Source organism: Nonomuraea bangladeshensis, from assembly GCF_039529455.1.
GTDB classification, from domain to species: Bacteria; Actinomycetota; Actinomycetes; order Streptosporangiales; family Streptosporangiaceae; genus Nonomuraea; species Nonomuraea bangladeshensis.
In genome coordinates, this window is record NZ_BAAAMV010000010.1 from 113,844 (window position 1) to 224,311 (window position 110,468).

Annotated in this window: 115 protein-coding genes and 1 tRNA gene (2 of these 116 cut by a window edge); 48 read left to right on the top strand and 68 right to left on the bottom strand. The window is 72.6% G+C overall.

All coding sequences use genetic code 11. From position 1 onward, the window contains the following. From ABD292_RS33045 to ABD292_RS33140, 20 genes are all read right to left on the bottom strand, one after another. A protein-coding gene (locus tag ABD292_RS33045) for a hypothetical protein (RefSeq protein WP_344214283.1) crosses the window boundary here: on the bottom strand, window positions 1–593 show its 5' portion. The gene continues 151 nt to the left of window position 1, outside the view; only the first 593 of its 744 coding nucleotides appear in the window; its start codon is at window positions 591–593; its stop codon lies off the left edge, out of view. Then, window positions 593–1,051 (bottom strand): hypothetical protein, encoded by a 459-nt coding sequence (locus ABD292_RS33050; RefSeq protein ID WP_344214285.1) that lies wholly within the window; start codon window positions 1,049–1,051, stop codon window positions 593–595. The genes ABD292_RS33045 and ABD292_RS33050 overlap by 1 nt, the downstream gene beginning before the upstream one ends. A 2-nt stretch (window positions 1,052–1,053) precedes the next feature. Then, on the bottom strand, window positions 1,054–1,440 hold the full coding sequence (locus tag ABD292_RS33055) for a hypothetical protein (protein WP_344214287.1): 387 nt from the start codon (window positions 1,438–1,440) through the stop codon (window positions 1,054–1,056). Next, entirely contained in the window at window positions 1,437–2,486 is a 1,050-nt protein-coding gene (locus ABD292_RS33060) for a hypothetical protein (protein WP_344214289.1), read from the bottom strand. The genes ABD292_RS33055 and ABD292_RS33060 overlap by 4 nt, the downstream gene beginning before the upstream one ends. Window positions 2,487–2,909: 423 nt before the next feature. Continuing rightward, a complete protein-coding gene (locus ABD292_RS33065) occupies window positions 2,910–3,416 on the bottom strand; it encodes a hypothetical protein (RefSeq protein ID WP_344214291.1) in 507 nt (168 codons plus the stop codon). 13 nt (window positions 3,417–3,429) lie between these two features. Further along, window positions 3,430–4,767, bottom strand: coding sequence for a phage major capsid protein (locus ABD292_RS33070; protein ID WP_344214293.1), 1,338 nt, complete (start codon window positions 4,765–4,767; stop codon window positions 3,430–3,432). Beyond that, entirely contained in the window at window positions 4,764–5,531 is a 768-nt protein-coding gene (locus tag ABD292_RS33075) for a head maturation protease, ClpP-related (RefSeq protein WP_344214295.1), read from the bottom strand. Before ABD292_RS33075 ends, ABD292_RS33070 begins: the two co-directional genes overlap by 4 nt. Further along, entirely contained in the window at window positions 5,500–6,726 is a 1,227-nt protein-coding gene (locus ABD292_RS33080) for a phage portal protein (RefSeq protein WP_344214297.1), read from the bottom strand. The genes ABD292_RS33075 and ABD292_RS33080 overlap by 32 nt, the downstream gene beginning before the upstream one ends. After that, the gene (locus ABD292_RS33085; RefSeq protein WP_344214299.1) at window positions 6,723–6,899 is read right to left on the bottom strand and encodes a hypothetical protein; all 177 of its coding nucleotides are present in this window, start codon (window positions 6,897–6,899) and stop codon (window positions 6,723–6,725) included. The genes ABD292_RS33080 and ABD292_RS33085 overlap by 4 nt, the downstream gene beginning before the upstream one ends. A 10-nt stretch (window positions 6,900–6,909) precedes the next feature. Beyond that, window positions 6,910–8,232, bottom strand: coding sequence for a phage terminase large subunit (locus ABD292_RS33090; protein ID WP_344214301.1), 1,323 nt, complete (start codon window positions 8,230–8,232; stop codon window positions 6,910–6,912). A gap of 42 nt (window positions 8,233–8,274) precedes the next feature. Next, complete coding sequence (locus ABD292_RS33095; protein WP_344214303.1) at window positions 8,275–8,742, bottom strand: hypothetical protein; 468 nt, start codon at window positions 8,740–8,742, stop codon at window positions 8,275–8,277. Between the two features lie 239 nt (window positions 8,743–8,981). Then, the gene (locus tag ABD292_RS33100; RefSeq protein WP_344214305.1) at window positions 8,982–9,725 is read right to left on the bottom strand and encodes a MerR family transcriptional regulator; all 744 of its coding nucleotides are present in this window, start codon (window positions 9,723–9,725) and stop codon (window positions 8,982–8,984) included. A 414-nt stretch (window positions 9,726–10,139) separates the two neighbouring features. Next, window positions 10,140–10,970, bottom strand: coding sequence for a hypothetical protein (locus ABD292_RS33105; RefSeq protein WP_344214307.1), 831 nt, complete (start codon window positions 10,968–10,970; stop codon window positions 10,140–10,142). Window positions 10,971–11,023: 53 nt separating this feature from the next. Next, window positions 11,024–11,359, bottom strand: coding sequence for a hypothetical protein (locus tag ABD292_RS33110; RefSeq protein WP_344214309.1), 336 nt, complete (start codon window positions 11,357–11,359; stop codon window positions 11,024–11,026). Between the two features lie 63 nt (window positions 11,360–11,422). Then, window positions 11,423–11,767, bottom strand: a complete 345-nt coding sequence (locus ABD292_RS33115; RefSeq protein ID WP_344214311.1) for a hypothetical protein — start codon at window positions 11,765–11,767, stop codon at window positions 11,423–11,425. Between the two features lie 2 nt (window positions 11,768–11,769). Next, on the bottom strand, window positions 11,770–12,030 hold the full coding sequence (locus ABD292_RS33120) for a hypothetical protein (RefSeq protein ID WP_344214313.1): 261 nt from the start codon (window positions 12,028–12,030) through the stop codon (window positions 11,770–11,772). A gap of 2 nt (window positions 12,031–12,032) precedes the next feature. Beyond that, complete coding sequence (locus ABD292_RS33125; protein ID WP_344214315.1) at window positions 12,033–12,596, bottom strand: HNH endonuclease signature motif containing protein; 564 nt, start codon at window positions 12,594–12,596, stop codon at window positions 12,033–12,035. Between the two features lie 165 nt (window positions 12,597–12,761). Then, window positions 12,762–14,345, bottom strand: a complete 1,584-nt coding sequence (locus ABD292_RS33130) for a DNA primase family protein (protein WP_344214317.1) — start codon at window positions 14,343–14,345, stop codon at window positions 12,762–12,764. Beyond that, window positions 14,342–15,364 (bottom strand): bifunctional DNA primase/polymerase, encoded by a 1,023-nt coding sequence (locus ABD292_RS33135; protein ID WP_344214319.1) that lies wholly within the window; start codon window positions 15,362–15,364, stop codon window positions 14,342–14,344. Before ABD292_RS33135 ends, ABD292_RS33130 begins: the two co-directional genes overlap by 4 nt. Window positions 15,365–15,433: 69 nt before the next feature. Then, window positions 15,434–15,682, bottom strand: coding sequence for a DNA-binding protein (locus ABD292_RS33140; RefSeq protein WP_344214321.1), 249 nt, complete (start codon window positions 15,680–15,682; stop codon window positions 15,434–15,436). 178 nt (window positions 15,683–15,860) lie between these two features. On the opposite strand from ABD292_RS33140, the gene ABD292_RS33145 reads away from it, so the two are divergent. Then, on the top strand, window positions 15,861–16,973 hold the full coding sequence (locus tag ABD292_RS33145) for a helix-turn-helix domain-containing protein (protein ID WP_344214323.1): 1,113 nt from the start codon (window positions 15,861–15,863) through the stop codon (window positions 16,971–16,973). Beyond that, window positions 16,970–18,607, top strand: coding sequence for a tyrosine-type recombinase/integrase (locus tag ABD292_RS33150; protein WP_344214326.1), 1,638 nt, complete (start codon window positions 16,970–16,972; stop codon window positions 18,605–18,607). Before ABD292_RS33145 ends, ABD292_RS33150 begins: the two co-directional genes overlap by 4 nt. A 9-nt stretch (window positions 18,608–18,616) precedes the next feature. Here the strand turns inward: ABD292_RS33150 and ABD292_RS33155 are convergent. After that, a tRNA-Ile gene (locus tag ABD292_RS33155) sits at window positions 18,617–18,690 on the bottom strand. Between the two features lie 192 nt (window positions 18,691–18,882). Then, window positions 18,883–19,815 (bottom strand): LysR family transcriptional regulator, encoded by a 933-nt coding sequence (locus ABD292_RS33160; protein WP_344214328.1) that lies wholly within the window; start codon window positions 19,813–19,815, stop codon window positions 18,883–18,885. A 96-nt stretch (window positions 19,816–19,911) separates the two neighbouring features. On the opposite strand from ABD292_RS33160, the gene ABD292_RS33165 reads away from it, so the two are divergent. Continuing rightward, window positions 19,912–20,139 carry a DUF6158 family protein gene (locus tag ABD292_RS33165; RefSeq protein WP_344214330.1) on the top strand — a complete coding sequence of 76 codons (228 nt, stop codon included), beginning with the start codon at window positions 19,912–19,914 and terminating at the stop codon, window positions 20,137–20,139. Beyond that, window positions 20,136–20,372: a hypothetical protein gene (locus ABD292_RS33170; protein WP_344214332.1), complete on the top strand. Its 237-nt coding sequence runs from the start codon at window positions 20,136–20,138 to the stop codon at window positions 20,370–20,372. The genes ABD292_RS33165 and ABD292_RS33170 overlap by 4 nt, the downstream gene beginning before the upstream one ends. 20 nt (window positions 20,373–20,392) lie before the next feature. Here ABD292_RS33170 and ABD292_RS33175 read toward each other — a convergent pair whose 3' ends face one another. Both ABD292_RS33175 and ABD292_RS33180 read right to left on the bottom strand, forming a co-directional pair. Then, complete coding sequence (locus tag ABD292_RS33175) at window positions 20,393–20,554, bottom strand: hypothetical protein (RefSeq protein WP_344214334.1); 162 nt, start codon at window positions 20,552–20,554, stop codon at window positions 20,393–20,395. Continuing rightward, window positions 20,551–22,182, bottom strand: a complete 1,632-nt coding sequence (locus ABD292_RS33180) for a sodium:solute symporter family protein (protein WP_344214336.1) — start codon at window positions 22,180–22,182, stop codon at window positions 20,551–20,553. Before ABD292_RS33180 ends, ABD292_RS33175 begins: the two co-directional genes overlap by 4 nt. An 86-nt stretch (window positions 22,183–22,268) precedes the next feature. On the opposite strand from ABD292_RS33180, the gene ABD292_RS33185 reads away from it, so the two are divergent. Beyond that, the gene (locus ABD292_RS33185; RefSeq protein WP_344214337.1) at window positions 22,269–23,051 is read left to right on the top strand and encodes a putative hydro-lyase; all 783 of its coding nucleotides are present in this window, start codon (window positions 22,269–22,271) and stop codon (window positions 23,049–23,051) included. Window positions 23,052–23,078: 27 nt separating this feature from the next. Here the strand turns inward: ABD292_RS33185 and ABD292_RS33190 are convergent, their stop codons facing one another. Then, on the bottom strand, window positions 23,079–23,651 hold the full coding sequence (locus tag ABD292_RS33190; protein WP_344214339.1) for a P-loop nucleotide/nucleoside kinase family protein: 573 nt from the start codon (window positions 23,649–23,651) through the stop codon (window positions 23,079–23,081). A gap of 94 nt (window positions 23,652–23,745) precedes the next feature. Between ABD292_RS33190 and secY the strand changes: the two genes are divergently transcribed. Beyond that, on the top strand, window positions 23,746–25,065 hold the full coding sequence (gene secY / locus ABD292_RS33195) for a preprotein translocase subunit SecY (protein WP_344214341.1): 1,320 nt from the start codon (window positions 23,746–23,748) through the stop codon (window positions 25,063–25,065). On the opposite strand, the gene ABD292_RS33200 is transcribed toward secY, so the two are convergent. Next, the gene (locus tag ABD292_RS33200) at window positions 25,046–25,726 is read right to left on the bottom strand and encodes a response regulator transcription factor (protein WP_344214343.1); all 681 of its coding nucleotides are present in this window, start codon (window positions 25,724–25,726) and stop codon (window positions 25,046–25,048) included. The two genes, secY and ABD292_RS33200, sit on opposite strands and share 20 nt — an antisense overlap. Beyond that, window positions 25,723–26,655: a sensor histidine kinase gene (locus ABD292_RS33205; RefSeq protein ID WP_344214345.1), complete on the bottom strand. Its 933-nt coding sequence runs from the start codon at window positions 26,653–26,655 to the stop codon at window positions 25,723–25,725. Before ABD292_RS33205 ends, ABD292_RS33200 begins: the two co-directional genes overlap by 4 nt. An 83-nt stretch (window positions 26,656–26,738) precedes the next feature. On the opposite strand from ABD292_RS33205, the gene ABD292_RS33210 reads away from it, so the two are divergent. After that, on the top strand, window positions 26,739–27,446 hold the full coding sequence (locus ABD292_RS33210) for a class I SAM-dependent methyltransferase (RefSeq protein ID WP_344214347.1): 708 nt from the start codon (window positions 26,739–26,741) through the stop codon (window positions 27,444–27,446). 6 nt (window positions 27,447–27,452) lie between these two features. On the opposite strand, the gene ABD292_RS33215 is transcribed toward ABD292_RS33210, so the two are convergent. Then, window positions 27,453–28,361, bottom strand: coding sequence for a phosphotriesterase family protein (locus ABD292_RS33215; RefSeq protein WP_344214349.1), 909 nt, complete (start codon window positions 28,359–28,361; stop codon window positions 27,453–27,455). A gap of 161 nt (window positions 28,362–28,522) precedes the next feature. Between ABD292_RS33215 and ABD292_RS33220 the strand changes: the two genes are divergently transcribed. Further along, window positions 28,523–28,978 (top strand): TIGR02611 family protein, encoded by a 456-nt coding sequence (locus ABD292_RS33220; RefSeq protein ID WP_344214351.1) that lies wholly within the window; start codon window positions 28,523–28,525, stop codon window positions 28,976–28,978. A gap of 8 nt (window positions 28,979–28,986) precedes the next feature. Here ABD292_RS33220 and ABD292_RS33225 read toward each other — a convergent pair whose 3' ends face one another. Beyond that, the gene (locus tag ABD292_RS33225; RefSeq protein WP_020544392.1) at window positions 28,987–29,307 is read right to left on the bottom strand and encodes a GroES family chaperonin; all 321 of its coding nucleotides are present in this window, start codon (window positions 29,305–29,307) and stop codon (window positions 28,987–28,989) included. Between the two features lie 49 nt (window positions 29,308–29,356). Further along, window positions 29,357–30,304, bottom strand: a complete 948-nt coding sequence (locus ABD292_RS33230; protein ID WP_344214354.1) for an endonuclease/exonuclease/phosphatase family protein — start codon at window positions 30,302–30,304, stop codon at window positions 29,357–29,359. Window positions 30,305–30,342: 38 nt separating this feature from the next. On the opposite strand from ABD292_RS33230, the gene ABD292_RS33235 reads away from it, so the two are divergent. Continuing rightward, window positions 30,343–31,596 carry an ArgE/DapE family deacylase gene (locus ABD292_RS33235; protein WP_344214356.1) on the top strand — a complete coding sequence of 418 codons (1,254 nt, stop codon included), beginning with the start codon at window positions 30,343–30,345 and terminating at the stop codon, window positions 31,594–31,596. Here ABD292_RS33235 and ABD292_RS33240 read toward each other — a convergent pair. The 4 genes from ABD292_RS33240 to ABD292_RS33255 all read right to left on the bottom strand — a co-directional run bounded on the left by ABD292_RS33240 (window position 31,547) and on the right by ABD292_RS33255 (window position 35,862). Continuing rightward, the gene (locus ABD292_RS33240) at window positions 31,547–32,842 is read right to left on the bottom strand and encodes an FAD-dependent oxidoreductase (RefSeq protein WP_344214358.1); all 1,296 of its coding nucleotides are present in this window, start codon (window positions 32,840–32,842) and stop codon (window positions 31,547–31,549) included. The genes ABD292_RS33235 and ABD292_RS33240 overlap by 50 nt on opposite strands. A 118-nt stretch (window positions 32,843–32,960) precedes the next feature. Continuing rightward, window positions 32,961–33,767, bottom strand: coding sequence for an ABC transporter ATP-binding protein (locus ABD292_RS33245; protein WP_344214360.1), 807 nt, complete (start codon window positions 33,765–33,767; stop codon window positions 32,961–32,963). Next, the gene (locus tag ABD292_RS33250) at window positions 33,767–34,774 is read right to left on the bottom strand and encodes a FecCD family ABC transporter permease (RefSeq protein ID WP_344214362.1); all 1,008 of its coding nucleotides are present in this window, start codon (window positions 34,772–34,774) and stop codon (window positions 33,767–33,769) included. Before ABD292_RS33250 ends, ABD292_RS33245 begins: the two co-directional genes overlap by 1 nt. Beyond that, window positions 34,771–35,862, bottom strand: a complete 1,092-nt coding sequence (locus tag ABD292_RS33255; protein WP_344214364.1) for a FecCD family ABC transporter permease — start codon at window positions 35,860–35,862, stop codon at window positions 34,771–34,773. The genes ABD292_RS33250 and ABD292_RS33255 overlap by 4 nt, the downstream gene beginning before the upstream one ends. An 87-nt stretch (window positions 35,863–35,949) precedes the next feature. Between ABD292_RS33255 and ABD292_RS33260 the strand changes: the two genes are divergently transcribed. After that, window positions 35,950–36,969, top strand: a complete 1,020-nt coding sequence (locus tag ABD292_RS33260; RefSeq protein WP_344214366.1) for an ABC transporter substrate-binding protein — start codon at window positions 35,950–35,952, stop codon at window positions 36,967–36,969. Here ABD292_RS33260 and ABD292_RS33265 read toward each other — a convergent pair. Beyond that, complete coding sequence (locus tag ABD292_RS33265) at window positions 36,966–39,392, bottom strand: helicase-associated domain-containing protein (protein ID WP_344214368.1); 2,427 nt, start codon at window positions 39,390–39,392, stop codon at window positions 36,966–36,968. The two genes, ABD292_RS33260 and ABD292_RS33265, sit on opposite strands and share 4 nt — an antisense overlap. Window positions 39,393–39,470: 78 nt before the next feature. After that, window positions 39,471–39,965, bottom strand: a complete 495-nt coding sequence (locus tag ABD292_RS33270; RefSeq protein ID WP_344214370.1) for an ATP-binding protein — start codon at window positions 39,963–39,965, stop codon at window positions 39,471–39,473. A gap of 230 nt (window positions 39,966–40,195) precedes the next feature. On the opposite strand from ABD292_RS33270, the gene ABD292_RS33275 reads away from it, so the two are divergent. The 4 genes from ABD292_RS33275 (at window position 40,196) to ABD292_RS33290 (ending at window position 42,405) form a co-directional block, all read left to right on the top strand. After that, window positions 40,196–41,017, top strand: coding sequence for a helix-turn-helix domain-containing protein (locus ABD292_RS33275; RefSeq protein ID WP_344215043.1), 822 nt, complete (start codon window positions 40,196–40,198; stop codon window positions 41,015–41,017). Then, a complete protein-coding gene (locus tag ABD292_RS33280; protein ID WP_049559738.1) occupies window positions 41,018–41,254 on the top strand; it encodes a DUF397 domain-containing protein in 237 nt (78 codons plus the stop codon). A 103-nt stretch (window positions 41,255–41,357) separates the two neighbouring features. Next, on the top strand, window positions 41,358–41,615 hold the full coding sequence (locus tag ABD292_RS33285) for a 3'-5' exonuclease family protein (protein ID WP_127931727.1): 258 nt from the start codon (window positions 41,358–41,360) through the stop codon (window positions 41,613–41,615). 43 nt (window positions 41,616–41,658) lie between these two features. Continuing rightward, on the top strand, window positions 41,659–42,405 hold the full coding sequence (locus ABD292_RS33290) for a hypothetical protein (protein ID WP_344214376.1): 747 nt from the start codon (window positions 41,659–41,661) through the stop codon (window positions 42,403–42,405). 24 nt (window positions 42,406–42,429) lie between these two features. Here the strand turns inward: ABD292_RS33290 and ABD292_RS33295 are convergent, their stop codons facing one another. Further along, window positions 42,430–43,014: a histidine phosphatase family protein gene (locus tag ABD292_RS33295; protein WP_344214378.1), complete on the bottom strand. Its 585-nt coding sequence runs from the start codon at window positions 43,012–43,014 to the stop codon at window positions 42,430–42,432. Between the two features lie 58 nt (window positions 43,015–43,072). Between ABD292_RS33295 and ABD292_RS33300 the strand changes: the two genes are divergently transcribed. Beyond that, on the top strand, window positions 43,073–44,041 hold the full coding sequence (locus ABD292_RS33300) for a zinc-binding dehydrogenase (protein WP_344214380.1): 969 nt from the start codon (window positions 43,073–43,075) through the stop codon (window positions 44,039–44,041). Between the two features lie 84 nt (window positions 44,042–44,125). Here ABD292_RS33300 and ABD292_RS33305 read toward each other — a convergent pair whose 3' ends face one another. Further along, window positions 44,126–45,037 carry a TIGR03621 family F420-dependent LLM class oxidoreductase gene (locus tag ABD292_RS33305; RefSeq protein ID WP_344214382.1) on the bottom strand — a complete coding sequence of 304 codons (912 nt, stop codon included), beginning with the start codon at window positions 45,035–45,037 and terminating at the stop codon, window positions 44,126–44,128. A gap of 79 nt (window positions 45,038–45,116) precedes the next feature. Here ABD292_RS33305 and ABD292_RS33310 point away from each other — a divergent pair, with 79 nt between their 5' ends. The 9 genes from ABD292_RS33310 (at window position 45,117) to ABD292_RS33350 (ending at window position 53,392) form a co-directional block, all read left to right on the top strand. Beyond that, on the top strand, window positions 45,117–45,884 hold the full coding sequence (locus ABD292_RS33310) for a phytanoyl-CoA dioxygenase family protein (RefSeq protein WP_344214384.1): 768 nt from the start codon (window positions 45,117–45,119) through the stop codon (window positions 45,882–45,884). Then, entirely contained in the window at window positions 45,869–46,825 is a 957-nt protein-coding gene (locus ABD292_RS33315; protein ID WP_344214386.1) for a phosphotriesterase family protein, read from the top strand. Before ABD292_RS33310 ends, ABD292_RS33315 begins: the two co-directional genes overlap by 16 nt. Beyond that, complete coding sequence (locus ABD292_RS33320; protein ID WP_344214388.1) at window positions 46,822–48,030, top strand: cytochrome P450; 1,209 nt, start codon at window positions 46,822–46,824, stop codon at window positions 48,028–48,030. The genes ABD292_RS33315 and ABD292_RS33320 overlap by 4 nt, the downstream gene beginning before the upstream one ends. Beyond that, window positions 48,024–48,851 carry an SDR family NAD(P)-dependent oxidoreductase gene (locus ABD292_RS33325; RefSeq protein ID WP_344214390.1) on the top strand — a complete coding sequence of 276 codons (828 nt, stop codon included), beginning with the start codon at window positions 48,024–48,026 and terminating at the stop codon, window positions 48,849–48,851. Before ABD292_RS33320 ends, ABD292_RS33325 begins: the two co-directional genes overlap by 7 nt. A gap of 33 nt (window positions 48,852–48,884) precedes the next feature. After that, on the top strand, window positions 48,885–49,775 hold the full coding sequence (locus ABD292_RS33330) for a Gfo/Idh/MocA family protein (protein ID WP_344214392.1): 891 nt from the start codon (window positions 48,885–48,887) through the stop codon (window positions 49,773–49,775). Between the two features lie 206 nt (window positions 49,776–49,981). Then, on the top strand, window positions 49,982–50,938 hold the full coding sequence (locus ABD292_RS33335; protein WP_344214394.1) for an ABC transporter substrate-binding protein: 957 nt from the start codon (window positions 49,982–49,984) through the stop codon (window positions 50,936–50,938). A 2-nt stretch (window positions 50,939–50,940) separates the two neighbouring features. After that, window positions 50,941–51,975, top strand: coding sequence for a FecCD family ABC transporter permease (locus tag ABD292_RS33340; protein ID WP_371249002.1), 1,035 nt, complete (start codon window positions 50,941–50,943; stop codon window positions 51,973–51,975). Beyond that, window positions 51,972–52,745 carry an ABC transporter ATP-binding protein gene (locus tag ABD292_RS33345; RefSeq protein ID WP_329581108.1) on the top strand — a complete coding sequence of 258 codons (774 nt, stop codon included), beginning with the start codon at window positions 51,972–51,974 and terminating at the stop codon, window positions 52,743–52,745. Before ABD292_RS33340 ends, ABD292_RS33345 begins: the two co-directional genes overlap by 4 nt. Beyond that, on the top strand, window positions 52,742–53,392 hold the full coding sequence (locus ABD292_RS33350) for an adenosylcobinamide amidohydrolase (protein ID WP_344214398.1): 651 nt from the start codon (window positions 52,742–52,744) through the stop codon (window positions 53,390–53,392). The genes ABD292_RS33345 and ABD292_RS33350 overlap by 4 nt, the downstream gene beginning before the upstream one ends. On the opposite strand, the gene ABD292_RS33355 is transcribed toward ABD292_RS33350, so the two are convergent. Beyond that, on the bottom strand, window positions 53,368–55,035 hold the full coding sequence (locus tag ABD292_RS33355; RefSeq protein WP_344214400.1) for a hydantoinase B/oxoprolinase family protein: 1,668 nt from the start codon (window positions 55,033–55,035) through the stop codon (window positions 53,368–53,370). The two genes, ABD292_RS33350 and ABD292_RS33355, sit on opposite strands and share 25 nt — an antisense overlap. Then, window positions 55,032–57,146 carry a hydantoinase/oxoprolinase family protein gene (locus ABD292_RS33360; RefSeq protein WP_344214402.1) on the bottom strand — a complete coding sequence of 705 codons (2,115 nt, stop codon included), beginning with the start codon at window positions 57,144–57,146 and terminating at the stop codon, window positions 55,032–55,034. Before ABD292_RS33360 ends, ABD292_RS33355 begins: the two co-directional genes overlap by 4 nt. Before the next feature lie 106 nt (window positions 57,147–57,252). On the opposite strand from ABD292_RS33360, the gene ABD292_RS33365 reads away from it, so the two are divergent. The 6 genes from ABD292_RS33365 (at window position 57,253) to ABD292_RS33390 (ending at window position 65,030) form a co-directional block, all read left to right on the top strand. Next, entirely contained in the window at window positions 57,253–58,734 is a 1,482-nt protein-coding gene (locus ABD292_RS33365) for a hypothetical protein (protein ID WP_344214404.1), read from the top strand. Continuing rightward, on the top strand, window positions 58,734–60,467 hold the full coding sequence (locus ABD292_RS33370) for a serine/threonine protein kinase (protein ID WP_344214405.1): 1,734 nt from the start codon (window positions 58,734–58,736) through the stop codon (window positions 60,465–60,467). The genes ABD292_RS33365 and ABD292_RS33370 overlap by 1 nt, the downstream gene beginning before the upstream one ends. Window positions 60,468–60,550: 83 nt before the next feature. Beyond that, entirely contained in the window at window positions 60,551–61,207 is a 657-nt protein-coding gene (locus ABD292_RS33375; RefSeq protein ID WP_091076620.1) for a response regulator, read from the top strand. A gap of 69 nt (window positions 61,208–61,276) precedes the next feature. Continuing rightward, window positions 61,277–63,349: a DUF6421 family protein gene (locus tag ABD292_RS33380; RefSeq protein WP_344214409.1), complete on the top strand. Its 2,073-nt coding sequence runs from the start codon at window positions 61,277–61,279 to the stop codon at window positions 63,347–63,349. Then, complete coding sequence (locus tag ABD292_RS33385; RefSeq protein ID WP_344214411.1) at window positions 63,346–63,975, top strand: SDR family NAD(P)-dependent oxidoreductase; 630 nt, start codon at window positions 63,346–63,348, stop codon at window positions 63,973–63,975. The genes ABD292_RS33380 and ABD292_RS33385 overlap by 4 nt, the downstream gene beginning before the upstream one ends. Continuing rightward, entirely contained in the window at window positions 63,972–65,030 is a 1,059-nt protein-coding gene (locus tag ABD292_RS33390) for a threonine aldolase family protein (RefSeq protein WP_344214413.1), read from the top strand. The genes ABD292_RS33385 and ABD292_RS33390 overlap by 4 nt, the downstream gene beginning before the upstream one ends. 12 nt (window positions 65,031–65,042) lie before the next feature. On the opposite strand, the gene ABD292_RS33395 is transcribed toward ABD292_RS33390, so the two are convergent. Both ABD292_RS33395 and ABD292_RS33400 read right to left on the bottom strand, forming a co-directional pair. Continuing rightward, window positions 65,043–66,443, bottom strand: a complete 1,401-nt coding sequence (locus ABD292_RS33395) for a phytoene desaturase family protein (protein WP_344214415.1) — start codon at window positions 66,441–66,443, stop codon at window positions 65,043–65,045. A gap of 15 nt (window positions 66,444–66,458) precedes the next feature. After that, entirely contained in the window at window positions 66,459–67,115 is a 657-nt protein-coding gene (locus tag ABD292_RS33400) for a DUF305 domain-containing protein (protein WP_344214417.1), read from the bottom strand. A 120-nt stretch (window positions 67,116–67,235) separates the two neighbouring features. On the opposite strand from ABD292_RS33400, the gene ABD292_RS33405 reads away from it, so the two are divergent. After that, entirely contained in the window at window positions 67,236–67,952 is a 717-nt protein-coding gene (locus ABD292_RS33405) for a thioredoxin-like domain-containing protein (RefSeq protein ID WP_344214419.1), read from the top strand. A 33-nt stretch (window positions 67,953–67,985) separates the two neighbouring features. Here the strand turns inward: ABD292_RS33405 and ald are convergent, their stop codons facing one another. Next, complete coding sequence (gene ald, locus ABD292_RS33410; RefSeq protein WP_344214421.1) at window positions 67,986–69,101, bottom strand: alanine dehydrogenase; 1,116 nt, start codon at window positions 69,099–69,101, stop codon at window positions 67,986–67,988. Between the two features lie 119 nt (window positions 69,102–69,220). On the opposite strand from ald, the gene ABD292_RS33415 reads away from it, so the two are divergent. Then, window positions 69,221–70,150 (top strand): excalibur calcium-binding domain-containing protein, encoded by a 930-nt coding sequence (locus ABD292_RS33415; protein ID WP_344214423.1) that lies wholly within the window; start codon window positions 69,221–69,223, stop codon window positions 70,148–70,150. On the opposite strand, the gene ABD292_RS33420 is transcribed toward ABD292_RS33415, so the two are convergent. Genes ABD292_RS33420 through ABD292_RS33430 form a run of 3 tightly spaced genes read right to left on the bottom strand, consistent with a single transcriptional unit; the run spans window position 70,151 to window position 74,036 of the window. Further along, the gene (locus ABD292_RS33420) at window positions 70,151–71,530 is read right to left on the bottom strand and encodes an NCS2 family permease (protein ID WP_344214425.1); all 1,380 of its coding nucleotides are present in this window, start codon (window positions 71,528–71,530) and stop codon (window positions 70,151–70,153) included. Window positions 71,531–71,588: 58 nt separating this feature from the next. Then, complete coding sequence (locus tag ABD292_RS33425; RefSeq protein ID WP_344214427.1) at window positions 71,589–71,822, bottom strand: EF-hand domain-containing protein; 234 nt, start codon at window positions 71,820–71,822, stop codon at window positions 71,589–71,591. 33 nt (window positions 71,823–71,855) lie between these two features. Further along, complete coding sequence (locus ABD292_RS33430) at window positions 71,856–74,036, bottom strand: molybdopterin cofactor-binding domain-containing protein (protein WP_344214429.1); 2,181 nt, start codon at window positions 74,034–74,036, stop codon at window positions 71,856–71,858. A gap of 94 nt (window positions 74,037–74,130) precedes the next feature. Between ABD292_RS33430 and ABD292_RS33435 the strand changes: the two genes are divergently transcribed. Then, window positions 74,131–75,624: a PucR family transcriptional regulator gene (locus ABD292_RS33435; protein WP_344214431.1), complete on the top strand. Its 1,494-nt coding sequence runs from the start codon at window positions 74,131–74,133 to the stop codon at window positions 75,622–75,624. A 129-nt stretch (window positions 75,625–75,753) separates the two neighbouring features. Here ABD292_RS33435 and ABD292_RS33440 read toward each other — a convergent pair whose 3' ends face one another. Next, window positions 75,754–75,885 (bottom strand): hypothetical protein, encoded by a 132-nt coding sequence (locus tag ABD292_RS33440; protein WP_344215082.1) that lies wholly within the window; start codon window positions 75,883–75,885, stop codon window positions 75,754–75,756. Between ABD292_RS33440 and ABD292_RS33445 the strand changes: the two genes are divergently transcribed. From ABD292_RS33445 to ABD292_RS33460, 4 genes are all read left to right on the top strand, one after another. Continuing rightward, window positions 75,884–77,227 carry a helix-turn-helix domain-containing protein gene (locus ABD292_RS33445; protein WP_344215047.1) on the top strand — a complete coding sequence of 448 codons (1,344 nt, stop codon included), beginning with the start codon at window positions 75,884–75,886 and terminating at the stop codon, window positions 77,225–77,227. The genes ABD292_RS33440 and ABD292_RS33445 overlap by 2 nt on opposite strands. A gap of 44 nt (window positions 77,228–77,271) precedes the next feature. Continuing rightward, window positions 77,272–77,898 (top strand): copper resistance CopC family protein, encoded by a 627-nt coding sequence (locus ABD292_RS33450; protein ID WP_344214433.1) that lies wholly within the window; start codon window positions 77,272–77,274, stop codon window positions 77,896–77,898. Further along, on the top strand, window positions 77,895–79,868 hold the full coding sequence (locus ABD292_RS33455) for a bifunctional copper resistance protein CopD/cytochrome c oxidase assembly protein (protein WP_344214435.1): 1,974 nt from the start codon (window positions 77,895–77,897) through the stop codon (window positions 79,866–79,868). The genes ABD292_RS33450 and ABD292_RS33455 overlap by 4 nt, the downstream gene beginning before the upstream one ends. A 194-nt stretch (window positions 79,869–80,062) precedes the next feature. Beyond that, the gene (locus ABD292_RS33460; RefSeq protein WP_344214437.1) at window positions 80,063–80,476 is read left to right on the top strand and encodes a sensor histidine kinase; all 414 of its coding nucleotides are present in this window, start codon (window positions 80,063–80,065) and stop codon (window positions 80,474–80,476) included. Between the two features lie 5 nt (window positions 80,477–80,481). Here ABD292_RS33460 and map read toward each other — a convergent pair whose 3' ends face one another. Then, window positions 80,482–81,330 carry a type I methionyl aminopeptidase gene (gene map, locus ABD292_RS33465; protein ID WP_344214440.1) on the bottom strand — a complete coding sequence of 283 codons (849 nt, stop codon included), beginning with the start codon at window positions 81,328–81,330 and terminating at the stop codon, window positions 80,482–80,484. 5 nt (window positions 81,331–81,335) lie between these two features. On the opposite strand from map, the gene ABD292_RS33470 reads away from it, so the two are divergent. Next, window positions 81,336–81,539 (top strand): hypothetical protein, encoded by a 204-nt coding sequence (locus ABD292_RS33470; protein ID WP_344214442.1) that lies wholly within the window; start codon window positions 81,336–81,338, stop codon window positions 81,537–81,539. A gap of 11 nt (window positions 81,540–81,550) precedes the next feature. On the opposite strand, the gene ABD292_RS33475 is transcribed toward ABD292_RS33470, so the two are convergent. Together ABD292_RS33475 and ABD292_RS33480 are read right to left on the bottom strand one after the other, a co-directional pair. Further along, the gene (locus ABD292_RS33475; RefSeq protein ID WP_344214444.1) at window positions 81,551–82,195 is read right to left on the bottom strand and encodes a cyclase family protein; all 645 of its coding nucleotides are present in this window, start codon (window positions 82,193–82,195) and stop codon (window positions 81,551–81,553) included. Next, window positions 82,192–82,443, bottom strand: a complete 252-nt coding sequence (locus ABD292_RS33480) for a CBU_0592 family membrane protein (protein ID WP_344214446.1) — start codon at window positions 82,441–82,443, stop codon at window positions 82,192–82,194. The genes ABD292_RS33475 and ABD292_RS33480 overlap by 4 nt, the downstream gene beginning before the upstream one ends. Window positions 82,444–82,515: 72 nt before the next feature. Between ABD292_RS33480 and ABD292_RS33485 the strand changes: the two genes are divergently transcribed. Continuing rightward, the gene (locus ABD292_RS33485) at window positions 82,516–83,469 is read left to right on the top strand and encodes a LysR family transcriptional regulator (protein WP_344214448.1); all 954 of its coding nucleotides are present in this window, start codon (window positions 82,516–82,518) and stop codon (window positions 83,467–83,469) included. 35 nt (window positions 83,470–83,504) lie between these two features. Here the strand turns inward: ABD292_RS33485 and ABD292_RS33490 are convergent, their stop codons facing one another. Further along, window positions 83,505–84,083 carry a hypothetical protein gene (locus tag ABD292_RS33490; protein WP_344214450.1) on the bottom strand — a complete coding sequence of 193 codons (579 nt, stop codon included), beginning with the start codon at window positions 84,081–84,083 and terminating at the stop codon, window positions 83,505–83,507. 130 nt (window positions 84,084–84,213) lie between these two features. Here ABD292_RS33490 and npdG point away from each other — a divergent pair, with 130 nt between their 5' ends. Further along, entirely contained in the window at window positions 84,214–84,873 is a 660-nt protein-coding gene (npdG, locus tag ABD292_RS33495; protein ID WP_344214452.1) for an NADPH-dependent F420 reductase, read from the top strand. A gap of 11 nt (window positions 84,874–84,884) precedes the next feature. Here npdG and ABD292_RS33500 read toward each other — a convergent pair whose 3' ends face one another. From ABD292_RS33500 to ABD292_RS33525, 6 genes are read right to left on the bottom strand one after another with little or no spacing between them, the layout of a single operon-like run. Continuing rightward, window positions 84,885–85,490: a response regulator transcription factor gene (locus tag ABD292_RS33500; protein ID WP_344214454.1), complete on the bottom strand. Its 606-nt coding sequence runs from the start codon at window positions 85,488–85,490 to the stop codon at window positions 84,885–84,887. Then, on the bottom strand, window positions 85,487–86,602 hold the full coding sequence (locus tag ABD292_RS33505; RefSeq protein WP_344214456.1) for a sensor histidine kinase: 1,116 nt from the start codon (window positions 86,600–86,602) through the stop codon (window positions 85,487–85,489). Before ABD292_RS33505 ends, ABD292_RS33500 begins: the two co-directional genes overlap by 4 nt. 28 nt (window positions 86,603–86,630) lie before the next feature. Beyond that, entirely contained in the window at window positions 86,631–87,350 is a 720-nt protein-coding gene (locus ABD292_RS33510; RefSeq protein WP_344214458.1) for an ABC transporter permease, read from the bottom strand. Next, window positions 87,347–88,252 carry an ABC transporter ATP-binding protein gene (locus ABD292_RS33515; RefSeq protein WP_344214460.1) on the bottom strand — a complete coding sequence of 302 codons (906 nt, stop codon included), beginning with the start codon at window positions 88,250–88,252 and terminating at the stop codon, window positions 87,347–87,349. Before ABD292_RS33515 ends, ABD292_RS33510 begins: the two co-directional genes overlap by 4 nt. 46 nt (window positions 88,253–88,298) lie before the next feature. Beyond that, window positions 88,299–89,000: an alpha/beta hydrolase gene (locus ABD292_RS33520; protein WP_344214462.1), complete on the bottom strand. Its 702-nt coding sequence runs from the start codon at window positions 88,998–89,000 to the stop codon at window positions 88,299–88,301. A 13-nt stretch (window positions 89,001–89,013) separates the two neighbouring features. After that, window positions 89,014–90,444 carry an aminotransferase-like domain-containing protein gene (locus ABD292_RS33525; protein WP_344214464.1) on the bottom strand — a complete coding sequence of 477 codons (1,431 nt, stop codon included), beginning with the start codon at window positions 90,442–90,444 and terminating at the stop codon, window positions 89,014–89,016. Between the two features lie 59 nt (window positions 90,445–90,503). On the opposite strand from ABD292_RS33525, the gene ABD292_RS33530 reads away from it, so the two are divergent. Continuing rightward, window positions 90,504–91,676: a trans-sulfuration enzyme family protein gene (locus tag ABD292_RS33530; protein ID WP_344214466.1), complete on the top strand. Its 1,173-nt coding sequence runs from the start codon at window positions 90,504–90,506 to the stop codon at window positions 91,674–91,676. Between the two features lie 42 nt (window positions 91,677–91,718). Beyond that, on the top strand, window positions 91,719–92,654 hold the full coding sequence (locus ABD292_RS33535) for a serine/threonine dehydratase (protein ID WP_344214468.1): 936 nt from the start codon (window positions 91,719–91,721) through the stop codon (window positions 92,652–92,654). A 58-nt stretch (window positions 92,655–92,712) separates the two neighbouring features. Here the strand turns inward: ABD292_RS33535 and panB are convergent, their stop codons facing one another. Further along, on the bottom strand, window positions 92,713–93,561 hold the full coding sequence (gene panB, locus ABD292_RS33540) for a 3-methyl-2-oxobutanoate hydroxymethyltransferase (protein WP_344214470.1): 849 nt from the start codon (window positions 93,559–93,561) through the stop codon (window positions 92,713–92,715). A 175-nt stretch (window positions 93,562–93,736) separates the two neighbouring features. Here panB and ABD292_RS33545 point away from each other — a divergent pair, with 175 nt between their 5' ends. The 3 genes from ABD292_RS33545 to ABD292_RS33555 all read left to right on the top strand — a co-directional run bounded on the left by ABD292_RS33545 (window position 93,737) and on the right by ABD292_RS33555 (window position 97,428). Beyond that, complete coding sequence (locus tag ABD292_RS33545; RefSeq protein ID WP_344214472.1) at window positions 93,737–95,080, top strand: MFS transporter; 1,344 nt, start codon at window positions 93,737–93,739, stop codon at window positions 95,078–95,080. Between the two features lie 181 nt (window positions 95,081–95,261). Beyond that, the gene (locus ABD292_RS33550) at window positions 95,262–96,812 is read left to right on the top strand and encodes an MFS transporter (RefSeq protein WP_344214474.1); all 1,551 of its coding nucleotides are present in this window, start codon (window positions 95,262–95,264) and stop codon (window positions 96,810–96,812) included. Window positions 96,813–96,819: 7 nt separating this feature from the next. Next, a complete protein-coding gene (locus ABD292_RS33555; protein WP_344214476.1) occupies window positions 96,820–97,428 on the top strand; it encodes a TetR/AcrR family transcriptional regulator in 609 nt (202 codons plus the stop codon). Between the two features lie 92 nt (window positions 97,429–97,520). On the opposite strand, the gene ABD292_RS33560 is transcribed toward ABD292_RS33555, so the two are convergent. Both ABD292_RS33560 and ABD292_RS33565 read right to left on the bottom strand, forming a co-directional pair. After that, window positions 97,521–98,309 carry an ABC transporter permease gene (locus ABD292_RS33560; RefSeq protein ID WP_344214478.1) on the bottom strand — a complete coding sequence of 263 codons (789 nt, stop codon included), beginning with the start codon at window positions 98,307–98,309 and terminating at the stop codon, window positions 97,521–97,523. Continuing rightward, window positions 98,306–99,388, bottom strand: a complete 1,083-nt coding sequence (locus ABD292_RS33565) for an ABC transporter ATP-binding protein (protein ID WP_344214480.1) — start codon at window positions 99,386–99,388, stop codon at window positions 98,306–98,308. The genes ABD292_RS33560 and ABD292_RS33565 overlap by 4 nt, the downstream gene beginning before the upstream one ends. 49 nt (window positions 99,389–99,437) lie before the next feature. On the opposite strand from ABD292_RS33565, the gene ABD292_RS33570 reads away from it, so the two are divergent. Then, window positions 99,438–100,193 (top strand): TetR/AcrR family transcriptional regulator, encoded by a 756-nt coding sequence (locus tag ABD292_RS33570; RefSeq protein ID WP_344214482.1) that lies wholly within the window; start codon window positions 99,438–99,440, stop codon window positions 100,191–100,193. On the opposite strand, the gene ABD292_RS33575 is transcribed toward ABD292_RS33570, so the two are convergent. Beyond that, window positions 100,190–100,567, bottom strand: coding sequence for a MerR family transcriptional regulator (locus ABD292_RS33575; protein ID WP_344214484.1), 378 nt, complete (start codon window positions 100,565–100,567; stop codon window positions 100,190–100,192). The two genes, ABD292_RS33570 and ABD292_RS33575, sit on opposite strands and share 4 nt — an antisense overlap. Window positions 100,568–100,646: 79 nt before the next feature. On the opposite strand from ABD292_RS33575, the gene ABD292_RS33580 reads away from it, so the two are divergent. Beyond that, window positions 100,647–101,282, top strand: a complete 636-nt coding sequence (locus ABD292_RS33580; RefSeq protein ID WP_344214486.1) for an SDR family NAD(P)-dependent oxidoreductase — start codon at window positions 100,647–100,649, stop codon at window positions 101,280–101,282. A 16-nt stretch (window positions 101,283–101,298) separates the two neighbouring features. Here ABD292_RS33580 and ABD292_RS33585 read toward each other — a convergent pair whose 3' ends face one another. The 6 genes from ABD292_RS33585 to ABD292_RS33610 all read right to left on the bottom strand — a co-directional run bounded on the left by ABD292_RS33585 (window position 101,299) and on the right by ABD292_RS33610 (window position 108,616). Further along, complete coding sequence (locus ABD292_RS33585; protein WP_344214488.1) at window positions 101,299–102,366, bottom strand: DNA alkylation repair protein; 1,068 nt, start codon at window positions 102,364–102,366, stop codon at window positions 101,299–101,301. A gap of 36 nt (window positions 102,367–102,402) precedes the next feature. Then, entirely contained in the window at window positions 102,403–102,903 is a 501-nt protein-coding gene (locus ABD292_RS33590) for a MarR family winged helix-turn-helix transcriptional regulator (RefSeq protein WP_344214490.1), read from the bottom strand. 4 nt (window positions 102,904–102,907) lie between these two features. Further along, complete coding sequence (locus ABD292_RS33595; protein ID WP_344214492.1) at window positions 102,908–103,918, bottom strand: hypothetical protein; 1,011 nt, start codon at window positions 103,916–103,918, stop codon at window positions 102,908–102,910. 40 nt (window positions 103,919–103,958) lie between these two features. After that, window positions 103,959–105,734, bottom strand: a complete 1,776-nt coding sequence (locus tag ABD292_RS33600) for an NAD+ synthase (RefSeq protein ID WP_344214494.1) — start codon at window positions 105,732–105,734, stop codon at window positions 103,959–103,961. Between the two features lie 32 nt (window positions 105,735–105,766). Next, window positions 105,767–107,254: a BTAD domain-containing putative transcriptional regulator gene (locus ABD292_RS33605; RefSeq protein ID WP_344214496.1), complete on the bottom strand. Its 1,488-nt coding sequence runs from the start codon at window positions 107,252–107,254 to the stop codon at window positions 105,767–105,769. 159 nt (window positions 107,255–107,413) lie between these two features. Continuing rightward, complete coding sequence (locus ABD292_RS33610) at window positions 107,414–108,616, bottom strand: MDR family MFS transporter (RefSeq protein WP_344214498.1); 1,203 nt, start codon at window positions 108,614–108,616, stop codon at window positions 107,414–107,416. A 60-nt stretch (window positions 108,617–108,676) separates the two neighbouring features. Here ABD292_RS33610 and ABD292_RS33615 point away from each other — a divergent pair, with 60 nt between their 5' ends. Then, window positions 108,677–109,648, top strand: coding sequence for a DUF5937 family protein (locus ABD292_RS33615; RefSeq protein WP_344214500.1), 972 nt, complete (start codon window positions 108,677–108,679; stop codon window positions 109,646–109,648). Here the strand turns inward: ABD292_RS33615 and ABD292_RS33620 are convergent. After that, on the bottom strand, window positions 109,639–110,468 hold the 3' portion of the coding sequence (locus ABD292_RS33620; RefSeq protein ID WP_344214502.1) for a terpene synthase family protein. The gene runs 223 nt beyond the window's last position; only the last 830 of its 1,053 coding nucleotides appear in the window; its start codon lies beyond the right edge, outside the window; the stop codon is at window positions 109,639–109,641. The two genes, ABD292_RS33615 and ABD292_RS33620, sit on opposite strands and share 10 nt — an antisense overlap.

The window sequence follows — 110,468 nt, forward strand, 5'->3', positions numbered from 1 at the left end:
AACGCGCCGCCGGCGACGTCGGCCCACTCGTCCACGTCGCCGTCGTCGTCGGACTCCTGCAGCTTCACCGTCACGGACGTGCCGGTGACACCGATCACCTGCATGTACGCCTGGAGCCCGTGAGTGAACGACTCGCCCAGGTCGAGCGATGCGCCGTTCGTCGCGCCCGAGTCGGTCTGTACGCCGTCCGTGACCTGCGTCCCCCACTCCAGGCCGTAGCCGTTCGCGAGGGCCTGCACGGAGATCGTGAGGCTTCCGTCGTCGCCGCGAGACGGGTCGTAGCCGATCTGCTTGCCGACCATCGCCGCGCCCGGCCTGCCGAGGCCAGCGCCGCGCAGGTAGGTGACCACCTGGTCCGAGGTGGGGAGCGCGGACAGCCGCTCGTGCGCCTGCCCCGTGGCGGGGTTGAACCACGCCGACCACTCGATCGCGCCGTCCCGGAGACCGCCGATCCGCTCGGGTGCTTCCTTGTCGATGCCGGTCACTTCGAGCGGGGCCGGGCCGCCGCCGACCCTGCCGATTGAGCCGATGTCGCCCGACAGGTCGTAGCCGGCGACGAGAAGCCGGTCGCCGAGTCCTGACTGCTTCGCCATCACGCCTCCTGGTCCCACACGTCGTTGATGAGCAGGGGCAGCGTGACGGTGAACACGCGGTAGGTGTTGCCGTCCTGCTCCAGGTAGCCCGCCTGCGCGGACAGGGGCGGACCGGCCTGCCCGAGCAGGTCCACGTTCCGGATGCGCCCGCCGAGGTCGAAGTCACCCGAGTACGCCGACATGAGCGCGTCGAGGGCGGCGAGCATCGCCGGGTCGATCGCGTCGGCAGGCTCCTGCAGCATCGACGTGTACAGGCGGACGTTGAGGACGAGCCGCGCCGTCGTGGCGGTCAGCCCGGACCCGCGCGGCGCCGGTCCGATCTCCTGTACCCAAACAGCCGCAGTAAGGCCGTTGCCGGGCGCAGAAGCGGGCTCGTGCCCGTTCACCCGTTCGAAGTGTCCGAGGGCCGCAGCGTGGCTCACAGCCGCGTCTAGGACGCCCACAGCGTCGAGGGCCACCGCTACTCCATCCGTCTGAGGTACTTCGGGAGGACGCGCTCAGCGATCGGGGCCGCCTCAGCCTGGAGCCGCTGCGTCGTCAACCGCACGTGCGGGTAGCCGGGGAAGCGCGTCACAGGCGAGTTCCGCGAACCCTCGCCCGCCAGCCACGGGCCGTAGACGACGCCGCCATCGTGGATGACGCTGTCGCCGCCGGCCCGGTCCGTCTGCACCTGCGACTCGTAGTAGCCGGTCCGGCGACGCAGGAAGCCGCGCAGCTCGGTACGGAAGACGTTCACGCCGTGCTGCGCGATCGTCTCCTCCGCGTCCTCGATGAACGCCTTCACAGCGGCGTGAGCGCGGCCGTCGAACACTGGGCCTGACGCGCTGCTCGTCACGGTGATGCTCATGACACGCCCCTGATCCGGGCCTTACGCCCGTACATCGCGTACGCCTGATCGCGGATCTCGCGCAGCGCCCGGCCTGCGACCTCGCGTTCGTTCTCACCCGAACCGATCGAGCGGGCGTAGCCGGACTGCCGCTGCAACAAGGTGTTGATCGCCTCGGCCTCAACCAGTTCCCGCACCGTCGCGGGCACCTCGTGCCGGACGATCGCGGCGCCGCTGTTGTGGGTCGCCGCCGTGGTGCCGACCGCGCCGCGCTCCACGGTGAGAGCCCGCAAGGCGTAGACGGTGGACCCGGTGTGGGCGGCCAGGACGCTGCCGTCCCACGCCCTCTTGACAACGAGGCTGTTCCCGGCGACGTCCACGATCAGCATCCGCTCCGCGTCGAGCAGGATCACCTCGCCCGGCTGGTACGCGGTGCCGTCCGTGACTGCGACGAGGGCGTCCGCCGCTGACGTGTTGAGCGGCGACTGGAGCGTCTGCCCCGTGCTGGCCATTGCTTTGCCGGTCACGAGCATCCGTTCGTCGCCGACGCGGATGAGGTCGCCCACGCCGATCGCCGCCGAGTCGGTGACGGTCACGCTGGTCTGTGTCGCGTTGAGCGCCGCGGCGAGGACGCCGGCCGGGCTCTCGTCCGCGCGGTAGCCGTACACGCCCGTGATGGAGATGGCCCGCTGGTGGGTGCCGCCCGCCGAGAACGCCGCCGACGAGTCGAGGTCGATCTCGATACGCCGGTACGGTGGGCCGTCGTCGGGCCGAAGGAAGTAGTCCGACGAGGGAATTTCCTCGCCACCGACCGTGAGGGCTTCGACCTCGATCAGCTCGTTCGCGTCGAGCCACAACCGCCACGGCCGGGCAAGCTGGGCGTTCGGCCAGTCGAACGACATCGTGCGCCGCTCCGGGTAGAAGCGGCGGTGAAGCAGGCCCTCGACAGCGCGGGACGCCGACTCGATGGCCCGGTCAACCTGCGGGTCGCTGCGCGCGGTCAGCTTCACGTCGAGCGCCGACTTGACGGCCTCTCGGGTGGTGTAGACCGGCGTCGTGATCGCCATGGGTACCTCCCGAGAGGTCGGTGTTCAGTTGTGGTCGAGCCCGTCAGGGTGAGGCACAGAGGGTCATCTCGACCCTTCGCGCGCTACTCAGCCGCGCCAGATCCATCCGTCGAACGGGCAGTGGAGCTGCCCTTGCGGCCCTTGCTGGAGCGGCTCCCCGTCGTTGGGGCACGCCGTGGGCGGGGCTGCTTCGCCGGCTGCTCGCTCGTCTGCTGCTTCTCGGAGGATGTCTCCGAGCTGTTCCCAGGAGATGGCTCCTCCTTCGGCAGGTGGACGGGGGCGACACTGGCCCCGCCCAACCGTGTGATCTTCGGCATGCCTTCCTCCTCGTGCTCGGTGCCGCCGCAGTGCGGGCATGCCTCGACGCCCACCGCGAAACGGGTCGAGCAGCCGAGGCACACCCACAACGCCACGCCAGCCCCCTTACGCCTGCGGCTGGACCAGCTTGGCCGGGGCCCGCTGCACGTTGAGGCCGTGCAGGATGTACAGGCCCGCGCCGAGCTGCGCGTTCGCGGCGGTCGCGGCCACGTTGACGGACACCCACTCGTAGCCGTCGCTCAGCGAGTTCGCCGAGATCTCGACCACGTACAGGCCCTCGACCTCCGCCGAGGCGTCGCCGAGGTCCACCGTCGCGGAAGCGGACTGCGACACCTTCGTCCACGTCTCGTCCGCGTCGAGGGTCGCCTCCTCCTTGCGGTAGAAGTGCGTCGCGACAGCCAGGTCCGCAGTGGTGCCGGACGAGGCGGCGGTGTGCTGCTTGATGGCCAGGTCCGGGTCAGCGCCCGCGGTGCCGGCGCCCTTGAAGAACACGAACGTGACGCCCGTGCAGTTCTTCAGGTGGACGCGCAGGCCGGTAGCGCCGTCGTTGGTGTTGAGGTCCACCGGCGTGAACGCGGGGACGATGTCGAACAGCCTTCCCAGGGCTTCCATTGATCCGGTCTCCTTAGCCGAGCTTGACGACGGCGGACAGGGTGTCGGACCCGTTGCGCGGGGTCAGCGCGCTGTTCAGCCAGCACCGGCCGTCCACGCGCTCGATGATCCGGACCGCGGTCTGATCGTTCTTGAACTTGTAGTGCGGCGACGTCTCCAGGCTCATGGCCTGCCGGTCGCCGACGAGGTAGTAACCGAAGTCGACGAACGACAGGTCACCGGCCGTGCCGAGCGCGGGCACCTTCTCGGTGAAGATGACCGGGCGACCGAGCAGCGTCATGGGCGGGCCCTCGATGCCCTGCCCGTTCGACAGCCACAGCGCCGGCGAAGCGACACCGTTCGTGTCAGAAATGATCATCTGCGCGAGCTGGGGGAACGTGTTGATGTTCGCCAGCCACACCGCCGAGCCGAGCGACGCGGGCAGCATGCGGGCGTACATCTTCACGACGTCCGCCCAGTTGATCTCATTGCCGGTCGCGCGGGAGACCGTGACGGCAGCGTCAGCGTTGAGCACGCCCAGCGGCTCGCCCACACCGGACCCGTCGATGAACGCGACGTCCTCGAAGTAGGCGATGGCCCGCGGCCACACCTGGTTGAGGAACGACGCGAACGAGACCACGCTGTCCTGGAACAGCTCGTTCGGGACCTCGCTGTAGCCGGTCAGCTTCCGCGCCTCCAGGACGACCCGGCTGAACGTGGCCGAGGTGTCGGTGAGAGCGCCGGCCTCTTCCGTCCAGTAGCCGATCATGCCGCCGTACACGCTGGAAGCGTGCGAGGTGTCGTCGATGACCGGCAGCGGGACACGCAGGCTGTCCATGGGGATGACGGTCGCGCGGGGGCGGACAATGCTAGTCTCCAGCGCCACCTGCAGCAGGTTCGAGCGCAGAGTCTCCGGGATCAGGAAACCGCCGTCCGAGGGGATCGTCGAGCCGTAGCTGTTGCGGATGGCCTGGATCTGCTCCTGCGCCTTGACGGCGTCCGCGCTGGTGTTGCGGTACCAGGAGGCGCGCAGGAACGCCTCGGGCGAGTCGAACAGCGCGTCCACCTTCGCGCCCGGAGCCTGCCGGTTGTACAGGGCCGACGTCGCCCCGGCCCGGTTCGCCGGCGACAGGTCGAGGCGGTTCACCTCGGACGCGCCGTGCTCCTTCAGGTACTCGGCGAGGACACGCTGAGTCTCCTCCCGCACCTGGGCGGCAAGCTCGGTGCCCTTGCCCTGCAGCGCGTTCGCGTACGCCTTGATGAAGTCGCCGAAGTCGGCGGACGGCTTGCCGCCCTCGAACATGGCGGCGACCCGCCCATCGGCGAGCATCTCCTCCAGCTCGGTGGCCGAGGTGGGGATGGTCGTGGTCACTTGAAGGCTCCCTTCATCGCCGCGACGAACGCCTCGGCGTCGAACTGAGGTGGTGTCGGCGCGACGGGCGCCGGTTCCGGCTCGACGGCCGGAATCACCGGGTCGGGCGCCTGTGCCCGGCCGGCGAAGTTGTAGATGGACAGGTCCCACGTGTTGTCCGCGGACTTGTCCGGGGCGGCGTGCACTTCGTCGGCGAGCCCGGCCTCGACCGCTTCGTCCGCCGAGTACCAGGTTTCGGCGCGCATGCGGGTGCGCCACTCCTCGACGTCGCCGCCGGCCCGCTCCGCGTAGACGGACGCGATGTTGCCGGACACCTTGTCGAGCAGGTCAGCCATCTGCCGCATGTCGCTCGCGTTGCCGATCGACAGGCCGGACGCCTCGTGGATCATCATCTGCGAGTTCCGCGCCATCACGACCCGGTCACCCGCCATCGCGATGACGGAAGCGATCGAAGCGGCCAGGCCGTCAACGGTGACGGTCACCTGCGCCTTGTGCTGCCGGAGCGCGTTCATGATGGCGATGCCGTCGAACACGTCCCCGCCAGGGCTGTTGAGGTGCAGCTCGATCCGGTCGGCGCTGATCCCTTGCAGGTCCCTGACGAAGTCCTGCGCGGTCACGCCGAAGTACCCGATCTCGTCGTACACGTGCACTGTGGCCGCGCCCTCGGCGCTGTTCTCGATCCGATACCAATCCGTGCGGCCCTCACGCAGCTTCGCGATGGGGCGGGCCGTCTTAACCCTGCTCTGCAGGTCGAGCTTGTCCACTGGTGTCCCTCCCCACGTAGCGCATGCGTGGCAGTCCCATGGCGTCGGCGACGTCATCGGGGTGGTATCCGGCCTCGACGAGCGCCTTAGCTGACGCGGCGCGCGAGTCGCGTTCCCGGTCTTCGGCTTCGGCGTCCTTCGGGACCGGGTTGTCGTAGTCGAACTCGACGCCCTGGCCGGTGCTGCCGAACAGCGGCAGGAAGTGATGGTTGAGCGCCTGCTTGATGCGTTCGAGCCGTGGCACGATCAGCCACCGGGCGAACATGGCGTCCTGCGCCTCGGCAACCGCCCGGTTCACGTCGTCGGACGTGCCGAGCACGCTCTTGGGGAAGCCGAACGCCTCGCGGATGATCTCCCGGCTGACGCTGCGCAGCTCCACGAACTGCATGTCGCGCATCGTGAACTTGCGGTCAACCCACTTCGCGCCCTGCTCCAGCATCGCCACCCGATGGGCAGCGGCCACGCCGCGGTGCTGCTCGTTCCAGCGGTCGCGCAGCTCGTCGAACTCGTCGTCCGACAGGCGCCGGTCGATCTCGATGATGCCGCCCGGCTCCGCGCTGTTCTTGAAGAAGTTGCGGTTCCACTCCGCCGAGAACTGCGAAGAGTCCAAGTCGGTGAGGATCGACTGCACCGGCCCCATGCCCCGGTACGGGTCCATCGGGTTCGGCATCCGCAGGTGGATGACCTCGTCGAGCTGGAGCGGCACCTTCTCCCCGTCCGGGCCGCAGTACACGTACCCCTTCAGGAAGTCCGTCCGGTCCGGTACGGGCTCGATCCTGTCGGGGCGGACAGGCCAGAGCTCCAACGGGATCGACCGCATCGCCGGGTTCCGGGCCACGACCCACACGCCCTCACCGACGAGGTCAACGTGCTGCTGGAACGACTCGACGAACAGTTGCCGCGTGTAGAACGGGTTCGGCCGGTTCCAGATGTCGAGCGCCAGATGCGACGTGACCTCGGTCCGGTCCTCTTCCTTGCCGGACTTCGCCTTCCGCCACAACCGCCAATCGACCTGCGACGAGGCGTTGCTGGTCCGGTTGACGATCGCGAACAGCGTCCCCACAGAGCCCATCGCGGCCATCGCCGCTTCCCGGTCGTCGCGCTGCCCGAACGGGCTGGGAAGCCGGGAGCGTCCCGTGTACGGCACCGGGGCCTTGTTGAACAGGGCGGTCACGCCGCCGATGAGGGACTTCACGGGTTACTCCCTCCCGTGATCCGCCACTCCAGGACGAAGCACGACACCCCCGCGACGGCGAGGCCGGCCGGGACGGCGAACAGCCACGCCGCGGCGGACAGAAGCGCCAGCCCGGCGATGACGAGCAGCACGGGGATGGCTGGCCGGACGCGCGAGAACACGCTGTTGGGCACGGGGCCTCCTTCACAGCCAGCGGACGCCGGGGCGTCCTCCGAGGTCTCGTTCGGCGACCATGTAGCGCATGGCGTCCATGCCGTGGTCGTTCTGCTTGACCGGCGTCTCTTTCGGTGGCTTGCCGGGCTGGTTGTCCCACACGTAGGCGAGGACTTCCTCGGCGGTGCCGGTCGGCTTTTTCGCGTCGGACAGCTCGGTGTCGCGTTCGATGAGTGCGTCCCGCATCAGGTACAGGCGTGGCTTCCCATCACCAGCCGCACGCCAGCGGGTTTGCACAGCCTGGATACCGTCGCTGACGGTCTTCTTCGCGGCCACGGTCGACATGCCGAGGTGGCGTTCGAGGGTGGCGCGGTCCTCCGCGTCGTGGTCGCAGAGGACCGCGCGTGGGCGGGGTCCGATCCACCCTCCGTGCTGGTCTTTGACGAGCGACAGGATGTGCTTGGCGTGGTCTTCGACGAGGGTTTTCGTCTTGTAGATCTCGCGGACGAGGTAGAGCCTGCCGTCCGGGTCTTCGGCCCAGTCCTGCCACACGAACGGGTTGGAGTATCCGAAGTCGACGGACCACCAGCGGGTCCACGTGTCCGGGACGTCGAACCGGTCGACGAGGTGGATGGCCGGGTCGAACGTCTCGTACACGAGCCCTTCGGCGCTCACCCATTTGCCCCACCGCATCCGCTCGTAGCGGGCGCCGGTGAGCGTGTCGAGCTTGGCCAGGTAGTCGCGGCCGTAGTCGGTCCACTGCCCGTCCTGGTACATGCGCGGGTTGTCTTCGTGGGTGCTGTACAGGAACACGGTCCGGCCGGCATCGGCGCGCAGCTTCAAATGGTGGGTCGGCGGTCCGGGGTTCGTCGCGAGGATGAGCTGCTGATACGACAGCTTGCCGTGCCGTAGCCGGGTCACGATCGTGTCCAAGTCCTCTTCGGTGACCTCGATCGCCTCGTCCACGAACGCCAGGTCGAACTCTGTCGACAGCAGGCGGGTGGCCCGGTCGAGCCCGCCGACGACGATGACGCTGCCGTTGGCGTACTTGAACGACGCCGGCTCTTGCGCCGACCCGCCGTAGAAGCGAACGAGCCCGGCCTGGAGCGCCTCGGCGGCGACCATCTGCCGGAACGTGACCAGCGTCGAGGCGGTCAGCGAGGCGTGTGTCTTCCGTACGAGCAGCGCCCGGACACCCGGCCTGGCCAGGCAGGCAAGGTGGACCTTCATGAGGGCGCCCACAGACTTGCCGGTGCCTGCCGCGCCGGACAGCAGGATCTCGCCGTCCTTACGCCGGAACAGCTCCAGGACAGCGCCGCGAGGCTCGTACCGGTGCACGGTGGGGGCGGCCATCGGACACCCCCACCGGAAAAGTTGAGTTTTGAGCATCCATGGTCAGGCCAGGTCGGCGACGTCCACGCCCACGACCTCGTACCGGAGACCGCCGTCAACTTCGAGCTGCTGCTTCACCGGAGTGTCCAGGCCGTCGAGCTTCGCCCGCCGCTGCTCGATGTCGATGATGGTCTTGATGGCGTCCAGCTCTGGGCCGCGGTCCCGCAACGGCTCCCCGTCCAGCTCGACGACCCGGCCGTGCTGGACAACCACGTGCTTCGTTTCGAGGATCTCGTTCGCCCGCTGCAGGAGAGCGTCTAGGCGCATCCGCTGCTCAGTCCGGTACGCCTCGACCTCGACGACGGGGATGCCCTTCATCGTCTTGTGCCAGAGCTTGTGAGCGGCCTGCTTCGAGATGCCGAGCTGGTTGCCGATGTCCTCGAACGTCATCCCGGTACGGCGGAGACGCACCACCTCGGCGCGGCGGTTCGCGGACTCTTCGACCTGTTCGGGGGGTCTGCGGTCACCCATGGGTCAACCCCCTCAGTGTCAACGGCTGACGGTGATGGTGATGTGTCCGGTGGGCTCGTACTGCCGCCATCCGCTGGGAGTGGGGTCGATCTCCCGGATGGTCGCGCTGATGGTGACGGTCATCTGTCCCCTTCCCCGGACATGCGAAAGGGCCCGGTCCGAATGAACCGAGCCCCTTACCGCCATGTCCTGCCAAGGCTAGCTGATCACAGTGTGACAGAAGGTAGTTGTGTGTGCAACTAGTGGGGTTGGTGCTGGTAGGGGAGCATGAGGGCGGCGATGTCCGCGAGACGGTAGAGGCTGTGTCCCCGGTCGTCCACGTCTGCGGCCTGGAGCTTCCCGCGTGACGCCCACTTGCGGATGGTCGCCGCGGGGATGGGGCGTACGAGGATCGACAGGGCGTGCGCTGCCTCGGCGGGCGGCATCATCATGACCTGCATGGCGGCGAGCATGGCGTCTCGGCGCTCTTGGACGCTGTACCAGGTGCGGTCCCCGTCCGGGGTGATGCAGACGGGGCAGGCGGCGTACGGGGCGTTCTCCGAGGCGTACAGCGCGGACCCGCAGTCGTCGCACTGGCCGGTGTACACCTTGACGCGGGGCCGGTCGATGATGCGGCGGACGTCGGCGACGGCGGACCTGATCTGGGTGACGGCTTCGGCGCCGGCGGGGAAGTGCCTGATCCAGGTGACGTGCTCCAGAAGCCATCTGGACATGCTCGGGAGACCGTCGAGAGGCTTGCGTACGCCCCGCTGCTCTGCGACGAGGTCACACCAGAGGGCGAGTACGGCCTTGAGGGCGCGGCCGGCGTCGTCGGCGGTGAGGTTGAGGGGGAGTGGCTTCTCGGTGCTGCGTCCACCGCCCGCGTTGCCGGCGGTGATGCGGGCCTGCCGGTAGGCGGTGACGTCCAGCTCGGTGTCGAGGGACGGGATGTCGCGCAGGTCGGTGATGAGCGGTGTGGTGCAGCGGTCGCAGACTCGCCCCATGTCGTGTACGGGTGCGGTGCAGAGGTCACAGTCAACGGTGGTCATCGGTCCCCCGATCGCGGAGATGGTGCAGGCTGGCGCACGGCCAAGATGGCCGTGCGCCGGGTACGCCCTGGTGCGTATGGGTCTGAGTTGTGCTGGTCACAACGCGGGGTACGGTCTGCGCCGTACCCCGCGCTGATCACACGACCCAGGTCAGGGCTTCGACTTCGGCGCTGGTCCACACGCTGCGGCTACCGCCGGTGTTGCAGGACAGGAGGCCACGGCGGTCGTCAGTGTGGTCCACGCGCAAGACGTAGTCGTCACCCTCGTATCCGACGACCTCCGCCTCGATGGCTCCGAGCGCGAGCCCGCATGCGAGGCAGAAGGGGAGGGGCACAATCGCCCCTTCCCCAACGCCGGGCCGGAACGTGGTCACTGGACGTTGCCCATGGGGCCGCGGAACGCCATCTTCATCGCCTCGTCCTCCGAGACGTTGGGGCCGAGGATGTCGTGAGCGGCGTCCGACGCCCGAACCACCTCGTACGTCTGGCACACGTCCGTGATCGGGATCAGCTCGTCCGGGTCGGCGTCGTCCCACGGCGGGCGGACGAGGGGGACGTTGTCCTCGCGGAACGACACGATCGGGTGCGCCAGCTTGAGCGTCTCGCCCTCGACGGTCTCCAGGTTGGTGATGACGGTCCAGCCGTCGCCGCCCATGAGCGTCTGCCCGAGCCCGGACTTCTCCATGGCGTGGCTCATCAGCTCCATCGTGGCCTGGACGAACTCCTTCCGCCACGGACTGAGGAACGTCATCGCCCGCATCGCCGCGGAGTGGCCGAACAGGTAGCGAGTGATGGACTTGCCGTCGTACTCGTAGCCGATCGAGTAGATGTCGCTGCGGTCGTCTTCCTCCTGCTCCATCCAGAAGAGAATCAGGTCCTCGCAGGAGATGCCGGACACGCCGCTGAAGTCCTCCATCCAGATAAGCGTCTTGAGCGGCTCGTCGTCGTTCTCGTCGTCGAACGCGAGCGGGATGTCCCCGTACCCGAACCAGTTGAGCGTGTGCTGGAAGCCGGGGACGAGGCGGTGCTCGTGGCAGAACTGGGCGACGGCACGGGCGTAGGCGAGGACGCCCGGCGACATCGGCTCGATGCGGTTCTGCGCCTCGATGTACTCGGCGAACCCTTGCCCCCACGTGTTCTCTTCGCGGAAGGCGTTCGCGATGATCTCGATGTCGGTGGCGGTCATCTTCGACTCGGTCATGAGATGGTCTCCTTACCGGGCCGGGGCTGATTTGGGCAGCCCCGGCCTGATCGTTACTTGGTGGGGTCGGCGGCCAGGTGGCCGATGACGTCGCAGCCGTACACGTGGCCTTCGCCGCGCCGCTGCATCTCCTCCGCGTAGCCGGCGACAAGCCAGCCGTGGAAGGTGACGGACGCGGGATCGACGAGCGCGAGCCCCTGGCAGGACAGGTCCCGCGCGTCGTAGCGGTGGTGCCCCTTGCTCAGCTCCCGGCGGACGCCGCCGACGAGGCGGGACACGTCCTCGATGATCTGATGCAGGGCCGGGTCAGAGTCGGCGCCGTACAGGTAGCCGAGCGCCTCGGCACACCGCTGCGTTGCCGTGTCGAGCTGGTCTACCAGCGTTTTCATGGTGTCCTCCGTGGAAGGGTCGGAGTGAAGGGGCCGGGCCTGCCTCAATCAGGCCCGGCCTCCTCACACGGCCAGCGCGACCGGGTTCGTCAGCGCCTTGTACGCGGCGTCCATCAGCGCGGGGTGGTGGTTCACGCAGCGGCTCCCGATCGCCCCGTGAGCCTCAACCTGGTGGGTGCTGCCGCAGTAGGTGCGGCTGCGGGCGCTCCAGTAGCCGCAGGTGCGGCGGGACTGGCCGATCGAGGCGAGCGGGTTGCCGTCGAACTCGTCGCGGGACAGCTTCAGCAGCTCCCGGTTGGAGTGGCCGGGACCGCCGTTGAACGCGCAGTCAGGGCACGAGTGCTGGCGCGGGCGGCCGGGCAGGTCGTCGGGCTTGGGGCCGAAGTGCGGGATCTGGTTGGCGGACATGGTCACTTCTCCTTGGTGTGGTTGAGACGGGCCTCGGCGGCGTCGTTGGTGGCGCGGAGACGCTCGATCAGCTCGTTGAGGCTGGCGGTGGACTTCTCCATCTCCCGGACGCGGGCGGCGTGCGCTTCCTGGTTGCGGGTGATGGCGGCGAACCGGTCAGCGCGGGCCTGGTCGAGCGCCTCCTTGAGGCTCTTGCGGTCGGCCCACAGGGCGGCGGTGGTGAACGCCAGCAGGCAGCAGGCGATCAGCAGGGCGATGGTCATGGTCAGTTCCTCTCTTCGGCCGCGACGACGGCGGCGAGCATCTGCGGGGTGCGGGAGTAGCGGGTGCGGGCGTTGCCCGTGTAGCCGGGCAGGTACAGGGCCCGCCAGGCGTGGGAGACCTCGGCGGCCTGCTCGATGTCGTCGAAGGTGCCGAGGTAGACGTTGATGCCGTCGCGCTTCGCGTAGGCGACGAACTTCGAGCCGGCGGCCCGGACGCCTCGGTAGCCGGTCCTCGACGTGCACCGGCGGTTCGCTGCGTTCTCAGCGGCGGTCACGATGCGGAGGTTCGCGCGGCGGTTGTCCAGCCGGTCGCCGGACAGGTGGTCCACGAACAGGCCGTCCCGGACCTTCAGTCCCATGATCACGCGGTGGAGCGGCCACATGCTGCTCTCGTGCCAGACGGCCGGGTAGCCGTGTGAGCCGAGGCTGAGCTTGCGCCCGTCGAGGTCGTCGGCGACGTCCTCGTCCACCCACGTGGCCAGAGGGCCGTCAGGGGTGCTCACGGGGAGGGCAACGGCGGTGGGGTCAGTCGGGTGGATGGGGGTTTGGAAGTAGGTGGTGGGCACTTCCGTCTCCTTCGTACGTACCGCCATAGGGGGCGGGGGTATGGCTAGCCATGAGTAGGCTGCTCTGACGTGCGGGGACAGAGGTGACAGACCGGATTCAAACTTTCCAACGTCTATATAGGGCGTCGAAATGTTGGGACGGGGTCTGTCAGGTCTGTCCCCCTGCTATTCCTGCTGGTCAGAAGCGTCCGTATCGGTGCGATACCGGACGCCCTTGTAGATCACCGGGCGCTTCGAGACAGGGGGGGTATCGAACTTGTCGAGACCGTGCCGGGCGAGCCCTTCCGGGAGGGTCTTAGGGCGGGCCTCGACGACGCCGTGACGGCTCGTCTCGGTGTGGCTCTTGAAGCGCGGGTGGAACAGTTCCTTGGGCCAGGCGTTGTGCCCGTTGGAGGCGAGCCACTCGTTGAAGGCCGCGTGCAGCTCGGTCGTGATGACGCTCGCCGCCGGGTCTGCGATGAGGCATTCGTCCCAGTAGCCGAGGATGCGGTCGGCTTCGGCACGCCAGTTGCGCGTGTCCTTGGCCACCTGGTCCGTCACGGCGAGCGCGGTGTCCGGGTTGGCGTACCAGCGCATCGCGCCCTCGACGACCCACGTCACGATGGCGTCGTACTGGCCGCTGCGGTTGGCCTTGATCCGGGCCTTCAGCCGGGGGTCGCCGTGGCGTTCGTCCTCGTGGCGGAGTTCCTCGCCGGGCTTGCGGAAGGTGTAAGGGAAGACCAGCAGGGCGAGACGCCGCCACGTGCCGTGGTCGGTCTCGTTGACGACGGGCAGGTAGTTCGTCGTGGCGAACAGGGCGTGCGTCGCCTTGAACGTCATGTTGGACTTGTAGACGTGCCGGGCCGTGATGGTGCCGACGTCCTGGATGCGCTTGATGGCGGCGATGTTGAGAGCCCTGCCCTCGGTCATCTCCTCCGAGACGAGGAACCGCTTGCCGCGGAGGGTCGCCATCTCTTCGGAGTGCTCGTTGGTGGTGGACAGAAGCTTCGCGCTGGCGACGTCGGCGTAGTCGCCGAGCGCGGGCACGAGCCCGTCCGTGCTGAGCAGGGACTTGCCGTTCTCGCCGCCGCCCTGCATCAGGACGAGGATGCCGTCCGGGTTGGTGTGCCCGGTGACGGCCTGGCCGGCTCGCGTCTGGAACCACTCCCGCTCCGGCTTGGGCAGCGCTTCCAGGGCTATCTCCCAGTCGCGGTGCGTGTGGTCCGGGATGTAGGAACCCTGCGTCAGCTTGGTCATCAGCAGCTCAGGGTTGTGTCGGCTGAGCTTGCCCGTGCGCAGGTCCACGACGCCGCTGGGAGTGTTCAGCAGGTCGGGGTTAGCGTCGAGCTGGTCGGCCAGCGTCGAGATGCCGTCGATGCCGCGCGCCAGGGTCGTGACGTTCCGCACCTTGGACGCGCTGAGGAGGGCCTGGAGCTCTTGGAGCCGCTTCGGGTTAAGGTTCGCCCCCTGTTCTTCGACCTTCTTCCCGAACTGCGCGGCGAGGAACTGCCGGACGACCTCGGAGACCAGGACGTCGTCCCGTACGGCCCACCGCTGCCCGTCCCACTGGAGCCAGCCGAGGCCGACGCACCAGCGCCACCGGCCGCGCAGGACCGAGCTGGCGGCGAGGTCAGCGAGCACGGAGTCAGAGACGTCTCCGTGTCCGGCGCCCGCGCTGGTGTCGTCGTCCGTGTCGGGCTCCTCGATGTAGGCCAAGGGCTCGGTGGGCCAGGGAACGTCTTCGTCGACGCCCGTCGTGCTGTTGTTCACCGAACCCCCTGGATGCGGCGCGGGTGACGAATCCCGGCGGTGAGGCCGCTGCGGATGGTCGCCGCGATCTGGCGAGGACCGCAGTTCGGGTCAACGTCGAGCCCCACCGCGTACGCGGCGTCGCCGAGGGCCTTCTCGGCGGCGGCCTGGTTGAGGACGCCCGCACCGACGAGCGTCCCGAGGATGAATGCGGACTTGTTGAGCTGGTCGCACCGGCCGGGCTTGCCCTGGCCGCCCTTGGGAGCGTCGAGGATCGCCTGCACCTCGCCGGAGACGGCGGCGGTGACGTACCGGTCCTGGAACTGGGGGAGATCGGGCGTCTGCCGGGGCGGCGTGGTGACGGGCTTCTCGCGCAGGTAGGCGGCGATGCGCGGGTGAAGCGGCGTCAGGGGGAGGGACAGCGTGTCCCCGACCCACCGGTACGGCTTGCCGTGCTTGCGGCTGAAGGACGGCCCGGCCACGAAGTACCCGCCGTCGCCCTTGACGTCGAGCCCGCGGCCGAGCTTGTTCGACCCGCCCTTGATGCGCCCACCGGGGTGGCCGTACACGAGGTGCGTGCCGCCGGACGGGGTGTGCTGCGTGGCGGTGTCGGGCAGGTAGCCCGCTTCGCGTCCGCGCTTGGCGGCGGCGTAGCCGTCCACGCCGTGCCCGCTCAGGCTGTCGATATCGAGGACGACGATGCCGGACGGGGAGCCGGTGCGGATGGCGATGAGCCCGTTGGGGACCAGCTTGGCCATCTCGCGAAGCCGGTCAGGGTCGCCGGTGGCGGCGTAGAAGCCGTGGCACGTCGGGTGGTCGCACGTCTCGCGCTGCTCGTTCGTGGTGTGGTGCTGGTCACACCAGTCGCAGTTCTTGACGGGGACCTTCCCGGAGCTGAGAAGGAACGGCTTCCACCCGATCGCCGCGTAGGCGAGAAGGGCGTCCACCGTGGTCACGTCGGGGCTGACGGTCAGCCTGTGAATGTCGGAAGTGGTGGCCCCGTTGATGGGACCGACCTGGATGGTGGGGGTAGCGGACACGGGTCCCTCCGTCTGCACGGGATTCATGGCAGGACAGGCGAGGGATTGCGGTGGTCTGAGAGACCCGTATCAGGCAGGGATGTCCACCGGCTGGCGGTGGCCCACGAGGGCCGGGTCCTGGATGCCGAGGGCATCGAGGATGTCCGAACGAAGCACGCGGTAGGTGTAGCCGATGCGCTGCACGGGGCAGGGGAACTCGCCCTTGCGGGCGAGGTCCTGGGACTTGGAGAGGCCGAAACCCCACGCGCGCCCGGCGGTGCCGATGTTGACGGCGGCGGGCAGGTCGAGGACTTCCTTAACGGTCAGAGCCTTGCTCATCGCGGCGAATCCTTCCTGGTAGGGGGAGCCGGGTTGAAGAAGCTCGGTTCACGCCGAAGAGGGCTGATCCGAGTCATTCAATCTGACTGGAAACCGCTTGTGATTAGCATGACATGTTTGAGGGTGGACCGCAAATCGAAACGGGTTAGACTTCATTCGAAACGAATGGAGGACACTGATGCAGGTTGATCCGACCGCGAAGGGCAGGGCGAAAGGTGCCGCTGCGTCCACGGTGTCAGCAGCAGCGTCGATCCCCGGCCCGAGCGTCTCGGCGGGAGCAACCGCCGCCCCCGGCGTCGTGACCGCCGGCGCGAGCGTGCCGAGCGGTGCCACGGCGGAAGGGCCCGAGACCAACGTCGCGTTGCGGATCGAGTACGAGATGCGGCGGCGAGGCTGGTCCCAAGAGCGCCTATCGAAGGAGATGGCGGACGTCGGCTGCCCGATCCATCAGTCGTCGATCTCGAAGATTCTCAACCCGCGCGGGAAGCGGCGCACGATCAGCGTGGACGAGGCGGTCGCGTTCGCGAAGGTCTTCGACACGACTCTCGACGACGTGCTGTTGCCGCTGGGGGTGGCGCAAGGCCAAGAGGTTCACCTGCTCGTTGAGGAGGTCAGCACGACTCTGTTCGAGAAGGCCGAGCGGGTCGAGCGCGAGATGCGGGCATGGGATCGCCTCTCGGAACTGCTGTCCGACCGCGAGGTGGTGGACAGCTACGAGGCTTGGCTCCAGCAGGTGATGGGCATGACGGCGGACCAGGCGAAGCAGGCGCTCCACTCCTGGCAGATCCGGACCCGCCACGTGTTCGAGTACTACACGGAGACCCTCATCCACGCGCAGGAGGCCGCCGACAAGGAACTGCGCGCGACGGTGCCGGGCCCTCACGCCCCGCTGTCCAGCCTGGTACGGGCACGCCGCGGACTCCTGTCCATCCCGGAGGTGGCGGAGAGGGACGTGTTCCGCACGTGGATGAAGACGTACGTCCGGTACCTGGCCGAGGCGCACATGTCGGACCTCATCGCCGAACTCCTGCGCCGGACTCCCGAGGGCGGGCCCGTCCCCGCCGAGCCCGTGCAGGCGTGCCTCGCCGAGATCGACCGCCAGATCGCCGAGATGGCCGAGATGCCGGCGCTCTCCTCCGATGACGAGCTGCAGCGTCTCGGCGCAAGGGCTGCCCCCGCCTACTGGGCCCACGAACCGATGCAAGACATCGCCGCCCGCCTCGGCGCGACCGTTGAGCGGCTCGTGGCCGCTCTGCGCAGGGGCGCCCTCTTGGAGGAGACAGAAGCGTGAACCCGAACCCGTACAAGAGATGCAAGTGCCGGGAGGACGGCCGGGAGCTGGGCGCGAAGTGCCCCAGGCTGCGCCGCGCGAACGGCTCGTGGAACCCGAATCACGGCACGTACTACGGCAAGGCTGAGGTGCCGTCCGGGCCGGACGGCAACCGCGTCTACCTGCGGTGTGGCGGGTTCGCCAACGAGGCGGACCTGATCGCCTTCTACGACGCGGCCGGACGGCTGCTCGACATCCCCGACGCCGGCCCGGACGGGCACGAGGCCCGGATGGAGATCCTGGAGATGATCCGGGCCGCGCACCGCAAGCAGGCGCCGATGCCCGACTACGGGGAGCTGCACCGCAAGTTTCGCGCGGGCCAGCCGCTCCAGTCGATGACGTTCGGCGAGTACTGGACGCAGTTCGTCGAGCGCCACCGGAGGCTCAAGGACATCCGCAAGTCCACCCTGTCGAGCTACGTCTCCCACCACGACGTGCACTTCGGTGAGGTCCTCGACAGCGTGCGGCTCGACCGGCTGTTCGCCCCGTCCGTCGAGGCGGTGTTCACCAGGATCGACGAGAAGAACGAGGTGTTGGCCGCGGCCCAAGCGTCCGACGACCCGGAGGTCCGTGCGTCGGTGCGAGGCCGGCGGCCCACCGGCCCGGTCACGAAGCAGCGCGTCCTCGCCACGATCCGGACCGTGCTGTCGTCCGCCCAGCGCGAGCACCTCGTGTCGTTCAATGCGGCCAAGCTCGTGAAGCTCGACGGCGGGCAGAAGGCGAAGGGCGTGGTGTGGACGAGGGTTCGCCAGGAGGCGTTCACCGCCGCGTACCAGCAGCGGTTGGAGGCCGAGCGGAACGCGCCGGTGCAGCCGAAGAAGCAGCTCGAAGCGTTCCGGGTATGGCTAGCCACACCGCGCCCGTCCCCGGTGATGGTGTGGACGCCCGTGCAACTCGGTGCGTTCCTCGACCACGCGGCGGAGGACCGGCTGTACGCGCTTTACCACCTGATCGCCTTCCGGGGCCTGCGCCGCGGCGAGGCGTGCGGCGTGCGGTGGGTGGACCTCGACCTCGACGAGGGCGTCCTGGCCGTGGCGAAGCAGCTCACGATGGTGGACCAGGGGGTCGAAGAGGGCGCACCGAAGACGGAGTCGTCGGAAGGTGTCGTCGCGCTCGACAAGGGCACGCTCGCCGCTCTCCGGGTTCACCGCAAGCGGCAGCTTGAGGAACGGCTGGCGTGGCGGGACGGCTGGCAGGACACGGGCCGCATCTTCACCCGCGAGGACGGGGCCGAGCTGCGACCGGACTGGGTCAGCGAGCACTTCGAACGGCTCGTGTTCGCCGCCGGCCTGCCACCGATCCGTCTGCACGATCTCCGCCATGGCGCGGCCACGCTGTCACTGGCGGCAGGGAACGACATGACGACGACGTCGCGGATGCTGCGGCACTCGAACCTGCACATCACTTCGGACTTGTACACGACCGTGCTGCCGGATCTGGCTCACGCGGCGGCCGAGGCGGCTGTCTCTCTGGTCCCGCGAGCGGTGGTTGTGGGGGGACCGTCTGAAACTCCCGGTCTCCCTTCGGTCTCCCAACTGGCAGACCACCGACCCACGGATTCAACGGACCCGGAAAAGCCGCAGGTCAACGCCTAGGTACCTCGGTAGGGCGGGTGGGACTTGAACCCACGACCCACGGATTATGAGTCCGATGCTCTGACCGGCTGAGCTACCGCCCCTGGATTCAGTTGTGTGGCCGTGGCGTGGTCCTGAGTGGATCATGCTGAGCCTGGTGCATGGCTAAGGCTAGAGCATCAGGACCGGTTGTGGGTGCCATGGGCCGGTGGGAGAGAGGTCTTCGCGGACATCATTCCATGTTCCGGGGGCGGTGGCGATCATCAGGAGGGACGAAGGTGGGGGTCGTGCGTGAGTCAGGGGGTGGTGCCGTAGGACGGGTTGCGGGTGAGCCAGTCGCTGTATGTCGGGCTGCGGCCGATGGCGTCCCGGTGGGCCTCCTTGGCCTGGGTGAGGACCCAGGCGGCGTCCGCCGCCGTCGGGTGGTGGCCGAGGAGTTGCCGCCAGCGCAGCGGGGCGCCGGCCAGCGGCACCATGACCAGGCCCTGCGCGGGCTGGTGGGTGGCCTGGCAGAGGGCCACGGCGCGGCCCACCTGGGCCAGGTGGGTGCAGGTCGGCACGTCCGTCTCGTAGATCGTTCCCGGGGTGAAGCCGGCGCGTGCGCAGGCCATCGCGAAGCAGTCGGCGAAGCAGCCGTCCCCCGGCGTCCCCGCCCAGTGCTCGTCGGCGAGGTCGGCCAGCTCCACCTCCTTCTCCTTGGCGGCGGGGTGGTTCTCGGAGACGAGGCAGAAGACGGGGTCGAGGCTGATGGTGTCCCAGACGAGCGCGCCGGTGGGGGTGCCGGAGTCGCCGCAGGCGCCGGTCAGCACGTAGTCGAGGCGGCCGAGCTCGACCATGCTGATCAGCTCGTGGCTCGACCAGGACGTGTACGTCGAGACGGGCCGCTCCGCCGCGAGCCGGTCCACCAGCCCGCCGAGTATCGGGCCGTTGGTGGCGCCGATGCGGTAGCCGGGGGTCGGGGTGTGGGCGAAGCGTACGGCCTCGTCCTGCAGTTCCTTGGCCGCCGGGAGGAGCACCCGCGCGCGGGCGAGTACGAGTTCGCCGAGCCTTGTGGGCCGGGCGCCGTGGCGGTCGCGCTCGAACAGGGCGCCGCCGAGCACCCGTTCGATGCGCTTGAGCTGGGCGGTCAGGGCCGGTTGTGCCAGCCCGAGCGTCAACGCGGCCTTGCTCACGCTTCCCGCGTCCGCGACCGCGCGGACGATCCTGAGGTGCCGGAGCTCGAGGTCCATAACGGGAAGGTAAAGCGGCGGCATCTTACAGACAATGCCTAAATGTCAGGAATTGTGACAGATATTGTCGGAGGACTCCGGGGTAGAGGGGACCCCATGACGACGATGGGAATAGATCCGGCCCAGCTCAGCGACGACGACCTGATCCGCGAGCTGCGCCAGCTCCACACCACCCGGAGCGACACGTTCTTCCACGGCTCCGACGACGCCCTGTCCCACCACACCTCCCGTACGAACGAGCTGGAGTCCGAGTACCTGCGCAGGTACCCGGACCGAGAGGTGGATCCCGAGCGGCTGCGCGAGGGGGCGAGGCAGCGATCATGACCGAGGGCCACGACGTCCAGGAGCTGTCCGACGTCGACATCCACGTGTACGAGGCCGTCGCCTCCCTCGCGGTCGAGACGGGCGGCGCCGGGCTCGACACGCTGGTGCACACCTCAGGCCTGGAGGAGGACGAGCTGCGGGCGAGCCTGGCGACGCTCATCGAGGAGGGGTACGTCGTCCCCCGGGGCGACGGGTACGGGCTGGGGCCCCACACCTTCGAGGTCGAGTACTGAGATCAGCGGCCCGGGCCCGTTCAGATGCGGCGGGCCCGGGCCCAGGCCACGAACAGCCCGCCGAAGACGGCCATGGCCAGCCCGGTCCAGAGGTTCACCGCCTCGCCTGCCACGCCGGCGACGATCAGGATCACGCCGTAGACCAGGAACAGCCCGCCGATCACCATGCGGATGTCGCTCACAGAATCACCCCGTACATCACGGCGGCCAGCACGACCGCGCCCACGCCCAGCACGACCGGTGACCGGTACCACTTGCGGTCACCGGCCAGCGCGTCGTCCTCCAGGTCCACCGCGCTGAGCCCCCATACGAGCCCGCGCAGCTCCTCCTCCGGTTTCTGCGTGGTGACCAGCGTGACCACCACGGACACCAGCACGTCCACGGCGAAGGCGATGCCCGCGCCCCAGAAGCTGGCGTTCAGCTCGGTGCCGAAGTCGATCACCCCGGCCTTGTAGAGCACGTACGACGCGAACGCGGCCAGCGTCCCGGACAGCAACCCCCAGAAACCGGCCCACGGCGTCATCCGCCGCCAGAACAGGCCGACCACGAACGTGGCGAACAGCGGCGCGTTGAAGAACGAGAACAGCGCCTGCAGGTAGTTCATGATGTTGGAGTAGCCGGCCGCGATGAACGCCGTCCCGACGCCGAGCGCGACGCCGGCCACCGTCGCGATCCTGCCCACCTTGAGGTAGTGCCGGTCGTCGCGGCCGGGACGTACGTGCGCCGCCCAGATGTCGTTGGCGAAGACGGTGTTGAAGCCGCTGATGTTGGCCGCCATGCCCGCCATGAACGAGGCCAGCAGCCCGGTCACCGCGATCCCGAGCACGCCGTTCGGCAGCAGGTCCCGCATGAGCAGCGGGATCGAGTAGTTGTACGCCTGCCCCTTGCCGAGGTCGCTGAAGAGCACCAGCGCGATCATGCCGGGCAGCACCGTCACCAGCGGGATGAAGATCTTCGGGAACGCGGCCACGATCGGCGTCAGCCGGGCCGCGTTCGTGTTCCTGGCCGACAGGGCCCGCTGGATCTCGGCGAAGTTCGTCGTCCAGTAGCCGAACGACAGCACGAAGCCGAGCCCGAACACGATGCCGATCCAGTGCGCCTGCATCGGGTTCTGGCCCGCGGTGTCGGCCCAGGTGTGCAGGCCGGGCTCGCCGAGCGGGCCCTGGCGGATCTTGTCGGCCAGCCCGCTGAACCCGCCCACCTTGATCAGGCCGAGCACGGTCAGGGGGATCAGCCCGGCGAGGATGACGAAGAACTGCAGCACCTCGTTGTAGATGGCCGAGGAGAGACCGCCCAGGGTGATGTACGACAGCACGATCACCGCCGACACCACCACCGACACCGGCAGCGGCCAGCCCAGCAGCAGCTCCATCACCAGCGCCAGCGCGTACAGGTTCACCCCGGCGATGAGGATCTGCGCCACCGCGAACGTGATCGCGTTCAGCAGCTGCGTCGCGCCGTTGAACCGCCTGCGCAGGAACTCGGGGACGCTCCGCACCTTGGAGCGGTAGTAGAAGGGCATCATCACGATGCCGAGGAACACCATCGCCGGGACCGCGCCGATCCAGTAGTAGTGCACGGTCATCGCGCCGTACTGGGCGCCGTTGGCCGCCATGCCCAGGATCTCGATCGCGCCCAGGTTGGCCGAGACGAAGGCGAGGCCGGTGATCCACGCCGGCAGGCCGCGTCCGGCCAGGAAGAAGTCCAGGCTGGAGCTGATCCGTTTGCGGGCCGCGATGCCGATGGCGAGCACGGTCACGAAGTAGAGGGCGATGAGCACATAGTCGAGGAGGTTCACATCGAGCCGCACGGCGAGACCCGCTACCCCGGAAAGCACGGCACTCACGCCCATCCGCGCGGTGGACCACATGACCAGGGCCGACCTACTGTCGAAGGGTGGAGGACGTCGCCGAACTGAGCCCCGCGCGGGCGCGGGAGCGCTTCCGCGCCGGCGAGCGGGCGCCCACCGCCGGCTGGTGCCGGGGCTGGACGCAGGCCAACCTCATCGCCGTGCCGGCGGCGCTCCGTTACGACCTGCTGCTGTTCGCCCACCACAACCCGCGCGCCTGCCCGGTGCTCGACGTGGGGGAGCCGGGCGCGTGGTCGACCGCGCTGTTCGGCGGCGACCTGCGTACCGACCTGCCGGGCTACCGGCTCTACCGCGACGGGCGGCCGGTCGCCGACCTCGGCGAGGTGACGGCGGAGTGGCGCGAGGACCTGGTGCCGTTCCTCATCGGGTGCAGTTTCACCTTCGAGCGGGCGCTGCTGGCGGCGGGCGTGCCCGTACGGCATCTGGAGCTGGGGACGAACGTGCCGATGTACGTCACGAACGTCCCCTGCCGGTCGGCCGGCCGCCTGTCGGGGCCGCTGGTGGTGTCGATGCGGCCGGTGCCCGAGGAGCTGGTCGGGACCGCCGTCGAGGTGAGCGGCCGCTACCCGCGCGTGCACGGCGCGCCCGTGCACGTGGGCGACCCCGCCGGGCTCGGCATCGGCGACCTCGCCCGGCCGGACTTCGGCGACCCGGCCGAGGTACGCGCCGGTGAGGTGCCGCTGTTCTGGGCGTGCGGGGTGACGCCGCAGGCGGCGGTCATGGCGAGCGGCGTCGAGTACGCGATCGGCCACCTGCCGGGTCACATGGCGATCCTGGACGCGCGGGACGACGACTACCGCGTGGGCTGACGACGACTACCAGGCGGCTGACGGCGGCTACCGGGCCGGCGGACGGATGCCCGCCGCGGTGAGCTGGTCGGCGACCGGCCGCGCGCCGGGCCGGTTGTCGATCTCCAGGTGTGGCACCGCCGGCGGCTCGTCCACGCGGATGTCGCGCAGGTAGCGGGCGAAGTCCGCCAGCTTGCCCGCGTCCCTGGCGTGGCCACGGGCCGTGAGACGGGCGCGCAGCGTCGGGCCGTCGGAGCGCACCCACAGCAGCCGCACCGGCGCGCCGCCCAGCTCCGCCACCCACTCCGCCCACCGCTCCGCGTCGTGCACCTGCGTGGTGAACGGGCCGTCGAGCAGCACCGGGCAGCCGTGGCCGCGGATCTGGCGGGCCAGCCGGGTCAGGCCGGCGTACTCGAAGCGCTTGACGTGCTCGTCGTACCAGGGGCCCTCGCGCTCGCCGCCGGGACGGCCGTGCGCGCGCAGGACCTCGGCCACGAAGTCGCCGTAGACGGTGTCCTTGTCGAGCAGGGCGGGCACGGGGGACAGGCGGGCGAGCAGTTCGGCGGCCACCGTGGACTTGCCCGCGCCCGGCGGCCCGCTGATCACCCACACCGCGCTCATGGGGATCAACCTACGGGATACGCGGATTCGCGTACGCCGGAGCCTCGCCACGGCGGACGACCCGGCCCCGGCGCGGCGGACAGACTCGGTGACCATGCTGACCGTCTTCGCCAGGGCGTTCCGGATTCCGGAGCTGCGCAGGAAGCTGCTGTTCACGCTCGCGATCGTCGCGCTGTTCCGGCTGGGGCAGGTGGTGCCCGCGCCCGGGGTGGACGTGGCGGTGGTGCGCGCGTGCGCCGGGTCGGCCTCCGGAGGGCTGTTCGACCTGGCGCAGATGCTCAGCGGGGGCGCGATGCTGCAGCTGTCGGTGTTCGCGCTCGGCGTCATGCCGTACGTCACCGCCAGCATCGTCATGCAACTGCTCGCCGTGGTGGTGCCGCGATTGGAGGCGCTCAGGAAGGAGGGGCAGAACGGGCAGGCGAGGATCACCCAGTACACCCGCTACCTGACCGTCGCCCTCGCCGTGCTGAACGCCGGCACGGTCGTCGCGCTCGCCCGCGGCGGCGGGCTCCTGCCCGGCTGCCCCCGGCCGTTGCTGCGGGACGACGGGCTGCTGCCGTCGGCCGTCCTCGTCGTGACCATGGTGGCCGGGGCGTGCGTGGTCATGTGGCTGGGCGAGCTGATCACCGGCCGGGGGGTCGGGAACGGCATGTCGCTGCTGATGTTCACGCAGGTCGTGGCCGTCTTCCCCGGGTACATGTCGAAGATCTTCGTGCTGACGCCGGCCGGGGCCGTGGTGATGGTGGTGGCCGGGCTGTTCCTGGTGGCGGCCGTGATCTTCGTCGAGCAGGCGCAGCGCCGGGTCCCGATCCGGTACGCGCGGCCGGTGGGGCGGCGGGCGTACGGCGGGGGCGGCTCGTACATCCCGCTCAAGGTCAACCAGGCGGGGATCGTGCCGGTCATCTTCACCTCGTCGCTGCTCTACCTGCCCGCGCTGGCGGCGCCGCTGCTCGGCGACGGGGCGCAGGGGTGGGTGGAGCGCAACCTCGCCGCAGGGGCGCACCCGCTCTACATGAGCGTGTACGCGCTGCTCGTCGCCGCCTTCGCCTACTTCTACGTGTCGATCACCTTCAACCCGGACGAGGTGGCCGACGGCATCCGGCGGCACGGCGGGTTCGTGCCGGGGCTGCGGCCGGGGAAGCCCACGGCGCGGCACCTGGCGTACGTGCTGTCCCGGCTGACCGCGCCCGGGGCCGTCTACCTGGCGGTGCTCGCGCTGCTGCCGCTGGTGGCGTTCGCGGTCCTGCGGGACCCCGGCACGCAGCAGAACTTCCCCTTCGGCGGGACCAGCGTGCTGATCATGGTGGGGGTCGGGCTGGAGACCGTCAAGCAGATCGAGGCCCAGCTCCAGCAGCGCGACTACGAGGGGTTCCTGCGCAAGCCGGTCAAGCCGGTCAAGCCGGCGGCAGCGTGAGCCCGGCGCGCATCGCGAACACGACGAGCTGCGCCCGGTCACGGGCCCGCAGCTTCACCATGGCCCGGCTGACGTGGGTGCGGACCGTGTCGGGGCTGATCACCAGCTCCTTCGCGATCTCCTCGTTCGACCGGCCGGTCGCCACCCAGGCCGCCAGCTCCCGCTCGCGCGGGGTGAGCGTGGCGATGCCCTCGACCGGCTCCGTGCCGTGCCGGCCGAACAGCCCGATGACCTTCCTGGTGATCGCCGGGGACAGCAGCGCCTCCCCGGCGGCGACCACCCGTACGGCGTTGACCAGCTCGTCGGGGGCGCTGTCCTTGAGCACGAAGCCGCTGGCGCCGGCCTGGAGGGCGGCGAAGACGTACTCGTCGACGGCGAACGTCGTGACGACCACGATCCTGGTGCCGCGCAGCTCCGGGTCCTCCGCCATCGCGCGCAGCGCGGCCAGGCCGTCCATGCCGGGCATGCGGATGTCGAGCAGCAGCACGTCGGGGCGCGTCCTGCGGACCAGGGCCAGGGCCGCCGCGCCGTCCACGGCCTCGCCGACGCACTCCATGCCCGGCTCCCGCTCCAGGAGCGCCCGCAGGCCCATCCGGACGACGGCCTGATCGTCGGCGATCGCGACCCGGATGTCCGCGATGCCCGCTCCATGCTCGGTCATGCCTGTCCCCGATCCGGCGGGTGGGGGAAGCGGGCGGTCACCTGGAAGCCGCCGCCCTCGCGCGGGCCGGCGGCGAACTGGCCGCCCGTCTCGGTGACGCGGGCGCGCATGCCCCGCAGGCCGCGCCCCTCGGCGGCCGGTCCGGCGCCGGGGCCGCGGTCGGCGACCTCCAGGACGTACGCGGTGGGGGCTTCGGTCATCCGGACCAGGGCGCGGGTCGGGCCCGCGTGGCGCAGCACGTTGGTGAGGGACTCGCGGACCACCCGGTAGACGGTGTCGCGGAGCTGCGGGGGGACGGGAAGGCCAGCGGGCTCGACGTCCACCGGCAGGCCCGCGGCGCGTACGCCGTCGATCAGGGCCGCCAGGTCGCCCGCGGGCGGGTCGATGCCGTCGAGCGCGGCGCGGAGCTGGGCCAGCGCGGCCGTGCTCGTCTCCTTGATCGCCCGCAGGGACGCCCGCGTCTGCTCGGGGTCGTCGTCGAGGGTCACGAGCGCGAGCCCGGCCTGCATGGCGATCGCCGCCAGGCCGTGCCCGGCGGCGTCATGCACCTCCCCGGCGATCCGCGCCCGCTCGGCCGCGATCGCCCGCTCGGCAGTGCCCTCCGCCGCAAGCACGGTGGGGAGCCGCGGGGCGGAGATGGCGGGGAGCCCCCACGCGACCCGCGCGACGCCGGCGGACAGGGGCGCGGTGCCGGTGGCGAGGGTTTCCAGCCGGGGCGGCTCGGCGTCGGCGGCGGCAGCGGCGGCCGCCGCCCTGGCCTGGGCGAGGCCGGAGAAGGACCACGGAACCGCCAGCCAGCCCGCCCACGCCAGCATCACGACGACCGGGATGTCACCCGCCCGCCGCAACCGCGTCAGCGCGGACAACGGCCCCCGCAGCCGCCCGCCGCCGCGCTGGTGCACGTTCCCGTGCGTGTGCTCAGTCTCCATCCCCCACCCGGCCCGAGGCTCGCGTAGCCCAGATCCTAATGGCCCGCGACGCGGTCGGAGCCGCCATGGATAGCTTCTACGACGTGACGCACGCAAAGGTGAAATATAACGACTACGACGGGTTCGCCCGTTCGTACGCCAGCGACAACGAGATCAGCCCCTACAACGACCTCTACGAACGCCCGGCGATCCTGTCCCTGGCCGGCGAGGTCGCCGGGCTGCGCGTGCTGGACGCCGGCTGCGGGGCGGGGGCGCATGCCGCCGAGCTGATCGCCCGTGGCGCCGCCGTCACGGGCGTCGACCTCAGCGCCGGCCTGCTCGCCCTCGCGCGCGAGCGGCTCGGCCCCGGCGTGCCCCTGCTGCAGGCCGACCTGAGCCGCCCGCTCCCGTTCCCTGGCGGCGCGTTCGACCTGGTGCTGTCATCGCTGGTCATGCACTACCTGGAGGCGTGGGAGCCGACCTTGCGTGAGTTCGCCAGGGTGCTCGCGCCCGGCGGCCGGGTGGTGCTGTCCACCCACCACCCCTTCATGGACATGCGGATCAGCGGCAGCGACGACTACCTCGGCACGTACGCGTACACGGACGCCTGGGAGCGCGGCGGCCGGACGATGGCCATGCGGTTCTGGCACCGTCCGCTGCGGGCCATGCTGGCGGCGTTCCGGGACGCGGGGCTCACGGTCGAGGACATCGTCGAGCCCGACCCCCTGCCCGAGGCGGCCGAGATCGCCCCCGACGCCTACCGCGGCCTCTCCCGCAGGGCACAGTTCCTGCTGTTCGCGCTGAGGGCGTGAGCGCGGTCAGGCGGAGCCGGAGGTCAGCCAGCGGAGGGGGTTGTCGCGGGTGATGAGGCGGATCGTGTCCTCGGCGGTGCCCGCCTCGCGCAGGCGCGGCAGCAGGGCGTGGAACAGGTGGGCGTACCCGTGGCCGTCGTACTTGCGGAGCTGGGCGACCCGGCTGAGGCCCGTGCTGAGCAGCAGGCGCTCGGCGTGGCCGTCCTCGATGAGGGCGAGCGCGATCCTGGCCGCCTGGTCGGCGCCGAGGCCGAGGGCGGCGAGGCTCACGTACGCGCCCGCTTCGGCGATCTTGCGGGCGGCGCCCAGGTCGGTGCCCGCGTAGCCGACGGCCACTCGCGCCGCCGGCAGGCCGCGGCCGAGCAGGATCTCCAGCAGGGCCGGGGCGTTGCGTCCGTGCGTGGCGACGGGCAGCCGGGACTGGAGGGCGGCGTGGGCGGCGGCGATCAGGCACCGCTCCTCGCGCGGCGTCGGCTCGGGGCCCCAGGAGCCGATCTCGCCGATGACGCCGGGGAAGACGCCGGTGCCGTCGAGGCCGCTGGAGATCTCGTGCATGAGCCGCCGGGTGAGCTCCTCGACGCCTTCCTCGCGTACGCCCGCGAACGGCTCGGCGAACAGCCCGGTCGAGGCGATGACCGGCACCCGGGCGCCCGCCGCGACGCGGGCCAGGGACGCGGCGTCGCGGCCCATGCCCATGCAGGTCAGGTCCACCACGAGCCCGAGCTCGTCGGACTGGCGCAGCTCGCGCAGCTCGGCGGTGACGGCCTGCTCCTCGTCGAGCCAGCGGTGCGGGTCGGAGTCGACGCCCACGCCCCAGCGCAGGTCGGTGCGCAGGTGCTCGTGGGGGAGTACGGCGCCGGTGACGGCCGCGGCTCGTACGGGGCCGGTGACGGTACGGAGCAGGACTTCGGGCATAGGAGACATTAACCGATATTTGCCGGAAGAAGCTGATCAGCGGCGGGATCAAGCCGGAAATTTTACGGTTTGTCGTGTTTAGTGCACTGCTAGTCGTTTGCAAGTGAATCACGGCGCCGGACCCGTATCCTGAATGGCAGACCGACTGCCCGGGGGAATCTGTGCCGACCCAGAACACCGACACCGGCGAAGCCGACCTGATCAAGGACGCGGCCGCCGCCCGTTCCGACATGCCCGAACGCCGCGGCGGCCTGCACGGCTGGCTGGACGGCATCCGGGCCACCCGCACCGGCGCGATGACGCTGAAGATCGTGGTCGGCGTCATCGGGACGATCATGGTCGTGGGCGGGCTCATCATGGTGCCCTTCCCCGGCCCCGGCTGGCTCGTGGTCTTCGCGGGCCTCGCCGTGCTGGCCACGGAGTTCCACTGGGCGCACAAGCTGCTGGAGTTCGGCAAGCGCACGCTGCACGCCTGGACGCAGTGGTACAAGCGCCAGGGCTGGACCGTCCGCATCGTCGTGCTGCTCGTCACCGTGGCCTCGGCCGCCGTGATCGTCTACTTCGGGCTGCGCACGATCGGCGTCGACGTGATCGAGCTGGCCCAGCGCTTCGTCTGAGCTCCGGATCAGAGGTAGAGGCCGGTGCCGTGGTCGGTCTCCTGGGTGGCCACCGCGTGCAGGTCGCGCTCGCGCATCACGAGATAGACCTGGGCGTGCACCTCGACCTCGAACTGGTCCTCCGGGTTGAACAGCACCTTGTCGCCCACCTTGACCGCGCGGACGTTCGTCCCGACGCCGCACACCTCGCCCCACGCCAGCCGGTTGGCCAGCTTGACCGTGGCCGGGATGACGATGCCTGAGCCGCTGCGCCGCTCCTCCGCCTCCGCCTCCAGCTTGATCATGACCCGGTCGTGCAGCATCTGAATCTCGAACTTGGGCTGTTCCACGGCTCAAGTCTATGAGCAGCCGCCCCCGCGAACGCCTTCCGGAAGCCGATCAGGGCAGGGCGAGCTCGGCGAAGACCGGGCGGTGGTCGGTGCGGCCGAGCGAGAGCACCGCGAAGTCGCGCACCGCCATCCGCCCGTCGGCCAGCACGTGATCGATCGCCACCCCGGGCAGCCGCTGCTGCGACCCCTCCTGCGGCCAGGTGGCGGTGAGCCCCCGGCCCATGACGTCGGCCGCGTCCCGGTAGCCGGACGCGAGCAGCTCGCGCATCGGCAGATGGTCGAGCGTGGCGTTGAAGTCCCCGGCCAGCACCCGCAGCGCGCCGCCCCCGCGCGGCAGCGCGTCCAGCCCGTCCTCCCAGCAGGGCTGGCGGCCGTACCGTTTGGGCGCGCACGGGTGCACCGAGACGATCTCCACCCGGGTCCCGCCGGGATGCCGCAGCCACGCCCTGGCCTGCCCGAACCCGCCCAGCGAGATCGCCCGTCCGGCGGTGAGGGGGTGCCGGGCGTACACGGCGGACCCGCCGACGCCCTCGCGGGCCCGCGTCACCGCGTACGGCAGCGCCTCGCGCACCCCCGCCTCCTCCAGCCGCCGCATCGCGCCGGGCGTGAACTCCTGGAGGGTCAGCACGTCCGGCCGCAGCCGCCGGACCAGGCCCATCAGCTCCGCCGTGTCGGCCCGCCCCACCAGCAGGTTGGCGGCCAGCACGCGCAGCGCGGGCCCGCCGGCCGCCGGGTTGCCGTCGGACAGGGCGCGCGGCAGCACCGCCGCGCCCAGCACCACCAGCGCCCAGAACGCCGCCCCGACCGCGACCGGCCGGCGCAGCGCCAGCGCGAGCAGCCCGCCCAGCGCCGCCGCCCCGGCCGCGTACGGCGTGTACGCCACCACCGGCACCCACGGCCAGTCCGGCTCGAACCCGCTCACCCGCACCGCGGCCCACAGGACGAAGGGCGTCACCGCGATCCAGCTCATCCACGTCCGCACGACCTGTATCGCCATGAGGCCCGCGAGGGGTTCACTGCCCTAGGGTGTGCTCCATGCACGACGTGGAAGCCAGGGTCCTCGACGCCATCGACGAGGCCGAGACCGTCAGCCTGCTCGCCGAGACCGTACGCGTCCCCAGCGTCACCGGCACCGACGCCGAGTCCGAGCTGCAGCACCGCTTCGCCCGCCTGCTCGACGAGGCGGGCATGGACGTGGACGTGTGGAAGCTCGACCTGCCCGGCCTCACCGCCAGGCCCGGCTTCCCGGGCATCGAGGCCCCGCGCTCCGAGGGCTACGGCGTCGCCGCCGTGACCCCGGGCGAGGGCCCGCCGGCGCTGGCGCTCCAGGGCCACGTGGACGTCGTGCCCACCGGCGACCTGGCCAAGTGGGCGGGCAGCGACCCGTTCTCGGCCCGGATCGAGGGCGACGTGCTGTACGGCCGGGGCGCCTGCGACATGAAGGCCGGCCTGGTCGCCAACCTGGCCGTGGCGCGGGCCGTGCGCCGGGCGGGGGTGCGGCTGGCCAGGCCGCTCGCGGTGCACTGCGTGATCAGCGAGGAGGACGGCGGCCTCGGCGCGTTCGCCACCCTGGCGCGCGGCCACACCGCCGAGGCGGCGGTCATCACCGAGCCGACCAGCGGCGCGGTCATCACGGCGAACGCGGGCGCGCTGACCTTCCGGCTGGAGATCGCCGGCCGGGCCGCGCACGGCGCGACCCGCTACGAGGGGGTCAACGCGGTCGAGGCGTTCTGGCCGGTGTTCGAGGCGATCAGGCGGCTGGAGGCCGAGCGCAACCGGGACGCGCACGAGCTGTTCGGCGGCAACCCGATGCCCTACCCGATCGAGATCGGCGTCGTACGCGCGGGCGACTGGGCCAGCACCGTGCCCGACCTGCTGGTCGCCGAGGGCCGGCTGGGCGTGCGGCTGGACGAGGACCCGGCGGCGGCGCGGGCGGCGTTCGAGGAGGCGGTCGCCGGGGTCGCGCACCCGTGGCTGCGGGACAACCCGCCCACGGTGACCTGGCCGGGCGGCCAGTTCGCCAGCGGGCGGCTGCCGGCCGGGCACGAGCTGCTCGGCCAGGTCGCGGGGGCGGTCGCCGACGTGACCGGCGCGCGCCCGGCGGAGTCGGCCGCCCCCTACGGCAGCGACCTGCGCCTGTACGCGGCCGGCGGCATCCCGACCCTGCACTACGGCCCCGGGGACGTACGGTACGCGCACGCCCCCAGGGAGCAGGTGGACCTGGGCGAGCTGCGCGCGGTCACGCGGGCACTGGCACTGCTCGTGGTGCGCCGCTGCGGAGCACTTTGAGCAGCGCGGGCGGTTTCATCAGCGCCGGCGGCGGGTCGTACAGATGCGCCACCCGCAGGAACCGCCTGGCCAGCTCGGGATCGTGCGCCGCGGCGGCGAGGAAGCGCCCCAGATAGGCGTTGACCATCCGCACCCGCGGCGACGGCTCACCCGCGACCACGGGCAGCTTCAGGTCGCCGCCGACGGTGATCTCCCAGGGGGCGTCCACGATCCGCGCGATCCGCCGGAAGAACGCCCGCGGCGTCAGCTCCGCCTCCAGCAGGACCTTCGCCTCCAGTGCGGCCACCGTCATGCCCTGCCCGTAGAGCGGGTTGAACGCGCACACGGCGTCGCCGGTCACCAGCAGCCCCTCGGGGAAGCGGGCCAGCCGCTCGTAGCGCCGCCGGATGCCGGCCGGGGTGTGGTAGGCCCGCGGCTCCCCGACCGGCTCGGCGGTCGCGAGCAGGTGCCGCAGGTCGGGGGCGGGCAGCGTGTCCGCGAACGCGGTGAACTCCGGCAGGGCGGGGCCGGGGGCGTCGCCGTAGCCGCCCATCGTGACGATCCAGCGGTCGCCCTCCAGCGCCAGCGCCACGCCGAACCGCGGGCGCTCCGGCGTGGGGCCGATGATGACGAGCAGGTCGCCGTCCAGGTCGCCCGGGCGGCGGCGGAACTCGCGGGTGCTGTAGCGCAGGTCGAGGGCCATGCGCTCCTCGTGGGGCGGCCGGTAGCCCAGCTCGCCGAGCCAGTGCGGGGTGCGCGAGCCCCGGCCGGAGGCGTCCACGACGAGGTCGGCGGGCAGCGGCTCGCCGCCGGCCAGCCGTACGCCGGTGACCCGGCCCTCCTTGGCGAGCAGGCCGGTGACCGCGCGGCCGTCCGCCACCCGGATCCCCGGCATGGCCGCGACCCGGCGTCTCACCTGGCCTTCGAGCAGCGGCCGGCTCACCAGCAGGCCGTTCAGCACGCCGCCGGCGCCGCGGGCCAGCCGGTGCCCGTCGTGGATGTTACGGCCCTGGTTCATGGCGTCGCACGGCAGCGCGCCCCGCGCGATCAGCTCGGCCGAGATGCCGGGCAGCAGTTCGTTCATGGTCGCGCAGCCCCTGGAGAGCAGGCCGTGGGCGTGGCGGCTCTGCGCGGTGCCCTTGCGATGGGCGTCCGCTGCGGGCAGCGTGTCCCGGTCGAGCACCGTGACCTTGGCGAACAGGCGGTGCAGTGCGGCGGCGGAGAGCAGTCCCGCCATGCTGGCGCCGATGACGACGGCGTGGTCCATGGGTCTTCCCCCTGAGGTCGTGTGGACGTCGGCAGAAGGGTCGCCCGTGCGGCGGCACCGTTCCACGTCTTTTGGTGCGTTCCGCGACGTTCCATCCAGAAGGGAAGCCCGGCTCCGGTCAGCCGGCGGGGGCGGACACCCGGCGGCGCGCCTCCGGCACGATGAGCGGGGTGCCCGACTGCGGATCGACGATGATCTCGCAGCGCAGGTCGAAGACCTCGTGGACCAGCTCGGGGGTGACGATCTCGCCGGGGTCGCCCTGCGCCACGACCCGGCCGGCGCGCATGACGATGAGGTGGGTCGCGTACCGGCACGCCTGGTTCAGGTCGTGCAGCACCGCCACCATCGTGCGGCCCTCCTCGTGCAGGTCGGCGCAGAGGTCGAGCACCTCGATCTGGTGGGAGATGTCCAGGAACGTGGTCGGCTCGTCCAGCAGCAGGATCGGCGTCTCCTGCGCCAGCGCCATGGCCAGCCACACCCGCTGCCGCTGCCCGCCGGACAGCTCGTCCACGATGCGGTCGGCCAGCTCGGCGACGTCCGTGGCGCGCATCGCCTCGGTGACGGCCACCTCGTCGGCCTTCGACCACTGCCGCATGAGCTTCTGGTGCGGGTAGCGGCCCCGGGCCACCAGGTCGGCCACGGTGATGCCGTCCGGCACGATCGAGGTCTGCGGCAGCAGCCCGAGCCGGCGCGCGACCTCCTTCGACGGCAGCGAGGTGATCACGCCGCCATCCAGGTGGACGGCGCCCGCCTTGGGCTTGAGCATCCGGGCCAGCGCGCGCAGCAGGGTGGACTTGCCGCACGCGTTCGGGCCGATGATCACGGTGAAGGACTCGTCGGGGATCGCCACGCTGAGGTCCGTGGCCACGACCCGCTGGTCGTAGGCGAGGGTGAGGCCGGTGCCGGACAGGCGTACATCGGGCATCAGTGGCGGTCCTTTCGCAGAAGCAGGGCGAGGTACGTGCCGCCGATGGCGGCGGTCAGCACCCCGACGGGTAGCTGGGTGGGCGCGAGCAGCCGCTGGGCGGCGAGGTCGGCGCCGGTCAGCAGCACGGCGCCCATCAGCGCCGAGGCGCCCAAGGTGACGCCGGGGGAGCGGGTGATCCGCCGGGCGAGCTGCGGAGCGGCCAGCGCGACGAAGATGACCGGGCCGGCCGCGGCGGTCGCCACGCCGGACAGCAGCACGCCGGCCGCGATCGCGACCGCGCGCACCGGCTCGACCCTGATGCCCATGGCCTTGGCCGCGTCGTCACCCATCTCCAGCATGCGCATCGGGCGGGACAGGGCCACGCACACCGGCACCAGCACGGCCAGCGCCAGCCCCACCGGCCTCGCGTGCTCCCAGCCGCGCCCGCCGAGGCTGCCGGTCAGCCAGGCCCCGGCGGTGGCCGCGTCGTTGATGTTGGCCCGGGTCAGCAGGTAGGAGTTGACCGCGAGCAGCAGCGCGTTGGCCCCGATACCGACGAGGACCAGCCGGTAGCCCTGCACGCCGCCGCGGAAGGCCAGCCCGTACACGAGGGCGGCGGTCAGCACGCACCCGGCCAGCGCGCCGCCCGCGATCGTCATGGCCGAGCCGCCCGCGATCACCGCGAGGATGCCGCCGGTCGAGGCCCCGGCGGTGAAGCCGATGAAGTCGGGGCTGCCGAGCGGGTTCCTGGTGAGCGACTGGAAGATCGCGCCGCTCAGCCCGAACGCCGCCCCGACCAGCAGCCCGGTCACCACGCGCGGGGCGCGCAGCTTGCTCACGATGAGCTCGGCGACGGGCGTGCCCTCGCCGAACAGCGCCTTGACGATGTCGGCCGCGGGCACGGCGAGCTCGCCCGTGGACAGCGCGGCCACGGTGACCCCGAAACCGACCAGGATCAGGCAGACGCCCACGACCAGGGCGCGGGGCGCGAGCCGTACCGAAAAGGGGCCGACGCGGACGTTCACAGCGCGGCCACCCGCCTGCGCCGGGCCAGCAGGATGAAGATCGGCGCGCCGATCACCGCCCACACGATTCCCACCTGCACCTCTCCCGGCCGGGCGATGAGCCGGCCTGCCACGTCCGCCCCGAGCAGCAGCACCGGAGCGGCCAGCGCCGAGTACGGCAGCACCCACCGCTGGTCCGGCCCCACCAGGGCGCGCACCGCGTGCGGCACGATGAGCCCCACGAACCACAGCGGCCCGGCCGCCGCGGTCGCCGCCCCACACAGCAGCGTGACGGCCACGCCGGTCAGCGCGCGGGTGCGGCCGATGGAGACGCCGAGCGCGCGGCCCGCGTCGTCGCCCAGCGCGAGCGCGTTGAGCGGCCGGGCCAGCGCCAGGCCGAGCACCAGCCCCGCGACCATGAACGGCGCCAGCCGGACCAGCACGTCGGAGGTCTGCCCGGCCAGCGACCCGGTCAGCCAGAACCGCATCCGGTCGAAGGTCTGCTGGTCCATGCGCAGGATCGCCGACGACAGCGCGGTGGCGACCATGCCGAGCGCGACGCCGGCCAGCGTGAGCCGGACCGGCCCGGACCCGGACCGCCCGCTGGAGGCCAGGCCGTAGACCATGACCGCGGCCAGCGCGGCCCCGCCGAAGGCGAACCACACGTAGACCGCCGGGTCGGTGAGCCCGAACACCCCGAGCGCCAGCGTGACGCCGAGCGCCGCGCCCTCGTTGACGCCCAGCAGGCCGGGGTCGGCGAGCGGGTTGCGGGTCAGGCTCTGCATGAGCGCGCCCGCCAGGCCGAGCGTGGCGCCCACGCCGAGGCCGAGCAGGGTGCGCGGCACGCGCAGCTCGCGGATGACCGTGTGGTCGTTGGAGCCGTCAGGGGCCAGGAAGGCGTCGATCACCGTGGAGAACGGCACCGCCCGCGCCCCGAGCGCGATGCTCGCCAGCACCATGAGGGCCAGCGCGGCCACGACGACCACGAGCCCGGCGACCAGCACCGGGGGCCGCGCCCACGCGGGCCTCACGACGGACGCGTCCGTCTCGGCCTCCGGGTCCGGGCCCGGCGCCGCGCGCCTCGCCGTCGTGTTCTCAGCCGGGCGCACCCGACCCCCTTCCGTCACGGTCAAACTTAGGCAAGGCTAATCTAATGGCTCGGTAACCAGGCAAGCCTAACCTTAGAGGAGACGTACATGTCGGGACCGGTACTGGCGCGCAGGGGCTTCCTGTCGGCCACGGCAGGACTCGCGGCGGCCCTGACACTGGCGGCGTGCGGCGGCGACGGCGGCACGACGGCGGCCCCCTCGGGCTCGGCCGCGCCCTCGGGCTCCGCGGCCGCGCAGGGCTGGAGCTTCACCGACGACCGGGACAAGAAGCTCGACCTGCCCAAGGTCCCCGCCAGGGTCGTCGCCCAGGTCGGCTCCGCCGCCGCCCTGTGGGACTTCGGCGTGCGCCCCGTCGGCGTCTTCGGCCCGCACAAGCTCAAGGACGGCAGCAAGGACCCGCAGGTCGGCAACGTCGACATCACCCAGGTCCAGGGCCTCGGCAACGTCTGGGACGAGTTCAACGTCGAGCAGTACATCGCCCTGCAGCCCGACCTCCTGGTCAGCAACATGTACGTCAAGGGCACCCTCTGGTACGTGCCCGAGAAGTCCAAGGACACCATCGAGCAGGTCGCCCCCACGGTCGGCATCATGCTCACCGGCAAGAGCGCCACCGAGGTCATCTCCCGCTACGAGGAGCTGGCCAAGTCGCTCGGCGCGGACATGGCCGGCGTGCCCGAGGCGAAGGCCCGCATGGAGGCCGCGACCAAGGACCTCGCCCAGTTCAAGGACCTCAAGATCCTCATGGTCTCGGGCGGCGCGGACGCGTTCTGGATCGTCAACCCGCCGGAGTACCCGGACATCAAGCACCTCACGGCGGCCGGACTCGACGTCGTCACCCCGGAGAAGGTGGACGAGGGCGGCTTCTTCCAGACCCTGAGCTGGGAGAACGCCGACGAGTACGAGGCCGACGTCATCCTCTACGACACCCGTACGCAGGCGCTGAAGCCGGAGGAGATGATGAAGAAGCCCACCTTCGCCAAGCTCCCCGCCGTGAAGGCCGGCCAGCTCTACCCGTGGAGCGCCGAGACCCCCTTCAGCTACCAGGGCTACGCGACCTTCCTGGAGGAGCTGGTCGCGAACCTGAAGAAGGCCAAGCCGCTCGGCTAGAACGCGCCGCGCACCTCGACGATCTCGGCGAGGGGGAACTCCAGGTAGTCGCCCGCCTCCTCGCACCAGGCGTCGAGGGCGCCGCCCTTCAGCTCGCCGTGGCTGATCGTGGCGGTCAGGCCGTCGGTGAGGGTGATCCCGGCCCGCACCCCCCGGTCGACCACGAACCCGAGCAGCGACTGCTGGGCCGTCGGCAGCCGGGTGGCCATGCGGCCGATCACCGCCCACGTCCGGCCGCCCCTTTCGGCCCCGGCCCGCCCCGCCGCCATCAGCCTGCGGGCGTGCTCGCGCGGGTCGGGCGGTGGCTCGGCCAGCAGGTGGGGCGGGGTCTCCAGGCCGGGGTCCGACAGCTCGGCCACCTGGCCGCCCGGCAGCAGGATGAGCTTGCCCGCGCCGGGCTCGGCGCCGCCGGCCAGCTCGGCGGGACGGGTGCGGCGGATGGTGATCTCGCCGGTGTCGGAGACGGGCACCGGCGCGTAGCCGGCCTCGCGCAGCGCCGCCAGCGTGCGCTCGGCCCCGGCCGCGCTGACCAGCACGGTGGGGGCGAGCAGGCGCAGGCCCAGCCGGGTCAGCCGGCGGTGGGCGGTGATCTCGGCGAGCAGGGCGGGGTCGCCGGCCTGGATGACGCAGCCGACGGTGGTGACGGTGACCTCGCCGTGCCGGCGGGCGGTGTCGCGGACGAGGTATTCGAGCGGCTGCGGGATGGCGCCGACCGCGGCCAGCTCGTCGAGCAGCTCGTCGGGGTCGTGGCCGCGGTCGAGGGCGCGGCGTACGCTCTCGGCGGTGAAGCGCCACACCGAGGCCGCGCCGCGTGACTCGCGCTCGGCGACCCGGTCGAGCAGCGCGGCCAGCTCCGCCGAGGGCGGCCCGGTCACCACGGCGGTCAGGTCGGGGCCGAACAGGGCGCTGCGGCGCACGCTCGCGAGGGCCCGGGTGGAGACCTCGACGAGCACCGGGTCGTGCTCGACCATGGGGACGGAGTCGTCGCCCTCGTCGCCGGGGTGGGCGGTCAGCCCGGCGAGGGCGCGGCCGAGGTCGGTGAGCGCGCCGTTGACCAGCAGGCCGAGCAGGCTCGCCTCGTCGAGCGCGGCGGGGCCGCAGTCGAGCAGGAGCCGGCGTTCGATGAGCGGGGCGTGCCAGTGGACGGCGGCGAGCAGGCCGTCGCGGTCGGCGTACGCGGTGCCGGCGGGCAGGCAGGCCAGCACCGGCAGCACCGCGCGGCGGACCCGGGCGACCGCGGCTCCCGCGGGGTCGTCGCCGAGCACCGTGCCGTAGCGGCCGTCGGACCTGCGCAGCGACGAGCGCTCCATGCGCCACCAGGCCGACAGCAGCACGCGCAGGCGGGCCGCGCCCTCGTCGAGCCGCCAGCGGTCGAAACGCTCGGTGGGGACCAGACCGCCGGCCTGCTCGTCCCAGGCCAGCAGCCGGGCGACCGTGCAGATCTCCAGCAGCAGGCGGGTCTCGTCCTCGTCGCAGCCGGTCTCCTTGGCCATCCTGCGCACCTCGCGCACGCCCACGCCGCCGGTCTTGAGCAGCGGCAGCGGGCTCTTGGAGGTGTTGTCGAGCAGGGCCGCGGCGCGCTCGACGACGTGCGGGGCGGCCAGCGTCATGAGGTGGTCGACCTCCTCGGGGTCGACCGGGATGGTGGGGACCTCGGGCGGCTCGGGCGCGAAGGGCGGGTGGTAGTCGGCGCCGCGCAGGCACAGCGCGACCTCGCGGGGGATCTCGGCGACGTGCCAGCTCGGCCGGAACAGCAGGCCGTGGTCGGCGCACCACTTCTCGGGCGTGCCGGGCGCGACGAAGCGGCCGCCGTCGACGGGCAGCGCGGGACCGTCCCAGGCGAAGCGGTCGAGCAGGGCGGCGGTGCCGTCGGGGGCGTCGCGCAGCAGGCCGTGGACGCGGGCGGCGTCGCCGAGCGCCTCGGCCACGCGGGTGATCGTGCGGCGTTTGTGGCCCTGGGCGGGCAGCCCGAGGTTGCGGGCGAGGGCGCGCAGCGCGTCGTTGCTGATGGTCCAGGAGTTGAGGTAGTGGTCGAGCGGCTCGCCGAGGCCGAGCGGGGCGGCCCACCAGCGGGTGACGCCCTCGGCCAGGCGGATCACGCCGTCCTCGCCCGGCCAGGCGAGCGCGTGGTCGTAGAGGTGGCCGAGCCAGGGGTCCACCTCGGCGGGCGGGGCGTCGACGAAGGCGGCCAGGCGGCCGGCGGTGGGCAGGGGAAGGGCCAGCGCCGCCTCGGCGAGCTGGAGACAGGGCAGGGGGAGCCGCTGGAGGGTCTGCATCACGGCGAACCCGTCGCCGAGACGCTGGGCGAGGGTGTCGAGCCGGCGCGGCCACGGCGGCGCGATGGCGTCGGGCCTGTTCGCGAGGATGCGGGCAAGCCTGTCTTCGTCTAGTGTTCGCAGCCAGCCGAGCAGGTGATCTTCCATCTGTCAGCACTCTCATGGGGTCGCGCGCGGGACTCACCGTGAGCCATGAGCATCCACGGTAATGCAGATCACCCCCGGTCAGGAGAGGACTGCCCAGACGATCTTTCCGTGAGGGGCGAGGGCCGACCAGCCCCAGCGGAGACTGAGCGATTCGACGATGTGGAGTCCGAGGCCGCCGGTGTCAAGGGGGCCAGGGTATCGCAGCACCGGCACCGAGGAGCCTGGATCGGTGAAAGCGCTGGTCACCAGGGACCCCTGGCGGACCAGTGACATGTGGACGGGGCAGGGGCGGCGCTGCTCGTCGAGGCGCAGGCCGTGGCGCAGCGCGTTGGTCGCCAGCTCCGAGACCACCAGCTCCATGTTCTCGGCGAGCTCGGACAGTCCCCAGCCGGCCAGGACGCCGGTGGTGTAGCTGCGGGCGGAGTGGACCGACGCGGGGGTGGGAGGGAGCACGAACGTGGCGCTCGCGGACGGGCCTGCGCCCAGCAGATCGCGAGCCGCCTCCGGCCACCAGCCGACCGGGGGCCACCAATCGAACGTGGTCCACTGGCTCGGTGCCGTGGTGGATTGCACGTGATCATTCTGCGTCAAACTCTCGTGCAGGTGCAAGAGCGAATGCACGTGCAGACACACCGTGCACACGCTACGGTTGCCCTCAAATGGTCAATGAGGGGGAAAGGGGATCTTGTCCGCGGCCCATGATCTTTCGGCCGTGAAGTGACAGACTGTGGCGCAAGGAAACGACCAAGGAGCAGCACGTGTCCATTGATCCGCCCGGATCCGGTTCGACCGTTCGGCGCATCATGCTGGGGGCGAGTCTCAGGCGCCTGCGTGAGGCCAGCGGACTCGACCGTGCACAGGCCGGATTCCACATCCGCGCCTCCGAGTCCAAGATCAGCCGGATGGAGCTCGGACGCGTCGGATTCAAGACACGTGACGTGGAGGACCTGCTCACCCTGTACGGCGTCGTCGACGATGCCGAACGCCGCGCCCTGCTGGAGATGGTTCGCGAGGCCAACACCCCCGGGTGGTGGCACAAGTACTCCGCCGAGCTGCCCTCGTGGTTCACGACGTACGTGGGCCTGGAGGAGGCCGCGAGCGTGATCCGTACCTATGAGGTGCAGTTCGTGCCCGGCCTGCTGCAGACGGCCGCGTACGCGCGATCGGTCTACGAGCTGGGCAACCCCGATGCGAGTCCGGACGGCATCGAACGCCGCGTGCACGTGCGCATGCAGCGCCAGGAGCGCTTCACCCAGAAGGACGGCCCCAAGTTGTGGGCGGTCATCGACGAGGCGGCGCTCATGCGGACCATCGGCGGGCGGGAGGTCATGCGCGAGCAGCTCCAGCACCTGCTGGAGGTCGCCGCTCTGCCCAACATCACCATTCAGGTGATGCCCTTCAGGTACGGCAAGCACGCCGCCGAAGGGGGTGCGTTCAGCATCTTGCGGTTTCCCGAGTCCGACTTGTCGGACGTTGTCTACGTCGAGCAGCTCTGGGGTGCCCTGTACCTGGACAAACGTGAGGACATCGATCCGTACCTCACGGCCATGGAGCAGTTGTGCGTGGAGAGCACCACGCCAGGAGGCACCGTCGAGCTCATCGGCGGTCTTCTCAGAAAGATGTAGATGAACCAGACCTACAACGGCATGCCCGCGACCGACCTGACCCAGGTCGCGTGGCGCAAGAGCCGCTACAGCAACTCGCAGGGCAACTGCGTCGAGCTCGCGGAGCTTCCCGACGGCGGGATCGCGGTCCGCAACTCGCGCTTCCCCGACGGCCCTGCGCTCATCTATACCCGTGACGAGATCCGGGCCCTGGTGCTCGGGGTGAAGGACGGAGAGTTCGACGGCCTGCTCGTTTGACACCTGCTCGTTTAACACGCTGTTCACATCCGGCGCGCCCGCTTAACGGCGGCGCGCCGACGGCGTAACCGCCCGGCCTCGTCGTTCGGACAGGATTCACGTCATGCTCGACCAGATGACGTTGTATCCGATCGCCGACGACGTGCTGTTCGCGCCGGGCGGCAAGGTCGTGATCCGCACTTATGGCGTCGCGCCCGCCACGACGGGCGCCTCGGTCTCGTACCGCACGTGGGTGACCGGCATCCGCGACCAGCCCCGTTACTGGCACTGGGGTCACTTCGAGGACGCCACCTCCGGGCATCGCCGGGTGCTGGAGTGGCTGACCGGGCGGGGGCCGCAGCCTTCCCAAGCGCCCGCCTGATCGCTAAGCTCGGGCCAAGCAACCGCTTGGTAGAGGAGGCGGCGTGGTGCGGCGCGCGATCCACCTGCTCGAAGAGGTCGACTTCCGGCCCATGAACTCCAGGCGGCCGCTGGACTACCTCACCTGGCTGACCGCGTACAAACGCGAGGACGAGACCCGCGAGGCTCCCTCGCTCACCGCCGGGACGTCCATCAGGTCGCGCGACATCGACCTCGTCGGCGCCTTCTACGCCGTCGGCATCACCGGCCATCCGCAGTTCAAGGCGGTCACCCTCTGGGACTGCCACGGCGGCTGGGACGGCGGCTGGCGGCAGATGATGGAGATCTACCGCGGGGTGGACGAGCGGCTGTTCCTGTCCGACATCGACGACCTGCGCTTCTCCGCCTTCTCACGCCCGCTCGGCGCCGTGCCCGGCTGCCCGCCGCTGGCCGAGGCGCCCGCCGCCGAGCTGTTCCTGTTCGAGAGCGCCCGCGTCCGGCCCGGCGCCGCGCTCGACTACCTCGCCGCCGTGCGCGCCGAGCGCGCCCCCCTGCTCGCCGAGCACGGGCACACCCTGGTCGGCCTGTACGAGGTGCTGTTCTGCGACACCGAGGCGGTCACCGTCTGGGCCGTCTCGCTGGACGACCACCTCGCCACCCAGCGGGCCCGCGACGCCGCCCTCGGCCTCGACGACGAGGCCGCGCCCGATCCCCGGCTGCTGGACTGGGCCAGACGGGCGCGCGACCATCTCGACGGCCCCTGGCGTGAGACGCTGCTGGCACCGTTCCCCGGCTGCCGCCTGGCGCCGTGAGGGTGCGGGCCGGCGGCTGACGGGCTAGTGGACCGGCGCGTTCCAGGCCAGCAGCACCGGCTCGGCGTGCTCGTGGCCGAGCCGCGAGTAGGTGCCGGTGTCCAGCCTGAACAGCCGGCCCTCGGAGGGGTCCAGCCCGAGCCAGCGGGCGGCCAGGACGCGCAGGAAATGCCCGTGCGCCACAAGGACCACCCGTCCCTCCGCCGCGCGGGCCCGCTCGATCACCCGGTCCGCGCGGGCCGCCACCTGGGCGGCGCTCTCGCCGGGATGCTCGGCGTCGCCGGGGATCACGCCGTCGCGCCACAGGTACCAGCCGGGGCGGTCCTCCCGGATGCGGGGCGTGGTGACGCCCTCGTAGCCGCCGTAGTCCCACTCCCACAGGTCGGGGTCCACCTCGTAGCCGGTCAGCCCGGCCAGGTCGGCGGTGCGGCGCGCCCGCTCGGCGGGGGAGACCAGCACCAGGCCGAAGTCCCCCTTCTCGACCAGGGGCGCGAGCGCCCTGGCCTGCTCCTCGCCGCGCTCCGTCAGGGGCAGGTCGGTGCGCCCGGTATGCCTGCCCGCCTTGCTCCACTCGGTCTCACCGTGCCGGAGCAGCAGCATCTCGTCCATGGTGACCATCATCCCGGACGCTTGACCTCAAGGTAGCTTGAGGTAGCAGGGTGGGGTCATGGACGCGATAAGACTGCATGCGTACGGACCTGCCGCCAACCTCCGGCTGGAGACCCTGCCCGACCCCGTGCCCGGCCCCGGCGAGGCGCGCGTCGCCGTGCGCGCGGCCGGGCTGCACTTCATCGAGACCCTGCTCCGCCAAGGGCGGGGCGTCGGGCCGCACCCCGCGCCCGAGCTGCCCGTCGTGCTCGGCTCGGAGGTGGCCGGGGTCGTGGAGGCGGTGGGCGAGGGCGTGCCCGCCGGGCTGGTGGGCCGCCGGGTGGTGACGGCCGAGGTGAGCACGGGCGGCTACGCCTCGCGCGCAGTGGCGCCCGCTGCCGCGTTGACCGAGCTGCCCGACCAGGTGGGCTTCGGCGCGGCCGTCGCCATGAACACGACGGGGGCGACCACGTACGGGCTGCTGGAGCTGGCCCCGATCGGGCCGGGGGACGTGGTGCTGGTGCTGGCGGCGGCCGGCGGCGTCGGGACGCTGCTCGTGCAGTACGCCCGCCACGCCGGCGCGACCGTGGCCGGGGCGGCCGGCGGGCCCGCCAAGGCCGCGCGGGTCGCGGAGCTGGGGGCGGACCTCGCCGTCGACTACCTGGAGGCGGGCTGGGACAAGTCGGTACGCGAGCTGTCCGGCGAGGTCACCGTCGTCTTCGACGGGGTCGGCGGCGAGCTCGGGCGGGCCGCGCACGGGCTGCTCGGCCGGGGCGGGCGGCACGTGGTGTACGGGTCGGCGTCGGGGGAGTGGTTCCAGCCGGACGCCGCGGAGGCGGAGGCGCGGGGGATCGCCGTGCTCGACGGCATCGGCCATCTGCTCGGGCGCGACGGGGGCGTGACCGAGCTGCGGACGCGGGCACTGGAGGCGGCGGCCGAGGGGTTGCTGACGCCCGCGGTGCAGGAGTTCCCGCTGGCCGAGGCCGCCGCGGCGCACGCGGCCCTGGAGAACAGGGACACGATGGGCAAGGTCGTCCTCACCGTCTAGCCGGCTCCGGGCGACAGGGACCGGGCCACGGGGACGAGTGCGGGCGGTCCCGCCTTCGGCCGTTCCGCGCAGGCGCGCTCCCCCTCACCTCCCGGCCAGTTCCTCGGCGACGGGGGTGAAGGCGGCGAGGTCGCGTTCGTGGTGGATGACGAAGCAGGAGACGTCGTGCTCGTCGCGCCAACGACGCAGGGTGTCGGCGATGTCGTGGCGGGTGCCGAGGAGGACCTGCGGGGTTCCGTCCAGCGCGGCCGACCTGGCCGCGCTCCACGGCTCCTCCGCCTTCCTCTCGCCCACCTGCAGGACGCTCGTGCCCAGCTCCAGCCGGTCGTAGCGGTCGCCGGCCGCCGCGCGTACGCGCCGCAGCCGGGCGAAAAACGCCTCCGCCCCGCCGTCGCCGGTGTCGGGGCCGGTGCCGTCGGGGCGTACCCGCATCGTGAGGTTGACGTGGTCGGCCTGCTCGGCGGCCAGGCGCAGCACGCGCGGCCCGCCGCCCCCGACGATCAGCGGCGGGTGGGGCCGCTGCACGGGCCGGGGCCGCTGGTCGAGCCCGTCGATCCGGTAGTGCCGGCCGGTGAAGTGGCACGGCCCGTCCGCCCAGAGGCCCTTGAGCACGGCGATGGCCTCGGCGAGCCGTTCGACGCGGACCCCGGGCGGGTCCAGGGGCAGGCCGGCGCCCGCGTAGTCGGCCGCCATCCAGCCGGTGCCGAGCCCGACCTCCAGCCGGCCGCCGGACAGCAGGTCGAGGGTGGCCGCCTCCTTGGCCAGCACGGCGGGGTGGCGGAAGTCGTTGGCGAGGACCAGCGTGCCGACGCGCAGCCGTTCGGTGGCGCAGGCGGCGGCGGTGAGGGCGGGGATCGGCGCGAGGCGGTCCCCGGCCAGGTGGTCGGGCACCAGCAGCAGGCCGAACCCGGAGTCCTCCAGCCGGCGGGCCTTGTCGGCCCACGCCCTGCCGGACTCCGCCTCGCGGAGCACCGCCCCGAACCTGAACGGCCGCACGGCCCCTCCTGCGAGTCCGATCCAGCGCCTGTGCCCGGCACTCTAGCAAGCGCTTGCTACAGGTGCGAGACTGAGGGCCATGGAGATCCCCGTGCGCGAGGCCACCGACGACGAGGCCGCGTTCTTCCACGAGCACGGCTGGGTGCGGCTCGGCCGGCTCATCGACCCCGGCGCCGTCGCCGACCTGCGCGAACGCGCCCTCGCCCACCTGCGCGACCGGGACCGCGCCGGACGGACCGCGGTCGACCGGGCGTTCGGGCAGTCCAGGGACGTCGCCGCCGCCGACGAGGCGTTCGGCGCGCTCGCGCTCCACCCCAGGATGGGAAGGACCGCCGTCCGGCTGCTGCGCGGCGTCCGCGCGGTACGCGTGCAGGTCACCAACCTGCTGGTCAAGGAGGCGGGCGAGCACGGCGCCACCGAGTTCCACCAGGACTTCCCCTGGATGCCGATGGACCGCTCGGCCATGCTCACCGTCTGGCTCGCGCTCGCCGACGTGCCCGCCGACATGGGGGCGCTGCGCTTCTACAGCGGCTCCCACCGCCACGGCCTGCTCGGGCGCAGCTTCACCCGGCCCGGCGACGACCAGCTCAGCCAGCACCCGTGGCTCAAGGAGCTGGAGCTGTCGCCGCCGCTCGACCTCGCGGCCGGCGACGCCACCGCGCACCACGCCCTGACCGTGCACGGCGCGCCCGCCAACCGGCACGACCGGCCGCGGCTGTCGTTCACGGTCACCTACTTCGACGCCGACGCCCTCTACACGGGCCTGCCGTACGCGCAGACCGACGGGCTCGGCCTGGAGGTCAACCGGCCCTTCGAGCACGAGAGGTTCCCGTGCCCGAGACCCTGAGAGGACCGGTCGCCGACCTCGGGGCGACGCTCATGCACGAGCACGTCTTCGGGCTCAGCCCGGAGATTCTGTGGAACTGGCCGGACATCCCCGAGGGCTGGGACCCCGAGACGCGGGCGCGGGAGGCCGCGGCCAAGCTCGACGCGCTGAAGGCCGAGGGCATCGACACCGTCGTGGACCTCACCGTGCTCGGGCTCGGCCGGCACATCCCCTCGGTACGGCTGGTCGCCGAGCTGACCTCGGTCAACATCGTGGCCGCGACCGGCCTCTACACCTACGACGCGCTGCCGCCGTACTTCGCCAACCGGGGGCCGGGGTCGCTGTTCGGCGGGCCGGACCGGCTGGCCGAGTTCTTCGTCCGCGACCTCACCGAGGGCATCGGCAGGACCGGCGTCCGCGCCGCCATCCTCAAGTGCGCCTCCGACCACCTCGGGATGACCAAGGGCTGCGAGCGGGTGTTCCGGGCGGTCGCCGAGGCGCACCTGGAGACCGGCGCGCCCATCACCACGCACTCGCACAGCGCCTCCAGGGGCGGGCTGGAGCAGCAGCGGCTGCTCGTCTCGCTCGGGGTGGACCCGGAACGGGTGGTGATCGGGCACGCGGGGGACTCGGCCGACCTCGCGTACCTGGAGGAGCTGCTGGCGGGCGGCTCCTACCTCGGCATGGACCGCTTCGGCATCGACACGATCGCGCCGTTCGAGCAGCGGGTGGCCGTGGTGGCGGAGCTGTGCGCGCGCGGGCACGCGGACCGGCTGGTGCTGGGGCACGACTCGTACTGCTTCAACGACCGCTTCGACGCCGAGGTCGTGCGCCGCCGCCACCCCGACTACCACCTGCTGCACATCTCCCGCGACGTCCTGCCCGAGCTGCGCAAGCGGGGCGTCACGGACGACCAGATCCACCAGATGCTCGTCGGCAACCCGCGGAGGATCCTGCGATGACCACCCTGCCGGAGGCCCGGGACTTCGACGTCAGCGCGGACTGGCACGTCGCGGACCCGTACCCGTTCCTCGCCCGGCTGCGGCGCGAGTCGCCGGTGTTCTGGAGCGAGCACCTGCGGGCCTGGGTGCTGACCCGCTACGCCGACGTGCGCGCCGCCTACGGCGACCCCCGGCGCTTCTCCTCCCTGGGCTCGCTCACCGTCTCCCGCAGCCTGACCGCCGCGACCAGGGAGAAGCTGGGCGAGCACGGCTCGTTCCTGTCGAGCTTCGTCGCCAACGTGGACCCGCCCGTCCACACCCGGCTGCGCCGGTCGGTGTCGCGGGCGTTCACGCCGCGCGCGGTCGCCGCCATGGAGGACGCCTTCCGCCGGCTCAACGAGGACCTGCTCGACCGGGTGGCCCCGCGCGGCGCGGCCGACTTCGTGACCGAGCTCGGGCACGAGCCGTCCGTGAAGCTGACCGCCCGCTTCATCGGGGTGCCGGAGGCGGACGAGGCGTTCGTGCAGGCGCGGGTCAAGGACTGGTTCCAGCTGTTCCTGTCGCCGCAGCCGCCCGAGCGCCAGCTGGAGCTGGCGGGGAGCTTCCTCACCTACCTCGACTACGTGGACCGGCTGGTCGCCGCCCGCGCCAAGGACCCCCGCGACGACTTCACCTCGCTCATGACCGCGCTCATCGGCGACGAGCTGACCCACCGCGAGGTCGTCGAGCTGATCTCCACGATCCTGCTCGGCGGCAACGACACCGTGCCCAACCAGCTCGGCAACACCGTCCTGCGGCTGCTGCGCGAAGGCGCCTGGCCGGTGCCGCCGCCGCTGATCGGCGCCGCCGCCGAGGAGTGCATGCGCATCGACGGCGCCTCGCTCGGCTCCTTCCGCCACACCACCGAGGACGTCGTCCTGCACGGCGTGACCATCCCGGCCGGCGCCCTCGTGCTGCTGTCCACCGACTCCGCCGGGCACGACGAGAGCGTCTTCCCCGAGCCGGAGCGCTTCGTCGCCGACCGGCCGAACGCCGCCGACCACCTGGTCTTCGGCTACGGCATCCACTTCTGCGTGGGCGCGGCGCTCGGCCGCCTGCAACTGCGGACCGCGCTGGAGGTGCTCGGCCGCCGCCTGCCGGGGCTGCGGCTCGCGCCGGGGGAGCCGGTGACGTACCGCAGGTCGCTGGTCGGGCGCGGGCTCACGGCGCTGCGGGTGGAATGGTGACGGGCGGGCGGCTTTCCGGGCGGCTCTCCGGGCGGGTCGCGCTGGTGACCGGGGCAGGGTCGGGGATCGGGGCGGCCTGCGCGCTGCGGCTGGCCGCCGAGGGGGCGCGCGTGGGCGTGCTCGACGTACGCGGCCAGGCCGCCGAGGACACCGCCGCCGCCGTACGGCGGCGCGGCGGCGACGCGCTCGCGCTGGAGTGCGACGTCTCCGCCGAGAAGCAGGTCGCGGCGGCCGTCGGGGCGCTGGTGGCGGCGTACGGGCGGGTGGACGTGCTGCACTCCAACGCCGCCGCGCTCGGCCCCGACGTGTACGGGCGCGACCGCGGCCTGGAGGACCTCGACGTCGCCGTGTGGGACCGCACCATGGAGGTCAACCTGCGGGGCGCCATGCTGCTGGTCAAGCACACGGTGCCGGCCATGCCGGACGGCGGCTCGATCGTCCTGACCTCGTCGGTGTCGGCGTTCGCCGGGGACGGGGCGCACGCCGCGTACGGGGCCTCGAAGGCCGCCCTGGTCGGCTTCGCCCGGCACGTCGCCACCATGTACGGCGCCCGCGGCGTCCGCTGCAACGCCGTCGCCCCCGCGCTCGTCCTCACCCCGGCCGCCGAACGCGCCCTGACCCCCGCGCAGCTCGCCGACAAGGCCGCCGAACGCCTGCTCCCCTGGCCCTGCTCCGTGGACGACGTCGCGAACCTGGTCGCCTTCCTGGCCTGCGACGAGAGCCGCTGCCTCACCGGCCAGACGCTGATCCTCGACTCCGGCACGCTCGCCCACCGCCCCCAGCACGCGATCCAGCGGTGGCGCGAACAACGCCCCCGATGAGGAGTGCGTACGTCAGGATGTGGGGGCAGTGGGATGTCCGTTGATGCGGGCGTGGAAGGGGTCTTCATGGAGCCGGTGGCGGTCGGGCTCGTGGGCGCGGGACCGTGGGCGAGGATGGCGCACGCGCCGATGCTGGCCAAGGGCCCGCACACGCGGCTGGCGGGCGTCTGGGCGCGGCGTCCCGAGGCGGCGGCCGAGCTGGGCGCCCCCGTGTATGAGCGGATCGAGGAATTGTTCGACCACTGTGAGGCGGTGGCGTTCTGCGTGCCGCCCGGCGTGCAGGCCGAGCTGGCCGTGCGGGCCGCCCGAGCCGGCAAGGCGCTGCTGCTGGAGAAGCCGCTCGCCGACTCGCTCGACGGGGCGCGGCGGCTGGCCGGCGCCGTGGCGGAGGCGGGCGTGGCCAGTCAGATGGTGCTGACCCTGCGCTATGCCGTACAGACCAGGACGTTCCTCGCCAGGTGTGGCGAGATCCAGCCGTTCGGCGGGCACGCGGCGAACATCTCCGGCGCGCTGCTCGGCGACCATCCCTTCGCCACGCCGTGGCGGCTGGAGCGCGGCGCGCTGCTCGACGTCGGGCCGCACGTCGTCGACCTGCTGGACGCCGCGCTCGGCCCCGTGGTGGGGGTGCGCGCCCACGGCGACCCGTTCGGGTGGATCGGGCTGCTGCTGGAGCACGAGGGCGGGGCGGTGTCGGAGGCGTCGCTGTCCATGGCGGCCGTCGGCGACCTGCCGCCCGCGACGTTCGCCGTGTACGGCAGGAAGGGGAACGCGGTCCTGCTGCCGTTCGACGACGATCCCCTGGACGCGATCGCGGAGGAGTTCGCGCGGACGGTGCGTGAGGGCGGCGGCCACCCCCTCGACGCCGCCCACGGCCTCCGCCTGCAGCAGGTCGTCGCCGACGCCGACTCCCAGCTGCGCCGCTGACCCTTGACGTTACGGTGTTTTGGGGGATTGATAACGTTTGTCCGACGCGCAGTGCTGCAGCGAAGTCCGGTGCGAGTCCGGCGCTGTCCCGCAACTGTCATAGCCAGGTCGCCTGCCGCTGCGCCGACGCCATCAACCCTCGTGGAAAAGGGTGATCCGTCGCTCATCGCGGGTCTCTCGGTTCCGACAGTGTGAAAGGACATCTCGTGAGGCCCGTACGCACGGTCTTCGCGGGCGCGCTGCTGGGAACGCTGGTGCTGGCCGGATGCGGTCAGAACAGCGGGACCACCGCCACCCCCGCCCCCGCCGCCCCTTCCGCGTCCGCGTCCGCCGCCGGTGACGGGTTCCCCGTCACGATCGAGGCGGGCAACGGCAAGGTCACCATCGACAAGAAGCCCGAGCGCATCGTCTCGCTGTCGGCCAGCCACACCGAGACGCTGTTCGCCGTCGGCGCCGGCCCCCAGGTCATCGCCGTGGACGACCGCTCGAACTTCCCGCCCGAGGCCCCGAAGACGGACCTGTCCGGCTTCAAGCCGAACGTCGAGGCCATCGTGGCCAAGAAGCCCGACCTCGTCGTCCTGTCCGACGACCTCGACAACGTCGTGGCCGCGCTCGGCAAGGTCGGCGTGCCCGTGCTCCTGGAGCCGGCCGCGAAGACGCTCGACGAGGCGTACGAGGAGATCGCCGAGATCGGCGCGGCCACCGGCAACAAGGCCAAGGCCGACGAGGTCGTCACCGGCATGCGCGCGGCCATGGACAAGCTGGCCGCCGAGGCCCCCAAGGACAAGAAGCTCACCTACTACCACGAGCTCGACCAGACGCCGTACGCGGCCACGTCCCAGACGTTCATCGGCCAGGTGTACTCGATCTTCGGCCTCACCAACATCGCCGACCAGGCGCCCGACGCGGCGGGCGGCTATCCGAAGCTGTCGGCCGAGTTCGTCGCCCAGGCCGACCCCGACCTGATCTTCCTGGCCGACGTCAAGTGCTGCAAGCAGGACAAGGCGGCGCTGACCAAGCGGCCCGGCTGGGCGGGGCTGTCGGCCGTGAAGAACGACCGGGTCGTCGAGCTCGACGACGACATCGCCTCCCGCTGGGGGCCGCGCATCGTCGAGCTGGCCGAGAGCATCGGCGCCGCGGTGGCCAAGGCCGGCACGAGCTGACCGTGACGGGACAGGCCGGCCCGTCACGGGCCAGACCCCTGTGGCTGGCGGGCGCCGCCGGCGTGCTGGCCGTCTCCATGGTCGCCGGGCTGCTCGGCGGGGCGGCCGACATGTCGCCCTGGCAGGTGGTGCTCCAGGCGGTGGACTGGCTGCCGTTCGTGCACGTCGACTCGGGGCTCACGCCGGTCGAGCAGGGGCTGCTGTACGAGCTGCGGCTGCCGCGCGTGCTGGTCGCCGCCGTGGTGGGCGGGCTGCTCGCCCTGGCGGGGGCCGGTTACCAGGGCGTGTTCCGCAACCCGCTCGCCGATCCGTACCTGCTGGGCGCGGCGGCCGGGGCGGGGCTCGCGGCCACGGTCGCCATCGTCGCGCTGCCGGCGGTGGCGGGCGGCATCCCCGTCGCGGCCTTCATCGGGGCCGTGGGCGGAGTGCTGCTGGCGTACACGCTGGGGAACACGGCCGGGCGCTCCGGCGGCACGGCCACGCTGGTGCTGGCGGGGGTGGCGGTGACGTCGTTCCTGACCGCGATCCAGACGTTCGTGCAGCAGTTCAAGGTGGAGGAGCTGCAGCGGATCTACTCCTGGATCCTCGGCGACGTCGGCGGCGGGTGGGAGCAGTTCTGGCTGGTGCTGCCGTACGCGGTGGTCGCCGCCGTGCTGCTCCTGCTGCACGGGCGGATGCTGGACGTGCTGTCCGTCGGCGACGAGGAGGCCGTCAGCCTGGGCGTGGCCGCCGCCCGGGTACGCCTGATCGTGCTGCTGGCCGCCTCGCTGGCCACGGCGGCGGCGGTGGCGGTGAGCGGGCTGATCGGGTTCGTCGGCATCGTCGTGCCGCACGTGGTGCGGCGGCTGGCGGGCGGCTCGTACCGGATCGTGCTGCCGCTGTCGCTGCTCGGCGGCGCGGCCTTCCTGGTGCTCGCCGACCTCGTGGCGCGCACCGTGCTCGCCCCGGCCGAGCTGCCGATCGGCGTGGTGACGATGTTCGTGGGCGCGCCGTTCTTCGTCGGGGTGCTCAGGATGACGCGGCGGGCGGAGACGTGATCGAGACCCGGGGGGTGACCGTCCGGCTCGGCGAGCGGGACGTCGTCCGCGACGTGGACATGCGGGTGCGCCAGGGCGAGTGGGTGGCCGTCATCGGGCCGAACGGGGCCGGCAAGTCCACCCTGCTGAAGGCCGTGATGGGGCTGGTCGCGCACGGGGGCGAGGTGCTGCTGGACGGGCGTCCCGCGGCCGGGCTGAAGCCGCGGGCGCGGGCGAGGCTGGTCGCGTACGCGCCGCAGACGCCGTCCCTGCCGCCCGACATGTCGGTCTTCGACTATGCGCTGCTGGGGCGGACGCCGTACATCCCCTACCTCGGGCGCGAGAGCGGCCACGACCGGGAGGTGACCGCGTCCGTGCTGGCCAGGCTCGACCTGTCGGAGCTGGCCGGGCGGCGGGTCGGCGAGCTGTCCGGCGGCGAGCGCCAGCGCGTGGTGCTGGCCAGGGCGCTCGCCCAGCAGGCCCCCGTGCTGCTGCTCGACGAGCCGACCACCGCGCTCGACCTCGGCCACCAGCAGCAGGTGCTGGAGCTGGTGGACCGGCTGCGCCGGGCCGACGGGCTGACCGTCGTCACGACCCTGCACGACCTGACCGTGGCCGGCCTGTACGCCGACGCGCTGCTCCTGCTCGCCGCCGGCCGGGCGGCCGCCTCCGGCCTGCCCGCCGAGGTGCTGACCGAGGAGCTCGTGGGACGGCACTTCGGCGCCCATGTGAAGATCGAGCCGGGGCCGGACGGCCGGCCGGTCGTGCACCTGGTGAGGAGTGGGTCGTGAGGCTGACGTACCGCACGGAGGAGGGGACGCGGCTCGGTGCGCTGCTGTGGGAGTTCGGGCCCGGCTGGCGGATGATCTCCTCGGCGGTGCTCGGCGGGGGCATCGGCGAACGCGCGTGGGTGCTGAACGCCCAGGTCGTCGCCGGGTACGCGCGCATGGACCCGATCGAGCACCTGACGTCGTTAGGTCCGGGCGGCGCCGGCGTCGGGATGATGACCGCCGCCTCCGTGGACCGCTGCGTCCAGGCGTCCGACGGCGGCGTGGACGCCTGGGCGACCGTGGGGCTGCGCGTCCCCACCTGGGCCGCCGCGCCCGAGGGCGCCCCAGATCCCGAGCTGGCCCCGGTCCGGGTCGGCACCGTCAACATCGTGACCGCGCTGCCGGTCGCCATGACCGACGCCGCCCTGGTCAACCTGGTGATGACGGTGACGGAGGCCAAGACCCAGGCGCTGGTCGAGACCGGCTACGCGGGCACGGGCACGGCCTCCGACGCGGTCTGCGTGGCCGTGCCGGCCGACGGTCCCCCGGAGCTGTTCGGCGGGCCGCGCTCGGAGTGGGGCGCGCGGGCCGCCCGCGCCGTCCACACCGCCGTCCGGCGCGGCGCCGAGGCGTGGCGGCAGCGTCACCTCAGCCCGTCGAGGCCGTAGTCCTCGGCAGCGCCTCTCGCCGTCACCCGGCCCGCCGCGAGATCGGCGCGGACCGCCGCCGGGTCCCGCTCGGCGGGCGGGCCGAGGCCGCCGCCGCCCGTGGTCTCCACCACGAACGCCTCCCCGGCGGCGAAGCGCACGTTGTTCACCTTCGAGGCGAGCCGTTCCAGGCGGCCGTCGAGATGGCGCCGGTAGAAGCCGCCGAGACGGCCGGGCAGGCCGCCGTCGCGGCCCGGGGGAGGCAGGCGCAGGCGGTCGCCCCTGGTGGTGACGTGGCAGTCGGCCAGGAAGCGGTAGACCGTGCGCGAGCCGAGCCCGCCCCGCCACCGGCCGGGCCCGCCCGAGTCCGGGATCGTCTCGATCGACTCCACGACGAGCGGGCAGTGGCTCTCCACGGGCTCGGCCTGCGGCACCGAGTTGCGGCCCACGCCGAAGTGCACGCCGGTCGCGTCCGGGCCGTCCAGCCCGCGCCGCGCGCCAACCCCGCCGAAGTCGTAGGCGAGATGGATCCAGTACGGCGCCCCCACCGCCGCGATCGAGAACGGCTGCAGGATCCCGCTGGCCGCGATCGCGCGCTCGGGCACCGCGTCCGACATCGCCTGGAACACGGCCTCCATGGCGGCGTAGATCGGGACGTACCGGCCGCCGCACGGGTACGGCGAACGAGCGTTCAGCAGCGACCCCTCCGGCAGGCGGACCTCGATCGCGCGCAGGCAGCCGTCGTTCATGGGGATCGCCGGGTCCAGGAAGCAGCGGATCGCGAAGACGGCGGCGGCCAGCGACTGCGAGGCCGAGGCGTTGATCGCGGCCGGCACCTGCGGGCCGGTGCCGGCGAAGTCGAGCACGGCGCGGCCCTCCCCGAGGGTGACCGTGACCCGCACGTCGTGCGTCCTGCCGAGGTCGAGCCCGTCGTCGTCGATCGGGTACGCCGCCGCGTAGCTTCCCTCGGGCAGCGCCGCGAGTGAGGCGCGGGTGCGGGCCTCGGTGTGGTCGAGGTAGTCGTCGATGCCCGCCGCCAGCCCCTTCTCGCCGTGCTCGGCCAGCAGGGATTCCAGGCGGGCGGCGGCCACCGCCGTCCCGGCGACGAGCGCGCGGACGTCACCCATGACCTTGTCCGGGGTGCGGCTGTTGGCCCGCAGCACGGCCTCGATCGCCGGGTCCAGTCCCGCCTCGGTGGCCAGGCGGACCGGCGGGAGCTGCAGGCCCTCCAGGAAGATGTCCGTGGCCAGCGGGGCCATGCCGCCCGCCGACAGGCCGCCCAGGTCGGAGACGTGGATCATGGTGGCGGTGAAGTACGCCGGCGCGCCCCCGACGAACACCGGCCGGTAGACCAGCAGGTCGTTGGTGTGGACGCCGCCCCGGTAGGCGTCGTTGAGCGCGTACACGTCGCCGGGCCGCATCGTCTCGGGCGGGAGGTCGGCGAGCAGCTCGGGCAGCGCGGTGCGCAGCGCCATGCTGTTCATGAGCGTGGTGGCCATGGACTGCGCGACCAGCCGGCCGCGGGCGTCCAGGACGGCCGCCGAGGCGTCGGACCCCTCCACGATGAACGTCGAGTACGCCGAGCGCACCACGACGATGCTGGCCTCCTCGGCCGCCACGACCAGCGCGTTGCGCAGCACCTCGGCGGTCAGGGCGTCGCTCACGCGCGGCCTCCCCGGGTGAGGTGGACCGCGCCGGCGGGAGCGGGGGCGGCGGTCCAGGAGGGCGGGACCACGATCGTGGACTCGGCGTCCTCGACGATCGCCGGCCCGGTCAGCCGCTCCGGCAGGCTCGCCCGGGTGTGCACGGGCACCTCGACATGGCCCCCGCACTCGGCGAAGTACGCCCGACGGCTCCCGACCGCGCCGGGAGCGGGTGGGGGGTGCTCGGGAATCCCGGCGGGGGAGGGGGGCGGGTGCTCGGGGGGTCCAGCGGGGATGGATGGCGGGGGCCCGGCCGGGGTGAGTGGCGGGTGTGCGAGGGCCCCGGCCAGGGCGGATGGCCGAGGTGCGCGGGGCGCCGCCGGGGCGGTGAGGCGGACGCGGTAGCCGACCAGTTCGATCTCGCCGTGCTGCTCGATCCCGTACACCTGCCGGTACCGCGCGGCGAAACGGGTGGCGAGCTCGTCGCGGGACGGCGACCAGGCCACCGTGAGGTCGTGGGACTGTCCGAGGAAGCGCACGTTCACCGACCGCTCCACCCGCACCTCCGGATCCGCCGGCGACACCCCCAGGTCGGCGGCCGCCTCCGCCACGAGCCCGGCGAAGATCGGCTCGGGGTCGCCCGCGTCCAGCCGGGAACGGACCCGCTCGGTGGCGAGGTCGCCGGCCAGCAGCCCCGCCGCCGAGGCCACCCCGCAGTGGGCGGGCACCACGACCGTCGCGATCCCGAACCGCTCGGCCACTCGCGCCGCGTGCATGGGCCCGGCCCCGCCGAAGGCCACCAGGGCGAAGCCGCGCGGGTCGATGCCCCGCTGCACGGTCACGACGTGCACGGCGGAGGCCATCGCGGCGCTGACGATCTCGTGCACCGCCCGCGCCGCCTCCTCCCGCGCCACGCCGAGCGGCCCGGCGAGCCGGTCGATCGCCTCCTCCGCGAGGGCCGGCGTCAGCGGGATCGAGGCGGAGGCGAGGTAGCCGAGCACCAGGTTGGCGTCCGTGACCGTGGGCTCCGCGCCGCCCAGCCCGTAGCAGGCGGGGCCCGGGGACGACCCGGCCGAGCGCGGACCGACGCGCAGCGTGCCCGCCGGGTCCAGCCAGGCCACGCTGCCGCCGCCCGCGCCCACCTCCGCCAGGTCGATGGCCGGGGTCCTGATCGGCACGCCGGTGCCCGCCCGCCGCCCGCCGAAGCTGCCCTTGCCGCCGACGTGGAACTCGTGGGTGATCTCCGGCCGCCCGCCGCGCACCACGCACGCCTTGGCGGTGGTCCCGCCCATGTCGAACGAGATCGCGTCGGCGAACCCGGCCCCGGCCGCCGCCAGCACCCCGGCCGCCGGCCCCGACTCGATCGTGGCCACCGCCCGCCGCGCGGCCAGCTCGGCGGAGACGACGCCGCCCCCGGACTCCATGACGTGGACGGGCGCGCGGATCCCGAGCGCGGTCAGCCGCTCGCGCAGCCGGGACAGGTAGGAGGCCATGAGCGGGCCGACGTAGGCGGACATGATGGTGGTGGTGGCGCGCTCGTACTCGCGGATCTCCGGCCACACCTGCGAGCTGGTCACCACGGACGGCACCGACGCGCGCAGGATCTCCGCGACCCGCCGCTCGTGGGCGGGGTTGGCGTAGGCGTGCAGCAGGCACACGGCGGCCGAGCCGATGCCGCGCCCGGCGATCTCGGCGGCGACCCGGCGTACGGAGGCGTCGTCGAGGGGCGTCAGGACCTCGCCGCGCGCCGAGACGCGCTCGGTCACCTCGAAGCAGTCCTCGGGCGCGACCGGGGGAGGGGGCGGGGTGAAGCGGAGGTCGTAGCGGTCCTCCTCGACGCGGGCGTAACGGCCGAGCGGCACGACGCTACGAAAGCCCTGAGTCGTGACATAGGCGACACGTACGCCGGTCCGCTCCAGCACCGCGTTGGTGGCCAGCGTCGTGGCGTGCACCACCCGCGTGACCTGCGCGGGATCCCGGCCGCCGAGGGCGCGCGTAACGCCCGCCACGATTCCCGCGATGGGGTCGTAGTGGGTACTCAAGCACTTGGCCACGGAAATCGCGCCGGACGTATCTCGAAGGACCACATCGGTGAAGGTGCCGCCGACATCGACGCCGATCGAGTAGGCCACCCGGGTACGCTACGCCCCCTAGCAAGCGCTTGTCTACGTAGTGGTCTATTGACTTACGACGGGTGATTGGGACGCTGGTCCTAGTCCTTGTGTTGGGAGCGGAGAGATGGCGCGCCTCACAGCTCTTCTCGGTGCCGTCGCGGCTGTCGTGTCGGCCACGGTGTTCCTGACCGCCGCGCCGGTCGCGGCCCACGACCACCCCAGCGGCATCACGGACCTGGTCACCCCCGCCGTGGTGCGCCTCGAAGCGGTCTCCCACGTGGAGATCACCCTGCTCGACCACATCGGCGAGCTCAAACACGTGGAGCGGTCCTACGACATCCCCTTCGCCTCCGGCACCGGCACGGTCGTCAACCCCGACGGCACCGTCGTCGGCCTGCGCCGCCTGGCGGTCAACCCCGACGACGTCGCCGTCTACGCCGCCAACAGGATCTTCGCCGAGCACCACAAGGTGAAGATCCCGGCCGACTACAAGAAGCACAAGCTCTCCGACGACCGGCTCAACCACCACCTGCAGGAGTGCTACCCGCCCAAGACCGACACCGCCACCTGCATCATCGACGTCACGACCGAGATCACCGCCTACCCCAACGTCACCCCCGCCAGCACCGACGGCTACAAGGTCAAGTGCATCAAGGCCGGCCCCGACCCCGACGACCCCGCGGTGCTGGTGCCGCTGACCCCCGCGACCGGCGTAGGCATGCCGACCGCGCCGCTGGCCGACAAGGTGCCCGACCAGGTGGGCTCGCCCACCAACGTCGCGGGCTTCCTCGGCCGCCCCGGCCCGGACGTGCAGCACAGCGTCACGATCGCGCACCTCGGGCAGGGCGGCGGCAAGGGCCAGACGGGCCGGCCGTTCGCCGACCCGGAGAAGAAGGTGGACGAGCCTGCCGAGCTGGGCGCCATGGCCGACAAGGGCATGGTGGGCGCGCCGGTCATCGGCGACAAGGACGGCCACGTCATCGGCCTGCTCATCGGCGGCGGCAAGGAAGGCAAGATGCTCGGGGTCCGCGAGGTCCTGAACGTCCTCACCCAGGCCAAGGTGACGCCGCGTCGCGGCGCCATCGACACCGCGTTCGAGGCGGCGCTCGCCCGCTACCACACCAAGTACTACACCGAGGCCGCGCCGGGCTTCCAGCGCGTGCTGGAGCTCTACCCCGGCGACGTGGTGGCCGCCAACCTGCTCAAGACCACGCTGGCCAAGCGCGGCGGCCCCGAGGACCAGGGCACCAAGCAGCTCGCCGCGCCCCCGGCCTCCTCCTCCCGGCCGCTGTGGCCGTTCCTGGTGGCGGCGGGCGTGCTCTTCATCGCGGCGGGCGGCGGGGCGTATCTGCTGTGGCGCCGCCGCGCTCCTGACAGACGTACGGAAGAACTGCCGCCACCGCTTGCGACCGGCCCCGCCTACGACGAAGGCGCCAGCCAGACCGTCGTCGTCCGGCGCTCCCAGCCGTTCCAGGCGGTCCCGCAGCAGCAGCAGCAGGTGCTGACGGCGCAGGAGGGCCCGATGAAGTACTGCGTGTCCTGCGGCATGAGGCTGGGCGCCGGCCACCGCTTCTGCGGCTACTGCGGTCACCCCATCGAGACGTGATGCACTTGAACGACAGATCGCTCATCGGCCAGGAGGTGGCCGGGTACTACATCGAGGACATCGTCGGCAAGGGCGGCATGGCCGTCGTCTACCTGGCGCTCGACCCCCGGCTGAGCCGCCGCGTCGCGCTGAAGATCCTCAACCCGGTGCTCAGCGTCGACGACCGGTTCAGGCAGCGGTTCATCCTGGAGTCCAGGACCGTCGCCAGCATCGAGCACCCCAACATCATCCCGATCTACGAGGCCAACGCCGACGCCGACGGCGTGCTCTACATCGCCATGCGCTACGTGGACGGCCTCGACCTGCGCCGCTTCATCCACGACCGGGGGCCGCTCCCGCTCGGCCCGGCCAACCGCATCTTCGCGCAGGTGGCCGCCGCGCTCGACGCCGCGCACGCCCACGACCTCATCCACCGCGACGTCAAACCGGCCAACATCCTGCTGGCCGGCGACCACGTCTACCTCACCGACTTCGGCATCACCAAGCACCGCTCGTCCATCTCGGGGCTGACCCAGACCGACCAGTTCATCGGCACGCCCCGGTACATGTCGCCCGAGCAGATCAACAAGGAGCACATCGACGGGCGCTGCGACCAGTACGCGCTGGCCTGCGTGGTCTACGAGGCGCTGTCGGGGCGGCTGCCGTTCCAGCGGGAGAACGACATCGCGCTGCTGTGGGCGCACCTCGCCGAGCAGCCCGTGCCGCTGTCGCACATCAGGCCCGAGCTGCCGCCGCAGGTGGACGCGGTGATGGCGCGGGCGCTGGCCAAGTCGCCCGAGCAGCGCTACGCCACCTGCACCGAGTTCGTCACCGCGCTCCGCGACGCGATCAGCGGCCCCCAGGCCGACCCCGACGCGCTGCTGGGCGGCGGCCTGGTGCCGCGCCCCGGGACGAGCCCGCACTCCGGCCCGTACTCCGTGCCGGGCTCCTCCGGGCCGCGCTCGAATCCGGGCTCGTTCCCGGGCTCAGGCCCGCACTCCATGCCCGGCGGCTCCTCGGGGCCCCACTCCGTGCCGGGCTCCTCGGGGCCGCACTCCTATCCTTACGGAGGGCCGCCGTCCGGCCCGCACCCAAGCCCGGGAACCTACGCCCCCGCGCCGACCGCCAGGCCCGCCGCCCGCGGCAAGCGTCCCGGCCGGGTGCCGATCGTGGCGGTCACGCTGGTCGCCGCCGTCACCGCGCTGGCGCTGGTGGCGTTCATCGTCTTCAGCCACCGCGGCGACACCTGGACGCGCTACCAGCCCAGCCCGGCCGCGCCGGTCGCCTTCGACTACCCCGGCGACTGGACGGCGCGCACCCACCGGGACCTGTTCGCCGTGGCCTCGCCGCACGCGACGGAGTTCGAGTCGCTGTTCGTGGCCGGTCCCGGCGCCGACTGGTCGGCGATCTCGCAGGTCATCGCCGACGACCCGGAGGGCGCCTCCGGCGTGTACGTGCAGATCTCCGACACCCTGGACCCGGCGGGCGACTCCGACTCGATGAAGGCCAAGATGGACTCCCTGCTGCCCGGCACGGTCGACGTCGGCAAGCCGGTGCAGGACCAGGCGGGCAACAAACCGGCCACCCGCTTCGACGGCTCCATCATCGACCAGTCGAGCGGCGCGCGGCTCGGCTTCGTCAGCTACGTGATCGCCCGGCAGCCCAAGAACATGCTCGTGATGTACTTCTGCGCCAAGTCGAACTGCGACGACGCGACCCAGGCCCGCTTCAGGCAGAGCATCCAGGTCTCATGAGCGGGCGCCCGTGACTTGGAACTGACTTGTGCCCTGCTTGACCTGGGTGTTCAAGGGATATCCCCGGAGTCTACCCTCCGGCTGTGGGCATACGCATAGTCATCGCGGACGATCAGGCGATGGTGAGAGCCGGGCTGCGCATGGTCGTCGACAGCGACCCCGGCATGGAAGTCGTCGGCGAGGCGGCCGACGGGCGGGAGGCGATCTCCGTGGCGCGGCGCACGCGCCCGGACATCGTCCTCATGGACATCTCGATGCCCCGGCTGGACGGGCTGTCGGCGGCCAGGGAGCTGCTCGACACGCCGTCGCCGCCGAAGGTCATCACGCTGACGACGTTCGACACCGACGAGAACCTCTACGCGGCGCTGCGCGCCGGCACCAGCGGGTTCCTGCTGAAGGTCTCGCCGCCGGAGCAGCTCCTCGAGGCCATCCGGGTGGTGCACGCGGGCGACGCGCTGCTCGACCCGGCGGTGACCAGCCGGGTGATCGCCACGTTCGCCGGGCGGGCCGAGCCGAAGCCGTCGCCGATGCTGGGCGAGCTGACGCCGCGCGAGCTGGAGGTGCTGCGGCTGCTGGCGCGCGGCCTCACCAACGCCGAGATCGCGGGCGAGCTGTTCGTGGGGGAGGCGACGGTGAAGACGCACGTGGCGCGGGTGCTCATGAAGCTGTCCCTGCGCGACCGGGCGCAGGCGGTGGTGTTCGCGTACGAGTCGGGGGTCGTCCGGCCGGGTGCGGCCTGAGGTTGTAGGCAACCATCGGGCCATATGTGTATATTTTTCGGCATAAGGCGGCCGATACAGGAGATTTTCATGCGAGCGTTCCCCCGAGTACTGTTCGACGAGGCCCACAGCGAGTCGTGGACCGTGCGGCGCGAGGTGGCCGAGGCCATCAACCCCGCCCACCCCGATGACAACAGTTATGCGCGGGCGGCGGAGCTGCTGCGCCATCTCGGCCACACGGTGACCGCCCGCACCACGGGAACGCTCCAACCCGGCGTCCTCGCCGAGCAGGACGTGCTGGTCATCGCGCACCCCTCGGGCGAGCGCTGGGAGCGCACCACCGGCCAGGGCAGCCCCGTCCTGTCCGCCGAGGAGCTCGACGCCGTCGAGGCGTACGTGGCCGCCGGCGGCGGGCTCGTCGTGCTGGCCGAGGAGGAGCAGGACAAGTACGGCAACAACCTGCGCGACCTGCTCGCCCGTTTCGGCCTCGGCGTCGGCCACACCACGGTCCGCGACCCCGGCCACGCCCACCAGGGCGTCGCGACCTGGGTGCGCGCCGAGCGCGCCACCACGGGCGGCCTGCTCGCCGGCGTGCGGGACGCCTGCTTCTACCGCAGCGGCGTGCTGACCGTGGAGCCGGGCCGCGACGCCACCGTGCTGTTCACCACCTCCGCCACGGCCGACCCGGCGGGCGCGCCGCTCGCGGTGGCCGTGCGGCACGGGCAGGGCAGGGTCGTCGCGTTCGCCGACTCCGACCTGTTCGGCGACGACTCGATCGACGACTACGACCACCGCGCCCTCTGGGGCAACGTCGTCACCTGGGCCGCCCGCGTCCCCGAGGACGGCGCGGCGGCCGGCGCCCGCGACGCGGTGAAGGCGGAGCTGTTCGCCCGGCTCAAGGAGATCGTGGAGGAGCTGCGGCCGCTGCAGGTCAAGGACGGCTCGGTGCCGGAGGAGGCCAAGGAGCGGGCCGCCGCGCTGGTCGAGCGGGTCGGCGCCACCGTCGGCGAGCTGGCGCCGCACTTCCCGCACGACGCCGCGTACCTGGAGGCGGTCCGCGCGGACCTCGCCAAGTGGGCCGCGTCCGGGCTCGGCGTCCCCGACTTCCTCGACTCGCTCGACCTGTTCCACCCCGACACCCAGCGCGTGGACGGCCTGGAGCACCTGGTCGTCTTCCCGATGTACACCCAGAACGGCAACCCCAACCGCAACCTGGAGGCCGTCTGGATCCGGACGATCTGGCCGGACTGGCTGGCCCGGCTGGAGGCGGGCGGCTACGACAACCCGATGTTCGTGCCGATCGCCTTCCAGGACTTCACCTCCGGCTACGACACCCACTCGGCCGTGCTCTTCCCCGAGACCGTCGCGGTGCGGCAGACGCCGGCCCGCTTCACCTGGGGCGGCATCTTCGCCGACCGCGAGGCCGCGCGCTTCCGCCGGGTCTCGGCAGCGGCGGCCGAGACGCTCAAGCTGGACCTGCCGCCGGACGCCGCCCGGCTGCTGGACTCGCAGCCGCTCGCCGAGGACACCTTCGTGCTGTGGGACCTCGTCCACGACCGCACGCACAGCCACGGCGACCTGCCGTTCGACCCGTTCATGATCAAGCAGCGGATGCCGTACTGGCTGTACTCGCTGGAGGAGCTGCGCTGCGACCTGACCGCGTTCGGCGAGGCGGTGAAGCTGGAGCGCGAGGGCGTGCCGCACGCCCGCTACGTCCAGCACGCGATCCTGTTCGACCGGCTGTTCCGCTTCCCGATCAGCGGTGACCGGGTGCGCAACTACGACGGGCTCGGCGGCCAGCTCCTGTTCGCCTACCTGCACCGCAACGACGTCATCCGCTGGACCGACAACCGGCTGTCGATCGACTGGGCGCGCGTCGCCGACGGCGTGGCCGACCTGCGCGGCGAGGTGGAGAAGCTCTACCGCGATAGCATCGACCGGTCCAAGCTCGCCCACTGGCTGGCCGCCCACGAGCTGGTCAGCGCCTACGTGGCCCCGCACCCGGCGTCCGTCTGGGCCAAGGGCGTCGCGGCGCTGCCGGAGGAGCAGAAGGCCAAGGTGGACGCGGTCCTGCCGGACGAGTTCCCCCTGAGCATGTTCTACGAGGCACTGCGTCGTAAGCTGACGGACGTCGTCGAATCGACTAAGGGGCTGCGCGCATGATCATCTTGGTGACGGGGGCCGGCGGCCCCACCGGCGAGGCCGTGACGGCGCACTTCCGCAAGGACGGCCACACCGTCATCGGCGTCGACAAGGACGACGTCGACCTGCTCGACCGCGCCGCCGTGCAGCGGCTCGCCGAGCGTGTCGAGCGCGAGCACGGCCGCGTGGACGGCGTGGTCCACCTGGTCGGCGGCTGGCGCGGGTCAGCGTCCTTCGCCGAGACCTCGCTCGACGACTGGGACCTGCTGCACGACCTGCTGATCCGCACCCTCCAGCACGTCTCGCTGGCCTTCGAGCCGCTGCTGCGCCGCAGCGACAACGGCCGCTTCGTGATCGTCTCGGCCAAGGCGGCGGAGAAGCCGTCCGCCGGCGGCGCGGCCTACTCCGCGGCCAAGGCGGCGGCGGAGGCGTGGACGCTCTCCCTGGCCGACGCGCTGTCCGGCACCTCGTCGGCGGCCGTCGTCCTCGTCGTCAAGGCCCTCGTCAACGACGCGATGCGGGCCGCCAAGCCGCAGGCCCGCTTCGCCGGCTTCACCGACGTCAACGACCTCGCCGCGGCGATCGGCGGACTCTACGACCGCCCCGCCGCCGAGCTCAACGGCACCCGATTGGACCTCACCTCTTGATCCCCCGGCACGACCCCCATCTCAAGGCGTTCGCCAGCGACAACTACGCCGGCGTCCACCCGGAGATCCTGCAGGCCATCGCCACGGCCAACGGCGGACACCAGATCGCCTACGGCGAGGACGCCTACACCGAGGCGCTGCAGGACGTCTTCCGCCGCCACTTCGGCGAGCAGGCGCAGGCGTGGCCCGTCTTCAACGGCACGGCCGCGAACGTCGTCTCCCTGCGGGCGATGACCCGCCCGTGGGAGGCGGTCATCTGCGCCGAGAGCGCCCACATCAACACCGACGAGGGCGGCGCCCCCGAGGTCACGGCCGGGATCAAGCTCCTGCCCGTGCCCACGCCGGACGGCAAGCTCACCCCCGAGCTGGTCGACCGGCAGGCGTGGGGCTTCGGCGACGTGCACCGCGCGCAGCCGCGCGTGGTGTCGGTGTCCAACACCACCGAGCTCGGCACCCTCTACACCCCTGACGAGCTCGCCGCGCTCTGCGCGCACGCCCACGAGCGGGGGCTGCTCGTCCACCTCGACGGTTCCCGGCTCACCAACGCCGCCGCCGCGCTCGACGTGCCCCTGCGGGCGCTCACCACGGACGTCGGCGTGGACGTGCTCTCCTTCGGCGGCACCAAGATCGGGCTGCTGTACGGCGAGGCCGTCGTCGTGCTCAACCCCGAGGCGGCGAGCGGCGTCGACTACATCCGCAAGACGTTCATGCAGCTGTCGTCGAAGATGCGCTTCGTCTCGGCGCAGTTCGAGGCGCTGCTCGCCGGCGACCTGTGGCTGCGCAACGCCCGCCAGGCCAACGCCATGGGGCGGCGGCTGGCCGACGCCGTCCGCGACATCCCCGGCGTCGTCCTGCCCCGGCCGGTCGAGGCCAACGCGGTCTTCGCCGTCCTGCCGCCCGACGTCACCGAGCGCCTGCAGAAGCGCTTCCGCTTCTACACCTGGAACGAGGCCACCGGCGAGGTCCGCTGGATGTGCGCCTTCGACACCACCGAGGCCGACGTGGACGCCTTCGCCGCGGCGGTCGCCGAGGAGATGGCGGCCTCAGCCGGCTGACCGCCGGCGCGATCAGGGGCGCAGGGCGAGCCGGGCGGCCTGCCAGCCGCCCATGCCGTGCGCCCCGCCGCCCGGCGGCGTGGCCGCCGAGCACAGGAACACCCCCGGCAGCGGGGTGCGCCACGGTGCCGGCGACCACACCGGGCGGCGCAGGAACTGCGCGAGGCTGGACAGCCCGCCGGAGATGTCGCCGCCCACCAGGTTGGCGTCGAACGCCTCCAGCTCGGCCGGGCCCATGGCGTGCCGGGCCAGCACCCGCTCGCGGAAGCCGGGGGCGTACCTCTCGATCTGGGCCTCGATCGCGCCGGTCAGGTCGGCGCGCGAGCCGTTCGGGACGTGGCAGTAGGCCCACAAGGTGTGCCCGCCCCGCGTCGGATCGGCCGCGTACGGCTGCACCACCAGCACGTACGGCCGCGGCGACACCCGCCCGGCCGCCGACTCCGCCTCGCTGAGCGCGATCTCCTCCAGCGTCCCCCCGAGATGGACCGTGCCCGCCCCGGCGACCGCCGGATCCCGCCACGGCACGGGCCCGTCCAGCGCCCAGTCGAGCTTGAACACCCCCGGGCCGTAGCGGTAGCGCTCCAGCCGCCGCCGGTAGCCGGCCGGCAGGTCGGCCATGGCGAGCAGTTGCCTGGGCGTCACGTCGAGCACCACGACGGGCGCCCGCACCTCGGCCAGCCGCCGCACCCGGTGCCCGGTGACGGCCTCGCCGCCCAGCGCGCGCAGCTCGGCCACCAGCGCGTCGGCCAGCACCTGCGACCCGCCCCGCACCAGCGGCCAGCCCACCGAGTGGGCCAGGGACGCCAGCAGCAGGCCGTAGCCGGCGCTGACGGGGGAGCGCAGGTCGAGGACGGAGTGCGCGGCCATGCCGGCGAGCACCGCCCGCGCCTCGGTCGTGCGGAAGGCCCGCCGCGCGAACGTGGTGGCGGGCAGCAGCGCCACCGCCCCGAACGCCGCCGCCTGCGCGAACGCCGCCGGCGGCACGCCGCCCCACGGCCCGAGCGGCTTGAGCAGCAGCTCCACCAGCGGCGGCCCGGCCCGCGCGGTCGCGCCGACGGTCGCCAGCCAGGCACGCCGGTCACGGCCGAGCCCGGCGGCGGTGTGGACGGGATCGCGGTGCACCAGCACCGCCGGGCGGCCGTCCAGCGGATGGGCGGCGGGCACCGGCGGATGGACGAACTCCACGCCCTTCAGCTCCAGCCCGCGGAAGGCGGGGGAGGCGAGGGCCATCGCCATGACGGTCGCGCCGAAGTCGTGCACCCGTCCTGGCAGGGTCAGCTCGCCGGAGCGGAGCGCGCCGCCGAACCGGTCGGCCGCCTCCAGCAGCAGCACCCGGCGTCCGGCGCGGGCCAGCGTGACGGCGGCGACGAGCCCGTTGGGCCCGGAGCCGACCACCACGGCGTCAGCGTCCACCCCGGGAGCGCCCGCCTACTTCGGCTGGAGGATCGACGGGAGCGGCTGCGCGCCGCGCCGGTGCAGCAGGTCGGTCATCAGCTTGATCTCGCTGCTCTGCCCCTGGACGATCTTGCGCGCCATGTTCACCACCTCGGACCGGGTCGACAGGTCGAGCAGGCCCTCGGCCATCTCCACCCCGCCCTCATGATGGCGGATCATGAGCTGCAGGAACAGCACCTCGGCCTGCGTGCCGTCGGCCGCCTTGAGCCTGGCCAGCTCCTCCGGGGAGGCCATGCCGGGCATCAGGCCGGTGCTCGCGACGCCGGCGGGCCCGGCTGTGGGCGCTGCGGCGCCGTGCCCGTGGCCGCTCATCCACGCCATCGGCCTGTCGCCGCCCGCCTGGTCGAGCCCCCACTGCTGCAGCCAGCCGAGGAACATGCCGCGCTGGTTGGCCTGCGTGTTGATGATGTCGAAGGCCAGGCTGGAGATCTCCTTGGCGGGCCGCTTGTCCCTGACGACGAAGGACATGTCGACGGCCTGCGCGTGGTGCACGGCCATGTCGCGGGCGAACCCGGCCTCCGGCGAGGAGTCGCCGGGCGTGCCCGAGCGACCGAAGAGCAGATAGGCCGCCGCGGCGAGCACCAGCACGCCGCAGACGATGAGCACGGGGTTTCTGAGGGGCTTGTCCATGACGCGTCCAGCGTACCCACCTGGGGACGAACCTGAGATCGCTGCCTTACGTCCGCCTTATTCTCCGCATACGCCGGAAGGGCATAAGGTGACCCCTGTTGGTACGCCGATGGAGGAACGATGACGAAGGAGAAGGCGCAGGCGCGGCGCGAGCATCTGCAGAAGATGCGGGCCGACCAGAAGCGCAAACAACGCCGCGCCGCGCTGCTCATGTGGGGCACGGGCGGGCTGATCATCGTCGTCCTGGTCGGTTTGGTGGGCTTCTACCTGGTGAAGCAGGCCCGTGAGACCTCGCTGGACGCCGTGACGAGCGCCAAGTACGAAGCCGGCGAGCACGTCTGGACCCCGGTCACCTACAAGGAGACCCCGCCGGTCGGCGGCCAGCACAACAACTACTGGCAGCAGTGCGCGATCTACGACAAGCCGATCCACCCCGAGCACGCCGTCCACTCGCTGGAGCACGGCGCGACCTGGATCACCTACCGGCCCGACCTGCCGAAGGCCCAGATCGACAAGCTGAAGGAAGTCGCCACGTCCACGGGCCAGCAGAACTACATGCTGATGAGCCCGTTCCCCAACCTGCCCTCGCCGATCGTCGTGTCCTCCTGGGGCCACCAGCTCAAGCTGACCGACCCGGCCGACCCCAAGCTGCCCGCCTTCATCAAGCGCTACCAGAACGGCGCCGACACGCCGGAGCCCGGCGCGACCTGCGGCGGCGACGGCGCCATCACCACCACGGCCGACGAGGCCCCGCTGCCGCCCGAGCCCACGGGCCAGCAGAACACCCCGATGGAGACGCTCCGTCCGTCGGCCAGCCCGTCGCAGCAGCAGCAGTAGCCCCCGAGCGGGAACGACCGGCCCGGGACGTGCTCAGCCGAGCACGTCCCGGGCCGGCGTCCATTCCAGCCCGTGCGCCTCGGCCACGGGCTCGCTGGTCAGCTGCCCCTCGTGCGTGCTCAGGCCGCGGGCCAGCGCCGGGTCCTCGCGCATGGCCCGCCGCCAGCCGAGGTCGGCGATGGAAAGCGCGTACGGCAACGTGACGTTCGTCAGCGCGAACGTCGAGGTGTGCGGCACCGCCCCCGGCATGTTGGCCACGCAGTAGAACAGCGACCGGTGCACCCGGTAGGTCGGCTCCTCGTGCGTCGTCGGCCGGGAGTCCTCGAAGCAGCCGCCCTGGTCGATCGAGATGTCCACCAGCACCGAGCCCGGCTTCATCCGCGCGACCAGGTCGTTGGTCACCAGCTTGGGCGCCTTCGCGCCGGGCACCAGCACCGCGCCGATCACCAGGTCGGCCTCCGTCACCGCCCGCTCGATCTCCAGCGTGTTCGACGCGACCGTCTGGCAGTGGCCCTGGTAGATGAGGTCGGCCTGGCGCAGCTTGTCGATGTTGCTGTCCAGCAGCAGCACCTCGGCCTGCATGCCGAGGGCGATGGCGGCGGCGTTCATGCCGGACACGCCCGCCCCGATGACGACGACGTGCGCCGCGTGCACGCCGGACACGCCGCCCATCAGCACGCCCCGGCCGCCCGCCGAGCGCATCAGGTGGTAGGCGCCGACCTGCGGCGCCAGCCGGCCCGCGACCTCCGACATGGGGGCCAGCAACGGCAGCGCGCCGTTCGCTGTCTGGACGGTCTCGTACGCGACCGCCGTGCACCCCGAGTCCAGGAGCGCCCGCGTGCACGGCCGGGAGGCGGCCAGGTGGAGGTAGGTGAACAGCACCAGGCCCTTGCGCAGCCGGTGGTACTCCTCGGCGACCGGCTCCTTGACCTTCAGCACCAGGTCGGCCGCGCCCCACACCTCGTCGGCCTCCGGGACGATGACCGCGCCCGCCGCGGCGAAGTCGGCGTCGGGGATCGCCGACCCCTCGCCGGCGCCGCGCTCGACGTGGACCTGGTGGCCGTGGCGGACGAACTCGTGCACGCCCGCCGGCGTCAGCGCCACCCGGTATTCGCTGTTCTTGACCTCTACGGGAACACCGATCTTCATCGATCGCCTTCCGTCCGCGCCGATTTTGCGGTCAATCCGCGATCCGTCATGATTACCTTGCCCCGGCCGGTCCTCGATAGGCTCTCCGCGGCCCGAACGTCAGGATGGGAACGTCATCGATGGACAAGCCGGAAGCGCAGCCCCCCGCGGATCCGGAGGAGCCGCAGGCCAGCAGACTCACCACCATCGTGCTGATCGTCTCGCTCGTGCTGGTGGTGCTCGTGGCCGGCGTGCTCGGCACCGTCGCGGTCCTGATGACCAAGAACCCCGACCAGCCGCTGCTCGGCGGCGCCCCGCCGGTCAGGCTGGCGGTGCCGCTGCACTTCGCCCCGGTCAAGGACACCAAGCCCGCGCCGTGCCCGGGCGAGCAGGCCGTGCTCGACGAGGAGCAGCGCACCTGCTACCTCCTTGAGGACGGCGTCACCGTCCTGTCGGTGCAGCGCATCGAGCCGATCAGGGAGAAGGACGGCCAATACTCCGTCCGCATCGCCGTCGCCGCCGGGTTCAAGGACAAGCTGGTCGAGCTCGTCGACGAGCTGGAGCCCGACCAGCGGCAGCTCGCCGTCGTGCTCGCCCCCGCCGAGCCGGAGCAGCCCAAGACGGTGGTGGCCGCGCCCGTCGTGACCGAGCCGATGAACGGCGACAGCCTGCGCATCGCCGGGTTCACCAAGGAGGAGGCCGACGCCCTGACCGCGCGGCTGCTCGGCCCGTCCGCGGGCGCCTCGCCCGCCGCCTCCCCGCCGGGCACCGACCCCGGCACCGACCCTGGCACCGGCACGAACCCCGGGACCGACCCCGGCGCGACCCCGCCGACCACTCCGCCCGCGACCCCGCCCGCCTCGTCGGGGACGCAGCCGGGCGCCGCGACCTCTCCCGGCGTCACGAGCCCCGCCTCCGGCGCCGGCGGCGAGGACCCGCGCTACGCCTCCTGCAAGGAGGCCGTGGCGCACGGTTACGGCCCCTACTCCAAGGACTCCCACGCGGAATACTTCTGGTATCCCGACACCGACCGCAACGGCGTCGCCTGCAACAGCGGCGACCTGGGCTGATCAGGCGAAAAGCCGCTCCAGCCAGTCGATCGCGAAATAGGCGAGGAACACCAGCGACACCACCCACAGCAGCCACGGGATCTCGGCGAACCGGCCCCTGGCCGCCTTGATCAGGGTGTAGGAGATGACGCCCGCGCCGACCCCGTTGGTGATCGAGTACGTGAACGGCATCAGCGCGATGGTGAGGAACGCCGGGATCGCGACGTCCACGTCCTGCCAGGGCACGTTCCTGCTCTGCATCATCATCAGCGCCCCGACCAGCACCAGCGCGGGAGCGGCGGCCGCGGCGGGCACCACGCCGGCGAGCGGCGTGAACAGCAGCGTCAGCCCGAGCAGCGCCCCGGTCGCCACGCTGGCCAGGCCGGTGCGCGCGCCCTCGCCGACGCCCGCCGCCGACTCCACGAACACGGTGTTCGCCGAGGCGCTGACCGAGCCGCCCACCATGCCGGCGACCCCGTCCACGGTCAGGATGCGGCCGAGCCGCGGCACCTGGCCGGCCCGGTCCACCAGGCCGGCCTCGTCGCTGACGCCGATGATGGTGCCCATCGCGTCGAAGAAGCCCGACAGGACGAGTGTGAACAGCACGACGGCCGCGCTCAGCGCCCCCGCCCTGGCGAACCCGCCGAACAGGTCGAACTGCCCCACCAGCCCGAAGTCCGGCGCGGCGACCAGCGACTCGGGCACCCGCGGCGTCACCACGCCCCACGACCGGGGATCGACGGTGGCCACGGAGTTCACCAGGACCGACAGGGCCGCGGTCACCACGATGCTGATGAGGATGGCGGCCGGGGTGCGGCGGGCGTACAGGGCGATCATCAGCAGCAGGCCGAAGCAGAACATCACGACCGGCCAGCCCGTCAGATGGCCGGTGGCGCCGAGCTGCACGGGCGTGCCCGAGCCCGTGGCCACGAACCCGGCGTCCACCAGGCCGATGAGCGCGACGAACAGCCCGATGCCGACGCTGATGGCGTGCTTGAGCGCGAGCGGGATGGCGTTCATGATCAGGGTGCGCAGACCGGTCACGGCCAGCAGGATGATCACGAAGCCGCCGAGCACCACCAGGCCCATCGCCTCGCGCCACGTCATGTGGGGGGCGGCCTGGTAGGCGACGACCGCGTTGAGCCCCAGCCCGGCGGCCAGGCCGAAGGGCGCGTTGCCGACGAACGCCATGAGCAGCGTCGAGATCGCCGCCGCCAGCGCGGTGCTGGTGGTCAGCTGCACGATGGAGAGCTGGGCGCCCGTGACGTCCTTCGCCCCGGCCAGGATGATCGGGTTGAGCAGGATGATGTACGCCATGGCCATGAAGGTGGTGATCCCGCCACGCACCTCGCGGCCGACCGTGGTCTCGCGCCGGGTCAGCTCGAAGAGCCGGTCGAGCACGCCTTCCCCCCTTTGTGATCAGGGGGAGTGCCCGTTGCCTACCCGGCGCCGGACTAGATCACGCCTTCTCGTGCCTGCCGTGGCCGACCAGCCCGACGAACTCCTCCAGGCCGATCGTGCCGTCGCCGTCGCGGTCGGCGGAGCTGATGAACGCCTCGATCTCGCTCTCGGTCGCGCCCTGCCCGCCCAGCGCCTCGTTGGCGCTGCGGATCTCTTCGGCGGTCAGCAGGCCGTCGCCGTCGGTGTCGAACCGGCGGAACTCGGCCTCGGCGGCCTCGCGCGCGCTCGTCATCACGTACCTCCCCGTCAGACCCGACCCTTCGCGTCAGGCCCCCTTTTCGTCAGACAAGGCGATATCTTCCGGCCTGATCGGAACGCGCGTCAACCGGAGCCCGGTCGCCGCCCGCACGGCCGCCGCGACGGCCGGGGTCGAGGACAGGGTCGGGGGCTCGCCCGCGCCACGCAGCCCGTACGGAGCCGCCGGGTCCGGATTTTCCAGGATTTTCAGTTGCATCGGCGGCATGTCGAGGATCGTGGGGATGAGGTAGTCGGTGAACGACGGATTGGCCACCACGCCGTCCCGTACCTGGATCTCCTCCATCAGCGCCAGCCCGAGCCCCTGCGCCGAGCCGCCGTGGATCTGGCCCTCCAGCGCCTGCGGGTTGAGCACCCGGCCGACGTCCTGGACCGCCGCCAGCTCCACGACCTTGACCAGGCCCAGCTCCACGTCCACGTCCACCACGGCCCGGTGCACGCACAGCGCGAGCTGCGTGTGCGAGTCGCCCTGCCCGGTCACCGGGTCCATCGGGTACGTCGGCCGGTGCCGGTACTCGCGGGTCTCCTCGATCGGCCCGTACCGCTCCAGCGCCTCCCGCGCGGGCAGCCCGCCGAACCGCGCGCGCACGGCCTCGCAGGCCGCCCGCACCGCGCCGCCGGTCACGTACGACTGCCGCGACGCCGACGACGACCCCGCCGAGCCCACCGAGGTGTCCGCCGTCGCCACCGTGACGTCGGCGATGCCCAGCTCCGTCCGGGCGATCTGGGCCTGCACCGTCACCAGCCCCTGGCCCACCTCGGCGGCCGCGGTGTGCACGGTGACGTGCGGCTCGCCGTTCACCAGCTCGGCGCGCACCCGGGCCGTCGAGTAGTCGTCGAAGCCCTCGGAGAAGCAGATGTTCTTGATCCCGACGCCGTAGCCGACGCCGCGCCGCACCGACTCGCCGTGCGTCGTCTGGGACACCCCGCCCGGCAGCGCCCGCAGGTCCCCGTCCTGCCGCCCGCCGGGCAGCGGCATGGACTCCAGGTCGCGCAGCATGTCCGCCAGCGGCGCGGGGGAGTCGATGAGCTGGCCGGTGATGAGCCGCGAGCCCTGCGTCACCGCGTTGCGCACCCGGATCTCCACCGGCGACAGCCCGCACGCCTCGGCCAGCCGGTCCATCTGCGACTCGTAGGCGTAGCACGCCTGCACCGCGCCGAAGCCGCGCATCGCGCCGCACGGCGGGTTGTTGGTGTAGACGCCGGTCGCGACGACGTCCACGTTCGGCACCTCGTACGGGCCCACGCCCAGCGAGGCCGCGTTGCCCACCACGGCGGGGGAGGAGGAGCAGTACGCGCCGCCGTCCAGCAGGATGTCCGCCTTGACGTAGACGAGCCGGCCGTCCCTGGTCGCGCCGTGCTCGTAGCGCATCCGGGCCGGATGGCGGTGCACGTGCCCGAAGAACGACTCCTCGCGGCCGTAGCTCATCTTGACCGGGCGGCCGAGGCGCAGCGCCAGCATGCAGGCGTGCACCTGCATCGACAGGTCCTCGCGGGCGCCGAAGGCGCCGCCCACGCCCGACAGCGTCAGCCGTACCTTCTCCGGCGGCAGGTTCAGGCAGGGGGCGAGCTGGTCGCGGTCCACGTGCAGCCACTGCGTGGCGACGAACAGGTCCACGCCGCCGTCCTCGGCCGGGATCGCCAGGCCCGCCTCCGGGCCGAGGAACGCCTGGTCCTGCATGCCGACCTCGTACTCGCCGGTGACCACGACCTCCGCCTCGAAGGTGTCGCCGACCCGGACCGGCTGGCGGCGGACGATCTCGGTGGCCCGGCGGGGGTCGGTCACCGGCTCGCGCACCTCGTACTCGACCACGATCGCCGCGGCCGCCCGGCGTGCCGTCTCGGGATGGTCGGCGGCCACCAGCGCCACCGGCTCCCCCTGGTAGCGCACCTGGTCGACGGCCAGCACCGGCTGGTCCTTGTGGTCCAGGCCGTAGAACTTCTCGCCGGGGACGTCCTCGTGGGTGAGCACCGCGTGCACGCCGGCGATCTTCAGTGCGGGACCGGCGTCGATCGAGCGGATCCACGCCGACGGGTGCGGGCTGCGCAGCGTCGCGCCCCACGCCATGCCGTCGATCCACAGGTCGGAGGCGTAGGCGAACTCGCCCGTCACCTTCAGCGTGGCGTCCGGCCGCCTGGCGCTCTCGCCCACCCCGCTCAGCGTCGTGTACGTGTCCGCCGTGTCCGTCATTCTCCGAGTAGAGCACCGTCGCCGTGCCGGGTCCTATGCACACTGCTGAAATCCCGGTCAAAGCCTGTAACAACCGGCTTGTATATTCCTCCAAGTGCGGATCCGTGACCTGCTGGACATTCCCGGCCTGCGGCTGAGGCTGCTGACCGGCGACCCCGACCGCGAGTTCGCCACCGTGCACATCACCGACCTGCCCGAGCCGGGGCGCTACCTGTCGGGCGGCGAGCTGGTGCTGACCGGGCTCATGTGGCGGCAGGCGCCCGAGGACTCCGCGCGGTTCGTGACCACCCTCGCCGAGGCCGGGGTCGCCGCCGTCGGCGCGGGCGCCGCCCTGCTCGGGCACGTGCCCGACGACCTCGTGGCCGCCTGCGCGGCCGCCGGGCTGCCGCTGCTGGAGGTGCCGACCGAGGTCTCCTTCCGCACCCTCACCGAGCTCGCCGCGCCCCGCCCGTCCGGCGACGTACGGGCCGCGCTCGGCCGGCACCGCAGGCTCGTCGCGGCCGTCGCCGAGGGCGCGGACCTGCGTGAGCTGTTCGAGGTGGCCGCCGCCGAGCTGGGCGTCACCGGCGCCGTCGTGACCGCGTCAGGGCACGTCGTCGTGGGGACGGTGGCCGAGCCCGAGGAGGTCGCGCGGGCGTACCTGACCGCGCCGCGGCTGCCCGCCCGCGCCCACGGCCGCACGATCTTCGCGGTGGGCCGCGGTCACCGCGCCGCCGGCTGGGCGCTGGCCCTCGACGGCGACCTGCTCGACCGCGCCGACCTCGGCTACGAGCTGGCCGCCTGCGTCGGGCTCGAACGCATGCGCGTGGAGGAGGGCCGCCGGGTGGAGCGGCGGCTCGCCGAGCAGCTCGTCGTGGCCGCGCTCGCCGGGGCCGACGCGGCCGAGCTCAACGCCCGGCTGCGGACCTGCGGGGTCGGCGCGGCGGAGCCGTACGCGGTGGTGGACGTCACGGCGCCCCGCGCGGGCGCCACCCGCGGACCCGACCCCGCCACCCTCGGCGGGCAGGTCGTGGAGGAGTTGCTGGGACGCGAGGTCGTCGCGGCGGCCGGGGCCGACGGAGCGGTGGCCGTGGTGCCGTTGCGCGGAAGCACCGCCGACGAGCTGGCCGCCCGGCTGCGCGCCGCGGCCGGCGTGCTGTCGGCGCTGCCTGACACGCGGGTGTGCGCGGGGCTCAGCGGGGCGCTCACGGGGGCGGCGGCGCTGAAGGGCGGCGTCGAGGAGGCCGGGCACGCCCGCCGGCTGGCCGAGGCGCGTGGCGGCGGCGTGGTGACCAGTGACGAGATCTACACCCATGCGTTGCTGCTGGCCACCGTGCCGGCCGAGGTGCGCCGCTCCTTCGCCGACCGGCTGCTGTCGCCGCTGCTCGACTATGACCGCCGCCACCAGTCGGAGCTGGTGCGTACGCTCGGCGTCTTCCTGGACTGCGCCGGCTCGTGGAACGCCTGCGCCGAACGGCTCCACGTGCACGTCAACACGGTCCGCTACCGGGTGCGCAGGATCGAGGAGCTGACCGGCAGGAACTTGGCCACGATGGCCGACCGGGTCGATTTCTACCTGGCCCTGCGCGACACCGCCCCACCCCGGTAGCGGGGGAGGAGCGGGACGGCAGAGGGAACGCGATGGGACGACGCCGGCTCCTGCGGGGGAGCCGGCCTGCGAGCGCGGTGCGGTTTTCGTGCTCGGAAGGCCCGTGCGCCCCCTCGTGCCGGTTTCAGCTCAGCAGCAGTAGTAATCGTAGGCAAAACTGATGGAAGACGTGTCGGCACTTGCGGCCGTAACATTGCTTCCGATGGTCACCACGACAGTGATCGCGGTGACCAGGGCGGACAGGGCAATGCGCATACGCATGGGGGTTCTCCCTCGCCTATGTAGTTGCTTGGACTTATCTTCTCAGGGAGCGACGACTGTGACCACATCTGACCTAGTCGGACTCCGCATCAAGACGGTTAGGCGACAACGCGGCCTGTCGCAGGCACAGTTGGCGCATCCCGAGCTGTCGGACAGTTACGTCTCGTTGATCGAGAGTGGAAAGCGTACCCCGACGCCCGCCGTCCTGGAGCTGCTGGCCCAGAAACTTGACTGCTCGCTGTCCTATCTGATCAACGGCGTCACCGCCGAGCAGATGGAGGACATCGAGCTCGCCCTCGGTTACGCGCGGCTCGCGCTCGAGAACGGCGAAGTCACCGAGGCCCGCAACCGTTTCGCGGAGCTGCTGGCCAACAACAACCTGACAGGGCTCACCTCGCTGCGTCAAGAGGCGGAGTTCGGGCTGGCGCTCGCCACGGAGGCCTGCGGTGACCTCGCCGAGGCCACCTCGATCCTGCTCCGGTTGCAGGAGAGCGAGCTGCCCGCCGACCGGCGCGTCGAGGTCGCGATGGTGCTCTGCCGGGTCTACCGGGAGAGCGAGCAGCTCACCAAGGCCGTCGAGGTGGGCGAGCGGATGCTGCTCGGCAGCGCCCGTCAGCCGTGGGCCGACGGGCTGGTCGAGCTGGGCGCCACGCTGCTGGCCGCCTACATCGAGCGCGGCGACCTGCTGCGCGCCCGCCAGTTCGCGGCCGAGCTGCTCAACGCCGCCGACGCGCTCGGCACGCCGCGCGCGATCGTGGCCGCCACCTGGAACGCCTCCATCGCCGCCTACTTCACCGGCCACCTGGAGGAGGCCCTGTCCCTCGCCGAGCGGGCCCTGGCGGTGCAGCTGGAGCACGGCAACCCGCGCAACGTCGCCCGCATGCGGGCGTCGTTCCTGCTCAAGCGGCTCACGGCCAGGCCCGCGGAGGCCGCGGACGTGCGCGAGGCGCTGCGCGCGACACTGGAGGAGTTCGAGCAGACCTCGACGAGCACCTTCGACCGCTGCCACCTCAACCTCGACCTGGCCATGGCCGAATACCTGTGCGGCGACTACGCCGCGGCCGCCGAGCACGCCAGGCTGGGCAGGGACCTGCTGCCGGAGTTCGGGCACGTGCTCGGCGCCGAGGCGGGCCTGCTGCTCGGCCGGGCCTACGGCGCGGTCGGCCGCTCGGAGGAGGCGGCCGAGCACGTCGCGTCCGTGCGCGACTGGCTGACGCCGCTGCCCGACTCCCGCCGCTCCGCCTCCACCTGGTACGCCACCGCGGCCACCATGGAGGAGCTGGGCGACGAGGAGGGCGCGGTGGAGGCCTACCAGCGGGCGCTCGCCTGCGTGGGGCTGTAGCGGGGTCCGGACCGGGCGGTGGCGTCGGTAGCCTGGGGGGTGCCATGAAGACTTCCCCGATCGCGGCCCTCACCGCGATACTCGCCGCCCTGCTCGCGTCCGGACTGCTCGTGGCCGGCACGGCCGCTCCGGCGCTGGCGCACGACTCGCTGAAGAGCAGCTCCCCCGCCAAGGGAGCCGAGGTCGAGTCCCTCGACGAGGTCCGGCTGGAGTTCAGCGCCCGGGTCCGTCTGCCGTTCGTCGTGCTCAACGGGCCCGGCGGCGCCCAATACCAGGCCGGCGAGCCGGAGCAGGACGGCGCGGTGGTCCGGCAGGCGGTCAAGCCGTCGCTGCCGGGCGGCAAATACACCATCGCCTACCGCGTCGTGTCCTCCGACGGGCATCCGATCGAGGGCGAGATCCCGTTCACGCTGAAGGCCCCGGCCGCCGAGGAGACCCCCTCGGCGAGCGCCGAGCCCTCGACGCCGGCCTCCTCCGAGGCGGCGGCCCCGCCGGCGTCCGCGCCGGCGTCCGCGCCGGCGTCCTCAGCGGCGGCTCAGGAGCCGGCCGCCGCGCCCGCGGCGGCCGAGGACGGCGGCGGGTCGTTCCCCGTCTGGCTGATCATCGTGATCGGCGCCCTCGTCGGCATCGGCATCGGCTTCCTGCTCAGCGCGCGGAAGAGCAAGCCATGAGCAGGGCGGCGCGGCTCGGCCTCGCGGGCGTGGCGGCCGCGGTCGCCGCCCTCGTCCTCGGCATGATCGCCGGTGGCACGGCCTTCCCCAGGATCATCCCCGGCCTGCCCGACGCCGGCGCGGTGGTCCGGTGGGGCCTGCCCGTCTCCAAGATGCTCATGGACGTCGCCGGCCTGCTCACGGTGGGCCTGCTGCTCATGGCCACCGCGCTGCTGCCCAGCGACAAGGGCATGCTCGGCGCCTCCGCGCTCGAATACGTCAAGGCCGCCTCCTGGGCGGCGCTGACCTGGGCCGGCGCGGCGTTCCTCGCCATCGTCTTCGGCGCCGCCGAGTCCATCGGCCGCACCCTGCCGCAGGTGTTCGACGGCGTCCTGCTCAGCAGCTACGCCACCCAGACCACGCAGGGCGTCGCGCTCACCCTCGTCGTGCTGTTCGCCGTGGCCATCGCGCTGTTCTCGCGCGGGGCGATCACCGCGGGCGCCTCGGCGGGGCTGCTGGCGCTCGCCCTCGTCACGATGCTGCCGCCGCCGCTGACCGGCCACACCTCCTCCTCGCCCAACCACGACCTGGCCACCTCGTCGGTGGCGCTGCACCTGCTGGCGCTCGCCCTGTGGGTGGGCGGCCTGGTCGTGCTGGCCGGCCACGCCCTGCGCCGCGAGCCGCAGCTCGACGTGGCCGCCGCCCGCTTCTCCCGGATGGCGCTCTGGTGCTACGCCGGGGTGGGGCTGTCCGGCGTGTTCGCGCTGGTCGCCCGGCTGGGCGCGCTCTCCGACCTGTGGACCGACGAGTACGGCCTGCTCGCCCTCGCCAAGCTCGTCGCGTTCGTGCTGCTCGGCTACGTCGGCTACTGGCACCGCCAGCGCACCCTCACCCGCCTCCAGGCCGGCGAGCCCGGGGCCTTCGCCCGGCTGGCCGGCGGCGAGACGCTGCTCATGCTCGCCACCGTCGGCCTGGCCGTCGCGCTGTCGCGCACCCCGCCGCCCGACTACAGCATCCCCGCCGACCGCGCCTACGAACTGCTCGGCTTCCCGCTCCCGCCGGAGCTCACGCTCGGCAGGATCTTCAGCCTGTGGTGGCTCGACCTGTTCTTCGCCCTGGTCGCCGCCGTGCTCGCCGGGCTCTACGCGGCCGGCGTCGTACGCCTGCGCCGCCGCGGCGACGCCTGGCCCTGGGGCCGCACCGTGTCCTGGTTCGCCGGGGTGGCGCTGCTGGTGTTCGTCACGCAGAGCGGGCTGGCCCGCTACGCCAAGGTCATGTTCGACATGCACATGATCGAGCACATGACGCTGTCCATGGTCGTGCCCATCTTCCTCGTCCTCGGCGGGCCGATCACGCTCGCGCTGCGCGCGCTCAAGCCCGCCGTCAGGAAGGGCGACCGGGGGCCGCGCGAGTGGATCACCACGATCCTGCACAGCCGCTACACCAAGGTCGTCACGCATCCGGTCGTCGCCACGGTCATCTTCGTCGCCTCGACGTACGCGCTGTACTTCACGCCGCTGTTCGAGTCGGCGATGACCGAGCACCTCGGCCACATCTGGATGACCGTGCACTTCCTCGTCAGCGGCTGCCTGTTCTTCTGGGTGATCATCGGCGTCGATCCAGGCCCCAACCGGCTCCCGCACGTCGGCCGGCTGCTCATGCTCTTCGTCACGATGCCGTTCCACGCCTTCTTCGGCATCGCGCTGATGATGACCGGCTCCGTCATCGCCTCCGGCTGGTACGACCAGCTCGGCCGCACCTGGGGCGACAACCTGCTGCAGACCCAGCAGGACGGCGGCGCCATCGCCTGGGGCTTCGGCGAGATCCCGACGCTCATCGTGCTGCTGGCCATCGCCTTCCAGTGGTACCGCGACGACGACCGGCAGGCCCGCAGGAGCGACCGCCGCGCGGACCGGGGGGCGAGCGACCCCGAGCTCGACTCCTACAACGCCTACCTCGCCCGGCTCAACAAGGCCGACCAGGGCGAGTAGCCGATCGGCCACGGCCCTCTATCTTCCGTTTCACGTCTCTGGACCGCCAGGTAGCCTTGCTCCTGGGGGAGAGGGGCATAACCCTGTCAGCAAGCGGCGCGCAGCCTTGAGGGGGGACGCGCGACCGGGCGGATCGCCGGAGTGGGGACCGGCGTGGGGTGCCGAGGAAGGCGAAACCAGTGGAAGAGACGCGCATGCGTGGGGGGCAAAGCCTGGCCGAGGCGCTCGAGAGTTACCTCGCCGAGTGGGGGGAGCGGTCGGGGATCGCCGTGGAGATCTGGGCCCTGCCGGCCGGCGAGGTGCCCGCGGGGGTGTGCGCCGGGGTCATGACCGCCATGCGCGAGGCCCTGGACAACGTCGAGCGGCACAGCGGCGCGAGGACCGTCTCGATCGCCGTCACGGCGGGGAGCGGCGGCCTTCGGGTCACGGTGAGCGACGACGGGCGCGGCTTTCACGGGGCGGGCACGGGACATGCCGAGGGGCGCGCCGCCGGGCAGGGCATCGCCCGCATGCGGGCGGCGTTCGCCGAGGTCGGCGGCAGCCTGTCGGTCAACAGCGTGCCGGGCGAGGGCACCACGGTCACCGGAGTGGTGCCGAGGCGCCCTTAGCGGCATCAGGGGAGGGTGAGGATCTCGCTGCCCGTCTCGGTGACCACGATCGTGTGCTCGAACTGCGCCGTACGCTTGCGGTCGGCGGTGACCGCCGTCCACTTGTCGGGCCAGATCTCGTATTCGATGGTGCCGAGCGTGAGCATCGGCTCGATCGTGAACGTCATGCCGGGCACCAGCTCCACCCGCAGCGACGGGTCGTCGTAGTGCGGCACCATGAGGCCGGAGTGGAAGGACGCGCCGATGCCGTGGCCGGTGAAGTCGCGCACCACTCCATAGCCGAACCGTTTGGCGTAGGCCTCGATGACGCGGCCCACGACGTTGAGCTGGCGGCCGGGGGCGACGGCCCTGATGGCCCGCATCATGGCCTCGCGGGTGCGTTCGACCAGCAGCCGTGACTCCTCGTCCACCTCGCCGACCAGGAACGTCGCGTCGGTGTCGCCGTGGACGCCGCCGATGTAGGCGGTGATGTCGACGTTGACGATGTCGCCGTCGCGCAGCACCGTGTCGTCGGGGATGCCGTGGCAGATGACCTCGTTGATCGAGGTGCACAGAGACTTCGGGTAGCCCTTGTAGCCGAGCGTGCTGGGGTAGGCGCCGTGGTCGAGAAGGAACTCGTGCCCGACGACGTCGAGCTCGTCGGTGGTGACGCCCGGCCTGACGTGCTTGCCGACCTCTTCGAGAGCCTGCGCGGCGATCCGGCCCGCCACCCGCATCCGCTCGATCATCTCGGGGGTCTTCACGTCGGACTCGCCGGTCTTGGGGCGCTTCTTACCGACGTACTCCGGCCGCTCGATGTGGGCGGGGACCTTTCGCATGGGCGAAACTCGCCCGGGCTGGAGCAGTGTCGTCATGAACTATGAGTCTACGGGGCAGAATTGACCCCGTGAGCGAAGGCCAGTGGTGGTTCTGTCTGAAGCACATGCGGGTCGAGCCCGACCAGGGCTGCCCCAACAAGGACCGGATGGGTCCCTACGCCTCGCAGGAGGAGGCGGCCGGGGCGCTGCAACGCGCCGCCGACCGCAACAAGGCGTGGGACGAGGCGGAGCAGGACGACGACTGATCCGCGGGCGGTCACAGCACCGCGTAGGCCCGTACGGGGAAGGTCCCCATGCCCGCGATCATGGGTGGCGCGGCGCGCAGGCGGAAACCCTCCTCGGGCAGGGCCGCCAGGTTCGTCAGGTGCTCCACCAGCGGGATCCCCGCCCCCAGCAGGATCGTGTGGGCGGGGCGTTCGCCGTGCGGCGGGGTGTCGTCGATGTTGAGCGAGTCGATCCCGACCAGCGCCGCGCCCTGCTCGGCCAGCCAGGCGGCCGACTCCGGCGCCAGGTAGGGGTGGCCGTCGACGTAGGCCTCGGTGCCGAAGTGGCGGTCCCAGCCGGTGTGCACGAGCACGGCCTTGCCGCGCACGTCGAGGCTCCGGTCGACGGTCACCGCGCGGCCCGGCCCCTCGGCCCGCACCACCAGGCCGGGCAGGTCGGCGAGCCGGTCGATCGGCATCGCGGCGAGGTCCTGGCCGTCGGGGTAGCGGTGGAAGGGCGTGTCGACGTACGTGCCGGTGTTGGCGGCCAGGGCGATCGTGGCCATGTGGAACTCGGTGCCCGGGGCGTACATCGCCCGTGAGTCCTCCCTGCTCAGATGGACGCCGATGCGCGGGGCCGGGATGCCGGGGTAGGTCACCAGGCCGTCGTGGACGCGGTGGCTGAGCTCGACGATCATCTCGCGGCACCGACCTTGGCGAGCTTGACGAGGGCGACCACGCCGATGGCGGCCCAGACGAGGTTGAGCCCGGCCGACGGCCAGGCGGCGTTCCAGGCGCTGTTGACCATGAGCCCGACCGCGCCGAAGAGGTTCATGACCTGATAGGTCAGCCCGTCGCCCTGGATGCGCCCGGACGAGACGAGGGCGTAGGCCGAGAGCAGGACGGCCGCGCCCGCCCAGCCGACGACCGCGAGAAGGAGATCCATGCCAGGATTCTCCTGGCCCCTCGCGGTAAAGCACAAATAAAGAAACATGAAGTTCCCCGTAAGCTGATCTGTATGGACATCGACCCCCGGCGGCTGCGGATCCTGCACGAGGTCGCCCGCCGCGGCGGCGTCATGCGGGCCGCCGAGGCACTCCACCTGACCCCCTCCGCCGTCTCCCAGCAGCTCGCCCAGCTCGAACGCGAGGTCGGGCTGGCCCTCATCGACCGCTCCCAGCGCAGCGTGTCGCTCACCCCCGCGGGGCGGGTGCTGGCCGGCTACGCCGAGCGGGTGGAGGAGGAGCTGCTGGAGGCCCGGCGCGAGCTCACCCGCTTCACCGACCGGCTGGCCGGGCCGGTGGGCATCGCGGCGTTCCCCACCTTCATCAAGCACATACTGGTGCCCGCCCTGCGCGCGCTGGCCGAGAGCCACCCGAAGATCGTCCCCGTCATCCACGAGGTCTACGGCCAGCCCGCGCTGCAGGAGCTGCGGCTCGGCGCGGTGGACGTGGTCATCACCGAGCAGGACATGGGGCTGCCCGCGCTGGCCCAGCCGTTGCTCAGCACACGCCTGCTGTACGTGGACGAGTACCGCATCGTGCTGCCGCCCGACCTGCCGGACCCGCCGCGCACGGTCGCCGACCTGGCCCGGCTGCCGTGGGTGGCCGCTGAGCAGGACCAGGCGTGCGGGCAGGCGTTGGAGCGGCTGGCGGGGCTGCACGGGTTCGAGCCGCGGAAGGTGCACGTCATCACCGAGTTCGGGCCGACGCTGGCGCTGGTGGCGGCGGGGCACGGGGTGGCGATCGTGCCCGCGCTGGCGCTGCTGGACGTGCCCGAGGGGGAGGTGCGGGTGAGCGAGCTGCGGGACGTGGGGGCGCGGCGGATGGACGCGGTCACGCGGGTGAGCCGGACCAGGTCGGGCGAGCCGGACCCGGTGCAGGCGGTGGTGATCGCCGCGATCGAGGAGGCCACGGCGGCGCTCCAGGCCCCCTTGAGCGACCGCCTCCGCACCCGGCCCGACCCCGTCTGACCGGCCGCCGCCCCAGAGGAACCGGGGGCCGGCCTTCAGTCGGGGAGTTGAGGGCCGCTGACCCTGTCGAGGAGGCGGGCGAGGCGGCCGCGGAGGCCGAGGCGCTGCTCCACCTCGCCGGCCGCCGCGCTCACCAGGTGCTGGGCGCCGTCGAAGGTGACCAGCCCCTCGCGCGGCACCTCCAGCGTGTCGTGCGCGAGCCCGGCCAGCTCCCGGTCGCCCCCCTCGATGGCGAGGACGGTGGCGCCGGTGCGACGGGCGTCGTCCACCCGCTCCAGCAGCGGCACCGGCGCCCGCTGCTCGGCCAGCACGAACAACGTCTCCCCGCGCGCCGTCCGCTCCAGCCGGTCGAGGCCGACACGCAGGTGGGCGGGGGCGTCGGCGGGCGGCGCCCAGCGCACCAGCGTGGGCGTGAGCTGCGGCAGCCCGGAGAACCGCGCCTCGTCGGCGAGGTGGGCGGTCAGGTGCCAGGGCTCGTCCTCCGGTGTGCCGATCAGCAGCAGCCCACCGGGGGAGCGGGTGGCGCGCAGCGCCTGGCCGAGGTCACGGGCACGGTCGAGCCAGCTCGTACGGGCCAGGAGTTCGCGCAGAAGTGCCACCGATCCCGAGTCCATGAGCCCATGGTGCCGGACGCTCCCGTACGGGGGAGCTGTTTCGGAAGTGATGCTTTGACACCCTGTGCGCTCCGGCGGTCAGCGAGCCCTCGCGCTCGCCACGCGCGAGGCGGCTGGCATGATGCGAGGCATGACTGACGTGAACGTGAGCGGGCTCTCCATCGGCATCCTCGGCGGCACCGGCGACCAGGGGAAGGGCCTGGCGCGGCGGTTCGCGCTGGCCGGGCATCCGGTGCTCATCGGCTCCCGCAGCGCCGGGCGCGCCCAGGAGGCGGCCGAGACCATCGGCGAGGGCGCGCGCGGCGCGGCCAACGCCGACGTCGCCAAGGAGGCCGACCTGGTGATCGTGGCCGTCCCGTACGAGGGCCACAAGGCGCTGCTGGAGTCGCTGCGCGCCGAGCTGGCCGGCAAGATCGTGGTGGACTGCGTGAACCCGCTCGGCTTCGACAAGCAGGGCGCCTACGCGCTGCCCGTCGAGGAGGGCAGCGCCGCGCAGCAGGCCGCGGCGGTGCTGCCGGACAGCCGGGTGGTGGCGGCCTTCCACCACGTCTCGGCGGTCGTGCTGCTGGACCCGGCGGTCGACAAGGTGGACCTGGACGTGCTGGTGCTGGGCGACGACCGCGAGGCGACCGAGACGGTGCAGGCGCTGGCCGCGGTGATCCCGGGGGTGCGCGGGGTGTACGGCGGGCGGCTGCGCAACGCCCACCAGGTCGAGGCGTTCACCGCCAACCTCATCTCGATCAACCGGCGTTACAAGGCGCACGCCGGCCTGCGGATCACCGACATCTGAGCCGCTGATTCTCAGAGCCAGCCGGCGTCCTCGGCGACGCGGATCGCGTCGATCTTGTTGCGGGCGCCGGTCTTGGTGATCGCGGCCGTCAGGTAGTTGCGCACGGTGCCGGACGACAGGTGCAGGCGGGCGGCGATGTCCTCGGCGGACGCGCCCCGCGCCGCCTCCCTGAGCACGGTGGCCTCGCGCGGGGTGAGCGGGCTCTCGCCGTACTCCATCGCGGCCGAGACCAGCTCGGCGTCCAGCACCCGCAGGCCCGCGGCGGTCCGGCGGACGGCGTCGGCCAGCCGATCGCCGGGGGCGTCCTTGACGAGGAACGCCTCGATCCCGGCGGCCAGCGCGCGCCGCATCTGGCCGGGCCGGCCGAGCGCGGTGAGGATGAGGATCCGGCAGGACGGCAGGCGCTCGCGCAGCTCGGCGGCGGCGGTGATGCCGTCGAGCACGGGCAGGTCGATGTCCACGACGGCGACGTCGGGGCGGACCCGCAGCGCGGTGGGCACGATCTCGTCGCCGCGCGTCACCTCGGCCGCGACCTCGATGTCGGACTCCAGGCTCAGCAGGGCGGTGAGGGCGGACCTGATCATGTGCATGTCCTCGGCCAGCAGGATCCTGATCACGCGGGCACCTCCATGGCCAGCAGGAAGCCGCCGTCGCCGGTCGGGGCGGCGGCGCAGGAGCCGCCCGCCTGGGCGGCGCGCTCGGCCAGGCCGGTGAGGCCGCCGCCGGCCGGTCCGGGTTCGGCCGGTCCAGGTTCGGGCGGTACGCCGTCGTTGGCGATCTCCAGCCGGGCCCTGCCGTCGCCGGTCGAGGTGGTGATCGTGCAGACGGTGGCCCTGCTGTGCCGCAGGACGTTGGTGACCGCCTCGCGTACGCCCCAGGCCAGGGCCTCCTCGGAGGGGCGCGGCAGCGTCACGGCGGCCAGGTGCGCCTGACAGCTCACGCCGGACGACTCCAGCAGCGCCGCCGCCCGGTCCACCTCGCCGGCGAGCGACATGGCCCGGTAGCCGCGGGCGACTCGGCGTACGTCCTGGGCGGCCTCCCTGGCGACCCGTACGAGGTCGCCCATCTCGGTGCGGGCCGAGCCGGGGTCGCGCTCCAGCAGGCGGGTGGCGAGGTCGCCCTTGAGCGCGATCGCGGTGAGGCTGCGCCCGAGGCCGTCGTGCAGGTCGCGGGAGATGCGCAGCCGCTCCTTGAGCACGGCGGCGTCGGCCAGCTCCTCCCGCGCCCGCGCCAGCTCCTCCGCGGTCCGGGCGAGGCGGACCAGCGCGTACGTCATCGCCCCCGTCGTCGGCACGCTCACCACGTAGAAGGCGGTGACGACGGCGAAGTCGAGGCCGCCCCACAGGATGAACCCCTCGTACGCCATCGCCGCCCCCACCAGCGCGCACCCCCACCCCAGCGGCAGGAACACCAGCAGCGTCCCCGCCAGCATCGGCGTGGCGACGGCCGAGGCGCCGCCCGGCAGCAGGAAGTCCGGCAGGTACGTGGCCACCGCCTGCAGCACGACCAGCAGCGGGAAGCGGGCGGAGCGCTCGCCGCGCAGCGCCGCCCGCATGTTGAGGTGGTGGGTGCCGACGACGGCGAGCATGATGAGGGCGGACACCACGCCGAAGCCCGCTCCCCACCGGAAGTACATCAGCGCGATGACGGTGTAGGCGACGGACACGGCCGTGATGAGCACGATCGCGAGCCGCCTGGCGGGGACGGAGGGCGCCGGGGTGGAGAGCACAGCCGATTATGTCCTTTTTGTGGTGGTGTCAGGACCGTCGGGGTTCCCAGCGGAACCACAGCCGCAGCGCCACGAGCCCTGCCGCCGCCCATCCCGCCAGCACCAGCACCGCCCGGAGCGGCTCGCCGGTGCGCACGGCGTCCACGACGACCGAGGTCGGCAGCAGGTCCAGCGCGGGCCGCAGCCACGACGGCAGCGGGATCGGCCCCATCGCGCCCGCCGACACGCCGGCGACGAGGAAGACCGGCATCGTGTACGCCGCCGCGAGCTCCGTCCGCGGCACCGCCGCCGTGTACGCCGCCCCGAGCAGCGCCATCACGGCCGAGCCCGCCGCCACGACCAGCGCGACCACCAGGGCGTTCGGCGGCGGCGCGACCCCGGCGGCCAGGAACACGGCCACCGCGCACCCCACGATCACCAGGAACGTCTGGGCGGCGTTGGAGCTGATCTGCCCGGCCAGGATCTGCCCGTCGGTCAGCTCGGTCGCCCGCAGCCGCTTGAGCACGAGCTGGTCGCGGCGGCCGGTCAGCGCGACCGTGATGTTCATGAACGCGGTGATCGACAGCACGATGGCCAGCGTGGCGGGGAACATCTCGGCCGCGGCGGCCGGGCCGTCGGGCCGTACGTGCCGCATGAGCAGCGGCATCCCGATCGACAGCCCCACGGGCGTCACCACGGAGGCGAACAGCATGGCCTTGTCCCGCCAGAACAGGCGGGCGCCGAGCCGGTAGGTGGCGGCGAAGCTCATCGGGCGCCTCCCGCGAGCGCGGCGTCGCCGCCGAGGTCGAGGAAGAGGTCCTCCAGCGTGGCCTGGCGCACCTCCAGGCCCGCCAGCCGCAGCCCCCGCCCGGCGGCCCAGGTCAGCAGCGTCTGCGCGGCCAGGTCGGGATCGTCGGCGCGGCACACCGCCCGCCCGTCCTCGACCACGGCGGGCAGCGGCAGCTCGCCGGGGTCCACGTGCGCGGGCATCGCGAACGACACCCGCCCGGCCCGCCCGGCCAGCGTCTCGGCCATGCCGCCCGCGGCCACGACGCGGCCCGCGTCCATGATCGCCATGCTGCCCGCGAGGCGCTGCGCCTCCTCCAGGTAGTGGGTGGTCAGCAGGATCGTGACGCCCTCCGCGGCCAGGCCGCGGACGACGTCCCAGGTGGCCGCCCGCGCCTCCGGGTCCATGCCGGTGGTCGGCTCGTCGAGGAACAGCACCCGGGGCCGGCCCAGCAGGGCCAGCGCCAGGTCCAGCCGGCGCCGCTCGCCGCCGGAGAGCTGCCGCACCCGCACGTCCGCGCGCCCGGACAGCCCGGCCGGCTCCAGGACCTCGGCGCGCGGGCGGGGCGCGGCCACGAAGCCCCGCCAGATGTCCACGGTCGCGGCCACGGTCAGGTCGGGGAAGAACCCGGCCTCCTGGAGCATGATCCCCGTGCTGCGGCGCAGGGCCGCGCGATCGGTGTGCGGGTCGAGGCCGAGCACCCGCACCTCGCCCGCGTCGGCCCGCTGGAACCCGGCCAGCACCTCGACCGTCGTCGTCTTGCCCGCGCCGTTCCTGCCGAGCAGCGCGAAGATCTCCCCCTCCGCCACCTCGAACGAGATTCCGCGCACCGCCTCGAACCCCTGATGGCTCTTCCTGAGCCCGCTCACCTGGATCGTCGTCATGGCTCCGACTATCGCCCGGCGGGCACTCAGGACGGCAGTGAGGAATTCACGACTTGCGCGACAACTTCAGCAGCGCGTCCGTGACGGCCTCGGGCTCGACGAGCTGGTGCAGGTGCAGGCCGGGCAGCCGGGTCACCGGCCAGCCGCGCCGGCCGGCCTCCTCGGCCACCCCGTCGTACGGCGGCCCGAACCACAGGCAGGAGCACCTGACCGCGTCCCACCCGGCGGGCACCGGCACGGACTGCGTGTAGTAGTCGAGCGGCAGCCGCGGCTGCTCGGCCGTCACCCGCACCCGCACGGCGGGGTCGGGCAGCATGGCCACCACGTCCTCCTCGTCCCACCAGTCGGTCCAGCGCGGCAGCACGCCGTCGGGGCCGGCCAGGCCGCGCAGGAACGGCAGGAACTCCTCCTCGGCGATCCGTACGAGGCCGGCGGGCGGCGGGATGTGGGCGTCGGCGAACACGCAGGCCACCACGCGCTCGCCCAGCCCCTCCTTGATCGCCGGCAGGAAGAAGCCGGCGTTGCTGTGCACCACGAGCACGAGCGGCCCGCCGGGCCCGGCGTCCCTGACCACGGCGTCCCTCACGGCGGCCACGACGCGCGGCCAGTAGGGCGGGCCGCCCGCCGAGATGCCGGTCAGGTCGGGAACCACGACGGCGTGGCCGCGCCGCTCCAGCGACTCCGCCACCGGCGCCCAGGTCGAGGGGCCGACCGAGGGGCTGTGCACAAGTACGAAGGTCGTCTCCACGCCCCCCACACTCTCAGACGATCAGGGTGTGCCGTGCCGCCGCGCGGCCCGTGCCGTCGAAGGCCGCCCAGGCCAGGGCCAGGTTGTTCACCGCTCGCGAAAGCTCGTCCGGGGGCAGCAGGAAATGCAGCCGCATGCGGTCGGCGTGCCCCCCGAGCGGGTCGAACGAGCGGCCGGGCGGCACCGCCACCCCGTGCCTGAGCGCCACCTGGGCGAAGGCGTCCACCTCGCCGCGCGGGACGCGGACCCAGATCGTCTGGCCGCCCCCGGCCGGCTCGAACGTCCACGACGGCAGCCGCGCGCGCAGCTCGGCGCACAGGTGGTCGTGGCGGGCGGCCAGGGCGCGCACCCGCGGGGCGCGTACCTCGTCCAGGCGGCGCAGCAGCGCGGCGGCGGCGAGCTGGCTGACCACCTCGCCCCCGAGGTCGTGCACCGCCCGCAGCCGCGACAGCCGCGACACCAGCGGGGCGGCGGCCCGGATCCAGCCGACCCGCAGCCCGCCCCAGACCAGCTTGCTCATCGAGCCGACGCTGATCACCTGCTCGCCCCGCCCGAACGCGGCGAGCGGCGGCGGCGCCGGTCCCGAGAAGCACAGCTCGGCGCAGACCTCGTCGTCGACGAGCGGCACGTCGTGCTCGGCGGCCAGCGCGGCCAGCCGCCGCCGCTCGGACACCGGCATGATCGCGCCGTCCGGGTTGCGGGCGGTCGGGACGAAGTAGGCGAGGGCGGGCCGCTCCCGCAGCGCCGCGCCCAGCCCCTCCGGCGTCACCGGCCGGACCACGGCCGCCGCGTGCCGGAACGCCTCCAGCGCCCCCGGGTACGTCGGCGACTCGGTCAGCACGGTGTCGCCGGGCGCCACGAGGAGGCCGGCGAGCAGCGTGAGCGCCTGCTGGGCCCCCGTCGTCACCATGATCTCCCCGGGCTCGGTGGGCAGCCCGCGCCCGGTGTAGTACGCCGCCAGCGCGGCCCGGAGCGCCGGGTGGCCCGCCGGCTGGTAGCCCAGGTCGCGCAGGCCGGACAGGGAGCGGGCGGCCTCCTCGTACGCCTCGCGCAGCGCCTCCGGCGGGTCGTCGGGCGCGGCGCAGGTGAGCAGCGCGACCCCGTCCGGCGGATGCAGCAGGTGCAGCAGCAGCGGGTTGGCGGGCACGCCGTCGACGGTCCTGCTGGCCGGCAGGTCGAGCGCGGCCACCCGGGTGCCGCTGCCCCGGCGGCGCGTCACCCGGCCCTCCTGCTGGAGCAGGTCGTACGCGGCGACCACGGTGCCCCGGCCCACCGCCAGCCGCCGGGCCAGCACCCGGTCGGGTGGCAACGGCTCTCCCGGCGGCAGCACGCCGTCGTCGATCAGCGCCCGGAGGCGGGCGGCCAGCAGCAGGTAGAGCGGGCCGCGCCCGGACGCCCAGCGGCCCAGCAGATCGACGAGGTCGTCCAGATTGGCCCCCTTCATGAGCCAATTCTGCCGGATTGGCTCTCAACCGAGGCCGCCGCGCGGGAGATGCTGGTCGCATGACCGATTACCGCCCAGAGACCAGAACCGTGCACATCCCCCAGGCGCCGGTGGACGGCAGCCGCCCGATGACCGTGCCGATCTACCAGACCTCCGGGTTCTCCTTCTCCGACCCGGCCGTCATGGCCGAGGCGATGGGGAACCCGTCCGGGCCGTTCGTCTACTCGCGTTACACCAACCCCACCGTCCGCTCGCTGGAACTGGCCGTCTCCGGGCTGGAGGGTGGCGCGGGCGCGATCGCCACCGGCTCCGGCATGGGCGCGATCAACACCGTCCTGCTCGGCCTGCTCAGGCCGGGTGACCATCTCATCGCCCAGCAGGCGCTGTACGGCGGCACCTCGGCGATGCTGGCCGAGCTCGCGGGCAGGTTCGGGATCGAGGTCACGTACGTGCCGGAGAACGACCCCGCCGCCCTGCGCGCCGCCCGGCGGCCCGAGACGAAGGTCGTCTACCTGGAGACGATCAGCAACCCGACGGCGCTGATCGCCGACCTGCCCGGCATGTGCGCGGCGGCCCGCGAGCTCGGGCTGCTGTCCGTGGTCGACAACACCTTCGCCACGCCGATGCTGTGCCGGCCGATCGAGCACGGGGCCGACGTCGTCGTGCACTCCACCACGAAGTACCTGTCCGGGCACACGGACGTGATCGGCGGCCTGGCCGTCTTCGCCGAGGCGGAGCTGTACGAGCGGGTCTGGCGCTTCGCGATCGAGCTGGGGGCGGCGGCCGACCCGTTCGCGGCCTGGCTGGTGGTGCGCGGGCTGCAGACGCTCGCCCTGCGGATGGAGCGGCACTGCGCCAACGCCGAGTACCTGGCCACGCGGCTCGCCGCGCATCCGGCGGTGTCGGCGGTGCACTGGCCGGGGCTGGCCTCGCATCCGTCGTACGAGCTGGGGCGCAAGCTGCTGCCCGGGTTCGGCGGGGTGTTCTCGTTCGAGCTGGCGGGCGGGCGCGCGGCGGGGGAGAGGTTCATGAAGGCGGTGCGGCTGGCGATGCTCGCCCCCTCGCTCGGCGGGGTCGAGACACTGGTCATGCACCCCGCGACCACCTCGCACCGCTCGCTGACCGCCGAGGAGCTGGCGGCGAACGGCATCGGCGAGGGCACCGTGCGGATCGCGGTCGGCATCGAGCATCCCGAGGACCTCTGGGCCGACGTGTCGCAGGCGCTCGCGTAGCCTGCGAGACGTACAGTCCGCGCTGACACCGGGGAGAATGTCATGATCACCGATGGGACCGCCGTCACCCGTGAGGACGTCGCCGCCGCCGCCCGGCGGATCGCCGGGTTCGTGCTGCGCACGCCCGTGCTGGAGGTCTCGCCTGGGTTGTTCGTGAAGCTGGAGCTGCTGCAGCACTCCGGGTCGTTCAAGGTGCGCGGGGCGTTCAACCGGATCCTGTCGGCGGGCCCGCTGCCGGACAGCGGCGTGATCGCGGCCAGCGGCGGCAACCACGGGCTCGCCGTGGCGTACGCGGCGCGGACGCTCGGCGTGCGGGCCGAGATCTTCGTGCCCGAGGTGACCAGCCCCGTCAAGGTGGCGGGGCTGGCGGCGCTGGGCGCGCACGTCACCCAGACCGGGGCGATCTACGCCGAGGCGGCGGAGGCGGCGGCCAAGCGCGCCGCCGAGACGGGCGCGCTCTCCGTCCACGCCTACGACCAGCCCGAGGTGATCGCCGGGCAGGGCACGACCGGGCTGGAGATCATGGAGCAGACCGGCGGCGTGGACAGCGTGCTGGTGGCCGTCGGCGGGGGCGGCTTCGCGGCCGGCATCACCCTCGGCACCGGCGACGCCGGCGGTGCGGGGCCGCGGATCGTGGCCGTCGAGCCCGAGCTGATCCCCACGCTGAACGCGGCGCTGGCGGCGGGCGAGCCGGTGCCGGTCGAGGTGAGCGGGGTGGGCGCGGACGCCCTCGGCGCCAGCAGGATCGGCGGGCTGGCCTTCGGCGTCCTGTCCGGGCCGCGCGTGCGGAGCGTGCTGGTGCCGGACGAGGCGATCGTGGCGGCGCGGCGCACCCTGTGGGAGCGGCACCGGGTGGTGGCCGAGCACGCGGGGGCGGCGGCGTACGCGGCGCTGCTGTCGGGGGCGTACCGGCCGGAGGAGGGGGAGCGGGTGGCGGTCGTCGTGTGCGGCTCCAACACCGACCCGGCCGGCCTCTGACCTGCTTCGGGGTGCGCCGCCCCCGGCGGCGCACCCGCGAGGTCAGCTGCCCGGGAGGTCAGCTGTAGGTGTGCTCCGGGGCGGGGAACGCGCCGGAGGTGACGTCGGCGGCGAAGGCGCGGGCCGCGCGGTCCAGGTCGCCGGCGAGGTCGGCGTAGCGCTTGACGAACTTCGCCGGCCGCGGCGTCAGCCCCATCAGGTCCTGCCACACCAGCACCTGCGCGTCCGTGTGCGCCCCCGCCCCGATCCCGATCGTCGGGATCGCGAGCGACGTCGTCACCCGGTGCGCCAGCTCGGCCGGCACGCACTCCAGCACGACGGAGAACGCCCCGGCCCGCTCCAGGTCCTTGGCGTCGGCCATGAGCTCGTCGCCCGACTGGCCCCGCCCCTGCACGCGGTAGCCGCCGAGGACGTTGACCGACTGCGGGGTCAGCCCGAGGTGCGCCATCACCGGCACTCCGGCCGAGACCAGCGCCTCGACCTGCGGCAGGATGCGCCGGCCGCCCTCCAGCTTGACCGCGTGCGCGCCCGCCTCCTTCATGAAGCGGGCGGCCGACTCCAGGGCCTGCGCCGGCGAGGCCTGGTAGGACCCGAACGGCAGGTCGGCGACGACCAGCGCCCGCGACGAGCCGCGTACGACGGCCGCGGTGAGCGGCAGCAGGTCGTCGACCGTGACCGGCAGCGTGGAGTCGTAGCCGTAGACGACCATGGCGGCCGAGTCGCCCACGAGCAGCACGGGGATGCCGGCCGCGTCGAACACCCGCGCCGTCATGGCGTCGTAGGCGGTGACCATGGGCCACCGCTCTCCGCGCTCCTTGGCGGCGGCGAGGTCGCGGACGGTGACGCGGCGGCCGGCGGCGCCGCCGTACAGCGTCGTCGTGGGGGTGGGGGTGGTGGAAGAGGACATGGATCAACCCTCCTGAGCCGTCTCGAGGCGCCCCAGTGGCGTCCCCGGACCTCTTCCGATGATGGCACGCGAGGTCAAGGGGGCAAAAAGGCCGCGAGGGCAGCGCCGCGCGGAAAACCCAGTGGCGAAAGTGTCGGTGCCTGTTGCCACAATCTATGCGGAGGTAACGAACACCATGGCTCTCGACCCTTACCGACGGCTGCTCAAAATCCCGGGCGTCCCCACCCTGCTGCTGGTGGGGCTGCTCGCCCGGGTGCCGGCCACGGCCACGGGCATGGCGCTGACCCTGCACGTGGCCGAGGTGCTGCACCTCGGCTACGCCAAGGCCGGGCTGGTCACGATGGCGAGCACGATCGGCATGGCCATCGGCTCGCCGCTGTCGGGAAGGCTCGTCGACCGGCACGGGCTGCGTCCCGTGCTCGCCGTCACCACCGCGGTGCAGGCGGCGTTCTGGGCCTGCGCGTGGGCGCTGCCGTTCCCCGCGCTCGCCGCCGCGGCGGCGCTGGCGGGGCTGCTGGCGCTGCCGGTGTTCAGCGTGACCCGGCAGTGCCTGGCCGCCATGGTGCCCGCGCCGCAGCGGCGCACCGGGTTCACGCTCGACTCGATGCTGGTCGAGCTGTCCTACATGACCGGTCCCGCGCTGGCCGTGGCGGGCCTGACCGCGCTGGGCAGCCCGGTGACGATGACGGTCATCGGGGTCGGCATGACGCTCGCGGGCCTCGGCCTGCTCACGCTCAACCCGCCCACCCGCTCCGAGGCCGAGAAGGAGCACGAGGCGCTGGGCGGCAAGGTGGCGCGGCGCGAGTGGCTGACGCCCGCGTTCGGCGGGCTGATGGCCACGGTGGCGGCGGCCACGTTCGTGCTCACCGCGACCGAGCTGTCCATGGTCGCCACCATGACCGACGCGGGCGACACCGAGTGGGTGGGCCTCGCCGTCGGCATCTGGTGCGTCTACTCGCTGATCGGCGGTTTCGTGTACGGCGGGCTGTCGCGCGGCTTCTCGCCGTTCGCGCTGATCGCGGGCATGGGCCTGCTGACGGTGCCCGTCGGGCTGGCGGGCGGCGACTGGCGCTGGCTGATCCTGGCGCTGCTGCCGGCCGGGCTGCTGTGCGCGCCGGCGCTGTCGTCCACGGTCGACGTCGTCAGCGGCCGGGTGCCCGCGGCGGCCAGGGGCGAGGCGATGGGCCTCCACGGCACCGCGCTGCTCATCGGCGGCGCGGCCTCCGCGCCGATCGCGGGGGCGGTCATCGACGGCGTGGGATCGTCGTGGGCGTTCACGGTGGCGGGGCTGGCCGGCGTGGCCATCGTGCTGGCCGCGCTGCCGCTGTGGCGCCGCCGGCCCCCCGCGTCGCCGGACGCGACGGACACCGTCCTGGCGTCGCCGGACGCGACGGACACCGTCCCGGCGCCGCCGGAGGAGCCGGCCGCCGCTCCGGCGGCCGCGGAGGTTCCTGCGGCCCCGTCGACCCTGGCTCCGGCTGCGGTCGCCGCGGCGGCTCCGGAGGTGCCGGCTCCTTGAGCTGATCGCGCGGCGCCGGGCCACGGGGGCACCGGTGCCGCGCGTTCGTACGTGACGCGCCGGTGACAGGAGGGGGCCGGCCGTTCACACGGAATTTACGAAACGGGACCGTTGCGTATCGGAATGTCTTGCGATACGTTTGCGTAGCGAAACTCAATCGTATCGAAATTAAGGACGTTCCATGGACCCGAACTCGGGCCACCCACGCCGATGGGCCATCCTCGGCGTGCTGGTGTTCAGCCTCTTGGCGGTCGTGCTCGACAACACGATCCTCAACGTGGCGATGAAGACCATCGCCGATCCCACGGCCGGCTTGGGCGCGACGCAGAGCGAGCTGGAATGGGCGATCAATTCCTACACCCTGGTGTTCGCCGGCTTGTTGTTCACCTTCGGCGTGATCGGTGACCGCACGGGCCGCAAGCGCATGCTGGTCGTCGGCATGGTGCTGTTCGGCCTGGCCTCACTGGCCAGCGCCTACGCCCAGGACCCGATGCAGCTCATCCTGGCCAGGGCGGCGATGGGCATCGGCGGCGCGGCGATCATGCCGGCCACCCTGGCGATCATCTCCAACGTCTTCCCGCCCGCCGAGCGCGGCCGCGCGATCGGCGTGTGGGCGGGCGGCGTGGGCCTCGCCGTGGCGATCGGCCCCATCACCGGCGGCCTGCTGATCCAGCACTTCTGGTGGGGCTCGGTCTTCCTCGTCAACGTGCCGATCGTCGTCATCGGGATGATCCTCATCGCCACGATCGTGCCCGAGTCGAAGGACCCGAAGCCGTCCAAGCTCGACCCGGTCGGCGTGATCCTGTCCATCATCGGCCTGGTCTCCCTCGTCTACGGCATCATCCGCGGCGGCTACCTCGGCACCGTGGCCAGCGCCGAGGTGCTGGTGCCCACCCTCGCCGGGGTGGCGGTGCTGGGCGTGTTCGTCTGGTGGGAGCGGCGCATCGACCACCCGGTCTTCGACGTGCGCAGCTTCGCCGACCCCAAGTTCGGCTCGGCCATCGGCATGATGGGCATCGTGTTCTTCGCGATGATGGGCGGGATGTTCTTCCTGACCTTCTACCTGCAGATCGTGCTGGGCTACTCGGCGCTGCAGGCGGGAGCGCTGATGATCCCGTTCGCCGCCGCGCAGCTCATCTTCGCGCCGCTCAGCCAGCGGGTGAACGAGCGCGTCGGCGCCAAGCTGGCCGCCACGGTCAGCATGATCGTGATAGCGCTGGTGCTGACCAGCTACGCGTTCATGACCGAGAACACCCCGATCCTGCTCATCGAGGTCGTCTTCTTCGTCCAGGGCGCCGCGATGGCCAACATCATGCCGCCCGCCACGACCGCGATCATGGAGGCGCTGCCCCGGGAGAAGGCCGGCGTCGGCTCGGCCATGAGCAACACCGTCCGCCAGGTGGCCGGCGCGCTCGGCGTGGCCGTGCTCGGCTCGGTGTTGTCGTCGACCTATCGTGGGCAGATGGAGCCGGTGCTCGCCGGTCTGCCGGCCGGCGTCCAGCACGCCGCCGGTGAGTCCATCATGGCCACCATGGGCGTGGCCGAGGCGCTCGGCGAGCGCGGCCAGGCGCTGGTCAAGCCGGCGTTCGCGGCGTTCATCGACGGCATGCACGTCACGGCGCTCGTCTCGGCCGCGATCGCGCTGCTCGGCGTCGTCGTGGTGGCGCGGTGGATGCCGGGCAAGCCGAAGCCGGTCCAGCAGGTGGAGCAGAAGGAACCAGCGGTAGTGTGAGGCCGCAATGACCATCCAGGGAACAGGGACCGCCCGTCCGGCCGGGCGCCCGCGCAGCGAGAAGGCCGAAAAAGCGATCATCGAGGCGACCCTCGACCTGATCGCCGAGGGCATGGGCGTCTCCGAGCTGTCCATCGAGGCGATCGCGTCGAGGGCGGGCGTCGGCAAGACCACGATCTACCGGCGCTGGTCCAACAAGGAGGACCTGGTCGTCGACGCCCTGGCCACCCTCAAGGCGCCGCTGCCGCCGCTCGCCGGCGTCTCCGTGCACGAGGACCTCATCACCCTGCTCGACGCCATGCGCGCCGACTCCGGCAACCGGCGCGGCCGGTGCGTGATGAACATCGCGATGAGCGAGGCCGACCGGCACCCGCGGCTGACGGAGCGCTTCGTCGAGCGCGCCGTCGAGCCGCGGCGCCGCGCCCTCCGGGAGGTGCTCGAACGCGGCGTCGCCACGGGCGAGCTGCGGCCCGACCTCGACGTCACCCTGGCCATGGCCATCCTGTCCGGCACCATGATGTGGCAGTCGAAGTGGGGACCCGGCGACCTGCCGGAGGACCTCGCCGAGCGGGTCGTCGACATGGTCCTCGCGGGCATGGCCCCACCGGCCGCGTGAGAGCGCCCCGGCTTGACTCCGTCCCTGGGGGTGTGACGGGGTCCCGGCGATCCCGCCTCACCGGGCCAGAGTGTCCCGGCGGGGCGGGTGGGTCACGATGAGGTGCGGCGGCGGAAGAGCAGGGCTGCGGCGGGCAGGCTGAGTGCCACCAGGCCCGCCAGCCAGGCCGCCGCCGCCACCCCCGACGACCCCATCGGCACCCCGTCCAGGAGCAGCGAGCGCAGGGTCGCGACGGCCGGCGTCAGCGGCTGGTTGGCGGCGAAGTCGCGCAGCACGCCCGGCATGGTCTCCGCGGGGACGACCCCGTCCGACACGTACGGCAGGAACAGCACCACGAAGCTGAACGCCCCCGCCGCCTGAGTCGAGCGCACCAGCAGGCCCCAGACGGCCGCCAGCGACGACATCGCCAGCACGTACCCCGCCAGCAGGGCCGCCACCAGCAGCCACTCCGTGAGCGTGGCGTGCGGCCGGAACCCGAGGAGCACCGCCGCCGCCAGGGCCAGGCCGCAGGCCACCACGTTGCGGAGCACCGAGGCGAGCACATGCCCCGCGGGCACCAGCCAGCCGCCGATCGGCAGCGTGCGGAAGCGGTCCATCATGCCTTCGGTCATGTCCTCGGCGATGGTGATGGCGGTCGTGGCGGCGCCGTACCCGCCGGACATGAGCAGCACCGCGGGGACCACGAAGTCGATGTACGCCAGGCCGCTGGAGCCGGTGCTGATCGCGCCGCCGAAGACGTACACGAAGACCACCATGATGATCACGGGCAGTGCGATGTTGACGATCAGGCCGTCGAGGACGCGAAGCTCGCGGCGCAGGTCGCGGACGACCAGGCGGTAGAGGTCGCCCGCCGCGGCCGCCCTGGGCGGGACGGCGCTCATGCCGCGGCCTCCGTCAGCTCGAAGAAGACGTCGTCGAGGGTGGGGCTGCGCAGCTCCACCCGTTCGACCTCGACGGCGGCGCGGTGGAGGGCGTCCAGCGCGCGCCGCAGGTCGCCGGGACCGTGCACGGCCAGCGTGATCTCCGACCGCCCGGCTTGCTGCCCGGCCCGCTGATCGTCCTGCTGCCCGGCTCGCTGGCCGTCCTGCCGGCGGTCCTGCTGCTCGTGCCCCTGCGCGGCCTGCCGGCCATCCTGGGGCGCGGTCGTCTGCTGCGCTGCTGCCGGTCGGGCGGCGGGGGTGAGGGCGGCGAGGGCCGCGCGGGCCCGTGGTACGTCCTCCGGGCCGCCGGCCAGGCTCAGCACCAGCCGCTCGGTCCCCACCTGGCGCTTCAGCTCGGCGGGGGAGCCGTCGGCCACCAGCCGCCCGCCGTGGATCACCGCGACCCGGTCGGCGAGCTGGTCGGCCTCCTCCAGGTACTGCGTGGTCAGCAGGATCGTCGTCCCCGAGGCGAGCAACTCGCGGATCACCGCCCACAGCTCGGCGCGGCTGCGCGGGTCGAGCCCGGTCGTGGGCTCGTCGAGGAACAGGATCCGCGGCTCGGCCACCATCCCGGCCGCGAGGTCGAGCCGCCGTCGCATGCCGCCCGAGTACGTCTCCACCCGCCGGTCCGCGGCCCCGGTCAGGTCGAAGCGCTCCAGCAGCTCGCCGGCCCGCCGTCGCGCCGTACGGCGTCCCAGGTGGTGCAGCCCGGCGAACAGCTCCAGGTTCTCCCGGCCGGTCAGCAGGTCGTCCACCGTGGCCTGCTGAGCCGTCAGGCCGATCACCCGACGCACGGCCCGGCCCTCGCGCATGACGTCGTGGCCGCCGACGGTCGCGGTGCCGCCGTCGGGGGCGAGCAGCGTGGTCAGGATGCGGACGGTGGTCGTCTTGCCCGAGCCGTTGGGGCCGAGCAGGGCCAGCAGCGTGCCCGCAGGCACGGTCAGGTCGATCCCGTTGAGCACCTGGGTCTCCCCGAACGACTTCGTCAGCCCACGGGCGTGAATCGCTTCTGTTAATGGCCTACTGTGTATGGCGTTCATAGTTTCACGATAATGCAGAATCCTAGGAGCGAGTCAAGGAGGGGTGAACATGGGGGAGGAGCGGCGGTTGCCGCCGGTCGTCGCGCGCATGTGGGGGCGCGAGCCGGTGACCCGGCGCGGGCCGCGGCCCCGCCTGGACCTGGCGACGATCACCGCCGCCGCCGTCGAGCTCGCGGACGCGGAAGGGCTCGCGGGGGTGTCGATGGCGAGCGTCGCCTCGCGGGTGGGCGTGGCGGCGACGGCGCTGTATCGGTACGTCGGCAGCAAGGAGGAGCTGCTCACCGCCATGGCCGACGCCGCCGCTCCGCTGCCGCCGGAGCCGGAGGGGCGGCACTGGCGGGCGTACCTGGAGGTGTGGACCCGGGCCCAGCGCGACATCCTGCTCGACCATCCGTGGCTGCTGTCGGTGGCCCGCCTCGCCCCGCCGCTCGGCCCACGCCGGCTGCTGTGGCTGGACCGCGCCCTGGCCGCGCTCGGCGGCACCGGCCTCCACGACGGCGAGAAGGTGAACGTGGCCACCGCCCTCACCGGGTACGCGCTCACCGAGGCGGCGCTCGTCCACGGCATGGCCGGCGGAGACCCGCAGCTCGAGGAGGCCGGAGTCGTGGGCGCTGCCGACTACGGCGAGATGCTGGCCGAGGTGCTCGACCCGGACGCCTACCCGGCCCTGGCCGCCGCGGCGCGTTCGGGCGCGATGAGCGGCGGCGAGGGCTGGGTGGACGACGCCGACTTCGTCTTCGGGCTGAACCTGCTGCTGGACGGCGTCGAAACCCTCATCCGCCGCCGCGCAGGCACCGCCTCCTAGACCGCGCCGCCCACGCGCTGGAGGGTCGTGGTGAGGAGGGTGTCGAGTGCCTGCTGGGACGTCTGCAGGCGTTCGATGGTGTCGGCGATGCGCCGGCGTTCCCGCCGTAGGTGGCCGAGCATGCCGGGGCAGGCCGCGGCCACCATGCGGCCGCGCTCGTCGTCGTGTACGCAGCTCAGCAGCCGGGCGATGACCGCCGTGGGCAGTCCGGCGGCGAGCAGGGCCCGGATGTGCCGGACCGCGGCGACGTGCCCCTCGTCGTACTCCCGGTAGCCGTTGGGCAGCCGCACCGGCCGCAGCAGGCCCTGCTCCTCGTAGTAGCGGAGCAGCCGTCTGCTCACCCCGGTCGCGCGGGCGAGCTCGCCGATCCTCATGATCTCCCTTGACGTTCACATGGATGTGACGCCTTAGCGTCCCGACTGTTCAGTTGTAACGCACGGACAGGAGCGGATCATGCCTGGAGCGGTGATCATCGGAGCGGGGCCGGGGATCGGGAGGTCGGTGGCGCGGCGGTTCGCGGCCGAGGGGATGGCCGTGGCGCTCGTCTCGCGTACCGGAAGGACCTTGGATGTGGACGGGGCGCGCGGCTACCGCGCCGACTGCGCGGACGAGGGCGCGTTGCGGGCCGCACTGGACGCGGCCCGCGCGGAGCTCGGCGTTCCGGACGTCGTGGTCTACAACGCGGCGATCATCCGCCCGGACACGGTGGGTGAGGCCACGATGCGCGCCCACCTGGACGCCTGGGCGGTCAACGTGGTCGGCGCGCTCGTCGCCGCCGCGCACCTGGTGCCCGCGATGGCTGAGCGCGGCGGCGGGACGTTCCTCGTCACCGGCGGCATGCCGGAGCCCAAGCGGCAGTACGTGAGCCTGTCGCTCGGCAAGAGCGGCGTGCGGACGCTGGTGGCGCTGCTGGACCAGGAGTACGGCCCGTCGGGCGTGCACGTGGCCTCGGTCACCGTGGCGGGCCCGGTCGCCCCCGGCACCCCGTTCGACCCGGACGACATCGCCGAGCACTACTGGCGCCTGCACACCCAGCCCCGCGGCCGGTGGCAGCACGAAGTGCTCCACGCGGGCCGGTCCATGGCCTGACCCCCCGGGCCCGGCCTCAAGGGGTGAGGGTGAAGGCGGTGGTCGCGGCGGTGCGGCCGTTGAGTATGACGTCGAGCTCTCGCGGGCCGGGCGGCTCGTCGCGGGTGGTCACCGGGCGGAAGGAATGGGACTTGCGCACCACGAACGTGGCCCCCGGCGCGGCCGCCTCCCGCTGACCCAAATGGAACACCCGCCGCGAGCCCGGACGGCGGACGGCGTATTTGAGCAGCAGCGGCCCGGCCGCCCCCGAGGTGACCGTGACGGTGAAGGCCAGCTTGCCGCCCACGGCCACCGTGTCGGCCTCCAGGGACAGCGACTCCACCTCGCCGCTGCCGGGCACGGCTCCCATCAGGGCGAGCGCCTCGGGATGGCCGGAGCGCAGGAGGCCGCGCACCGCGTGCCGCAGCACCTTCTCGACGTGGGAGCCGCCGTCGGACCGCCAGCGGGCCAGCAGGGCCAGCGCCGCCTCCGGGTGGTCCTTCGCGAGGTCGTTGACGTGGTTGGCGACCGAGCGGCGGACGTATGCGCTGGGGTCGTCGCGCAGGCGGTCGAGCAGGGGCAGCGTGGGGCCGGGGGTCATGAGCCAGCCCACGCGGGTGGCCCAGGGCAGGCGCGGCCGGGTGCCCTCCGACGCCAGCCGGCGCAGGTGCTCGTCGGGGGACTCGGCCCAGGTGTGCATGATCTTGAGTGCGTCGTCGCGATGGCGTTCGAGGTAGGGGCGGACGGCGAACTCGCCGGTCGCGTGGGGCGTGAGCGTGGCCAGCGTCTCCATCGCCGGGTGCAGGTGGTCGAGGCCGTGGACCGCCGTGTGCTCGGTGGCGGGCCAGCCGCTCCACAGGTCGAGCCTCGCGTGCGCGGCGCTCTCCCGCACGACGGCGGCCGCCTGCGGGTAAGGCAGGGGCAGCGCCTCGTGCAGGGCGTCGGCCACGTGCCTGACGCGGTCCTTCAGCTCCAGCCCGGCGAGCCCGCCGAGGGCGCGCGCCACGAACCGGTCGCGGGGGAACGGCGGCCAGGCGGCGGCCAGCCCGTCGGCCAGCGTGGAGACGGACCGGAGGTTGATCATGTCCTTGAGAGGTTGCGCCACGTGGAGACTCTGCCAGCCGCCACCGACAGAAACCCGTCAGGTGACGGTGATGAGGCGGATGAGCTCCTCGCGGAAGCGGTCGTAGTCCTCGACGGCGCCGAGGAGGTCGCCGGAGTCGCGTTCCTTCTCGCGGGCCATGGCGAGGACCGCGTCCCCGGCCGGGGTGAGCTCCACGAGCATGCGGCGGCGGTCGCCGGGGTCGGCGCGCTTGACGACGTGGCCTGAGCGGCGCAGGTGCTCGATGGTGCGGCTCATGGTCTGGTCGGTGACGCGGCAGGCCGCCGCCAGCTCGCGCTGCGTCCGTGGCCCGGGGGTGAGGTGGTGCAGGGCGATCAGGCCGGCGTGGGAGAGCTGGTGGGCGGCGAGGAAGTCGTGGAAGCGCCGCTCGACCAGGCGCGCCGCCACCGACAGCAACCGGCCCACGGGCCAGGAGCTGACGTCCGCGAGCATGTCTCCGGGGGCGTCCACGAGCGGGTCGCGCGCGTCGCCGCCGGTGTCCATGCGCGGGTCGCCAGGGGTGAGCTGTTCCTCCGCCACCCGTTCATTCTTCCAGACGGGCCGCCTCCCGGGGCCGGCCCAGCCGGGCCGCTCGCAGGCCGAGCCACAGCAGCACCGCCAGCACCCCCACGAGCAGGTACTCGATCGCCGGGATGCGCACCACGGCCGACACCCCGGCGAGGTCCCCGCGCAGGCCGTACACGACGAGGGCGCCGGCCGCGTACGCGATCCCGAGCGCCCACCGCGGCCCCCGCCCGAGCCCGAGCCCGTGCATCTGGGTGACGACGAACACGCCGAGGAAGCCGAACAGGAACATCGGCCACATCCCGTCCGGGCCGCTGTTCATGACGGCCACGAGCGTGCCGTGCGCCGCCACCGCCAGCTCCAGGGTGAGGGTCCACCAGCGGTTGGTGTGCGCCCGGGTGAGGAAGAGGCTGCCCTGCAGGAGCAGCAGGAACATGTACATGAACCCGATGAGGTGGCCGCTGGTGCTCTCCATCGGGTGGTACCAGAACGTGTAGACCGCCGCCCAGCTGAACAGGTAGCCGTGGTAGCGGCGGGCGAAGGCGACGATCTCCTGCCTGATGGGCGCCGGCCGGCCGAGGAACAGGCCGCGCCGCCGGTTCTCCATGAGCAGCACCGCCACGAGCAGCAGGATCACCGACCCCTGCGAGCTGAAGATCGACACGTCCTGCGCCAGGCCGTCGTAGAAGAGCTGGGTCTGGAGCAGGTGGAGGACGACGAAGCCGGTGTTCACGGCCAGCGCGACGACGTTGAGCCGGTGCAGGCCGGAGGTGTAGCTGCGGACGCGGGTCTGGGCGCGGTGGATGAGCCACCAGAAGGCGACCTGGTGCGCGGCGTAGCACAGCCAGGCCGAGGCGCGCGTCCAGACGGTGGGCTCGGGCAGCTTCCAGTAGTACCAGGAGGCGCCCTGGTCGGGGAGCAGGGTGATGCCCTGGAGCCGCTGCCCGAGCAGCCAGACCAGCCCGGTGAGCGCGGCGCTGGCGGCCACGCCGATGACCAGTACGGGCCCGGCCCGCAAATCCTTCAGCATGCTGAACATTATGCGAATCGTTCAGCATGCTGAACAAGACTCAGGCGGTGGTCTCCCTCCACCGGTTGGTGATCGGCAGGCGGCGGTCCCTGCCGAAGTTCTTCGGCGTGATCTTCGGCCCCGGCGGGTACTGGCGGCGCTTGTACTCGGCGAGGTCCACCAGCCGGATCACCCGCGTCACCAGCTCGGGGTCGTGCCCGGCGGCGATGAGCTCCTGCGAGCCCATGTCCTTCTCGACGTAGTCGTCGAGCAGCCGGTCCAGCACCTCGTACGGCGGCAGCGAGTCGGTGTCGCGCTGGTCCGGCCGCAGCTCCGCGCTCGGCTCCTTGACGATCGAGTTCTCCGGGATCGGCCGCTCGGCCTCCAGCAGGAAGCCGGGGCGGGTGTGGGCGTTGCGCCAGCGGGCCAGCTCCCACACCATCGTCTTCGGCACGTCCTTGATCGGCGCGAAGCCGCCCGCCGAGTCGCCGTAGAGGGTGGAGTAGCCGGTCGCGAGCTCGCTCTTGTTGCCGGTGGTGAGCACCAGGTGGCCGTTCTGGTTGGACAGCCCCATGAGGATCATGCCGCGCACCCGGGCCTGGAGGTTCTCGGCGGCCAGGCCCGACAGCTCGATCTCCTTCTCGAACGCGGTCACGATGTCGGCGATCGGCGCGATCCGCGAATGGAGACCCTGCCGCCGCACCAGCTCCTCGGCGTCCGCCACGGAGTGGTCGGAGGAGTAGCGCGAGGGCATGAGCACCACGTGCACCCGGTCGGGGCCGATGGCGTCGGCGGCGATCGTGGCGGTCAGCGCCGAGTCGATGCCGCCGGACAGGCCGAGGATGACCGAGCGGAAGCCGTTCTTGGCGACGTAGTCGCGCACCGCGAGCACCAGCGCCGAGTAGACCTCGGCGTGCGGGTCCAGCCGGTCGGCGACGGGCGCGGGCTCGGCCGGGCGGGGCGCGACGGGCTCGGCCGACAGCACCAGGCGGTCGACGGTGATCGTGGTGCCGTCGCCCGCGTCGTACGGGAACGAGCCCGTCTCCGCGTCCGAGACCGGCAGGTCGTCGAGGTCCACCACCAGCAGCTCCTCGCGGAACTGCCCGGCCCGCGCGACCAGCTCGCCCGAGCGGTCAACCACCAGCGAGTCGCCGTCGAAGACCAGCTCGTCCTGCCCGCCGACCTGGTTGGCGTAGGCCAGCGCGCAGCCGGCCTCGCGGGCCCGCCGCGCGCACAGCTCCAGGCGGACGTCGTCCTTCTCCTTCTCGTACGGCGAGGCGTTCGGCGCCACCAGCAGCCCCGCCCCCGCCTGCCCGACGACGGACACCGGGCCGCCGTCCTGCCAGAGGTCCTCGCACACGGCGACGGCGACGTCCACGCCGTGCAGCCGGAAGATCGGCAGCCGGTCGCCGCGCACGAAGTAGCGGTATTCGTCGAACACGCCGTAGTTCGGCAGGTGGTGCTTGGCGGTCCGGGCGACCACCTCGCCACGGAAGAGGACCGCGGCGGCGTCCAGCGGGGCGCCCTTCGGCTGGCCGACGCGGGGGGCGAGGCCGGCGCGGTCGACGTAGCCGGCCACCACGGGCAGCTCGCCGAGGCCCTCCTCCCGCAGCCTGCGCGCCACCTGCTCCAGGGTGCGGATGCTGGCGTCCACGAAGGACGTCCGCAGCACCAGGTCCTCGACGGGATAGCCGGTGAGGAACATCTCGGTGAAGACGACGAGGTGAGCGCCGCGCTCGGCGGCCTCGCGGGTCTGCTCGACCAGCCGGTCCGCGTTGGCGCTCAGGTCGCCTACGGTCGGGTTCGTCTGTGCCAGGGCGATGCGCAGTTGTGCCACGCGCCCCAGCCTAGTACCCCCGATTTTTATCGTCAAAGCGACGAAAAGTGCGCTTTTTCGCCAGGAGTCACCAAACCCGACTCGTACGCCGTCATGACGAGCTGCGCCCGGTCGAACAGCCCCAGGTGTTCGAGCAGCGACTTGACCAGCGTCCCGACCTCCTCCTCCGGCAGCGACAGCGTCTGGCCGATCTGCCGGTTCGTCAGCCCGCGCGCGACGAGTTTCAGCACGTCGAGCCGGGCGTCGGAGAGGCCGGCCAGCGCCGGGGGAGAGGACGGGTCGGTGCGCCCGGCGAACGCCGAGATCAGCCGGGTGGTCATCGCCGGGTCGATGAGCGCGTCCCCGGCCGCCGCCGCCCTGATCGCCGCCAGGAACTGCTCGGGGGGCGCCGTCTTCAGCAGGAAGCCGCTCACGCCCGCCCGCAGCGCCGCGTACAGGTTCTCGTCGCTGCCGAACGTGGTCATCATGACGACCTTGGGCGGATCTTCCCCCGCCAGGATGCGGCGGGCGGCGGCCAGGCCGTCCAGGTGCGGCATCTGGATGTCGAGCAGCACGACGTCCGGCCGGGTGGCGCGCACGCCCGCGATGGCCTCCTCGCCGTTGGCCGCCTCGCCGGCCAGGCGGACGCCGGGATCGCTGGCGATCATGGCCTTCACGCCGGCCCGTACCAGCGCCTGGTCGTCGGCGACGAGCACACGCAGCACGCCGCCGGACGCGGCAACCGGGGCTTCGGAGGAGGCGGCAGGGGGAGTGGCGGGCGGAGCGGCGGGAGAGGGCTCCTCCAGCCGCTGCGCCAGCATGTCCGCCTCCAGCCGCTTGAGCCCGGCCGTCAGGTCCAGGCCCAGCTCGTCGCGCCACACCGCGCGGGCCCGGCGCAGCGCGGCCAGCGCGTCGCCCTGGCGGCCCATCCGGTAGAGCGCCACGGCCAGCAGCCGCCAGGCCTCCTCGCGCAGCGGGTGCTCGGCCGCGTGCGCCTCCAGGTCGGCCACCAGGGACGTGGCCCGGCCGAGCGCCAGGCCGGCGTCGGCCCGCCGCTCCACGGCGATGAGGCGCAGCTCCTCCAGCCTGCTCGCCTCGGTCACGGCCCAGCTCAGGTCGGCGAACTCGGCCAGCGCCGGTCCCCGCCACAGCCCGAGCGCGGTCTCCATGTCGGCCCACACCTGGGCGGGCGGGCCGTCGGACTTCACCAGGCTCTCGAAGCGCCAGGCGTCCACCTGCCCGGTGCCGGCCCGCAGGGCGTACCCGGGCGGGGCCGAGACCAGCACCTCCGCCTCCTCGCGCGGCGCGCGGCCGGGCTCCAGGGCGCGGCGCAGCCGGGAGACATAGCCCTGGATGGTGGACAGGGCCTGCGCGGGCGGATTGCCCGGCCAGAGCTCGTCGATGAGGGTGTTCACGGGCACGGCGCGGCCACCGGCCACGAGCAGGCGCGCGAGCACCGCTCGCTGTCTCTGGCCGCCGAGGTCGAGAGGGGAACCGTCCGTCCAGGCTTGGAACGGTCCGAGAGCGGTGAAGGTCAGCATGTCAGGCGTAACTGTAGAGGGAGAACGTGTTCCGGCATATGGCGAATTGTCACAGTTCTGGTCGTGGTCGTCACGGGGATGCCTTTCCGTGTGGTGAAAATTATCGGCGGACTGCCAACAAAAGATCAAAATTTTCTCAACGAGAACCCGGAGCGGGGCTCAGGCGCGGCGGCGGATGGCCGGGCCGAGGGCCAGCATTCCGGCGGCCGAGGCCAGGCCGACCGCGCCGATCGTGAACCACAGCGCCCGCGGCCCCAGCTCCAGCAGCGGCCCGCCGAGCAGCGGGGCCAGCACCGCCGCCGCCGACCAGGCGAGCCCGAACAGCCCCGCGTACCGGCCGCGCAGTTCCTCCGGCGCCAGCGCGGCCACGATGGTGCCGGCGATGCCCGCCGTGACGATCTCGCCGGCCGTCCACACCGCGATGGTCGCCGTCAGCCCCAGGGTGCTCGTGACGAACGCGGTCAGCGCGAACCCGGCCCCCATCACGGCCAGGCCGAGGGCGAACGTACGTGCCGGGTCCCGGCGGCCGAGCCAGCCGGACACCAGCGGCTGCACGACCACGATCAGCACGCCGTTGAGCGCCATGGCCGTGCCGTACTGGGCCGTGGACAGCCCCGCCGCCTTCGTCATGGCCACCGGCAGCATCGTCATCGTCTGCGCGTACACCAGCGCGTTCCCCAGCACGACCAGCGTGAACGCGACCATCACCCGGTCACGCAGCACCGCGCCGAACCCGCCGGTCGCCTGCCGCGCCCCCTCGGGCCGCGTCTCCGGGACGGCCCGCCACACCAGCACCGCGAAGACCACGCAGGAGACCGCGTCGATCCAGAACAGCCAGAGGAACCCGAGCCCGGCGAGCCAGCCGCCCGCCGTCATGCCGACCGAATAGCCGAGGTTGATCCCCCAGAACAGCAGCCCGTACGCCCGCGGCCGCTCCGCCGGCCCCACCAGGTCGGCGACCAGCGCGTTCGAGGCCGGCCTGTAGAGGTCGATGACCACCCCGAGCACCAGCATCGAGGCGAGCACGGCCGGCAGCGAGACGCTGTAGCCCAGCGCGAGCATCGCGGCGCCGCTGGCCAGCATGCCGCCCGACAGCGTCGCCCGCCGCCCGATCCGGTCCGTCAGCATCCCCGCGAGCGGCTGCGACAGCAGCGAGCCCACCCCGAAGACGCCCATCACCAGCCCCGCGGCGGTCACCGACAGGCCGCGGGCCTGGGTGAGGTAGACGCCGGTGAAGGGCATGACCATGGTGCCCAGGCGGTTGACCAGGGTGCCGCCCCACAGGGCCCAGAACGGACGGGGCAGCCCGCCCACCTGGGCGCGCAGGAACGACGGGGGCTTCTCGACGGACGTGCTCGACATGCTCCAGAGACTGCGACCTCCGGGTTGGCCGGGGCGAACGATTTAGCCCACACTTAAACGATGTCCATCACGTGGGTGATGCGGCCCGAGGACGTGGCCCGCATCCGGTTCGCGTTCTCCCCGCTGTGGGAGCTCGTCGCCAGTCTGCGCACCCTGCGGCGGCCGGCCCGCCAGTCCCTGCACCTGCCGTGGATCAAGGCCGTGCGCCCCCGGCTGGCCGGGCTGGACCTCACCGAGCTGCTGGCGCTCGTGCCGCCGACCGGCTACCTGGCCGACTTCCTCACCCCGCCGCCCGACACGCCGCTGCCCGACTTCGCCGCCGAGCTGGAGCGGGTCAGGCGCACCGCGCCCGAGCGGGTCCTCGACGAGCTGGCGCACCTGCGCGAGGCCGGCCGGGCCGACCCCGCCGTGCTGGACCGCCTCGCCGCGGACCCGGAGGCCACGGTGACGCGGGCGGCCGACGCGCTGGAGGCGTACTGGGAGACGTGCTTCGCCGAGTTCTGGCCCCGTGTGTACGCCCTGCTCGAACGCGACGTGCTGCGCCGCTCCCGTCAGCTCGCCCAGGGCGGGGCGCGCGAGCTGTTCGCCGGGCTCGACCCGGCCGTCACCTGGACGGGTGAGCGGCTGCTGGTGGACCGGCCCTGGTGCGCCACCGGCGGGCTGCACGGCGACGGGCTGGTGCTCGTGCCCAGCGCGTTCCACTGGCCGTCGGTGGCCGTCATGTCGGCCCCGTACCAGTCGATGCTCGTCTATCCCGTGCTGGGCGTGGGCACCCTGTGGGAGCAGGGGCCGCCGCCCGCGCCCGGCGCGCTGGCCGCGCTCATCGGGCGCAGCCGGGCGCGGATCCTGCTCGCGCTGGCCGAGCCCGCCACCACCTCGGCGCTGGCCGGCCGCATGTCGCTCACTCCTGGCGCGGTCAGCCAGCACCTCGGCGTGCTCAGCGGCGGCGGGCTCGCCGTCGGGATGCGGGTCGGCAAACAGGTCGTCTACCGCCGCACCCTCGCCGGCGACATGCTGGCCGGTCAGGCGTAGCGGGCCGACTCCAGCAGCCAGTCCAGGTGGGCGCGCGGCGCGGCCAGGTAGGCGCAGGCCACCAGGCTGACGTCCCTGGCCGCCTTCGGCGCGAGGTCCTGCAGCGGCAGCCGCCTGGCGGCCGTGTGCATGTCCTCGCAGCGCCGTACGATCCGGTCGAGCACCCACGCGGTCGCCTCCCGCTCGCCCAGCCCGAGCTGGCGCATCGCGAGCACCACGAAGTTGTGCACGTCGCCGCGCTCCTTCGGCCGCGAGGCGACGTCGTTGCACCAGGCGGTGACGTCGCTGCAGGCGTCCACGAGCTGCCGCCACGGCTCCGAGTCGTGCAGCCAGTCCGGCACCTCCACCCGCAGGCACGGCTCGACCAGGTCGTACAGGTAGGGGCCGACCGTGCCCCTGCGCAGCGCCGGGTACTCCTCCAGGGTCGGCATGCGGCGCGCCGCCCGGTTGTCGGCCTCGGTGCGGCAGGCGTCGTGCTGACGCTGCAGCCCCACCGCGAACCTGGCCCGCCACCGGTCGCTCATCCGCGCGCTGGTCACCCGCCACAGGTCGGCGAAGGCCGCCTCCAGCGGATGCCGGGCCGAGCCCCTGAGCAGGCCCTGGAAGACCTCGACCGGGCACTCGCCCTCGTCCAGCTCGTCGTCGAGATGGAACAGCCAGGTCAGCCACTGCGCGAACAGCGCCGCCGCGGCCGCGTCGAACTCGGCGAACGCCCGCGCCGCCATCCGGTGGAAGCCGACGCCCGGATCGGCCCGCAGGCCCGTGCGCCGCGCCCAGTCGATGACCGCGGCCTCGATCGCGTACACGGAAGGGTGCATCC

Bases quoted from the DNA above. Each gene is read 5' to 3' on its own strand.
- ABD292_RS33055 (WP_344214287.1), bottom strand. From the start codon at position 1,440: ATGAGCATCACCGTGACGAGCAGCGCGTCAGGCCCAGTGTTCGACGGC.
- ABD292_RS33060 (WP_344214289.1), bottom strand. From the start codon at position 2,486: ATGGCGATCACGACGCCGGTCTACACCACCCGAGAGGCCGTCAAGTCG.
- ABD292_RS33065 (WP_344214291.1), bottom strand. From the start codon at position 3,416: ATGGAAGCCCTGGGAAGGCTGTTCGACATCGTCCCCGCGTTCACGCCG.
- ABD292_RS33090 (WP_344214301.1), bottom strand. From the start codon at position 8,232: ATGGCCGCCCCCACCGTGCACCGGTACGAGCCTCGCGGCGCTGTCCTG.
- ABD292_RS33095 (WP_344214303.1), bottom strand. From the start codon at position 8,742: ATGGGTGACCGCAGACCCCCCGAACAGGTCGAAGAGTCCGCGAACCGC.
- ABD292_RS33100 (WP_344214305.1), bottom strand. From the start codon at position 9,725: ATGGGGCGAGTCTGCGACCGCTGCACCACACCGCTCATCACCGACCTG.
- ABD292_RS33105 (WP_344214307.1), bottom strand. From the start codon at position 10,970: ATGACCGAGTCGAAGATGACCGCCACCGACATCGAGATCATCGCGAAC.
- ABD292_RS33110 (WP_344214309.1), bottom strand. From the start codon at position 11,359: ATGAAAACGCTGGTAGACCAGCTCGACACGGCAACGCAGCGGTGTGCC.
- ABD292_RS33115 (WP_344214311.1), bottom strand. From the start codon at position 11,767: ATGTCCGCCAACCAGATCCCGCACTTCGGCCCCAAGCCCGACGACCTG.
- ABD292_RS33120 (WP_344214313.1), bottom strand. From the start codon at position 12,030: ATGACCATCGCCCTGCTGATCGCCTGCTGCCTGCTGGCGTTCACCACC.
- ABD292_RS33140 (WP_344214321.1), bottom strand. From the start codon at position 15,682: ATGAGCAAGGCTCTGACCGTTAAGGAAGTCCTCGACCTGCCCGCCGCC.
- ABD292_RS33145 (WP_344214323.1), top strand. From the start codon at position 15,861: ATGCAGGTTGATCCGACCGCGAAGGGCAGGGCGAAAGGTGCCGCTGCG.
- ABD292_RS33160 (WP_344214328.1), bottom strand. From the start codon at position 19,815: ATGGACCTCGAGCTCCGGCACCTCAGGATCGTCCGCGCGGTCGCGGAC.
- ABD292_RS33165 (WP_344214330.1), top strand. From the start codon at position 19,912: ATGACGACGATGGGAATAGATCCGGCCCAGCTCAGCGACGACGACCTG.
- ABD292_RS33170 (WP_344214332.1), top strand. From the start codon at position 20,136: ATGACCGAGGGCCACGACGTCCAGGAGCTGTCCGACGTCGACATCCAC.
- ABD292_RS33190 (WP_344214339.1), bottom strand. From the start codon at position 23,651: ATGAGCGCGGTGTGGGTGATCAGCGGGCCGCCGGGCGCGGGCAAGTCC.
- secY (WP_344214341.1), top strand. From the start codon at position 23,746: ATGCTGACCGTCTTCGCCAGGGCGTTCCGGATTCCGGAGCTGCGCAGG.
- ABD292_RS33200 (WP_344214343.1), bottom strand. From the start codon at position 25,726: ATGACCGAGCATGGAGCGGGCATCGCGGACATCCGGGTCGCGATCGCC.
- ABD292_RS33205 (WP_344214345.1), bottom strand. From the start codon at position 26,655: ATGGAGACTGAGCACACGCACGGGAACGTGCACCAGCGCGGCGGCGGG.
- ABD292_RS33215 (WP_344214349.1), bottom strand. From the start codon at position 28,361: ATGCCCGAAGTCCTGCTCCGTACCGTCACCGGCCCCGTACGAGCCGCG.
- ABD292_RS33230 (WP_344214354.1), bottom strand. From the start codon at position 30,304: ATGGCGATACAGGTCGTGCGGACGTGGATGAGCTGGATCGCGGTGACG.
- ABD292_RS33235 (WP_344214356.1), top strand. From the start codon at position 30,343: ATGCACGACGTGGAAGCCAGGGTCCTCGACGCCATCGACGAGGCCGAG.
- ABD292_RS33240 (WP_344214358.1), bottom strand. From the start codon at position 32,842: ATGGACCACGCCGTCGTCATCGGCGCCAGCATGGCGGGACTGCTCTCC.
- ABD292_RS33245 (WP_344214360.1), bottom strand. From the start codon at position 33,767: ATGCCCGATGTACGCCTGTCCGGCACCGGCCTCACCCTCGCCTACGAC.
- ABD292_RS33260 (WP_344214366.1), top strand. From the start codon at position 35,950: ATGTCGGGACCGGTACTGGCGCGCAGGGGCTTCCTGTCGGCCACGGCA.
- ABD292_RS33265 (WP_344214368.1), bottom strand. From the start codon at position 39,392: ATGGAAGATCACCTGCTCGGCTGGCTGCGAACACTAGACGAAGACAGG.
- ABD292_RS33275 (WP_344215043.1), top strand. From the start codon at position 40,196: ATGCTGGGGGCGAGTCTCAGGCGCCTGCGTGAGGCCAGCGGACTCGAC.
- ABD292_RS33280 (WP_049559738.1), top strand. From the start codon at position 41,018: ATGAACCAGACCTACAACGGCATGCCCGCGACCGACCTGACCCAGGTC.
- ABD292_RS33285 (WP_127931727.1), top strand. From the start codon at position 41,358: ATGCTCGACCAGATGACGTTGTATCCGATCGCCGACGACGTGCTGTTC.
- ABD292_RS33295 (WP_344214378.1), bottom strand. From the start codon at position 43,014: ATGGACGAGATGCTGCTGCTCCGGCACGGTGAGACCGAGTGGAGCAAG.
- ABD292_RS33300 (WP_344214380.1), top strand. From the start codon at position 43,073: ATGGACGCGATAAGACTGCATGCGTACGGACCTGCCGCCAACCTCCGG.
- ABD292_RS33310 (WP_344214384.1), top strand. From the start codon at position 45,117: ATGGAGATCCCCGTGCGCGAGGCCACCGACGACGAGGCCGCGTTCTTC.
- ABD292_RS33320 (WP_344214388.1), top strand. From the start codon at position 46,822: ATGACCACCCTGCCGGAGGCCCGGGACTTCGACGTCAGCGCGGACTGG.
- ABD292_RS33325 (WP_344214390.1), top strand. From the start codon at position 48,024: ATGGTGACGGGCGGGCGGCTTTCCGGGCGGCTCTCCGGGCGGGTCGCG.
- ABD292_RS33330 (WP_344214392.1), top strand. From the start codon at position 48,885: ATGTCCGTTGATGCGGGCGTGGAAGGGGTCTTCATGGAGCCGGTGGCG.
- ABD292_RS33365 (WP_344214404.1), top strand. From the start codon at position 57,253: ATGGCGCGCCTCACAGCTCTTCTCGGTGCCGTCGCGGCTGTCGTGTCG.
- ABD292_RS33370 (WP_344214405.1), top strand. From the start codon at position 58,734: ATGCACTTGAACGACAGATCGCTCATCGGCCAGGAGGTGGCCGGGTAC.
- ABD292_RS33380 (WP_344214409.1), top strand. From the start codon at position 61,277: ATGCGAGCGTTCCCCCGAGTACTGTTCGACGAGGCCCACAGCGAGTCG.
- ABD292_RS33385 (WP_344214411.1), top strand. From the start codon at position 63,346: ATGATCATCTTGGTGACGGGGGCCGGCGGCCCCACCGGCGAGGCCGTG.
- ABD292_RS33400 (WP_344214417.1), bottom strand. From the start codon at position 67,115: ATGGACAAGCCCCTCAGAAACCCCGTGCTCATCGTCTGCGGCGTGCTG.
- ABD292_RS33405 (WP_344214419.1), top strand. From the start codon at position 67,236: ATGACGAAGGAGAAGGCGCAGGCGCGGCGCGAGCATCTGCAGAAGATG.
- ald (WP_344214421.1), bottom strand. From the start codon at position 69,101: ATGAAGATCGGTGTTCCCGTAGAGGTCAAGAACAGCGAATACCGGGTG.
- ABD292_RS33415 (WP_344214423.1), top strand. From the start codon at position 69,221: ATGGACAAGCCGGAAGCGCAGCCCCCCGCGGATCCGGAGGAGCCGCAG.
- ABD292_RS33425 (WP_344214427.1), bottom strand. From the start codon at position 71,822: ATGACGAGCGCGCGCGAGGCCGCCGAGGCCGAGTTCCGCCGGTTCGAC.
- ABD292_RS33430 (WP_344214429.1), bottom strand. From the start codon at position 74,036: ATGACGGACACGGCGGACACGTACACGACGCTGAGCGGGGTGGGCGAG.
- ABD292_RS33445 (WP_344215047.1), top strand. From the start codon at position 75,884: ATGGGGGTTCTCCCTCGCCTATGTAGTTGCTTGGACTTATCTTCTCAG.
- ABD292_RS33440 (WP_344215082.1), bottom strand. From the start codon at position 75,885: ATGCGTATGCGCATTGCCCTGTCCGCCCTGGTCACCGCGATCACTGTC.
- ABD292_RS33450 (WP_344214433.1), top strand. From the start codon at position 77,272: ATGAAGACTTCCCCGATCGCGGCCCTCACCGCGATACTCGCCGCCCTG.
- ABD292_RS33455 (WP_344214435.1), top strand. From the start codon at position 77,895: ATGAGCAGGGCGGCGCGGCTCGGCCTCGCGGGCGTGGCGGCCGCGGTC.
- ABD292_RS33460 (WP_344214437.1), top strand. From the start codon at position 80,063: ATGCGTGGGGGGCAAAGCCTGGCCGAGGCGCTCGAGAGTTACCTCGCC.
- map (WP_344214440.1), bottom strand. From the start codon at position 81,330: ATGACGACACTGCTCCAGCCCGGGCGAGTTTCGCCCATGCGAAAGGTC.
- ABD292_RS33470 (WP_344214442.1), top strand. From the start codon at position 81,336: ATGAGTCTACGGGGCAGAATTGACCCCGTGAGCGAAGGCCAGTGGTGG.
- ABD292_RS33475 (WP_344214444.1), bottom strand. From the start codon at position 82,195: ATGATCGTCGAGCTCAGCCACCGCGTCCACGACGGCCTGGTGACCTAC.
- ABD292_RS33480 (WP_344214446.1), bottom strand. From the start codon at position 82,443: ATGGATCTCCTTCTCGCGGTCGTCGGCTGGGCGGGCGCGGCCGTCCTG.
- ABD292_RS33485 (WP_344214448.1), top strand. From the start codon at position 82,516: ATGGACATCGACCCCCGGCGGCTGCGGATCCTGCACGAGGTCGCCCGC.
- ABD292_RS33490 (WP_344214450.1), bottom strand. From the start codon at position 84,083: ATGGACTCGGGATCGGTGGCACTTCTGCGCGAACTCCTGGCCCGTACG.
- npdG (WP_344214452.1), top strand. From the start codon at position 84,214: ATGACTGACGTGAACGTGAGCGGGCTCTCCATCGGCATCCTCGGCGGC.
- ABD292_RS33510 (WP_344214458.1), bottom strand. From the start codon at position 87,350: ATGAGCTTCGCCGCCACCTACCGGCTCGGCGCCCGCCTGTTCTGGCGG.
- ABD292_RS33515 (WP_344214460.1), bottom strand. From the start codon at position 88,252: ATGACGACGATCCAGGTGAGCGGGCTCAGGAAGAGCCATCAGGGGTTC.
- ABD292_RS33525 (WP_344214464.1), bottom strand. From the start codon at position 90,444: ATGAAGGGGGCCAATCTGGACGACCTCGTCGATCTGCTGGGCCGCTGG.
- ABD292_RS33530 (WP_344214466.1), top strand. From the start codon at position 90,504: ATGACCGATTACCGCCCAGAGACCAGAACCGTGCACATCCCCCAGGCG.
- ABD292_RS33535 (WP_344214468.1), top strand. From the start codon at position 91,719: ATGATCACCGATGGGACCGCCGTCACCCGTGAGGACGTCGCCGCCGCC.
- panB (WP_344214470.1), bottom strand. From the start codon at position 93,561: ATGTCCTCTTCCACCACCCCCACCCCCACGACGACGCTGTACGGCGGC.
- ABD292_RS33545 (WP_344214472.1), top strand. From the start codon at position 93,737: ATGGCTCTCGACCCTTACCGACGGCTGCTCAAAATCCCGGGCGTCCCC.
- ABD292_RS33550 (WP_344214474.1), top strand. From the start codon at position 95,262: ATGGACCCGAACTCGGGCCACCCACGCCGATGGGCCATCCTCGGCGTG.
- ABD292_RS33555 (WP_344214476.1), top strand. From the start codon at position 96,820: ATGACCATCCAGGGAACAGGGACCGCCCGTCCGGCCGGGCGCCCGCGC.
- ABD292_RS33560 (WP_344214478.1), bottom strand. From the start codon at position 98,309: ATGAGCGCCGTCCCGCCCAGGGCGGCCGCGGCGGGCGACCTCTACCGC.
- ABD292_RS33565 (WP_344214480.1), bottom strand. From the start codon at position 99,388: ATGAACGCCATACACAGTAGGCCATTAACAGAAGCGATTCACGCCCGT.
- ABD292_RS33570 (WP_344214482.1), top strand. From the start codon at position 99,438: ATGGGGGAGGAGCGGCGGTTGCCGCCGGTCGTCGCGCGCATGTGGGGG.
- ABD292_RS33575 (WP_344214484.1), bottom strand. From the start codon at position 100,567: ATGAGGATCGGCGAGCTCGCCCGCGCGACCGGGGTGAGCAGACGGCTG.
- ABD292_RS33580 (WP_344214486.1), top strand. From the start codon at position 100,647: ATGCCTGGAGCGGTGATCATCGGAGCGGGGCCGGGGATCGGGAGGTCG.
- ABD292_RS33595 (WP_344214492.1), bottom strand. From the start codon at position 103,918: ATGCTGAAGGATTTGCGGGCCGGGCCCGTACTGGTCATCGGCGTGGCC.
- ABD292_RS33605 (WP_344214496.1), bottom strand. From the start codon at position 107,254: ATGCTGACCTTCACCGCTCTCGGACCGTTCCAAGCCTGGACGGACGGT.
- ABD292_RS33610 (WP_344214498.1), bottom strand. From the start codon at position 108,616: ATGTCGAGCACGTCCGTCGAGAAGCCCCCGTCGTTCCTGCGCGCCCAG.
- ABD292_RS33615 (WP_344214500.1), top strand. From the start codon at position 108,677: ATGTCCATCACGTGGGTGATGCGGCCCGAGGACGTGGCCCGCATCCGG.